Origin of the sequence: Pseudomonas fortuita, from assembly GCF_026898135.2 — a bacterium.
GTDB classification, from domain to species: Bacteria; Pseudomonadota; Gammaproteobacteria; order Pseudomonadales; family Pseudomonadaceae; genus Aquipseudomonas; species Aquipseudomonas fortuita.
This window is the reverse complement of record NZ_CP114035.2, coordinates 4,966,368-5,081,189: the sequence shown is the minus strand read 5'-3', so window position 1 is coordinate 5,081,189 and position 114,822 is coordinate 4,966,368. Positions and strand designations below refer to the sequence as shown.

At 62.5% G+C, this 114,822-nt stretch carries 96 protein-coding genes and 1 tRNA gene (2 of these 97 running past the window's edge); 38 read left to right on the top strand and 59 right to left on the bottom strand.

Features of this window, described 5'->3' with window-relative positions:
- Positions 1–16, top strand: the 3' end of a protein-coding gene (gene pcaC, locus OZ911_RS23260; RefSeq protein ID WP_016488879.1) for a 4-carboxymuconolactone decarboxylase. The gene continues 380 nt to the left of window position 1, outside the view; 16 of the gene's 396 nt are visible here — the last part of the coding sequence; its start codon lies off the left edge, out of view; its stop codon occupies positions 14–16.
- 131 nt (positions 17–147) lie between these two features.
- On the opposite strand, the gene OZ911_RS23255 is transcribed toward pcaC, so the two are convergent.
- From OZ911_RS23255 to ttgA, 6 genes are all read right to left on the bottom strand, one after another.
- Complete coding sequence (locus OZ911_RS23255; protein WP_016488878.1) at positions 148–654, bottom strand: Mpo1 family 2-hydroxy fatty acid dioxygenase; 507 nt, start codon at positions 652–654, stop codon at positions 148–150.
- Between the two features lie 176 nt (positions 655–830).
- Entirely contained in the window at positions 831–1,754 is a 924-nt protein-coding gene (locus tag OZ911_RS23250; RefSeq protein WP_070086943.1) for a LysR family transcriptional regulator, read from the bottom strand.
- A 202-nt stretch (positions 1,755–1,956) separates the two neighbouring features.
- On the bottom strand, positions 1,957–3,213 hold the full coding sequence (locus OZ911_RS23245; RefSeq protein ID WP_016488876.1) for an OprD family porin: 1,257 nt from the start codon (positions 3,211–3,213) through the stop codon (positions 1,957–1,959).
- Between the two features lie 283 nt (positions 3,214–3,496).
- Positions 3,497–4,951, bottom strand: coding sequence for an AdeC/AdeK/OprM family multidrug efflux complex outer membrane factor (locus OZ911_RS23240; RefSeq protein WP_023048881.1), 1,455 nt, complete (start codon positions 4,949–4,951; stop codon positions 3,497–3,499).
- Complete coding sequence (gene ttgB / locus OZ911_RS23235; RefSeq protein ID WP_016488874.1) at positions 4,948–8,100, bottom strand: multidrug efflux RND transporter permease subunit TtgB; 3,153 nt, start codon at positions 8,098–8,100, stop codon at positions 4,948–4,950. Before ttgB ends, OZ911_RS23240 begins: the two co-directional genes overlap by 4 nt.
- 3 nt (positions 8,101–8,103) lie before the next feature.
- Positions 8,104–9,258: a toluene efflux RND transporter periplasmic adaptor subunit TtgA gene (gene ttgA, locus OZ911_RS23230; RefSeq protein ID WP_016488873.1), complete on the bottom strand. Its 1,155-nt coding sequence runs from the start codon at positions 9,256–9,258 to the stop codon at positions 8,104–8,106.
- Positions 9,259–9,516: 258 nt separating this feature from the next.
- Between ttgA and ttgR the strand changes: the two genes are divergently transcribed.
- On the top strand, positions 9,517–10,149 hold the full coding sequence (gene ttgR / locus OZ911_RS23225) for an efflux transport transcriptional regulator TtgR (protein ID WP_016488872.1): 633 nt from the start codon (positions 9,517–9,519) through the stop codon (positions 10,147–10,149).
- Positions 10,150–10,226: 77 nt separating this feature from the next.
- Here the strand turns inward: ttgR and OZ911_RS23220 are convergent, their stop codons facing one another.
- The gene (locus tag OZ911_RS23220; protein ID WP_016488871.1) at positions 10,227–11,678 is read right to left on the bottom strand and encodes an MDR family MFS transporter; all 1,452 of its coding nucleotides are present in this window, start codon (positions 11,676–11,678) and stop codon (positions 10,227–10,229) included.
- A 361-nt stretch (positions 11,679–12,039) separates the two neighbouring features.
- Between OZ911_RS23220 and OZ911_RS23215 the strand changes: the two genes are divergently transcribed.
- Positions 12,040–12,909, top strand: coding sequence for an oxaloacetate decarboxylase (locus OZ911_RS23215; RefSeq protein ID WP_016488870.1), 870 nt, complete (start codon positions 12,040–12,042; stop codon positions 12,907–12,909).
- 252 nt (positions 12,910–13,161) lie between these two features.
- Here the strand turns inward: OZ911_RS23215 and OZ911_RS23210 are convergent, their stop codons facing one another.
- Complete coding sequence (locus OZ911_RS23210) at positions 13,162–14,067, bottom strand: LysR family transcriptional regulator (RefSeq protein ID WP_060517521.1); 906 nt, start codon at positions 14,065–14,067, stop codon at positions 13,162–13,164.
- 102 nt (positions 14,068–14,169) lie between these two features.
- Between OZ911_RS23210 and OZ911_RS23205 the strand changes: the two genes are divergently transcribed.
- Entirely contained in the window at positions 14,170–15,045 is an 876-nt protein-coding gene (locus OZ911_RS23205; protein WP_023048880.1) for an MBL fold metallo-hydrolase, read from the top strand.
- Positions 15,046–15,073: 28 nt separating this feature from the next.
- Entirely contained in the window at positions 15,074–15,688 is a 615-nt protein-coding gene (locus OZ911_RS23200) for an NAD(P)-dependent oxidoreductase (protein ID WP_023048879.1), read from the top strand.
- Between the two features lie 98 nt (positions 15,689–15,786).
- Here the strand turns inward: OZ911_RS23200 and OZ911_RS23195 are convergent, their stop codons facing one another.
- On the bottom strand, positions 15,787–16,662 hold the full coding sequence (locus tag OZ911_RS23195; RefSeq protein ID WP_023048878.1) for a LysR substrate-binding domain-containing protein: 876 nt from the start codon (positions 16,660–16,662) through the stop codon (positions 15,787–15,789).
- Between the two features lie 114 nt (positions 16,663–16,776).
- Between OZ911_RS23195 and OZ911_RS23190 the strand changes: the two genes are divergently transcribed.
- Positions 16,777–18,414: a 5-guanidino-2-oxopentanoate decarboxylase gene (locus tag OZ911_RS23190; protein ID WP_268968483.1), complete on the top strand. Its 1,638-nt coding sequence runs from the start codon at positions 16,777–16,779 to the stop codon at positions 18,412–18,414.
- 133 nt (positions 18,415–18,547) lie between these two features.
- Here the strand turns inward: OZ911_RS23190 and OZ911_RS23185 are convergent, their stop codons facing one another.
- Complete coding sequence (locus OZ911_RS23185) at positions 18,548–19,468, bottom strand: AraC family transcriptional regulator (RefSeq protein WP_016488864.1); 921 nt, start codon at positions 19,466–19,468, stop codon at positions 18,548–18,550.
- Positions 19,469–19,670: 202 nt separating this feature from the next.
- Here OZ911_RS23185 and OZ911_RS23180 point away from each other — a divergent pair, with 202 nt between their 5' ends.
- Positions 19,671–19,964 (top strand): putative quinol monooxygenase, encoded by a 294-nt coding sequence (locus OZ911_RS23180; protein WP_016488863.1) that lies wholly within the window; start codon positions 19,671–19,673, stop codon positions 19,962–19,964.
- 16 nt (positions 19,965–19,980) lie between these two features.
- Positions 19,981–20,247 carry a hypothetical protein gene (locus OZ911_RS23175; protein WP_016488862.1) on the top strand — a complete coding sequence of 89 codons (267 nt, stop codon included), beginning with the start codon at positions 19,981–19,983 and terminating at the stop codon, positions 20,245–20,247.
- Here OZ911_RS23175 and OZ911_RS23170 read toward each other — a convergent pair whose 3' ends face one another.
- Entirely contained in the window at positions 20,248–20,853 is a 606-nt protein-coding gene (locus tag OZ911_RS23170; protein ID WP_016488861.1) for a flavin reductase family protein, read from the bottom strand. It lies immediately after the preceding gene.
- Positions 20,854–20,971: 118 nt separating this feature from the next.
- A complete protein-coding gene (locus OZ911_RS23165; RefSeq protein ID WP_023047320.1) occupies positions 20,972–21,298 on the bottom strand; it encodes a hypothetical protein in 327 nt (108 codons plus the stop codon).
- 341 nt (positions 21,299–21,639) lie between these two features.
- Between OZ911_RS23165 and OZ911_RS23160 the strand changes: the two genes are divergently transcribed.
- On the top strand, positions 21,640–22,392 hold the full coding sequence (locus OZ911_RS23160) for a COG4705 family protein (protein ID WP_023047319.1): 753 nt from the start codon (positions 21,640–21,642) through the stop codon (positions 22,390–22,392).
- A gap of 162 nt (positions 22,393–22,554) precedes the next feature.
- Here the strand turns inward: OZ911_RS23160 and OZ911_RS23155 are convergent, their stop codons facing one another.
- The 4 genes from OZ911_RS23155 to bglX form a co-directional block, all read right to left on the bottom strand.
- Positions 22,555–23,874 carry an MFS transporter gene (locus OZ911_RS23155; protein ID WP_024717451.1) on the bottom strand — a complete coding sequence of 440 codons (1,320 nt, stop codon included), beginning with the start codon at positions 23,872–23,874 and terminating at the stop codon, positions 22,555–22,557.
- 230 nt (positions 23,875–24,104) lie between these two features.
- The gene (mifR, locus tag OZ911_RS23150) at positions 24,105–25,439 is read right to left on the bottom strand and encodes a two-component system response regulator MifR (RefSeq protein WP_023047318.1); all 1,335 of its coding nucleotides are present in this window, start codon (positions 25,437–25,439) and stop codon (positions 24,105–24,107) included.
- Complete coding sequence (gene mifS / locus OZ911_RS23145) at positions 25,433–27,190, bottom strand: two-component system sensor histidine kinase MifS (RefSeq protein ID WP_016488856.1); 1,758 nt, start codon at positions 27,188–27,190, stop codon at positions 25,433–25,435. The genes mifR and mifS overlap by 7 nt, the downstream gene beginning before the upstream one ends.
- A 147-nt stretch (positions 27,191–27,337) precedes the next feature.
- Positions 27,338–29,629: a beta-glucosidase BglX gene (gene bglX / locus OZ911_RS23140; protein ID WP_023047317.1), complete on the bottom strand. Its 2,292-nt coding sequence runs from the start codon at positions 29,627–29,629 to the stop codon at positions 27,338–27,340.
- A gap of 186 nt (positions 29,630–29,815) precedes the next feature.
- Here bglX and OZ911_RS23135 point away from each other — a divergent pair, with 186 nt between their 5' ends.
- From OZ911_RS23135 to OZ911_RS28905, 4 genes are all read left to right on the top strand, one after another.
- Positions 29,816–30,433 (top strand): TPM domain-containing protein, encoded by a 618-nt coding sequence (locus OZ911_RS23135; RefSeq protein WP_070087033.1) that lies wholly within the window; start codon positions 29,816–29,818, stop codon positions 30,431–30,433.
- Between the two features lie 142 nt (positions 30,434–30,575).
- On the top strand, positions 30,576–31,790 hold the full coding sequence (locus OZ911_RS23130) for a class I SAM-dependent methyltransferase (RefSeq protein WP_016488853.1): 1,215 nt from the start codon (positions 30,576–30,578) through the stop codon (positions 31,788–31,790).
- A gap of 189 nt (positions 31,791–31,979) precedes the next feature.
- Entirely contained in the window at positions 31,980–32,255 is a 276-nt protein-coding gene (locus OZ911_RS23125) for a hypothetical protein (RefSeq protein WP_083283771.1), read from the top strand.
- 301 nt (positions 32,256–32,556) lie between these two features.
- The gene (locus OZ911_RS28905; RefSeq protein ID WP_134792750.1) at positions 32,557–32,820 is read left to right on the top strand and encodes an SWIM zinc finger family protein; all 264 of its coding nucleotides are present in this window, start codon (positions 32,557–32,559) and stop codon (positions 32,818–32,820) included.
- Here OZ911_RS28905 and OZ911_RS23115 read toward each other — a convergent pair.
- From OZ911_RS23115 to OZ911_RS23085, 7 genes are all read right to left on the bottom strand, one after another.
- Entirely contained in the window at positions 32,788–33,798 is a 1,011-nt protein-coding gene (locus OZ911_RS23115; RefSeq protein WP_070087032.1) for a DUF4917 family protein, read from the bottom strand. The two genes, OZ911_RS28905 and OZ911_RS23115, sit on opposite strands and share 33 nt — an antisense overlap.
- 217 nt (positions 33,799–34,015) lie before the next feature.
- Positions 34,016–35,722, bottom strand: a complete 1,707-nt coding sequence (locus OZ911_RS23110; RefSeq protein WP_268968482.1) for a SulP family inorganic anion transporter — start codon at positions 35,720–35,722, stop codon at positions 34,016–34,018.
- Positions 35,723–35,932: 210 nt separating this feature from the next.
- A tRNA-Gly gene (locus tag OZ911_RS23105) sits at positions 35,933–36,006 on the bottom strand.
- 111 nt (positions 36,007–36,117) lie between these two features.
- Positions 36,118–37,005, bottom strand: a complete 888-nt coding sequence (locus tag OZ911_RS23100; RefSeq protein WP_016488849.1) for an alpha/beta fold hydrolase — start codon at positions 37,003–37,005, stop codon at positions 36,118–36,120.
- A 345-nt stretch (positions 37,006–37,350) separates the two neighbouring features.
- Positions 37,351–38,043 carry a pseudouridine synthase gene (locus tag OZ911_RS23095; protein ID WP_016488848.1) on the bottom strand — a complete coding sequence of 231 codons (693 nt, stop codon included), beginning with the start codon at positions 38,041–38,043 and terminating at the stop codon, positions 37,351–37,353.
- A 9-nt stretch (positions 38,044–38,052) separates the two neighbouring features.
- On the bottom strand, positions 38,053–38,265 hold the full coding sequence (locus OZ911_RS23090) for a cysteine-rich CWC family protein (RefSeq protein ID WP_083283714.1): 213 nt from the start codon (positions 38,263–38,265) through the stop codon (positions 38,053–38,055).
- On the bottom strand, positions 38,258–39,739 hold the full coding sequence (locus tag OZ911_RS23085) for a sensor domain-containing diguanylate cyclase (RefSeq protein ID WP_016488847.1): 1,482 nt from the start codon (positions 39,737–39,739) through the stop codon (positions 38,258–38,260). Before OZ911_RS23085 ends, OZ911_RS23090 begins: the two co-directional genes overlap by 8 nt.
- Positions 39,740–39,951: 212 nt before the next feature.
- Between OZ911_RS23085 and OZ911_RS23080 the strand changes: the two genes are divergently transcribed.
- Positions 39,952–40,401 (top strand): hypothetical protein, encoded by a 450-nt coding sequence (locus OZ911_RS23080; RefSeq protein ID WP_016488846.1) that lies wholly within the window; start codon positions 39,952–39,954, stop codon positions 40,399–40,401.
- Between the two features lie 30 nt (positions 40,402–40,431).
- Here the strand turns inward: OZ911_RS23080 and dspII are convergent, their stop codons facing one another.
- Positions 40,432–41,538: an enoyl-CoA hydratase/isomerase DspII gene (gene dspII, locus OZ911_RS23075; protein ID WP_070086522.1), complete on the bottom strand. Its 1,107-nt coding sequence runs from the start codon at positions 41,536–41,538 to the stop codon at positions 40,432–40,434.
- Positions 41,539–41,663: 125 nt separating this feature from the next.
- Here dspII and ung point away from each other — a divergent pair, with 125 nt between their 5' ends.
- Entirely contained in the window at positions 41,664–42,356 is a 693-nt protein-coding gene (gene ung, locus OZ911_RS23070; RefSeq protein ID WP_016488844.1) for a uracil-DNA glycosylase, read from the top strand.
- A gap of 25 nt (positions 42,357–42,381) precedes the next feature.
- On the opposite strand, the gene OZ911_RS23065 is transcribed toward ung, so the two are convergent.
- From OZ911_RS23065 to OZ911_RS23040, 6 genes are all read right to left on the bottom strand, one after another.
- Entirely contained in the window at positions 42,382–44,064 is a 1,683-nt protein-coding gene (locus OZ911_RS23065; RefSeq protein WP_023048307.1) for a bifunctional metallophosphatase/5'-nucleotidase, read from the bottom strand.
- 122 nt (positions 44,065–44,186) lie between these two features.
- Positions 44,187–45,212: an AbrB family protein gene (locus OZ911_RS23060; protein ID WP_023048306.1), complete on the bottom strand. Its 1,026-nt coding sequence runs from the start codon at positions 45,210–45,212 to the stop codon at positions 44,187–44,189.
- Positions 45,205–46,719: a tripartite tricarboxylate transporter permease gene (locus OZ911_RS23055; RefSeq protein ID WP_016488841.1), complete on the bottom strand. Its 1,515-nt coding sequence runs from the start codon at positions 46,717–46,719 to the stop codon at positions 45,205–45,207. The genes OZ911_RS23060 and OZ911_RS23055 overlap by 8 nt, the downstream gene beginning before the upstream one ends.
- 3 nt (positions 46,720–46,722) lie before the next feature.
- Positions 46,723–47,181 (bottom strand): tripartite tricarboxylate transporter TctB family protein, encoded by a 459-nt coding sequence (locus OZ911_RS23050; protein ID WP_016488840.1) that lies wholly within the window; start codon positions 47,179–47,181, stop codon positions 46,723–46,725.
- A 199-nt stretch (positions 47,182–47,380) separates the two neighbouring features.
- Complete coding sequence (locus tag OZ911_RS23045) at positions 47,381–48,361, bottom strand: Bug family tripartite tricarboxylate transporter substrate binding protein (protein ID WP_070086523.1); 981 nt, start codon at positions 48,359–48,361, stop codon at positions 47,381–47,383.
- Between the two features lie 46 nt (positions 48,362–48,407).
- Complete coding sequence (locus OZ911_RS23040; RefSeq protein WP_016488838.1) at positions 48,408–49,697, bottom strand: OprD family porin; 1,290 nt, start codon at positions 49,695–49,697, stop codon at positions 48,408–48,410.
- A 200-nt stretch (positions 49,698–49,897) separates the two neighbouring features.
- Here OZ911_RS23040 and tctD point away from each other — a divergent pair, with 200 nt between their 5' ends.
- Positions 49,898–50,569 carry a two-component system response regulator TctD gene (gene tctD, locus OZ911_RS23035; protein ID WP_016488837.1) on the top strand — a complete coding sequence of 224 codons (672 nt, stop codon included), beginning with the start codon at positions 49,898–49,900 and terminating at the stop codon, positions 50,567–50,569.
- Positions 50,562–51,941, top strand: coding sequence for a two-component system sensor histidine kinase TctE (tctE, locus tag OZ911_RS23030; RefSeq protein WP_070086524.1), 1,380 nt, complete (start codon positions 50,562–50,564; stop codon positions 51,939–51,941). The genes tctD and tctE overlap by 8 nt, the downstream gene beginning before the upstream one ends.
- Positions 51,942–52,067: 126 nt before the next feature.
- Here the strand turns inward: tctE and OZ911_RS23025 are convergent, their stop codons facing one another.
- Complete coding sequence (locus tag OZ911_RS23025) at positions 52,068–52,874, bottom strand: HDOD domain-containing protein (protein WP_016488835.1); 807 nt, start codon at positions 52,872–52,874, stop codon at positions 52,068–52,070.
- Positions 52,875–52,929: 55 nt separating this feature from the next.
- Positions 52,930–53,871, bottom strand: coding sequence for a CAF17-like 4Fe-4S cluster assembly/insertion protein YgfZ (gene ygfZ / locus OZ911_RS23020; protein ID WP_016488834.1), 942 nt, complete (start codon positions 53,869–53,871; stop codon positions 52,930–52,932).
- A 134-nt stretch (positions 53,872–54,005) separates the two neighbouring features.
- Here ygfZ and OZ911_RS23015 point away from each other — a divergent pair, with 134 nt between their 5' ends.
- Positions 54,006–54,260, top strand: coding sequence for an FAD assembly factor SdhE (locus OZ911_RS23015; RefSeq protein WP_016498168.1), 255 nt, complete (start codon positions 54,006–54,008; stop codon positions 54,258–54,260).
- The gene (locus OZ911_RS23010) at positions 54,244–54,708 is read left to right on the top strand and encodes a protein YgfX (protein ID WP_023047118.1); all 465 of its coding nucleotides are present in this window, start codon (positions 54,244–54,246) and stop codon (positions 54,706–54,708) included. The genes OZ911_RS23015 and OZ911_RS23010 overlap by 17 nt, the downstream gene beginning before the upstream one ends.
- Before the next feature lie 82 nt (positions 54,709–54,790).
- Here the strand turns inward: OZ911_RS23010 and nadB are convergent, their stop codons facing one another.
- Positions 54,791–56,395, bottom strand: coding sequence for an L-aspartate oxidase (gene nadB / locus OZ911_RS23005; RefSeq protein ID WP_023047119.1), 1,605 nt, complete (start codon positions 56,393–56,395; stop codon positions 54,791–54,793).
- A 445-nt stretch (positions 56,396–56,840) separates the two neighbouring features.
- Between nadB and rpoE the strand changes: the two genes are divergently transcribed.
- The 10 genes from rpoE to pdxJ all read left to right on the top strand — a co-directional run bounded on the left by rpoE (position 56,841) and on the right by pdxJ (position 66,852).
- Entirely contained in the window at positions 56,841–57,422 is a 582-nt protein-coding gene (rpoE, locus tag OZ911_RS23000) for an RNA polymerase sigma factor RpoE/AlgU (RefSeq protein ID WP_003252049.1), read from the top strand.
- Between the two features lie 31 nt (positions 57,423–57,453).
- Positions 57,454–58,050 (top strand): sigma-E factor negative regulatory protein, encoded by a 597-nt coding sequence (locus OZ911_RS22995; RefSeq protein ID WP_016488830.1) that lies wholly within the window; start codon positions 57,454–57,456, stop codon positions 58,048–58,050.
- Between the two features lie 8 nt (positions 58,051–58,058).
- On the top strand, positions 58,059–59,024 hold the full coding sequence (locus OZ911_RS22990; RefSeq protein ID WP_023047120.1) for a MucB/RseB family sigma factor regulatory protein: 966 nt from the start codon (positions 58,059–58,061) through the stop codon (positions 59,022–59,024).
- Positions 59,025–59,233: 209 nt separating this feature from the next.
- Entirely contained in the window at positions 59,234–60,640 is a 1,407-nt protein-coding gene (locus OZ911_RS22985) for a DegQ family serine endoprotease (protein WP_371262331.1), read from the top strand.
- 182 nt (positions 60,641–60,822) lie between these two features.
- Positions 60,823–62,622, top strand: a complete 1,800-nt coding sequence (lepA, locus tag OZ911_RS22980) for a translation elongation factor 4 (protein ID WP_024717450.1) — start codon at positions 60,823–60,825, stop codon at positions 62,620–62,622.
- Positions 62,623–62,627: 5 nt separating this feature from the next.
- Complete coding sequence (lepB, locus tag OZ911_RS22975; protein WP_016488826.1) at positions 62,628–63,482, top strand: signal peptidase I; 855 nt, start codon at positions 62,628–62,630, stop codon at positions 63,480–63,482.
- A 161-nt stretch (positions 63,483–63,643) separates the two neighbouring features.
- Positions 63,644–64,333 carry a ribonuclease III gene (rnc, locus tag OZ911_RS22970; RefSeq protein WP_016488825.1) on the top strand — a complete coding sequence of 230 codons (690 nt, stop codon included), beginning with the start codon at positions 63,644–63,646 and terminating at the stop codon, positions 64,331–64,333.
- Positions 64,326–65,228 (top strand): GTPase Era, encoded by a 903-nt coding sequence (gene era, locus OZ911_RS22965; protein WP_003252061.1) that lies wholly within the window; start codon positions 64,326–64,328, stop codon positions 65,226–65,228. Before rnc ends, era begins: the two co-directional genes overlap by 8 nt.
- A 156-nt stretch (positions 65,229–65,384) precedes the next feature.
- A complete protein-coding gene (gene recO, locus OZ911_RS22960; RefSeq protein WP_016488824.1) occupies positions 65,385–66,068 on the top strand; it encodes a DNA repair protein RecO in 684 nt (227 codons plus the stop codon).
- 61 nt (positions 66,069–66,129) lie between these two features.
- On the top strand, positions 66,130–66,852 hold the full coding sequence (gene pdxJ / locus OZ911_RS22955; protein WP_218115272.1) for a pyridoxine 5'-phosphate synthase: 723 nt from the start codon (positions 66,130–66,132) through the stop codon (positions 66,850–66,852).
- 66 nt (positions 66,853–66,918) lie between these two features.
- On the opposite strand, the gene OZ911_RS22950 is transcribed toward pdxJ, so the two are convergent.
- Both OZ911_RS22950 and OZ911_RS22945 read right to left on the bottom strand, forming a co-directional pair.
- Positions 66,919–68,301, bottom strand: coding sequence for a heavy metal sensor histidine kinase (locus OZ911_RS22950; protein WP_023047122.1), 1,383 nt, complete (start codon positions 68,299–68,301; stop codon positions 66,919–66,921).
- Entirely contained in the window at positions 68,298–68,972 is a 675-nt protein-coding gene (locus OZ911_RS22945) for a heavy metal response regulator transcription factor (RefSeq protein WP_016488821.1), read from the bottom strand. Before OZ911_RS22945 ends, OZ911_RS22950 begins: the two co-directional genes overlap by 4 nt.
- 258 nt (positions 68,973–69,230) lie before the next feature.
- On the opposite strand from OZ911_RS22945, the gene OZ911_RS22940 reads away from it, so the two are divergent.
- Positions 69,231–69,434 carry a hypothetical protein gene (locus OZ911_RS22940; RefSeq protein WP_016488820.1) on the top strand — a complete coding sequence of 68 codons (204 nt, stop codon included), beginning with the start codon at positions 69,231–69,233 and terminating at the stop codon, positions 69,432–69,434.
- 69 nt (positions 69,435–69,503) lie between these two features.
- Here the strand turns inward: OZ911_RS22940 and cmoB are convergent, their stop codons facing one another.
- Entirely contained in the window at positions 69,504–70,460 is a 957-nt protein-coding gene (gene cmoB, locus OZ911_RS22935) for a tRNA 5-methoxyuridine(34)/uridine 5-oxyacetic acid(34) synthase CmoB (RefSeq protein ID WP_023047123.1), read from the bottom strand.
- On the bottom strand, positions 70,457–71,200 hold the full coding sequence (gene cmoA, locus OZ911_RS22930; RefSeq protein ID WP_016488818.1) for a carboxy-S-adenosyl-L-methionine synthase CmoA: 744 nt from the start codon (positions 71,198–71,200) through the stop codon (positions 70,457–70,459). Before cmoA ends, cmoB begins: the two co-directional genes overlap by 4 nt.
- Positions 71,201–71,402: 202 nt before the next feature.
- Here cmoA and OZ911_RS22925 point away from each other — a divergent pair, with 202 nt between their 5' ends.
- Together OZ911_RS22925 and OZ911_RS22920 are read left to right on the top strand one after the other, a co-directional pair.
- Positions 71,403–72,593 (top strand): alpha-xenorhabdolysin family binary toxin subunit A, encoded by a 1,191-nt coding sequence (locus OZ911_RS22925; protein ID WP_024717449.1) that lies wholly within the window; start codon positions 71,403–71,405, stop codon positions 72,591–72,593.
- Between the two features lies 1 nt (position 72,594).
- Positions 72,595–73,530, top strand: coding sequence for an alpha-xenorhabdolysin family binary toxin subunit B (locus OZ911_RS22920; protein WP_016488816.1), 936 nt, complete (start codon positions 72,595–72,597; stop codon positions 73,528–73,530).
- A 6-nt stretch (positions 73,531–73,536) separates the two neighbouring features.
- Here OZ911_RS22920 and OZ911_RS22915 read toward each other — a convergent pair whose 3' ends face one another.
- From OZ911_RS22915 to OZ911_RS22895, 5 genes are all read right to left on the bottom strand, one after another.
- Positions 73,537–73,929 carry a protease inhibitor I42 family protein gene (locus OZ911_RS22915; protein ID WP_016488815.1) on the bottom strand — a complete coding sequence of 131 codons (393 nt, stop codon included), beginning with the start codon at positions 73,927–73,929 and terminating at the stop codon, positions 73,537–73,539.
- A gap of 107 nt (positions 73,930–74,036) precedes the next feature.
- Positions 74,037–76,454 (bottom strand): endopeptidase La, encoded by a 2,418-nt coding sequence (gene lon / locus OZ911_RS22910; RefSeq protein ID WP_016488814.1) that lies wholly within the window; start codon positions 76,452–76,454, stop codon positions 74,037–74,039.
- Positions 76,455–76,693: 239 nt separating this feature from the next.
- Positions 76,694–79,105, bottom strand: a complete 2,412-nt coding sequence (locus OZ911_RS22905; protein WP_023047124.1) for a glucose/quinate/shikimate family membrane-bound PQQ-dependent dehydrogenase — start codon at positions 79,103–79,105, stop codon at positions 76,694–76,696.
- A gap of 32 nt (positions 79,106–79,137) precedes the next feature.
- Positions 79,138–80,472 (bottom strand): carbohydrate porin, encoded by a 1,335-nt coding sequence (locus tag OZ911_RS22900; RefSeq protein ID WP_023047125.1) that lies wholly within the window; start codon positions 80,470–80,472, stop codon positions 79,138–79,140.
- A 219-nt stretch (positions 80,473–80,691) separates the two neighbouring features.
- Positions 80,692–82,740, bottom strand: coding sequence for a TonB-dependent receptor (locus tag OZ911_RS22895; protein ID WP_070086526.1), 2,049 nt, complete (start codon positions 82,738–82,740; stop codon positions 80,692–80,694).
- A gap of 163 nt (positions 82,741–82,903) precedes the next feature.
- Here OZ911_RS22895 and OZ911_RS22890 point away from each other — a divergent pair, with 163 nt between their 5' ends.
- Together OZ911_RS22890 and OZ911_RS22885 are read left to right on the top strand one after the other, a co-directional pair.
- The gene (locus OZ911_RS22890; protein WP_023047126.1) at positions 82,904–83,125 is read left to right on the top strand and encodes a VF530 family protein; all 222 of its coding nucleotides are present in this window, start codon (positions 82,904–82,906) and stop codon (positions 83,123–83,125) included.
- A gap of 1 nt (position 83,126) precedes the next feature.
- Positions 83,127–83,762: a Pr6Pr family membrane protein gene (locus OZ911_RS22885; RefSeq protein WP_016488809.1), complete on the top strand. Its 636-nt coding sequence runs from the start codon at positions 83,127–83,129 to the stop codon at positions 83,760–83,762.
- Positions 83,763–83,881: 119 nt separating this feature from the next.
- Here the strand turns inward: OZ911_RS22885 and OZ911_RS22880 are convergent, their stop codons facing one another.
- The 3 genes from OZ911_RS22880 to OZ911_RS22870 all read right to left on the bottom strand — a co-directional run bounded on the left by OZ911_RS22880 (position 83,882) and on the right by OZ911_RS22870 (position 88,420).
- Complete coding sequence (locus OZ911_RS22880) at positions 83,882–84,643, bottom strand: siderophore-interacting protein (RefSeq protein ID WP_016488808.1); 762 nt, start codon at positions 84,641–84,643, stop codon at positions 83,882–83,884.
- Positions 84,636–85,181, bottom strand: coding sequence for a PadR family transcriptional regulator (locus tag OZ911_RS22875; RefSeq protein ID WP_016488807.1), 546 nt, complete (start codon positions 85,179–85,181; stop codon positions 84,636–84,638). The genes OZ911_RS22880 and OZ911_RS22875 overlap by 8 nt, the downstream gene beginning before the upstream one ends.
- Positions 85,182–85,270: 89 nt before the next feature.
- Entirely contained in the window at positions 85,271–88,420 is a 3,150-nt protein-coding gene (locus OZ911_RS22870; RefSeq protein WP_023047127.1) for a transglycosylase domain-containing protein, read from the bottom strand.
- Between the two features lie 391 nt (positions 88,421–88,811).
- Here OZ911_RS22870 and OZ911_RS22865 point away from each other — a divergent pair, with 391 nt between their 5' ends.
- Positions 88,812–90,230, top strand: coding sequence for an amino acid permease (locus OZ911_RS22865; protein WP_023047128.1), 1,419 nt, complete (start codon positions 88,812–88,814; stop codon positions 90,228–90,230).
- A 124-nt stretch (positions 90,231–90,354) separates the two neighbouring features.
- Here OZ911_RS22865 and OZ911_RS22860 read toward each other — a convergent pair whose 3' ends face one another.
- Together OZ911_RS22860 and OZ911_RS22855 are read right to left on the bottom strand one after the other, a co-directional pair.
- Positions 90,355–91,974, bottom strand: coding sequence for an FMN-binding glutamate synthase family protein (locus OZ911_RS22860; protein WP_016488804.1), 1,620 nt, complete (start codon positions 91,972–91,974; stop codon positions 90,355–90,357).
- A gap of 244 nt (positions 91,975–92,218) precedes the next feature.
- Entirely contained in the window at positions 92,219–96,499 is a 4,281-nt protein-coding gene (locus OZ911_RS22855; RefSeq protein WP_070086883.1) for a DEAD/DEAH box helicase, read from the bottom strand.
- Between the two features lie 130 nt (positions 96,500–96,629).
- On the opposite strand from OZ911_RS22855, the gene OZ911_RS22850 reads away from it, so the two are divergent.
- Complete coding sequence (locus OZ911_RS22850) at positions 96,630–97,043, top strand: NUDIX hydrolase (protein WP_023047129.1); 414 nt, start codon at positions 96,630–96,632, stop codon at positions 97,041–97,043.
- Here OZ911_RS22850 and metR read toward each other — a convergent pair.
- Complete coding sequence (gene metR, locus OZ911_RS22845) at positions 97,027–97,944, bottom strand: transcriptional regulator MetR (RefSeq protein WP_016488801.1); 918 nt, start codon at positions 97,942–97,944, stop codon at positions 97,027–97,029. The genes OZ911_RS22850 and metR overlap by 17 nt on opposite strands.
- A gap of 196 nt (positions 97,945–98,140) precedes the next feature.
- Between metR and OZ911_RS22840 the strand changes: the two genes are divergently transcribed.
- The gene (locus tag OZ911_RS22840) at positions 98,141–99,136 is read left to right on the top strand and encodes an alpha/beta fold hydrolase (protein WP_016488800.1); all 996 of its coding nucleotides are present in this window, start codon (positions 98,141–98,143) and stop codon (positions 99,134–99,136) included.
- 29 nt (positions 99,137–99,165) lie between these two features.
- Here the strand turns inward: OZ911_RS22840 and OZ911_RS22835 are convergent, their stop codons facing one another.
- The 7 genes from OZ911_RS22835 to OZ911_RS22805 all read right to left on the bottom strand — a co-directional run bounded on the left by OZ911_RS22835 (position 99,166) and on the right by OZ911_RS22805 (position 106,035).
- On the bottom strand, positions 99,166–99,501 hold the full coding sequence (locus OZ911_RS22835) for a GlpM family protein (RefSeq protein ID WP_016488799.1): 336 nt from the start codon (positions 99,499–99,501) through the stop codon (positions 99,166–99,168).
- A gap of 25 nt (positions 99,502–99,526) precedes the next feature.
- Positions 99,527–100,804, bottom strand: a complete 1,278-nt coding sequence (aauR, locus tag OZ911_RS22830; RefSeq protein WP_231995345.1) for a two-component response regulator AauR — start codon at positions 100,802–100,804, stop codon at positions 99,527–99,529.
- Between the two features lie 47 nt (positions 100,805–100,851).
- Positions 100,852–102,756, bottom strand: coding sequence for a two-component sensor histidine kinase AauS (aauS, locus tag OZ911_RS22825; protein ID WP_016488797.1), 1,905 nt, complete (start codon positions 102,754–102,756; stop codon positions 100,852–100,854).
- Between the two features lie 69 nt (positions 102,757–102,825).
- Entirely contained in the window at positions 102,826–103,560 is a 735-nt protein-coding gene (locus OZ911_RS22820) for an amino acid ABC transporter ATP-binding protein (RefSeq protein WP_016488796.1), read from the bottom strand.
- Positions 103,557–104,228, bottom strand: a complete 672-nt coding sequence (locus tag OZ911_RS22815) for an amino acid ABC transporter permease (protein WP_016488795.1) — start codon at positions 104,226–104,228, stop codon at positions 103,557–103,559. The genes OZ911_RS22820 and OZ911_RS22815 overlap by 4 nt, the downstream gene beginning before the upstream one ends.
- Positions 104,229–104,975: an amino acid ABC transporter permease gene (locus tag OZ911_RS22810; protein WP_016488794.1), complete on the bottom strand. Its 747-nt coding sequence runs from the start codon at positions 104,973–104,975 to the stop codon at positions 104,229–104,231.
- Positions 104,976–105,117: 142 nt separating this feature from the next.
- Entirely contained in the window at positions 105,118–106,035 is a 918-nt protein-coding gene (locus OZ911_RS22805; protein WP_016488793.1) for a glutamate/aspartate ABC transporter substrate-binding protein, read from the bottom strand.
- Positions 106,036–106,375: 340 nt separating this feature from the next.
- Here OZ911_RS22805 and OZ911_RS22800 point away from each other — a divergent pair, with 340 nt between their 5' ends.
- Complete coding sequence (locus tag OZ911_RS22800; protein WP_070086454.1) at positions 106,376–110,503, top strand: NEL-type E3 ubiquitin ligase domain-containing protein; 4,128 nt, start codon at positions 106,376–106,378, stop codon at positions 110,501–110,503.
- Positions 110,504–110,540: 37 nt separating this feature from the next.
- On the opposite strand, the gene glpD is transcribed toward OZ911_RS22800, so the two are convergent.
- From glpD to OZ911_RS22780, 4 genes are all read right to left on the bottom strand, one after another.
- Entirely contained in the window at positions 110,541–112,070 is a 1,530-nt protein-coding gene (gene glpD, locus OZ911_RS22795) for a glycerol-3-phosphate dehydrogenase (RefSeq protein ID WP_016488791.1), read from the bottom strand.
- Between the two features lie 274 nt (positions 112,071–112,344).
- Positions 112,345–113,100, bottom strand: coding sequence for a DNA-binding transcriptional repressor GlpR (glpR, locus tag OZ911_RS22790; RefSeq protein ID WP_016488790.1), 756 nt, complete (start codon positions 113,098–113,100; stop codon positions 112,345–112,347).
- A gap of 101 nt (positions 113,101–113,201) precedes the next feature.
- Positions 113,202–114,701, bottom strand: coding sequence for a glycerol kinase GlpK (glpK, locus tag OZ911_RS22785; RefSeq protein ID WP_016488789.1), 1,500 nt, complete (start codon positions 114,699–114,701; stop codon positions 113,202–113,204).
- 51 nt (positions 114,702–114,752) lie between these two features.
- Positions 114,753–114,822, bottom strand: partial view of an MIP/aquaporin family protein gene (locus OZ911_RS22780; RefSeq protein WP_016488788.1) — the final stretch only. 782 nt of this gene lie beyond the right edge of the window; 70 of the gene's 852 nt are visible here — the last part of the coding sequence; the start codon falls outside the window, past its right edge; its stop codon occupies positions 114,753–114,755.

Below are 114,822 nucleotides of genomic sequence, written 5' to 3'. Positions count from 1 at the left end.
GTCTCGGCAGCAGTAATACCTGCGCTGGCCCTAACGCCGGCAAGCCAGCTCCCACAGGGATTGCATCAGGCCTGAGGGCAGTGCATTCCCCGTGGGAGCTGGCTTGCCGGCGATAGGGCCATCCAATGCTTACATAACCGTGTTCTTCTAACGCATGGCTACCGGGCCTGCGTTGTTTTCTACGGCCTGTTTCAGGTTCGGGCACAGGCCCAGCATGAACGCTGCTTCTGCCACCACGAACAGTGGCCCGATGATCAGGCCGCTGATATCGTCGACAAATGCAGGTTTGCGGCCTTCGTAGTAATGGCCGACGAACTGGATGATCCAACCCGCCACGAATGCCGCCAGGCCGGTGCTAAGCCACAGCGTAGTTGTCTGCACGGCCAGCACCTGGCCGACCCACAGGCACAGGCCCAGCAGCAACCCCATCACCAGGCCGAACCGCAGGTCCAGGCGCAGGTAGAACCACACCGAGGCCGCCGCTGCCAGCAGGGCAGGGGACAACCACATGCCAGCCACCTCCCCGCCAGGGCGTGACAGCAGGATGGTGACTGCCAGCACGATCAGCGGGATGCCGACGAAGTGGGTGGCAATGTTGCGTGGGTCGCGGTGGTAGCTGGCGTATTGGCTCAGGTGGTCGACGAGGGTTTTCATTGTTGTGCCTCCCTGGTGTGCCTGATCTAGGTGTATTGCCAGTGCCGGCCCTTTCGCGGGTGAACCCGCTCCCACAGGGATCCACGAAACCCTGTGGGAGCGGGTTCACCCGCGAAAGGGCCGGCCTTGGCAACCCATATAGCTCAGGATAGCCCGCAGCCACCACTATCATCAGCTCAGCGAATGGCAGCAGCCCGCACTGGCGTATCCAGCCCCACCAGTGTCTCGATCATCGCCCGCGCCGCCGGCGACAACCGGTAACCGCTACGGCTGACCACCCCGCAACGCACGCTCAGTACCTCCAGCGCCGGCGGCAGGTTGCGCCAGTGCAGGCGCACCAGGGTGCCAGCCGCAAGGTCATCGGCCACGGCCTCCTCGCTGGCCGTGCCGATAGCGTTGCTGGCCTGCACCACGCTGCGCAGTATGGCCAGGTGCTCGGTTTGCAGGTGCGGGATGAAATCGCTGCGCCCACTCAGGTTGGCCAGGCGCTTGCGCACGCCGGGGGCGAGCAGGGCGCTGGCCAGTGGATAGCTGAACAGGTCGTTGGTCGAGAGGCTGTCCTTGGCCAGTAATGGGTGCCCCGGGCGGCAGAAAAACAGGCCGGGGCGTGGCGACAGGGGCTCGGTATGGAAGTTGGGGTCGGCTTCGAACGGTCGGATATCGTCGACGAAAAACTCGATCTGTTCGCGGCGCAGGGCCTGGCCCAGGCGTTCGGCATTGTCCACCAGCAGCGAGTTGCGGATGCCGGGGTGGTGCTCGATGAAGTGGCGCAAGGCGTCGGGAACCAGGCGTACCGCCAGCGCCGGGCCACTGCCGAAATGCAGCTCGCCGGCGTCAAGCTTGGTCATTTGCAGCACTTCGTTACTCAGTTGTGCTGCGCCCTGCACCAGGCGGCGGGCGTGTTGCAGCACCACCAGGCCCTCGGGCGTTGGCAGCAGCGCCTTGCTGGCGCGGTCTACCAGCGGGCAGCCAAACGTGTGTTCCAGGCTCTGGATGGCGCGGCTGAAGGCGGGTTGAGTGATGCCCATGGCCTCGGCGGCACGGACGAAACTGCGGTATTCGGTAAGGGCAATGAAGTAGCGCAGCTGGCGGAGGTCCATGTCACGGCTCTGGGGCGGGGATCAGGGCCCTATTCAAGCTGTTACAGCTTATGTCGTCAAAGAAGGTTTATGGATTTGATTATTTCTTTTGGTTATTTCAAAGGGCCTTTGGCCTCTTCGCGGGCACGCCCGCTCCCACAGGAGCAGCACAGCGTCTGAAAGCTGTGCCGGTCCTGTGGGAGCGGGCGTGCCCGCGAAGCATTCAAAGGAGATTCAGCGGGTAACTCACAATCAGCCGGTTCTCATCAAAGGCGTTGGTGCTGAAGTCCCGGCGCATGGTGGAGTTGCGCCATTTCACCGACAGGTCCTTGAAGCTGCCTGACTGCACCACATAGGCCAGTTCGGTCTCGCGAGCCCATTCCTTGCCGTCATCCACGCTGCCCACGGTGACGTTTTCACCCTTGATATAGCGGTTCATCAGGGTCAGCCCAGGCACGCCAACGGTTGCGAAGTTGAAGTCATGGCGCAGCTGCCAGGAGCGCTCCTTGGCGTTGTCGAAGCTGGAGTTGTAGCTATCGTTGGCCAGGGTGCCGCCACTGGTACCGTTGACCCGCATCCAGGCATCGTCGCCGCTGACCTTCTGCAGGCCCACGTAGAAGGTGTGGCCCTGGTAGCGCGCCGAAAGCATGGCGGAGGCGGTGCGGTTGTCCAGCTTGCCGGCGCGCTCTGCGCCGTCTTCCTTGCCGATGAAGTAGCCCAGGTTGGCGCCCAGGGTCCAGTCGCCGAGCGGCTGGCTGTGGGTCAGATTGAGGTATTGCTGGTGGTAGATGTCTTTGAGCTGGGCATCCCACAGGCCGATCATGGTGCGCTTGTCGTTGAAGGTGTACTCGCCGCCGCCGAAGTTGAAACGATCGGAGGTGAACGCACCTTTGCCGTTCATCGACATGTCTTCCATGCTGGCGTCGTTGCGCGGGCTATTGCCGCGGAACTGGCCGGCGTACAGCGTCAGGCCGGCTATTTCCTTGGAGGTCAGCTGGCCACCGCGGAAGGTCTGCGGCAGCGAGCGGCCATCGTCCGAGCGCAGGATGGGTAACACCGGCATCCATTCACCGACTTTCAGCTCGGTTTCGGACAGCTTGGCTTTCAGTGCCACACCCAGGCGGCCAAAGTCATCGGCCGGGCGGCCGTCGTCATGCACGGGCAGCAGTTGAGTGTTGGTGGTGCCTTTGCCGCCGTCGAGCTTCACCGAGTACAGGCCCAGCACGTCCACCCCGAACCCGACGGTGCCTTGGGTGAAGCCGGAGCGGGCGTCGAGAATGAAGCTTTGCGTCCATTCTTCGGCCTTGCCCTGCGGGTGGGCCGGGTCGACGAAGTTGCGGTTGATGTAGAAGTTGCGCAGGTTGAGGGTGGCCTTGGCGTCCTCCATGAAACCACCTTCGTTGGCGGCGAACACGGGGAGGGCGCAGGACATGGCCAACAGGCCGGGCAGCAGCTGGCGTGCGGGTTGCAAAGTGCTCATCTGTCGTGGATCTCTTGTTTTTATGGGGCGAGCCGGTGCACTGCTGGATCGAGCCTGCAGGTGCGGGTCTTTTCTTGATGAACTTGGGCAACGTTGCGTGAGGGGATGTTGCGGGGTCTTGCGGGGGTGAGGCAATTCGCCACAAACGGAACGGGGCGATAATCGAACGGAATGTTCCAGTTGGTTAATTAATTTCCTGGTCCGAGCGCTTCGCGGCGGAACAGGCCGCGGATAACAAAAAAAGCCCACCGCGAAGGTGGGCTTGATTCAGCTAATGACGCAATCAGCCTTTCGGTGTTTCCACCGATGCCTGCTGGTTGGCCTGGCCGGTCTGCTCGTACCAGCCACCGCCGAGCGCCTTGTACAGGTTGACCTCGCTGGTCAGCTGCGACAGGCGGTCGGTAATCAGCGACTGCTGGGCGCTGAACAGGTTGCGCTGGGCGTCGAGGAAGGTCAGGTTACTGTCGATCCCGATGCGGTAGCGGCGTTCGGCCAGGCGGTAGTAGTCCTGGTTCGCCTGCACCAGGTCGCGCTGTGCCTGCAGCTGCTCTTCGAAGGTCTTGCGCGCGGCCAGGCCATCGGAGACTTCCTGGAAGGCGGTCTGGATGGTTTTTTCGTATTTGGCGACGTTGATGTCCTTCTGGATCTTCGAGTAATCCAGGCTGGCCTTCAGGCTGCCGGCGTTGAAGATCGGCAGATTGATCTGCGGGTGGAACAGCCAGGTGCCTTGGCCACCCGCGAACAGGTGCCCCATGTCGGGGCTCAGGCTGCCCGCGTTGGCGGTGAGGCTGATGCTGGGGAAGAACGCTGCACGGGCGGCACCAATGTTGGCATTGGCGGCCTTGAGCAGGTGCTCGGCTTCCTGGATGTCCGGGCGACGCTGGAGAATGTCTGACGGCAGGCCGGCCGGTACTTCGGCCAGCTGGTCGGCATTGAGCTCCAGGGGCTTGGCCAGGTCGGCAGGAATGCCGGTACCCAGCAGTACGGTCAGGCTGTTGACGTCCTGGGCGACCAGGCGCTGGTACTGCGAGTACTTGACCCGGGCGCCTTCCACGGCGGTGCGCGCCTGGCTGAGGTCGAGTGCCGAAGCCACGCCGACTTCATTGCTGCGGCGGGTGAGGTTGTAGCTTTCCTCGTAGGTCTTCAGCGTTTCTTCGGTCAGCTTGAACAGGGCCTGATCGGCCTGCCAGGTGTAGTAGGCGTTGGCCACGCTGGCTACGAGGGCGATTTGCGTGGAGCGACGCGCCTGCTCGCTGGACAGGTAGGTTTCCAGCGCCTGCTCGGTCAGGCTGCGCACACGGCCGAACAGGTCCAGCTCATAAGCGCTCACGCCCACCGTGGCCGAGTACTGGCTGGTGATGCCGGATTCGCCGGTTTGCGACATGTTTGCCGGGACCCGCTGGCGGCTGCCGCTACCAGTGGCCGAAACCGCGGGGAACAGGTCGGCACGCTGAATGCGGTACTGCGCACGATAGGCGTCGATATTCAGCGCCGCGACGCGCAGGTCGCGGTTGTTGACCAGCGAAGTCTGGATCAGCTGTTGCAGCGCCGGGTCGTGGAAGAACTGGCGCCAGCCCTGTTCGGCGGCAGCAACGTCCGCCGATTGCGTCGGCGAGTACGCAGGGCCTTGCGGCCACTGCGCTGCCACCGGCGCTTCCGGGGTCTGGTAGTCAGGGATCAGCGAGCAGCCGCCAAGGATGAAAGCGGTTACTGCCAGGGACAACAAAGACTTGGTCATTGCCCAGCCTCATAACGTGGAGTTTCAGGGGTGGCGTCTTTTTCCGGCTCTTTGCTGCCGAACAGCGACGACACTGCGACGAAGAACAGTGGTACCCAGAAGATAGCCAGCACGGTCGCACTGATCATGCCGCCGATCACGCCAGTACCAATGGCGTGCTGGCTGCCGGCGCCGGCGCCGCTGGCGATGGTCAACGGTACCACGCCGAGGATGAACGCCAGCGAGGTCATGATGATCGGGCGCAGACGCATGCGGCACGCCTCGATTGCTGCGTCATACAGGCTGCGGCCTTGCTCGTGCAGTTCCTTGGCGAACTCGACGATCAGAATGGCGTTTTTCGCCGCCAGACCGATGGTGGTCAACAGGCCAACCAGGAAGTACGTGTCGTTGGACAGCCCGCGCAGGCTGGTGGCGATCAGTGCACCGATGATACCCAGCGGTACGACCAGCACGACGGCAATCGGGATCGACCAGCTTTCATACAGTGCAGCCAGGCACAGGAACACGAACAGTACAGAGAGGGCGAACAGTGCCGGCATCTGCGAGCCGGAGAGTTTTTCCTCGTAAGACATGCCGGTCCAGGAGAAGCCGATACCGTCCGGCAACTCGCCCGCGATGCGTTCCACTTCGGCCATGGCATCACCGGTACTGTAGCCTGGGGCCGGAGCACCCAGGATTTCCATCGCCTCGACGCCGTTGTAACGGGACAGCTTGGGCGAACCGTATGTCCACTCGCCCTTGGCGAAGGAGGAGAACGGGACCATTTCGCCTGCACCGTTGCGCACGTACCACTTCTGCAGGTCTTCCGGGCTCATCCGCGCGTTTGGTTCGCCCTGGATGTACACCTTCTTGACCCGGCCACGGTCGATGAAGTCGTTGACGTAGCTGGCACCCAAGGCAATCGACAGGGTGTTGTTGATGTCGGCAATGGTCACGCCCAAGGCGCTTGCACGTTCGTCATCGATAGTCAGCTGGTACTGCGGCTCATCGTTCAGGCCGTTCGGGCGCACGGCGCTGAGGATCTTGCTTTGTGCGGCCTTTGCCAGGAACTGGTTGCGCGCTTCCATGAGTTTGGCATGGCCGACACCGCCGCGGTCCTGCAGGAACACGTCGAAGCCGGTAGCGTTACCCAGTTCGAGCACCGCAGGCGGCGCGAAGGCGAACACCATCGCGTCGCGGAAGGTGAAGAAATGCTGCTGGGCACGCTCGGCCAGGGCGAACACACTGTTCTCCTTGGAGCGTTCGCCCCACGGCTTGAGCATGATGAACGCCATGCCCGAGCTCTGGCCGCGGCCGGCGAAGTTGAAGCCGTTGACGGTGAACACCGATGCCACGGTGTCGGCCTCTTCCTTCAACAGGTACTCACGCATCTGGTCAACCACAACCTGCGTGCGTTCGGCACTGGAGCCGGCCGGTGTCTGAACCTGGGCAAACAGTACGCCCTGGTCCTCCTCGGGCAGGAACGCCGTTGGAATGCGCGTGAACAGCCAGATCATGCCGACCACGATCAGCGCGTAGCCGAGCAGGAACGGTATTTTGTTGCGCAGGATAGTGCCCACGCTGCGCTCGTAGCCGTTTACGCTGCGGTCGAAGTTGCGGTTGAACCAGCCAAAGAACCCGCCTTTGGCGGTGTGGTGCTCACCTTTCTTCAGCGGCTTGAGCATGGTGGCGCACAGTGCCGGGGTAAAGATAAGCGCTACCAGCACCGAGAGGCCCATGGCCGACACGATGGTGATGGAGAACTGCCGGTAGATCACGCCTGTGGAACCACCGAAGAACGCCATGGGCAGCAGTACCGCCGACAGTACCAGGGCGATACCCACCAGGGCGCCCTGGATCTGTTCCATCGAACGTTTGGTCGCCTCCTTGGGCGGTAACCCTTCTTCGGACATGACCCGTTCGACGTTCTCCACCACGACGATGGCGTCGTCCACCAGCAAGCCGATGGCCAGGACCATGGCGAACATGGTCAGGGTGTTGATGCTGAAGCCGGCGGCGGCAAGGATGCCGAACGTGCCCAACAACACCACCGGTACGGTCATGGTGGTGATGATGGTGGCGCGGAAGTTCTGCAGGAACAGGTACATTACCAGGAACACCAGGACCACGGCTTCGATCAAGGTGTGGATCACACCGCTGATGGATTCGGTGACCACCGGGGTGGTGTCATAAGGGAATACCGCTTTCACGCCAGGCGGGAAGAAAGGTTCCAGGCCTTTGATGGTTTCGCGCAGTGCCTTGGCGGTGTCCAGGGCGTTGGCGCCGGTTGCCAGTTTTACGGCCAGGCCGGAAGCCGGCTTGCCGTTGAACTGGGCGCTGACCGCGTAGTTTTCACCGCCCAGGCCCACTTGCGCGACGTCACCCAGCCGTACCTGGGAGCCGTCCTTGTTGACCTTGAGCAGGATCTTCTCGAACTGCTCGGCGGTCTGCAGGCGGGTCTTGCCGATGATGGTGGCGTTCAGCTGGGTACCAGGCAGGGCTGGCAGGCCACCGAGCTGGCCGGACGACACCTGCACGTTTTGCGCCGCCACGGCGGTCTTGACGTCGACCGGAGTGAGCTGGAACTTGTTCAGCTTGGCCGGATCGAGCCAGATACGCATGGCGTACTGCGCACCGAACACCTGGAAGTCACCCACACCCGCAGTACGCGAGATCGGGTCCTGCATGTTTGAGACGATGTAGTTGGCCAAGTCGTCCTTGGTCATGCTGCCGTCTTCGGACACCAGGCCGATCACCAGCAGGAAGTTTTTCACTGCCTTGGTGACACGGATACCTTGCTGTTGCACTTCCTGCGGCAGCAGTGGTGTGGCCAGGTTCAGCTTGTTCTGTACCTGGACCTGCGCGGTGTCAGGGTTGGTGCCTTGCTCGAAGGTAGCGGTAATGGTCATGCTGCCGTCGGAGTTGCTTTCCGACGATACATAACGCAGGTTGTCGATACCGTTGAGCTGCTGCTCGATCACCTGTACCACGGTGTCCTGCACGGTCTGCGCCGAGGCGCCCGGGTAGGTCACGGCGATGGCGATGGCCGGCGGCGCGATGCTGGGGTATTGGTTGATAGGCAGCTTCAGGATCGACAAGGCGCCGACCAGCATGATCACCAAGGCGATCACCCAGGCGAAGATCGGGCGATCGATAAAGAACTTCGACATGGTTTACTCCGCTTTGGCGTCTGCTTTCGCCGCGTTGGCCTGATCAGGGCTGCCCGGCTTCTTGACGTTGGTGGCTTCGCTGACCTTGACCTCGACGCCCGGGCGCACGTACTGCAACCCTTCGGTGATCAGGCGGTCGCCTGGGTTGAGGCCTTCCTCGATCAGCCAATCGCTGCCCAAGGTACGGCTGGCCTTGAGCTGGCGCAGTTCGACCTTGTTCTCCTGGTTGACCACCAGGGCGGTTGGCGAGCCTTTGAGGTCACGGGTCACGCCCTGTTGCGGTGCCAGAATGGCGTTGGCGTTAACCCCGGCGTTCAGCCGCGCATGCACGAACATGCCTGGGAGCAGGGTGTGATCGGGGTTCGGGAACAGGGCACGCAGGGTGACCGAGCCCGTGGTTTCGTCAACCGAAACTTCCGAGAACTCCAGGCGGCCTTCCTGCTTGAACAGGCTGCCGTCTTCGAGCACCAACTGCACCGAGGCTGCATTTTCGCCAGCCTTCTTCAGCTGGCCGCTCGCCAGGTCACGGCGCAACTTGAGCAGCTCGGCGGTGGACTGGGTGACGTCGACATAGATCGGATCGAGTTGCTGGATGGTCGCCATGGCGTTGGTCTGGCCATTGCTTACCAGGGCACCTTCGGTAAACGTAGAACGGCCGATACGGCCGCTGATCGGTGCCAGGACCTTGGTGTAGCGCAGGTCGATCTGTGCGCTCTTGAGCGAAGCCTCGGCCTGCAATCGTTTGGCATTGGCGTCGTCGTACTCCTGCTTGGAGACGGCCTGTTCGTCAATCAGCTGCTTGTAGCGCTCGGCCAGCGAGCGGGTAGCCTGCAGGTTGGCCTGAGCATTGCCCAGGTTGGCTTCGTACACGGCAGGGTCGATCTGGTACAGCTGCTGGCCTTCCTTGACATCGCTGCCTTCCTTGAACAGGCGCTTGAGGATGATGCCATTGACCTGTGGGCGCACTTCGGCGACGCGGTAGGCAGTGGTGCGCCCCGGCAATTCCGAGGTCAGGGTGAAGGCTTGCGGCTGGATGGTCACGACGCCGACCTGAGGAGCCTGCGCCGCGGGCGCTGCTTCTTCTTTCTTACAGCCACTGAGCAGGGTTGCCAGGGCGACGGCGGAAACCAGAGCGGTAACGGCTGGCTTGAATTGCATGAGGATCCTCGGGTCGCTGGAGCAGGGAGACGCTCAAGAGTAATGGAAGAGTTCTTGATCTGGAAAAATTGCTATCCGGTGGATAAATAGCTTGCTAAGGAATATACTTACATTCATGGTTGTTTGTAAATACCGCTGGGTTGTACTCAGGTACTGCCACAGCTCTTGATTAGCTTATCCGTGAGGCTCCCTGCAGAGGTGCCCCCGAAGCGTCCCCCGTACGCGCCGCGCGTTCGGGCCAGATGAGGTTGTACTGCCATGGTCCGTCGAACCAAAGAAGAAGCCCAGGAAACCCGCGCCCAGATCATTGAGGCGGCGGAAAAGGCCTTCTACAAGCGCGGGGTTGCGCGAACCACCCTGGCCGACATCGCCGAGCTGGCGGGAGTCACGCGCGGGGCGATCTACTGGCACTTCAACAACAAGGCGGAGCTGGTACAGGCGCTGCTCGACAGCTTGCACGAAACCCATGACCACTTGGCACGGGCGAGCGAAAGCGAGGACGAAGTCGACCCGCTCGGCTGCATGCGCAAGCTGCTGTTGCAAGTGTTCAACGAGCTGGTGCTCGATGCCCGAACCCGGCGTATCAATGAAATCCTGCATCACAAGTGCGAGTTCACCGATGACATGTGTGAAATTCGCCAGCAGCGCCAGGGGGCGGTGCTGGATTGCCACAAGGGCATTGCCCTGGCGTTGGCCAATGCCGTTCGCCGGGGCCAGTTGCCTGGCGAGCTGGATGTCGAGCGCGCGGCGGTGGCCATGTTTGCCTATGTCGATGGCCTGATCGGGCGCTGGCTGTTGCTGCCTGACAGTGTCGATCTGTTGGGTGATGTCGAAAAATGGGTCGACACCGGGCTGGATATGCTGCGCTTGAGCCCGGCTCTGCGCAAATGACACTTTGTTAAGGATTGTGAGGGATTGTTTCCCTTATGTATTAGCAGAGTATTAAGCGCAGGGTGCGGGAGCTGCCTCTAGCGTCCGCGCAGTTGCCGATCCGGCAGCGCCACTGCGGCAATCAGCCCGAGCAGTGCAACCAGCCCACTTCCCATCAGCAACTGCCGGAATGTTTCCGTCAACCGCGCCTGCGTGACCAGGTCCACCTCCCCTGCCTTCAGACTCCCAAGCAACGGGTTGCCCAGCATTTCGAACCCGCCCTGGTGCAGCAGTGCCAGCAGCAGACTGGACATGCAGGCAACGCCCATGGCCCCGCCCAGCGACCGGAACAGGTTGGTGGTGCTGGTGGCCACCCCAATGTCCTTGCTGTCCACAGCACTTTGCGTACCTACCAGCGATGTAGGGAACTGCAACCCGCAGGCAATGCCGGTCAGCAGCATGAACAATGCACTGAACCACCCAGACTGTGGCGGGGTCAGCGCCATGGCAAAAATGGCCACTGGCATCAGCAGGGCACCGGCCAGAATCTGCGGCTTGTAGCGCCCGGTGCGGCTGGTCATGCGCCCGCCGGTGAAGGCACCCAGGGGCAGCCCCATCGCCAGTGGCAGCAGGTGCAGGGCGGCGCTGTCGGCACCGGCGCCGGTGATGCCCTGATAGCGCAACGGCATCAGCATGGTCAGGGAAATGGACTGGAAACTGGCGAAAAAGATCACGCCCCAGCACCAAACCGCGACACGGTTGCCGAACAGGCCCAAGGGCAGCAGCGGCTCCGGGCAGCGGCGCTCATGAGCGATGAACAGCGCAAGGCCCAGCACGGCGCAGGCGAACAGGGCCAGTACGGCCGGGTCGGCCCAAGGGTGGCCCTGGCCGACCAAGGTGATGCCCAGTAACAGACTGCCCAGGCCGAGGATCAGCAGCACGGCGCCGAGGTAGTCAACCTGCGCCTCGCGGCGTTGCGCCGGCATGCCGCCCAGGGCCCGGTGGATCGCCCACAAGGCAACCAGCCCCAGCGGCAGGTTGATCCAGAATACCCAGCGCCATGACAGGTACTCGGTCAACCCTCCACCCAGCACTGGCCCGGCGACACTCGCCACTGCATACATGCTGCTGAAATAGCCCTGATAGCGGCCGCGTTCGCGGGGTGGCACAAAGTCGCCGATAATTGCCTGGCTGACCGAAACCATGCCACCCGCACCAATGCCCTGCAGTACCCGCGCCAGCACCAGCTGCTGCATGTCCTGGGCCAAGGCGCAGGCGATCGAGGCCAGGGTGAACAGACTGATGCCGGTCAGGATCATCCGCCGCCGCCCGTACAGGTCACCCAGCTTGCCGTAGATCGGCACGGCCACGGTCATCGCCACCATGTAGCCGGAAATGATCCACGCCAGCAGGCCGACATCGTTGAACTGGGCCGAGATCGCGGGCAGTGAGACGGCGACGATGGTCTGGTCCAGTGCGCCGAGGAAGATCGCCAGCATCAGGGCGGTGAGCACGTTGCGCAGGGTGGTGGGGGGCAGGGCGGCGGTCACGGGAATACCTTGATTGAGTGTGGCGGCCTCTTCGCGGGCAAGTCGGATTGTAACCTGAGTTAGGTAGCTTCCTATGTACTATCTGCATCCCCTATGCCGAATCGGCATTGGCGCATTCATTCAGTATGCATGGCTGCGTGATATCGTTGGTATGCCACAGGGGCTGAAAACCGGGGCTTGCACCAGCTTGGTGCAGCAATATGCCGCAGGTTTTTCAGGCCGCTGTCTCCCACACCTTTTATTCCTCTGCCTGCATGTCGAGCATGACCGCCCAGATGGCGACGGTTGGAACAGGTCAGGTAGACCCGATTACAGGGGTCGGTAGTTACCGTTCAAATTTCAACTTATTTGCGGAGTGATCATGCCCAAGGCTTCCCATCAAGATCTGCGTTTTGCCTTCCGCGAACTGCTCGCTTCAGGTTCCTGTTACCACACTGCATCGGTGTTCGACCCGATGTCGGCACGCATTGCCGCAGACCTGGGCTTCGAGGTCGGCATCCTGGGCGGTTCTGTCGCTTCATTGCAGGTACTGGCTGCGCCGGACTTCGCCCTGATCACCCTCAGTGAATTTGTCGAGCAGGCCACCCGAATTGGCCGGGTAGCGCAATTGCCCGTGCTGGCTGATGCCGACCACGGCTACGGCAACGCGCTGAACGTGATGCGCACGGTTATCGAACTGGAGCGCGCCGGCGTGGCTGGGCTGACCATCGAAGACACCCTGCTGCCCGCCCAATTCGGGCGCAAGTCCACCGACCTGATCCCGGTTGAGGAAGGCGTCGGCAAGATTCGTGCGGCCCTGGAGGCGCGTGTCGACTCGTCATTGTCGATCATTGCCCGTACCAATGCTGGCGTGCTCACCACCGAAGAAATCATCGTGCGCACCCAGAGCTACCAGAAGGCCGGTGCCGATGGTATCTGTATGGTAGGCGTGAAGGACTTCGAACACCTCGAGCAGATTGCCGAGCACCTGACAGTGCCGCTGATGCTGGTCACCTATGGCAACCCCAACCTGCATGACGATGAACGCCTGGCGAGCCTGGGCGTGCGTATCGCAGTCGATGGCCATGGCGCCTACTTTGCTGCGATCAAGGCCACTTACGATTGCTTGCGCTTGCAGCGTGGCCAGCAGAACAAGTCGCAGAACCTGAGCGCCACCGAACTCTCGCACACCTACACCCAGCCCGAGGATTACATCCGCTGGGCCAAGGAATACATGAGCGTCGAAGAGTGACCGGCAGGGCGCCGTCAACTCAGCGGATGGCGCTCAAGGTTGCAGTGTGAGGCACGCAATGTGCCTGCTCGCAGCTGGCTGCGGCGCTGGGCTGACTGCGTAGCAGCTCGGCGCGCCAGCACGCTGAACCATACAGCCCTGCGACCGCAGTCAGGGCCATGACAAGGGCGACTCTTCTGGATTTGATGCCCATGGTGCTCACCTCCTGTTACAGCAATAGGTGATACCTTCCAGCGTAGGCCAATTTCAGCGTTACAGATCCCGATCCCACTCCGGCTCGTCCTTGAACCGCTGCACCAGGAAATCCAACATGCTGCGCAAGGTCGCCGGCATGTGCTTGCGTGACGTGTACACCGCATTCAGGTTCAGTTCACGTGGCTGCGCTTCGGGCAGCAGGCGTACCAGTTCGCCCCTGCGCAGGGCGTCGGCGGCCTGGTAGGTTGGCAGCATGGCGATTCCTGCGCTGGCCAGGGCTGCCTTTTGCAATGTCATGGCTTCGTTGGCGCTGATGTTTCCCGCCACCGGTACGGCGACCTGCTGGCCGGCCACCTCGAAATGCCACAGGCTGTGGCCGAAATAGGCATGGGTCAGGCAGTTGTGCCGGCTCAGGTCCTCGACCCGTTGCGGTACGCCGTGCTCGCTCAGGTAGGCCGGGGCTGCGCACACCACCGAGCGGCACACGCTCAGGCGCCGGGCGATCAGGTTGGGGTCCAGCTCGTTGCTGGTGCGGATGGCCAGGTCGATGCGCTCATCCACCAGGTTGACGGTGCGATCGAGCATTTGCAGTTCCACCTTCACCCCAGGATAGCGCCGCACATAGGCCGCCACCGCGTCCACCAGCTGCGCCTGGCCGAAAGAGGTGCTGACGCTGATGCGCAGCGCGCCTTTCGGCGCGTCATCCGGCTGCTGCACCGCGGCCTGCAGGTCGCCGGCCAGTTCCAGCAGTTGCCGGCAGCGGGGCAGGGTTTCCTGGCCGGCCGCGGTGAGGCTGAGCTTGCGAGTGGTGCGCTGCATTAGCCTCGCGCCAACCCAGTCCTCCAGCTCTGCCAGGTAACGCGACACCACGGGCCGAGAAAGCTGCAGGTGGTCTGCCGCTGCCGACTGGCTGCCCAGGTCGACGACGGTAACGAAAACGCGCATGGCGTTGAGACGGTCCATGATTTGCCCGGTTTTAGAAACAAACTATGTTCAAGCATGGCATTTTTTGTCACAGATCGGGCAACTAAGCTGTTAGGCATTGTTCAACTGAAGGCCTTGCCTATGTCCCTGTTCACCCCCTTGCGAGGCCTGCTACTGGCCTGCGTGACCCTGGCCGGCCCTGCGCTGGCCGCCGAACCGCTGCAACTGGAGGTCTACAACCCCGGGCACGAGGCCATTTTTCCGGTCAGTTCGGTGATTGTCAGTGGCGAGCACGATGCCGTGCTGATCGACGCCCAGTTTGGCAAAGCCCAGGCTGAGCAACTGGTAAAGCGCCTGCAGGCTGGCGGCAAACACTTGACCACCATCTACATCAGCCACGGCGACCCGGACTATTACTTTGGCCTGGACACCCTGACCCAGGCCTTCCCCAACGCCAAGGTGCTGGCCTCTGCCGCCACGGTTGCACATATCCGCCAGACCAGGGATGCCAAGCTGGCGTACTGGGGGCCGCAGATGGGGGCAGACAAACCGCAGCGGCTGGTGCTGCCGCAAGTGCTCGAAGGGCAGCGCCTGACGCTGGAGGGGCAGGCCTTGGACGTGGTCGGCCTGGACGGCCCGCAACCAGACCGCAGTTTTGTGTGGATCCCGTCGATCAAGGCGGTGGTCGGTGGCGTGGTGGTGTCCGAAAACATTCATGTGTGGATGGCCGACACTCAATCGGCCAAGTCCCATGCCGATTGGCTTGGCACCTTGGCGCACGTCGAGGCGCTGGGGCCACGCACGGTCATCCCCGGGCATTACCTGGGAGACAGCAGCCGTTCACTGCAGGCCGTGCGCTTCACGGCAAACTACATTCGTGGGTTTGACGCTGAAACCGCCAAGGCGAAAGACGCCAATGCGTTGATCCAGGCCATGAAGCAGCGTTACCCGGGCCTGGCCGATGAAAGCTCGCTGGAACTCGGTGCCAAGGTCGCCAAGGGCGAGATGAAGTGGTAATTCCGTTCAATCAATGGAGAGTGTTCCCATGAGCAAGATCGCAATTATCGGTGCCACTGGCCGCGCTGGCAGCCAGTTGCTGGAGGAGGCCCTGCGCCGTGGCCACAGTGTGTTGGCCATCGCCCGCGACCCTTCGCGATTGCAGGGCCGTGAAGGGGTGACCGTCAAGGCGCTGGATGCCAAGGACAGTGCGGCCCTGCAAGCGGCGGTAACAGGCTTGGACGCCGTGTTGAGCGCGGCGCATTTCTCGACGATCGAGCCGCATGCCATCATCGAGCCGGTCAAGCGTGCCGGGGTCAAGCGCCTGTTGGTGGTGGGTGGCGCCGGCAGCTTGCTGCTGCCGTCGGGGCATCGGGTAATCGACAGCCCGGACTTCCCGGAGGCCTACAAGGCCGAGGCCACTGCCGGGGTGCGTTTTCTGGAAGCGTTGCAGCGCGACCCAGACCTGGACTGGACATTCCTCTCGCCGTCGGCGGAGTTTGTTGAAGGTGAGCGCAGCGGGCGCTACAAAGTGGGCAAGGATCATCTGCTGATCGGTGCGGATGGCAAAAGCTGGATCACCTTTGCCGACTATGCCATTGCCATGCTCGACGAGCTGGAAAAGCCGGCGCATTCGCGGCAGCGGTTTACAGTGGGCTACTGAGTCGCCTGCTTCGCGGGCATGCCCGCTCCCACAGCTACAGCACAGTTCCCAAGGCCCATGCTGTACCTGTGGGAGCGGGCGCGCCCGCGAAGAGGCACTTATTGGCTAGCCTGGCTCTCCAGCCAGTCCAGTAACTCCATCAACCCTGGCGGCAAGCTTCTGGCCTGGCTTACCAGGTAATACCCTTTCCCGGTCACTACCTTCAGCGCAAACGGCATGGACAGCCGCCCCCCGCGCAAGTCATCGCCAATCAGCGACCAGTCGCCGATGGCCACACCCGTCCCCTGCGAGGCCATGGCCATCGCCATGTCCAGTGTCTCGAAATGCTGCTTCGGCCCATGAGTGGCCAACGTCACCCCCGCTGCCTGCAGCCACAACTGCCAGTCATGTTCATCCCGCGACGGGTGGAGCAGCATGTGCCGCGCCAGGTCTTCCACCTGCTGCAACGGTATCGGCCCCTCACGCAACGAGGGGGCGCACACGGGCGTAAGTTGTTCATCGAACAGCTTGCGCACATGCAGCCCGTGGTTTGGCGCATCGCCATAAACCACTGCTGCATCGAAGCCCTCGCGACGAAAATCCACGCCATGCTGCACCGTGGTGGTCAGCTCCACCGGTACGTCCGGGCGCAGTGCCTGCCATTCCATCAGGCGCGGCAACAGCCAGCGCATCACGCAGGTTGGGGCCTTGAGCTGCAAGGTAGTGCTGCGTCCACCGACCTCACGCACGCCTTGCTCAATCAGCGCGAATACCTGCTGTACACGAGGCAGCCAGTCCTGGCCTTCGCGGGTCAGGCTCAGCCCGCGGGCCTGGCGCTGGAAAAGCGCATAACCCAGGTGCGCTTCGAGGGCAGCGATCTGCCGGCTGACGGCGCCTTGGGTGATGTGCAGCTGTTGCCCTGCACGGGTGAAGTTGCAGTGCTGGGCGGTGACCAGAAAGGTGTGCAGGGCGGGCAGGGGCGGGAAGCGTTTCATCGTGCTGAGCCATGATGACAGGACATGGCTAGTATGTGTTTTTTTGCATTGTGGCGGTAGCCGTGGCTTGGGTCCAATAAGGGCATAATCCAACAATATTCAGGGTGAAAACCGATGGCAACCTGCGGCGAAGTACTGGTCAATCTCCTTGAAGGCTATGGCGTCGACCATGTCTTCGGCATTCCCGGTGTACATACCGTGGAGCTCTATCGTGGTCTGGCAGGCTCGTCCATTCGCCACATCACCCCGCGCCACGAGCAGGGTGCCGGGTTCATGGCTGATGGCTATGCGCGCACCCGTGGCAAACCTGGGGTGTGCTTCATTATTACCGGCCCGGGCATGACCAACATCACCACTGCCATGGGCCAGGCGTATGCCGACTCGATCCCGATGCTGGTGATTTCCAGCGTGCAGTCCCGTGACCAGCTGGGCGGTGGCCGCGGCAAGCTGCACGAGCTGCCCAACCAGGCGGCACTGGTGTCGGGTGTGGCCGCGTTTTCTCACACCTTGATGACGGCTGCAGACCTGCCGCAGGTGCTGGCGCGGGCATTTGCCGTGTTCGAGAGCGCCCGGCCGCGCCCGGTGCATATCGAAATCCCGCTCGACGTGCTGGTCGAACCGGCCGACTTCCTGCTGCCGGGCCGCCCGGTGCGTGGCAGCCGGGCAGGGGCAGCGCCGCAGGCCGTGGCGCAGATGGCCGAGCGCCTGGCAGGTGCAAGGCGGCCCTTGATCCTGGCGGGCGGTGGTGCGTTGGCCGCGGAGGCTGCGCTGGCGCGTCTGGCCGAACACCTTCAGGCCCCGGTGGCGCTGACCATCAATGCCAAAGGTTTGTTGCCGGCCAGCCACCCGCTGCAGATTGGTTCGACCCAGTCGCTGCCGGCTACACGCGCGCTGGTGGCTGAGGCCGATGTGGTGCTGGCGATCGGCACCGAATTGGCCGAAACCGATTATGACGTGACCTTCAAGGGTGGTTTCGAGATCCCGGGCAGCCTGCTGCGCATCGACATCGACCCGGACCAGACCGTGCGCAATTACTTGCCCGAGCTTGCGCTGGTGGCCGATGCCGGACTGGCTGCTGATGCATTGCTCGGTGCCTTGCAGGCCCTGCCGCAACCCGTGCGTGAAAGCACTTGGGGTGTGGCTCGCGTAGCCTACCTGCGCCAGGCTCTGGCGGCAGGTTGGGACCAGCCAACCCTGAGCCAGACGCGCTTGCTGAGCGCGATTCTCGAACGACTGCCCAATGCCGTCCTGGTGGGCGATTCGACCCAGCCCGTGTACACCGGCAACCTGACCCTGGACATGGACCAGCCACGCCGTTGGTTCAATGCCTCCACCGGGTACGGCACCCTGGGTTACGCCCTGCCTGCGGCCATGGGCGCCTGGCTGGGGAGTGCGGAGCAAATCGGCCAGCGCGCGCCTGCGGTGTGCCTGATTGGTGACGGCGGTTTGCAGTTCACCCTGCCAGAACTGGCCAGCGCGGTGGAGGCGCAGGTGCCGTTGATCGTGCTGCTGTGGAATAACCAAGGGTACGAGGAGATCAAGAAGTACATGGTCAACCGGGCGATCGAGCCGGTCGGGGTCGATATCCATACCCCGGACTTCCTCGGCGTGGCGCGGGCGTTGGGGGCTGCGGCGGAGCATGTGACGGACGTGAAGCAGCTGCAAGCGGCGCTGGGGCAGGCGGTGGAGCGCACCGGGCCGACCTTGATTCAGGTTGACCAGAATCAGTGGCAGGAAACCGTGGCGGGTTGAAGTCAAGCTATTGCCTGTACTGGCCCTTTCGCGGGCTTGCCCGCTCCCACAGGTGCTGCACATACTCTGAAGTTGTGCTGTACCTGTGGGAGCGGGCAAGCCCGCGAAGAGGCCGGTACAGGAAAAACAGGACTCAGCCAGCAGTAGCCCGCAACCGCGCCACATCCCGAATCGGTGGTGCGCCGTACAGCCGGCTGTACTCACGGCTGAACTGCGACGGGCTTTCATACCCTACCCTATAGGCGGCCACCGCCGCCTCTAGCCCGTCGTTGAGCATCAACCGCCGCGCCTCCTGCAGGCGCAGCTGCTTCTGGTACTGCAACGGGCTCATCGACGTCACGGCCTTGAAGCGATGGTGCAAGGTCGAGGTACTGAGGTTGACCTCCCGCGCCAGATCCTCGATGCGCAGCGGCAACTGATAGTTGTTGTTCAGCCAGGTAATGGCCTGGCAAACCCGGTGAGTCTGGCTGTTGGCCAAGGCAATTTCATACAGCCGGGAACCCTGCGGCCCCCGCAGCAGGCGATAGAGAATCTCGCGGCGGAACAGCGGCGCGAGCATGGCGATGTCGCGCGGGGTGTCCAGCAGGCGCAGCAGCCGCAGCAAGGCGTCGAGCAATGCGGCATCGGTCCTTTCCACATACAGGCCACGGCCTGAGGGCCGGTTGGGTACCAGCATCGGCCCGCTTTCGGCGATCAGCTGGCTGATCTCGGCCGGGTCCAGGTCCATGCGCAGGCCAAGGCTTGGGTTCTCCGGGCTGGCGTCGAGCCTCACGCCACTCAGCGGCAAGGTCACCGAGACAACCATGTAATGCAGTGGGTCATAGGCGTATTGCTCGTCCCCGAGGAACAGGGTTTTGCTGCCTTGGGCAAGGATGCACAGTGCGGGTTGTGCCAAGGTCGGCACCGAGCGCACGTTCTCGGTGTAGCGCACCAGGTACAGGTCATCGATGGCGGATGCCGGGCCATGAGGGTCGCCGGCGTGGCGGCGGATCAGCTCGGCCAGTTCCAGGCGCTGCAGTTCCAGGGGCGGGTCGATGGACGTGGCGGTGGTCATGATGGCTTTCCTCTACTGACCGACGCAGCATAGGTTTGGGCAAAGACGGGCGCTAGTCGAAAGCTGCACGTCGATTGCCTGATCCTGCCGCGCTGCAGGATCAGGCAATCGGCGAGCAGTATTGGCCTAACGCGCCGCGCGGGTGAGCCCCTAACCTTGGCAACCTGGCTTTTCCGTCCGCCTGCTTCAAGGAGATTGTGCAATGACCCTAAAACAACCGGTCACCCATCTTGCTTTCATCCGTGCCAGCAGCGGGCGCTCGGCAGAGCTGGGCGCGCGCCTGCGCGACCTGCTCGAGCCCTCGCGGCGTGCGCCGGGTTGCCTGAGTTTCACGGTGCAGCGCTCCCAGGCCGATGCCGACCTGTGGTTGCTCAGTGGCAGCTGGCAGGATCAGCAGGCGATGAGTGGCTACTTTGCTTCGCCGACCCTGGACGTGTTTGGCGAGCTGGTGCAGGCGCAAGTGGTCAGCAGCCTGGACTTGCATACCTTCGATTGAGGGTGGATGAGGTAAAGTGACGCCCTTGTTCAACCAAGCGGATAGCAACATGGCACGTAGGGAATTCACTCATTTCGAAGCGGTATCGGCGATGGTGCCGGTGGAAGGTGGCGGCTACAGCGCCGCCATTGCGGTCAAGGCCTTGAGCATGGGCGGCGCGCCGCGCTTTCACAAGGTCCTCGACGGGCAGGTATTCAAAGGCGCCGTGGCTGCCGACGAAGCGGCCACGGCCGAGCTGCAACGCCTGCAAGGCGTCAGCGAAGAGGGCGAACTGATCTGGTGATCAGGCCGGCGGGCGGGCCATCTTGAACAGGTTGCCCAATTCGAAATAGTCCGCCGGGCCACCACCACGCAGAATCGGTTCGGCAGCAGCGGTATCGTAGATGCCGTTTTTCAGCAGGTGCTCGGCAATATGCACCGCCACCACTTCGCCAAGGATCAGCCAGCTGGGCACCAGCTCCTGGTCGGCCCGCTTGAGCTGGACGATCTGGCTGACCTTGCATTCGAACGCCACCGGGGTTTCGCCTACACGCGGCACGCTGACGATGCGCGAGGGCGTGGCGGTGAGGCCGCTCAATTCGAACTCGCTTACCTCGGCAGCAACCGGCGCGCAGCTCTGGTTCATCTGCTCGGCCAGGGGGCGGGTGGCCAGATTCCAGACGAATTCGCCGGTCTGCTCGATGTTGTTCAGGCTGTCTTTGCGCCCGACACTGCAGAAACCGATGATCGGCGGGATGTAGTTGAAGGCGTTGAAGAAGCTGTAGGGCGCCAGGTTCAGGCGGCCTTCGCGGTCGTGCGAGGAAATCCAGCCGATAGGGCGGGGGCCGACGATGGCGTTGAACGGGTCGTGGGGCAGGCCGTGGCCTTTGGCAGGTTCGTAGTAATACATCTGTGCTGGGCTTGTTGGCCCTACCTCCTGATGGACAAGGTGCCTAGTGTGCCAAGCCTGTGCTCGCCTGCAAATGATCAAGCCCGGCCAAAGCCGGGCTGGTTGCTCGCATCAGGTATCAGCTGATGCGGTGGGCGTTGGTGCGGTCAAAGCCGTCTTCGGCGAAGCGTTGGCCACCGGTGCGGTCAAAGCCGTCTTCGGCGAAGCGTTGGCCACCGGTGCGATCGAAGCCGTCTTCGGCGAAACGCTGGCCACCGGTGCGGTCGAAGCCGTCTTCGGCAAAGCGTTGGCCGCCAGTGCGGTCAAAGCCATCTTCAGCGTAGCTAGCGGACTGTGTTTGAGCCGCGGCAAAGGTGTGAGCGCTGGTACGGTCGAAGCCATCTTCGGCGAAGGCGCCAGCTGCGAAAACCGAAAGGGCCAGGGTGAGGATCAGTTTGTTTTTCATGGTCGGTGCTCCATCTGTGCGAGAGGTTGTTTGTTTCTATGGGTTTAATCCTACGCTGATTAATTTGATTAAAAAGCGCAAATAATAGCGTCTAAAAATCGAATATATCGATGTGTCAGGGCGCACTTCGCGTGAGTCAGGTAGCGGTGTCGTTCACTCGCCGTAAGCTCTCGCGTATCGTTTCATCAGCCCTTGCAGCTTGAGGGTCGGGAATTAATGGGGCGTTAAGAACGAAATGTCTTGTTTCAAAGTTCAATCAACGCTTTTTTCATACATCACCAACCGATTTTTCAGACGCTGCTCAGCACCATCGCCGCACCTCAAACTGGAGCGGCACAACAATGAACAAACTCCCGCAAATCACCTTGGCCTTCTGGGTCATGAAGATCTGCGCTACCACCCTTGGCGAAACCGCCGGCGACTTGCTGTCGATGACGCTGAACATCGGCTATGCACTCAGCTCGTTGATGCTGATCAGCGTGTTCCTGCTAACCTTGGTCGGCCAGCTCTACTCCCGCCGCTACCATCCGATGCTGTACTGGCTGGTGATCCTCTCCACCAGCACTGCTGGCACTACCATGTCCGATTTCATGGACCGCACCCTGGGTCTGGGTTATGCCACGGGTTCGGCCCTGCTCATCGGGATCCTGCTGCTGACCTTCCTGGTCTGGCGCCTGAGCGGCAACCCACTGGACGTCACCCGCATCAAGAATCGTTCGGGCGAGCTGTTCTACTGGGTAGCGATCCTGTTTTCCAACACGCTTGGCACTGCCCTTGGCGATTACCTGGCCGATGATTCGGGGCTTGGTTTTGCCGGCGGCGCGCTGCTGATCGGCAGTGCCATCGCATTGGTGGTAGTGGCCCGTTACTGGACGCGCATCCCCGGCGTGGTGTTGTTCTGGGTGGCGTTCGTGCTCACACGCCCATTCGGCGCCACCTTGGGCGACTTCCTCACCAAACCCCATGAAAAGGGCGGCCTGGACTTCGGCACAATCGGTTCGTCGGCCGTGCTGGGCGGGGTGCTGCTGGTGCTGGTGCTGATGGCCACCTGGTACCAGCGTCGGGAACCGCGCCAGGTGTTGGAGATGTCCTGAACAGGCTCTGAGGCACGAGTGCGCCGATTAACTGAGCTGTTCGGCTCACAGGATGAGCCGAATAGCATGTTTAATCGGCTCACAGCGAGATGAGTGTTGATCAAACAAATGAAAAGGGCGCACCTGGAACGGTGCGCCCTTTTCATTTCAGCAGCTTCACATTCACTCGGTAGTAATCCGCGAGTGTTGCTTGGTGTCCTTCATGGTCGCGTAAACCAGCAGCGAGCAGGCGATACAGGCGGTGACGTACCAGTAGAAGCCGCTTTCCATGCCAGCGCTCTTGAACCACAAGGCCACGTACTCGGCGGTGCCGCCGAAGATCGACACAGTCAGGGCGTACGGCAGGCCCACGCCCAGGGCGCGGATTTCCGTTGGGAACAGCTCTGCCTTGACCACGGCGTTGATCGAGGTGTAGCCGCTGACGATGATCAGTGCTGCCATGATCAGGAAGAACGCGCCCCACCAGGTCTGGATGGTGTGCAGGGTGCTGAGGATCGGCACGGTGAACAGGGTGCCTAGCACACCGAAGGCGATCAGGATCGGACGTCGGCCGATCTTGTCGGACAGGCCACCGATCACCGGCTGCAGGCACATGAACAGGAACAGTGTGGCGGCCGAGATGGTGGTCGAGTCGCTGATGCTCATGCCCACGGTGTTGACCAGGTACTTCTGCATGTAGGTGGTGTAGGTATAGAACGCCAGGGTGCCGCCCATGGTCAGGCCGACCACGGTCATCAGCTCCTTGGGGTGGCGCAGCAGGGTGCGCATCAGGCTTTCCTTGGCCTTTTCCTTTTTGGTGAACGAGGCGGTTTCTTCCATGCCGCGACGCAGGTACAGGGCAACCACTGCGCACAGCGCACCGATCACGAACGGCACGCGCCAGCCCCAGGCATACAGCTGCTCTGTGGTCAGAGTCTGTTGCAGGACAATCAGTACCGCCAGGGCGATGAGCTGGCCGGAGATCAGGGTCACGTACTGGAAACTGGAGAAGAAGCCACGGCGCTCCTTGCTGGCCATTTCGCTGAGGTAGGTGGCCGAGGTGCCGTACTCGCCACCCACCGACAAGCCTTGCAGCAGGCGTGCGATGACAAGCAGGATCGGTGCGGCGACGCCGATGGTTTCGTAGCCCGGGGTCAGGGCGATGACCAGCGAGCCGGCGCACATCAGCAGTACCGAGGCCATCAGCGCGGCCTTGCGGCCTTTGCGGTCGGCGTACAGGCCCATCAGCCAGCCACCGATTGGGCGCATGAGGAAGCCCACGGCGAAGATCGCGGCGGTGTTGAGCAATTGTGCGGTGGAGTCACCGGCCGGGAAAAAGGCCTTGGCGAAGTACAGCGAGAATGCGGCGTAGACGTACCAGTCGTACCATTCGACCATGTTGCCGATGGACCCGCTGAAAATCGACTTCAGGCGGCTGGCGGTGGTTTTTTCCGCGGCGGGCGCAGTGGCCGCCCCGGCGGGCAGGGAGGTGGCGTTATCCATCAGGGATACCTTCTCGTTGTTTTTGTGGAGCGCGCCGTGGCGCAGCTTGCCAGGGCAATTGCAGAAGGTGTGCCAAATGGGGGCGGGGTGATTCATTTGAGTGCAGGACCTTGTGGTACCTGGCCTGTAGGAGCGACCTTGCGTCGCGATGGGCTGCAAAGCAGCCCCAGGATCGCTCAGAGATAAGCGGATTTTTGCCTATCAACGATTGCAGGTAAGCGGAAATCCGCTCATTCGCGCCCGACAAAGTCCTCGCGCACCAGCCCATGCCGCTGCATTTTTTCGTTAAGCGTACGCCGGGGTAGCTGCAACGCCTCCATCACCGACTTGATCTCGCCCCCATGCAGTCGCAAGGCTGCGCGCAGGCATTGCGCCTCGAACGCTTCCATCTGCTCGCCCAGCGAAGGCCCGGCAGGTGTCACTTCAATGTTTGGCGAACCCAGCCCCAACGCATGCCGCTCCGCCGCGTTGGCCAGCTCACGCACGTTGCCTGGCCAGTCATGCGATAGCAGCTGCGCCAGCTGTGGACCCGTTAACGGCAAGGCATTACGACCAAGCTTTTCACCTGCGGCACGGGCAAAGTGCTCGAACAGCAGCGGAATGTCTTCGCGCCGCTCCCGCAGCGGCGCCAGGTGCAACTCGGCCACATTCAGGCGATAGGCAAGGTCTTCGCGAAAGCGCCCGGCGCGAGCTTCCTCGAGCAAATCTGGCTTGGTCGCGGCAATGACACGCAAGTCGACGCTGATGCTCTGGTTGGCACCCAGACGCTCCAGCTTCTGCTCCTGGATCACGCGCAACAGCTTGGCCTGTTGCGCCAGTGGCATGCTTTCGATTTCATCGAGAAACACCGTGCCCCCGTTGGCGTACTCCAGCTTGCCGATGCGCTTCCCCTGGGCGCCGGTGAAGGCGCCGCTCTCATGGCCGAACAGCTCGGCCTCGAACAGCGACTCGGGGATGGCCGCGCAGTTGAGTGCGACGAAGGGTTTGCTGGCGCGCGGCCCAAAATCGTGCAGGCAGCGGGCCACGCGCTCCTTGCCACTGCCGGTTTCGCCACGGATCAGCACATTGACCGGCAGGCTGGCCAGCTCCAGTACTTGTCGGCGCAGCTGTTGCAGGCCCTGTGACATGCCCAGCAGCGTGCCTTCCAGGCGGGACTTGAGGTCTGCCTGTTCGTGCAGCCGGCGGTTTTCCAGCACCAGCTGGCGCTTTTCCAGGGCCCGGCGCAGGCTGCCCAGCAGGTGCTGCGGGGTGAAGGGTTTTTCCAGGAAGTCGTAGGCGCCGCTGCGCATGGCCTCCACTGCCATCGGCACGTCGCCGTGGCCGGTCAGCAAGATGACAGGCAAGTCGGGGTCTTCCGCCTGCAGGCGTTCGAGCAACTGCAGGCCATCCATGCCCGGCATGCGCACATCGCTGATGATTACCCCGGGAAAGTGCTGCGGCAGGTGTGCCAGGCACTCTTCTGCGCGTGCGAACAGTTGCACGCCGAAGCCGGACAGGCTCAGCCATTGCTCGACCGCGGTGCGGATACTGGCTTCGTCATCGACGACGATCACTGAATTCAACATACAGGCTCCAGGTCACGGGGCAGGATAAGGCTCAGGCGTGCGCCACCGGGCAGGTTTTCGGCCTGCAACTGGCCACCGGCCTCGTGGACGATGCCGTAGGAAATGGCCAAGCCCAAGCCCAGTCCTTCGCCCACCGGTTTGGTGGTGAAGAACGGGTCGAAGACCTTGGCCAGGTCGGGCTGGGCAATGCCGCCCCCCGAGTCCAGCACACTCAGGCACCACCGCTCGCCCTCGGGCTCGATGCGCACCTCCAGGCGTTTGTAGCGCTTGTCGGCCATGGCGTCGAGGGCATTGCGCAACAGGTTGATCAGCACTTGCTCCAGGCGGATGGCATCGCCGCGTACCCAGGCCGGGCGCGCCAGGTACAGGGCAACCTCTACCTCCTCAGTGCGAATGCGGGTTTCCAGCAGATGCAGTGCCTGGTCGACAACGGTGGCCAGGTCGAGGCGCTCGCGCAGCCCGACCGGGCTGTTGCGGGCAAAGGTTTTCAGGTGGCTGGTGAGCGCGGCCATGCGCGTCAGCATTTGCTCCAGTGGCTCCAATGCCTGGCGCGCTTCGTCATGGCGGCCATGGTCGAGCAGAAGGCGAAGGGTTTCCAGTTGCATGCGCTGGGTGGTCAGTGGCTGATTGATTTCGTGGGCCATGGCGGCCGACATCTGCCCGAGCGCCGCCAGCTTGGCTGATTGCACCAGGCCTTCTTGAGCAGTGCGCAGTTCGCGGGTGCGCTCCTCGACCTGGCGCTTTAGTTCTTGCCGGCTGCGCTGGCGCAGACGGGCCAGGCGCAGGCGCTGGCTGACGAACAGGGCGGCGAACACCAGGCTCAGCCAGACGGCAGCGGCGCCGAGGGCGGCATTGCGGCCGTCGGCGGCGACCTGCGGTTTGCGCAGCAGGTGCAGGGTCCAGTTTTCGCTTTCCAGTGGCAGGCTTTCCCACAGGTACTCGGCGCTGCCCTCGGGGCCTTGCACGCGGCTGAGGGTACTGTTGGCGGCAAAGCGCGTCAGCACCTGATGCTGCAACGGCACCAGCGGTTGCTTGTCGTACTGGCGTGTTTCGGCCAGTTCGGCACGGTCGGCACCACTGAGCGGCTGCAGCTCGCGGTAACGCCAGCCGTCCTGGTTGGCAATGAAGGTGATGCCGCGGGCGTCGCTTACCAGCAGGATGTCGCTGCCCTGGCGCCACTCGCGTTCAAGTTCGGGGAACTCCAGCTTCACCACCATGGCGCCGAGGAAGCGGCCATGCTCGTCGTTCACCGCGCTGGCGAGGAAGTAGCCCGGCACGCCACTGGTCACGCCCACGGCGTAAAAGCGGCCACTGCCCTGGCTGCGGGTCTGCTTGAAGTAGGGCCTGAAGCCGTAGTTGGAACCGACGTAGCTGCTGGGCAGCCGCCAGTTGCTGGCGGCGATGGCCAGGCCGGTGCGGTCAAGCAGTTCGAGCGTGGAGGAATTTGCGGCGCCGTTGATGCGTTCGAGCTTGCGGTTCAGGGCGTTCTGCACCTGTTCGCTGACAGGGTCGCGCAGGGCGGCGATCAGTTCCGGGTCCAGCGCCAGCACGGCGGGCAGGGCGCGGTAGCGGTCTATCAGGGTGTGCAGGGTATTAGCGTACAGGCCCAACTGCTGGCTGGCACGCCGGGCGTCGTCTTCCATGGCCTGGCGCTTGGCCTGGTGCATGGCCCACCCGGCACTGAGGGCGGTGCCCAGCACGATCAACAGGGTGATCAGCCCCAGACGCAGGGCGCGAAAGGAAAAGGGCATCGGGGCGGATCCGGATGATGGTGATATCGGGGTTGGCCTCTTCGCGGGCTTGCCCGCTCCCACAGGTACTGCACAGGTCCATCGGGCTGTGAGTATCCTGCGGGAGCGGGCAAGCCCGCGAAAGGGCCGGTACAGGCGACCATTCAGTTACAGCAGTTCGAAGCTCTGCTGTTGCACCGCCTGGGAATCCAGCCCGACCTGGACATTGAACTCCCCTGGCTCGGCAACCCGCTGCAGCTGGCCATTGTAGAACTTCAGGTCTTCCTCACTGATGCGGAAGGTCAAGGTGCGTGACTCGCCCGGCTTGAGCATCAGCTTCTGGAAGTTCTTCAGTTCCTTTACCGGGCGGCTCATCGACGCCGACACATCTTGCAGGTACAACTGCACCACGGTCTCGCCGGCTACCTTGCCGGTGTTCGCCACCGTCACCTTGGCCTCCAGTGTGTCCCCGCGCTTCAGGTCCTTGTTCGAAAGCTTCAGGCCCGACAGCTCGAAGCTGCTGTAGCTCAGACCATAGCCGAACGGGTACAGCGGGCCGTTGGGCTCTTCAAAGTACTGCGAGGTGTAGTTGCCCGGTTTGCCAGGGGTGAAGGGCCGACCGATGCGGGTGTGGTTGTAGTACATCGGGATCTGCCCGACCGAGCGCGGGAAGGTGATGGCCAGCTTGCCGGACGGGTTGTAGTCACCGAACAGCACGTCGGCAATGGCATTACCGCCTTCAGTTCCGGCAAACCAGGTTTCGAGAATGGCGTCGGCCTGCTCTCGCTCCCAGCTGATCGACAGCGGCCTGCCGTTCATCAGCACCAGCACCAGCGGTTTGCCGGTGGCCTTGAGGGCTTTGATCAGCTCGCGCTGGCTGGCCGGAATTTCCAGGGTGGTACGGCTGGAAGACTCGTGGGACATACCGCGGGACTCGCCGACCACTGCCACCACCACATCGGATTGCCTGGCCGCCTTGACCGCTTCATCGATCAGCACCGCAGGCGGGCGCGGGTCGTCGACGATTTCCGGGGCGTCGAAGTTGAGGAAGTTCAGGTAATCGAGGATCGCCTTGTCGCCAGTGACGTTGGAGCCTTTGGCGAAGACCAGCTTGGCCTTGCCTTCCACGGCGCGGCGCAGGCCTTCGCGTACGGTCACCGAATGCACCGGTTTACCGTCGGCGGCCCAGCTGCCCATCATGTCGATCGGGGCATCGGCCAGCGGGCCGACCAGGGCGATGGTGCCGGCCTTTTTCAGCGGCAGGGTCTGGTTGCGGTTTTCCAGCAGCACCAGGCTGCGGCGTGCCACGTCGCGCGCAGCTTCGCGGTGCAGGCGGTCGTTGCCGTAATAGTCTTTCAGGTCGGTTTCGGCTTTGCCGATGCGCACGTAGGGGTCCTTGAAAAGGCCCATGTCGTACTTGGCACCGAGCACTTCGCGTACCGCCTGGTCCAGTTCGCGCTGGGTCACTTCGCCGGACTTCAGCAGGCCTGGCAGCTCTTCGCCGTACAGGGTGTCGTTCATGCTCATGTCAATGCCGGCCTTGATCGCCAGCTTGGCGGCTTCACGGCCGTCACGGGCGACGCCGTGGCGGATCAGCTCCTGGATGGCGCCGTGGTCGCTGATGGTCACGCCTTTGAAGCCCCACTCCTTGCGCAGCAGGTCATTCATCAACCAGGTGTTGGAGGTGGCCGGCACACCGTTGATCGAGTTCAGCGCCACCATCACCCCGCCAGCACCGGCGTCAAGTGCGGCGCGGTACGGCGGCAGGTAGTCGTTGTACATTTTCGGCAGGCTCATATCGACCGTGTTGTAGTCGCGCCCGCCTTCCACTGCACCATACAGGGCGAAGTGCTTGACGATGGCCATGATGCTGTCGGGGTTGGCCGGGCTGCTGCCCTGGAACGAGCGCACCATCACCTGGCCGATCTTCGAGGTCAGGTAGGTGTCCTCGCCGAAGCCTTCGCTGGTACGGCCCCAGCGCGGGTCACGGGCGATATCGACCATGGGGGCAAAGGTCATGTCCAGGGCGTCGGCCGAGGCTTCGATGGCGGCAGTGCGGCCGACCTTGGCGACGGCGTCCATGTCCCAGGTGGCGGCCATGCCCAGGCCGATCGGGAAAATGGTGCGTTCGCCGTGAATGGTGTCGTAGGCGAAGAACATCGGGATCTTCAGTCGGCTGCGCATGGCCGCGTCTTGCATGGGGCGGTTTTCGGGTGCGGTGCGCGAGTTGAAGGTACCGCCGATGCGGCCTGCTGCGATTTCCTCGCGGATCTTTTCGTGGGGCATTTCCGGGCCGATGCTGATCAGGCGCAGCTGGCCGATCTTCTCGGCTTCGGTCATCTGGCTGATCAGGTGCTCGATGAACGCCTGCTTGTCCTGCAGGGGCGGGGCGTAGGGGGCGGCAAGAGCCGCCTGACTGGCAAGGCCCATGGCCAGGCCCAGCAAAGACAGTTTCATCATCAATTCCGTTGTGGGGCCTCTGCCGTATCCAGGGTGATACGCGCGCGGCCGGAGTTTTCAGGCGGCTATTGTTGTACGATTTGCAGGCTTAGGTTCCAGCAGCGGATTATGCCTGAATATGTCCCCTGCGGATGAAGCCCCGAGTGCCGGGACAACAACTATAAGAACGCTCAAGAGACCGACGGCATGACCCCCTTCGACGAGTACCATCAACGGCAGATTGCCGAAGCCATTGCGCGTGCCGAACGGCGCACCGATGCCGAACTGGTGACGGTGCTGGCCCGCCGTGCCGACGATTACGCCTATTGGCCGTTGTTCTGGGCCGCCGTGCTGGCGCTGGCGGTACCGGGCCTGTTGCATTGGCTGCTGGGCTGGCCCGGCGTGCGTGGCTTGCTGGTGGCCAACGTGCTGCTGTTCGTCGGCTTGTGCCTGCTGCTACGCAACCCGCGCCTGGCCGGCTGGCTGATCCCCCGTGGCCTGCGTCGCTGGCATGCTTCTCGGCTGGCCCGCCAGCAGTTTCGCGAGCAGAACCTGCAGCGCACCGCAGGCGCCACGGGCGTGCTGATTTTCGTCAGCGAGGCGGAGCGGCATGTGGAGATCCTGGTCGATCGGGGTATCGAACACTGCCTGGATGCTGAAGCCCGCGCGGCCATGGGTGCCCGCCTTGCCGAACAGGTGCGCCAGGGCCAGACGTTGCAGGGCTTTGTCGAGTGCATCGAGGCGTGTGGCGAGCTGCTTGGCCAGCACGTGCCGGCAACCCATGCCCGTAACGAGTTGCCCAACCGGCTGGTGATTCTCGATTGATTCGGATCCGCCTGGCTTGACGCGTCCCTGTGGGAGCGGGTTCACCCGCAATGCTGCCTGGAGGCTACCGACGCATTCGCGGGTAAACCCGCTCCCACAGGGTGTAGAATGCGCTTCCCGCTATTCGAGGCACCGTTTCTCCATGTCCGCCAGTACTTCCGCCCACTCCGCGCCGGATGCGCGCGCTCAGTTTCTCGACCTGCTGAACGCCGCCCTGCACGGCGATACCTTGGTCAAACTGGTGCTGGCACGCCATGTCGGTGCCGACCAGACATTGCAACGGATCATCGCCAAGCCGCTGCAGGTCAAGGGCCAGCCGTGCCTTTCGCTGGTCTACCGCCACCAGACGCGTGACATCACCCGCAACCTGCCGCTGGACCAGGCCCAGGCGCTGGTCGCCGAGCTGCTGCCAGACAGCTTCCGCAACGCCCACCTGTTCGATGCTGACGGCGAAGTGCAGCTGACCTTCAGCAAGAAGGGCAAGCCGATGCTGCAGCGTCACGGCGCACAGGCACCGCGTGATGTCACTGCCAGCAGCGGCCATGACCGCGAGAAGAAGCGTTACCTGGCGTTGTCGCGCCCGTTTTTGCGTGACCTGGGCGTAACCGATGCACAAGGCGCGCTGATTCCGTCGATGTCGCGCAAATGGAAGCAGATCAACAAGTTCATCGAGGTCTTCGACCACGCCCTGGCCAGCGCTCCGGTGCCGGCCGGGCAGGCACTGCGGGTGGCCGACTTTGGCTCGGGCAAGGGTTACCTGACCTTCGCCATGCACGATTACCTGCGCAACAGCCTGGGCCGCGACGCACAGGTAACTGGCGTGGAACTGCGCCAGGACATGGTCGACCTGTGCAACAGCGCTGCCGCACGCCTCGACCACCCGGGCCTGGAGTTTCAGTGCGGTGATGTGCGCAGCGTGGTGCCTGAGGCCATCGAAGTGATGATCGCCCTGCATGCCTGTGACATCGCCACCGACTACGCCATCCATACCGGTATCCGCTGCAACGCCGCGATCATCATGTGCTCGCCGTGCTGCCACAAACAGATCCGCCCGCAACTGCATAGCCCGGGGTTGCTGCAACCCATGCTGCAGTACGGCCTGCACCTGGGCCAGCAGGCCGAAATGCTGACCGACAGCCTGCGCGCGCTGTACCTGGAAGCCTGCGGTTACGAGACCAAGGTGTTCGAATTTATCTCGCTGGAGCACACCAACAAGAACAAGATGATTCTTGCGGTGAAGCGGCCCAAGGCGGCAGATAACGGGGCGTTGCTGGAGAAGATTGGCCAGCTCAAGGCGTTCTATGGGGTGCAGGAGCATTGCCTGGAGACGTTACTGCGGGCGGATGGGTTGCTCTGACGGCTGCACGTCGGACCTGATTGAGGCGCACATTGGGTATGAATCTCCAATCGATGTAGGGAAATTCCTAATCGCACTTTGCGGCGATTTCTTTCATCAACCTTTCTGTAGTGTGGCGTGCACGCTTGTCGAGTGTTTTGGTTGTCAATTGACAACTCTCGAGTGGCGGGCTCACACTGGAGAAAGCTGATGGCGCGCCCCTGTCACGCCAAGAAAGAGGTCGAGCAGGCCTTGAGGCACGCAGAGTCAAAGGGATGGAAAATCGTAGTGGGCGGTGGGCACTGTTGGGGAAAGATGTATTGCCCCCTCAATGATGCCGATTGCCGGTGCGGGGAATACTGCATTGTCAGCGTATGGAGCACGCCGAAGAGTGCTGGCAATTTTGCGCGACAGCTAAAGCGTGTGGTCGACAACTGTTCGGGCAGCCGGAAGGCAGCTCATGCGCCGAATGCTTGGAAGGAGTAATCGCAATGGAGTACGAGTTCACCCTGAAGTATCAATTGGGCGAAAACGAAGATACCGATGTGCTATTGGAGCGTCTGGCTGAAGGCGGGTGTGATGATGCGTTGGTTGGCGTAGGTCAGCCGGGTCGGTTGGCACTGGCATTCATTCGCGAATCTTCCTCTGCCAAAGAGGCTATCGAGAGCGCGCTTGCTGACGTTGGCAAAATTGTTCCGCGGGCTCGCCTGATCGAAGCGACTCCCGATCTCGTGGGGCTTACCGATGTGGCTGAGATCATCGGCATGTCTCGGCAAAACATGCGGAAATTGATGGTGGCGCATTCGGTCAGCTTTCCTGCACCTGTTCACGATGGCAGTACTTCTCTCTGGCACCTTGCCGACATTTTGCTCTGGTTGCAGGAGCGAGGCAGCTACTCGATTGCTCAGGGCACCTTGGAGCTGGCTCGCATAGCGATGGCTGTCAATGTTTCCAGTTCATACAAGCGTGTTTTCGGCGAGTCTGGCTTGGCCCATTGAGCTTGTGCACCGAGCCCACCTCATCTTCGGTTAAGCGGCATCTCAGTAGCTAACGCCGCCAGCCCCAACGGATGCGTACTGGCATCAAAGAAATGCACCTGCGTCCCCGCCAGATTTCCGAATCGATCAATATAGTGTTGCTTCTGGTTGATCACTGAAGCCTCGCTCAATGGCCTTATGGCAATCGACAGATGCTGTGGCCGCGCCTGGCGGATGGCTTCGAGCAGGTGCTGGTCACTGCTGTCCAGATGCTGCCCGAACAGGCATAGCCCTTGGCTTTCCCGGGCCAACTGCCCAAGGCACCAGCTCAGGTAGTCCGAGTTGCGGATGGCGCGCAGTTTTTCGTCGCTGCGGTCTTCGTTGACGAACAGCGGCACCTCTCCGGGGATGTTCACCGCAAAGCCATCGAGCAGCTCGGCGTTGTCGGCGCTGCGTTGGCGTGTGGTGCCGTCAGGCAGCTTGAGCAAGTGCAGGCCGCCATGCAGGTGCAGCACCCGGGTGCCTTCGCTGCGGGTGCGGCGCACATCGAAAAAGCCTTGCTCGTCGAACAGGTTGGCGAAGCCATGCGGAGCGTGTTGTATGGCCCAGGGCAGCAGCAAGTCGTAGTTGCTGGTGTAGATACTGCGGTAGCCGCGCAGGGCCTGGTTGAGGGCTGCCAGGGTGGTGGCTGGCATCAGTGACCACGGCAGGTGCACCGTGCGCACGGCGTGGATCAACCCTTCCTTGATCGAGTAGTAGCGGTTCAGCGGCGCGGTGGAGTTGATGGCCAGCGCGGCGTTGGCGCGCACGGTGGTGTTGAGGGCGCTGAGCACGGGCTCGAACAGTTCTGTGCCCAAGGATTTGAACAGCGCCTGGTCGCTGACCGCCAGGCCTTTCTTGCGGCCGGCGCGTTGCGCTTCCTCGAACAGCGAGAAGTAGCCAAACGGCTTCCACACTGCGCGGCTGGCACCGTTGCCCAGCAGCAGGGCGTCGCAGGGGTGGCGGGCAGCGAGTTCTGGCCAGGGGGTGAGGGTGGCGTCAAGTGCGGGCATGCTGGGGTCCGTTGGGTGGAGCGGAGAACGGGGGCGACTTTAGCATGTCATGCACGGTGTGCGAGGGTTGGTGTCCACGCCAGGGTCTTGTGTTGGCTGCACTGGCCCTGTCGCCGGCAAGCCAGCGCCTACAGGTACGGCACAGCCCATGAGCCTTGCGTCGTACCTGTGGGAGCTGGCTTGCCGGCGATAGGGCCAGTGGTCATAAAACACCTCTTTAGTCGTGCTCGGCAGCCGGCACACTGCGGTTCCGGTTGCGCCACACCCGGTACGCGCGAATCCCGGCCCGTACCGATCCGAACAGCAGCTTGTCTTCCATTTCCCGCGCCATCCCCGAGCGCACCAGCATGCGCAGGAACGTACCCCGGGCGCGTGCGATGGCAAAGAAGATGCCTTGCGCGGCCAGGGTGTCGCGTACTTCACGCAGGGCAGCGATGCCGCTGACGTCGATGTTGGTGACTGCTTCGGCATCGAACAGCACGGCCTTGGGCTGGTCCTGGCTCTGTACCGCCTCGAGCAGGCGCATCTTGAAGTAGTCGGCGTTGAAGAACAGGATCGCGTCGTCGAAGCGGTACACCACCAGCCCTGGCACGGTGCGCGCGTCCTTGAATTTGCGGATGTCGACCTGGCCTTCGGTCCCAGGCAGCCAGCCCAGTACGGCATCGGTGGGCTGGTAGATGCTGTACAGCAGGCGCAGGATCGCCAGGGTGACGGCAAACACGATACCGGGCAGCACGCCCAGACCCAGTACGCCGACCGTGGTCAGCAGACACAGCCAGAACTCGAAGCGGCTAAGACGCCGGATGCTGCCCAGTGACTTGATGTCGATCAGCCCCCAACCGGCCATGAGCAGCACGGCGCCCAGTGCACCCTGCGGGATCCACGCCATGGGCGCGGTGAAGAACAGCAGGATCAGGGCGATCACCAATGCCGCGATGATGCCCACCAGCTGGCTTTTGCCACCGACCATGTCGTTGACTGCCGTACGCGAGTCGGCGCCGCTGATGGCAAAGCCCTGGGAGATGCCGGCCGCCAGGTTGCTGACGCCCAGGGCGACGAACTCGTGGTTGGCGTTGATCGCATAGCCATGCCGGGCGGCAAAGCTGCGCGCTGTCAGCATCGCGCTGCAGAAGCTGACGGTGGCAATACCCAGGGCGTCGCGCAACAGGCTTTTCATTTCCTCCAGGTTGCTGTGCGGCCAGGCCAGCTGCGGGATGCCGGCAGGTACCGGGCCCAGGACGGCAACGCCGAAGCGGTCAAGGCCGAACAGCCCGGCCAGCAGCATGAACAGCGCCACTACCGTGAGGGCTGCAGGCAGGCGCGGGTAGCGCCGCGGCAGCCAGATCAGCAAGCCCAGGGCGGACAGGCCGATGAGCAACGTGACCCAGTGAATTTCCCCCAGGCGCTGGAAGAAATTGATCAGGCTGAGGATGAAACCGTCGCCTTCGATCTTGAACCCTACCACTTTGGACAGCTGCCCCGCGATCAGGCTCAGGCCGATGCCGTTGAGGTAGCCGATCAGGATTGGCCGCGAGAAGAAGCTAGCGATGAAGCCGGCACGGGCAAGGCCGGCAGCAATCAGCATCACGCCGACCAGCACGGTGACGATTACCGACAGTTCAACGATGCGCTGCGGGTCGCCCATGGCCAGCGGAGCCACAGCACCGGCGATCATCGCGCAGGTGGCGGCATCGGGGCCGACCATTAGTTGCCGCGAGCTGCCGACCAGGGCATAGACCATCATGGGCAGAACGCAGGCATACAGGCCGTATTGTGGCGGCAGGCCGACGATTTGCGCATAGGCGATGGCGATGGGGATCTGGATCGCTGCGACCGAGAGCCCGGCCTGCAGGTCGGCATGCAGCCACTCGCGGCGGTAGTGCAGCAGGTTGGCAAGGCCCGGTAGCCAGCGGGAAAGAAACATGCGTCATCCTTTCGAAATGTTTCACGAATCCATTGAGCATATGCGCCACAAGCCGTTTCGCGTGCACGCGTATACATCCGCAGGGCATTGAAGCGGATCAGCAGGCAAATGGCCATGGGCCAGGTCAACGTGGGGGCAGAAACGAAAAAAGGAGCCAAGGCTCCTTTTGACTGCTATGACGTTGCTGGAACGTCATGCTGGAATGCAATGTGGAGCGGGTAGAGGGAATCGAACCCTCAACTAAAGCTTGGGAAGCTTTCGTTTTGCCACTAAACTATACCCGCGTCTGCGCAGCACTTTTTACCAGAACCCTCCAAGAATTAGAAGCCCAAGTTATAAAAAAAGCTTGTCGGCACCCCATGGCTTGCGGGATCAGCTACAGAGTGCCGAGGCGCTCAGATGGCCAACGCATGCTGCCCCTGCTGAACCTGCCGGTAGTGTTGACGAGGCTCACGCACAGTCGGCTTGAGGAAGCCCAGCAGGGCGCTACGGGTATTTTCGCAGGCGGTCTTGTTTTCCATGTCGAGGAAATGCCCCGCGTCGTGGATCACGCTGAACTGGCTTCTGCCCACATGCTTGCCGAACTGCCGGGCATCTTCGGCCGTGGTGTATTCGTCGCGGTCGCCGTTGACGAAAAGTACCGGGATGTCGATATTCCGCGCACCCTCCAGCGCTCGTCCCAGGTCGTGTTGCAGTACCTGGTTGATGTGAAAGTGCATCTGCGCGTACTCGTGGCTGTCCAGGCTGCTGACGTGCCGGTAGTTGAAGCGCTTGAACAGTGACGGCAAGTGCTTGCCGATGGTGTCGTTTACCAGGTTGCCGACCTGATACCGGTCGCAGGCGGCCAGGTACTGGCAGCCACGGTCCAGATAGTCGCGCATCGGCTCGTTGATCACCGGCGAGAACGAACTCACCACTGCCTTCTTCACGTTCCGCGGCTGGTGCGCCAGCGCCAGCAGCGTGCTTGCGCCACCCCACGAGAACGACATTACATGGTCTGCCTGAAAGTGCTCTATCAGCTCCAGGAGGATATGCGACTCGGTCTCCTTGCTGATCAGGCGCTCCTGACGGTTATGCGGCTTGGACTTGCCGGCATATGGCTGGTCGAACAGTACTACATTGAACTGCGGGTGCAGGTTACGTACCGTCTGGGCGAACGAGGCGGTGGTGGCCAGCGAGCCATTGATCAGGATGATCGTATTCTCGGCCGCATCCGCGCGATAGAACTCCGTGTAAACCCGATACTGACCTTGGATATCAAGTACAGCGATTTCTGGCCTCATGTCATCGACTCCTGGCGCAAAAAGGGTATTCGCGTCACCTAGGGTGCACGTTCTTTATGACAGGTAGGCATTTGCCTGAAGAGAAACCGGGGGGCCCTGTGTCGATCCTTGGCACGTGCGTCGACGGTATTGTTTTTGGCGGGCAATTTGCCGTGCCCCAAGGCATCAAGGCTTTGGGTAGCCGGCAAAAAGTGTCTTCGACTGCAAGCGTGACTTGGTAGTCACATGCAGACTGACGATTTGGATTCAAGCAGTGGGTCGCGGATCGCGCAAGTGCCGTTCGGGGGGAAATGTGACTTTTGTCGCTCAGTGGTCGTATGACGACCCTGCACTGTCTGTGCCGGCCTATACAGTGGCTATCTCTGCCGCCGTCAGCTCCCGGAAGTCCCCCGGCGCCAATCCCGGGTCCAGGCGGATCGCTCCCATGCTCTCCCGGTGCAACATCACCACCTTGTTGTCGAAGAACCCGAACATGCGTTTGACCTGGTGATAGCGCCCTTCGACGATCGCCAGCCGAGCCCGGCGCGGGCCGAGGATATCCAGCTGGGCGGGCTGGGTAGTCAGGTTCTCGAAGGCAAAGTAGAAGCCCTCACGGAACCTGGCCACATAGTGCTCGCCAATTTCGTTTTCGGTTTCCACCAGATAATGCTTTGGCAGCTTGGTGGCAGGCTGGGTCAGGCGCCGAGACCATTGGCCATCGTTGGTCAGGAGCATCAACCCGGTGGTGTTGAAATCCAGGCGCCCGGCAATGTGCAGGTCATCACGCAGTGCTGTGGGCAGCAGGTCGAGCACGGTGGGGTGTTGCGGGTCCTGGGTGGCGCTGACGCAACCCTGTGGCTTGTGCAGCATCAGGTAACGCGCGGGGCGGCCCGCCTGGAGCAATTGCTCGTCCAGCTCGACACGGTTGAATTCACGCACCTCGGTCAGCGGGTCGCTGACTACTCGGCCATCCAGGCGCACACGGCGTTGCGCCAGCATCAGGCGAACTTGCTGGCGGTTGTGGCAGGGGAGGTTGGCGAGGAAACGGTCGAGGCGCATTGGAGCAGGTCAGTGGGGACTAGTGGAGCGCAGTTGTGCCTCAACGGCGGCGCAGCGCGGGCACAGGCAGGCTTTGTCCCGCAACTCGGCGGGCAGGGCCTGCAGCACGGCCGGATCGATACTTACGCTATAGCACCAGCAAGCCTGGGTGGCCCGACGCGGGTCGGCCAGGCTGCATTGGTTCAGGGCTCCGCAAGCGGGGCAGTGTTGGCTGTCATTCATGGCGGGTTTCACTGCAGACGCGGTTGCGGCCGGCCTGCTTGGCACGATAAAGCGCACGATCGGCGCGGGTCAGCAGGGCGTGCAGGGTATCCCCTGGCTGCAGGCTGCTCAGGCCGATGCTGATAGTCAGGCGCAGCGGCTGTTCTTCGTAGCTGAAGGTCAACTGTTCGGCACGGCGGCGGATCTTTTCCGCCACCTCGATGGCCTGTCGGCCTTCGGCTTCACGCAGCAGCACGATGAATTCCTCACCGCCCCAGCGGCACAGTATATCTGACTGGCGCAGGCTGCCTTGCAGTACATTGGCGAATTGGCGCAGCACTTCGTCGCCTGCCAGGTGGCCATGGGTGTCGTTCAGCGCCTTGAAGTGGTCCAGGTCGATCAGCAATGCCACCAGCGGCCCACTGTCGCGCTGGGCTTCGTGCAGGGCTTGGGCGGCGAGCAGGTCGAAGCTGCGCCGGTTGGGCAGGCCGGTGAGGCTGTCGAGGGTAGCCAGGGCTTCGGTGCTGGCCTGGTGACGGCGGACCATGGCATGCACCAGCGCCAGGACCACCAGCGTAATCATCGCGCAGATGGCCAGGTTCAGGTACAGAGAGTGGCGGATGCGGTCGAGGGCGCCGGTTTCGCGCTTGTCCACCAACAGGTACCAGTCCAGTTCGGGCAGGTGGCGCACATTCAGGAAGTGGCTGTGGTTGTCGCTGTCGCGGTATTCGTGGCTGCCTTCACCGGGCACCAACTGCTCGGCCAGTACGTCGTTCAGTTCGGGGTTGTCGCTGAGCGGCTGGCCGACCCGCAGACCATGCGGGCCACCTTCCGAGCCGGTCATCAACACCCTGCCCTTGGCGTCGGTGAACACCACCGAACGCTGGTAGCGGCGTTGATACTGGTCGATCAGCTTGACTACCGACGATACGCTCAGCCCGACGCCGGCGGCACCGATGAAGCGGTGCTGGTAGTCGTGCACCTGGTAGTTGATGAAGACCGCCAGGCTGTCCTGGTTGGCCATGTCCAGATCGACGTTGATCTCATAGGGGGCTTTGAGGTCACGCAGGCGGAAATACCAGGCATCTCGCCAGGTGCCTGGTTCGACGTGCTTCAGCACGCCTTTGGCCTGGTAATAAGTGAGGGTGCGGTCAGACACGAAAAAGGATGTGGAAGTGTCCTGCTTGCCCATGACTTCGCCAAGGTAGCGCGTCATGCGCTCGGTATCCTGCTCGCCGGACAGCACCCAGTCGCGCAGGAAGGTGTCCTGGGCCATCATCGAGGCGATCAGCACCGGACGGATAAGGTCCTTCTGGATTTCCGAGTAGACCGTGTCGGAAGTCAGCGGCAGTTCGGTATTGATGATGCCGTCGCGAATGGCGCTGCGCGAGGCGAAGTAGCTGAGCAGTGAAGTGGCGAGGAAGCCGCAGGCCAGTAGCACCAGCAGGGTAAAGATCAGCGAGCGCTGCGAAAACAGAGCGGAACGTAACGGCATGATCTTCCCGTGATGTGTGCCAGGGCGCCCATTCTAGTGAGATGGCCGGCAAATGACTGCAAGTTTTTTGGGGTTATCGCACCTGTATCAAATTATTGCATAAACGGCACTGCACCTCGGCTTCGCGGTCTTATTCAGTGTCGATGAACGCGTTATGCATCGATGCTCGCCAGCGCCGCTGTTCGGGCACTCCAGCGGTCCAGGAGGCCGCCATGTACTCTCGAATCCTGTTGATCGCCCTCTTGGGGCTGATGACTTCTGCCTGCGCCCCGTACTACGAGAGCGGGGGCTATTATCGCTCGGATTACTACTCTACCGACCGCTACGTGTCGCCAGGGTACTACCGCTATGACCGTTACTACGTGGCGCCGCAACCGCGCTATTACTACCAGCCGGCACCGCGTTATTACTATCGGTCGGCGCCCGCGCCGCAATACCGGCCGTATCCGCAGCCGGGTGTGAACCAGTGGCACGGCAACCCGCGCTATGACTATGGCAACCGCAATCGGCAGGACTACAGGCAGGATCGGGACCGGCATGATTATCGTGATGGCAGCCAGCGCTACCAGCACGGCGACTGGCACTCCAATGGGCAGGGTAATGATGGCGGACGCCGGGATGGCCGACCTGGGCAAGGGCGAGGCGGAAACTGGCAGCGTTAGTTGAATGAACGCTGCCCCAGATCCTTGAAGTCAACTCAGATCCGCCAATGGATGCCGCCCCTCCCACGCCTTGGAAAAATGCGCCTCGACCACCGCCGCCGGTACCTGAGCCACATCCGGCCAGTGCCAGCGGGGGTGGTTGTCCTTGTCCAGCAAGCGGGCTCGCACGCCTTCGCTGAATTCCGGGTGGCGGCAGCAATTCAGGCTCATGCAGTATTCCATCTGGAACACTTGCGCCAAAGACAGGTGCTGCGCCCGGCGAATCTGTTCCCACACCAGGTGCGCGGTCAGCGGGCAGCCGTCGTGCAGCCGCTGGCCTGCTTCTGCAAGCAGTGGGTCGTCATGGTGCTTGAGCCCCTCCAACGCCCGCCAGGCCGCTGCAGCATCGGCCACATCCAGCAACGCATCGATCACCTGCCGCCGTGGCAGCCACTGGGCTTCGGGCAGCTCGGCGCAGGCGCGGTGCTGTTCGGCCTTGAGCAGGCTGTTCAATTGCAGGGCGGTCTGCTCCTGCCAGTTCAGTTGCAGCAGCTCTTCGATCAGTGCCTCTTGCTGGTGCTCCCCAAAAAAGCGGTCCGCCAGGCCCAGATCGAGGGCGTCGCGTGCATTGATCGGCGCTCCGGTCAGCCCCAGAAACAAGCCCAGCTTGCCCGGCAGCCGGGCGAGGAACCAACTGGCACCCACGTCGGGGTACAGGCCGATACTGATTTCCGGCATCGCCAACCGGCTACTGGGTGTGACAATGCGTACATTGGCGCCCTGCAGCAGCCCCATGCCGCCGCCCAGCACATGCCCATGGCCCCAGCACAGCAGCGGCTTGGGGTAGGTGTGCAGGGTGTAATCCAGGCGGTATTCGGCGGCGAAGAACGTGGCGGCCAAGGGCGGCACGCTGCCGGGGTGCTCACGGCAAGCCTGCACCAGTGCCCGCACATCGCCCCCGGAGCAGAATGCTTTGCTGCCGTTACCGCGCAGCAGCACGCAGACGACCCCAGGGTCGCGCGCCCAGTCATGCAGTTGTTCGCCCAGCACCTCGATCATGGGCAGGTTCAAGGCATTGAGCGCCTTGGGCGCATCCAGGGTTGCGATGCCGATGCGGGCGCCGTCGGCGCCGGTGAGTACCTCACAATGAATGGCCATGGACTACCTCGCTCAGTCATCGCACAAGTATGGCCTGCCTGCCCGAACATGCCGGTCGTCGGTCGGATCGTTTGACAAGCGGGATGGGCTTACCTAGTGTCGCGCCATTGTTTACGGATGCCCCCATGACTGACGACGATCGCATCAAACTCGAACCCAGCTGGAAAGCCGCACTGCGCGCTGAATTCGACCAGCCCTACATGCATCAACTGCGCGAGTTCCTGCGCAGCGAGCGGGCCGCCGGGAAGGAAATCTACCCGCCAGGGCCGCTGATCTTCAATGCGCTCAACTCGACACCGCTGGATCAGGTGAAGGTGGTCATACTCGGCCAGGACCCCTATCACGGGCCGGGCCAGGCGCACGGCCTGTGTTTCTCGGTGCAGCCGGGCGTGGCCACGCCGCCGTCGCTGGTCAATATCTACAAGGAATTGCAGCGCGACCTGAACATCCCGATCGCCAGCCACGGCTACCTGCAGAGCTGGGCCGAGCAGGGCGTCCTGCTGCTCAACACCACCATGACTGTGGAGCGTGCCAATGCCGCGTCGCATGCCAAGAAGGGTTGGGAGTTGTTTACCGATCGGGTGATCCAGGTGGTCAGCGAGCAGTGCCCGAACGTGGTGTTCCTGTTGTGGGGGGCGCATGCGCAAAGCAAGCAGAAGCTGATCGACGGGACCAAGCACCTGGTGCTGAAGTCGGTGCATCCGTCGCCGTTGTCCGCTTACCGCGGGTTTCTGGGGTGTGGGCATTTCAGCCGGGCCAACAGCTTCCTGGAGCAGCGGGGGCTTGTGCCCATTGACTGGGCACTGCCCCCGTTGTGAAAAACCCAGTGGGGTACGTGATTGCTCAGGGGGTCATGCTGATACGTGGCTCGCCGCTTTGGCCAATTGCAACACCCCGCGCATGGTTCTGGCGCACATACGCAACCAAGGCCTCCACGTCGGAGATGCCAGCGTCCTGACGTTGCCTTCCTTCCTTGAGCGTGGTCAAACCACCGCCACCATCGGCCAGGAACAGATTGCTGACCACCCGGTAATAGGTCGATGGTTCAACGCGTTTACCGTCGAGACGTACACTTTCCTCGACAACCCGGCTGCCAGCCGGCCGTGATCCATCCCATTCATAATGGAAACCTTTGGATACTTGCAGTGGATTGAAATTGCCCCTGTTCCATTGAAGGTTGAGCAGTTCAATGATCTGCTTGCCTGTCAGCTCCTGAACCACCAGTGGGTTATCGAACGGTTGTACGGCGAATAACTGTTCGTAGGTCAGGTCACTGTTGGCAGGCTGTATAAGATCACTTCGCAACCCACCCAGATTGAGGAAGGCAATCTGTGTCTGAAATGCCTGGGTCATGGCCAGTTGGGCATCCGTGACGAAGTTCCCCAAGGTGGTTTCACCGGCGGCATTTACTTTGCGGTTAAGCTCTGCTGTGGCGATGCGGCCTATGGGTTCGAGCAATTTTTCCCCGGAGCGGTGACGCACTTCTTCCAGCAAGCTGGTCAACTTGGCATTCGGCACGTAAGCCTGCGGATCTACCGGAAGATTGCGGGCGGTGATGGTTTTGACGTTATGGGTTCCTGGCGTTACCTCCAACTTCAACTGGGTCATGAAGTGGCCGTATTTGCCAGCCTGGGTAATGCTCAGGTCACCGACCTTGCATTGATAGCTGGCATGCGAATGGCCGCTGATCACGGCATCTACTGCGGGATCCAGCCGTTTCGCCACGTTTACGATTGCGCCATCCAGCTGGCTGCAATCCTGCTTGTCGAACGGCTCGGAGGTATGTCCCCCCTGGTGCATGACTGCAATGATTGCATTGACGCCTTTGGCTTTCAGCTCCGGAATCACTTCATTGATGGCGTGCGCTTCATCCGTGGCTTTGAGCCCTGTGAATGCTCTCGCCGAAACCACTTTTTCCATGTTCCGCGGCACTGCACCGACAAACGCTATCTTGACGCCTTTTACCTCCTGGATATGGTAGGCCGGCAGCAAGCGTTTGCCCGTCGTGGTATCGATCAGGTTGGAGGCTATGTAAGGGAAGCCACTTCCTGGAAAGGTGCCGCGGAACTTGCACGCCTTTTCCGGGCGCGTTGATTCGCATCCTCCGTGAATCTGGCGGAGGAACTCCGCCTTGCCGGCATCCAGTTCGTGGTTCCCGGATGAGCTGACAATCATGCCCATCGAGTTCAGGGCCTCAAGCACTGGCTCGTCAGCCCAGAGCGCTGAAGTTGCGGGGCTGCCCCCTATCAGGTCGCCCGCCCCAATGAACAGCAGTTCGGGGTCTTGCTTTCGCAGTTCATCGAGCATGGCGCCGAGTGTGGCAATGCCGCCATAAGTCAGGCGGGTAACGCCCTGCGCGCTGGGGTAGTCTTGAGGGTTGGGTTCCATGTAACCATGAAGATCATTGATGGCGACCACGTTGATCTGGACGGGTGCAGGTGACTCTGCGGCAAGACTGCCTCCACTGAAGGCAAGGCAAGCCCAGGCAATGGCCGAGCGACAGTTGCAAGAAAGACGGACCTTCATCATTACCTCTTGAGTGCCGGGAAGTGTGTGGGTTTGCCGCCGATGAGGGCAGCAAACCGACTCTATTCACCCAGGCACTGGGCAAGTGGTAACTATCTATTTTCAGGGGGCTTGCAGCGCGATTACCTGTTATCCCACAAGCGGAAAAGCGGTTCTGCGAGAAACAACACCAAGATCAACCGCATCACCTGCAGCGCCGTCACCAGCGGCACTGACAATTGCAACGTTTCGGCCGTGAGGCTCATTTCGGCGATACCTCCAGGCATCATGCCCAGGGTAAGCGAACGAAGGTCCAGCGCTGTCATCTCACTCAACACCCACGCGGCACTGCCGGCAATGGCCATGCACAGTGCCGTGGCCAGCAGCGTGCGGGCCAGAAACGACGGGGCCCGGCGGAAGAATGCGCGGTTGAAGTGACAGGCCAGGCCGCTGCCGATCAGCCACTGGCCGATCTGGCTGGCGCCATTGGGCAGGGCGATCTGCAGGTTACCGGCCAGGCTGACGGTGGCCGCCACCAGTAATGGCCCGAACAGCCAGGGGTTGGGTTGGCGCAACCGTTGCCAGAGGAATGCTACGGCGATGCCGAGCGGAGTGATCACCCCCAGCCAGCCCCAGCTGACGCTACCGGCGTGATTGAGCGGCACCCCGTCACCCAGCAGAAACTTGAACAGCGCGGGCACGCACAGCACCACCGCCAGTACCCGCAGGCTCTGCGCCGCCGCCACCTGGCTGAGCACTGCACCGTTACGGGCCCCCAGGTTGACCATCTCACCCGAGCCTCCAGGCATGCTGGCGAAGAATGCCGTGGCGCGGTCTTCACCGGTGCGCCGTAGCAGCCACACGCTGATTACGCTGGACAGGGTGGTGAACAGGGCGCCGAAGAGGATCAGCGCAAAATGGCTGCCCACCTGTTCGATCACCGCTGGCGTAAAGTGCAGGCCAATGCCGATGCCGATGATGCACTGCCCGCATTTGCGGCCGTTGGGAATCTCCGGCAGTTGCCAAGGTGTCAGGCAGCGCACCAGTATGATCGCCAGCAGCGAACCCACCATCCATGGCAAAGGCCAGCCGACCTTGCTGGCGAGGTAACCGCCAGCAAGGCCGACCAGCCCGGTTGCGACAAACAGCGGCAACGGTCGATCAGGCATCGGCCAGGGCCCGACGCTGCAGGCTGCGTTTGCGCCAGATGCGCAGCAGCGGCAGGGTAAGCATCAACACCACCAGCGCCCATACGCCCATGCTGATCGGGCTCGACCAGAGGATGCCCAGTTCACCGTTGGAGATCGACAGTGCGCGGCGCAGGTTCTGCTCCATCAGCCCGCCCAGGATGAAGCCGAGCAGGATCGGCGACAGCGGGAAGTCCAGCTTGCGCAGGATGTAACCCATGATGCCGATGCCGACCATCAGGAACAGGTCGAAGGTGGTGGCATGCACGGCGTATACGCCGATGGCCGTGATGATGGCGATCACCGGCACCAGCGCCCAGTTCGGCACGGCGAGGATACGGGTGAAGATGCGGATCATCGGAATGTTGAGGATCACCAGCATGATGTTGGCGATGAACAGCGAAGCGATCAGGCCCCAGACAATGTCCGGCTGCTGTTCGAACAGCATTGGGCCGGGGGTGATGTTGTACAGGGTCAGGGCGCCGATCATCACTGCGGTAGTGCCAGAGCCAGGTACCCCCAGGGTCAGCATCGGGACCAGCGCGCCACAGCAGGACGCGCCGATGGCGGTTTCCGGGGCTGCCAGGCCACGGGCATCGCCCTTGCCGAACTTGCCGCTTTCCCCAGCCAGGCGTTTCTCGGTCATGTAGGCCACGGCGCTCGCCAGCGTTGCACCGGCGCCAGGCAGAACGCCCATGATGAAACCGAGCAGGCCGCAGCGGATGTTGACCACAAATACCGAAGCCGCTTCCTTGAAGTTGAACAGCATGCGCCCGGTCGCTTTTACCGCCTGGTGACCATGGTGGGTCTTTTCCAGCAGCAACAGGATTTCACTGATGGAGAACAGGCCCAGCACCAGCACCACGAACTGGATACCGTCGGCCAGGTGCACGCTGTCACCGGTGAAGCGGTAAACGCCGCTGTTGGCATCGATGCCCACGGCCGACAGGAACAGGCCGATCAGGGCGGCAATGAAGGTTTTCAACGGTTTGTCACCCGCCATGCCGCCCAGGGCGACAATGGCGAACACCATCAGTACGAAGTATTCCGCCGGCCCGAAGGCGATGGCCCATTTCGCCAGCAGCGGGGCGAACAGCACCATGCCGCAGGTGGCGATGAAGGCGCCGATGAACGAGCTCCAGGCCGACAGCGACAGGGCAACGCCTGCCAGGCCTTGGCGAGCCATCGGGTAGCCGTCCAGGGTGGTCATCACGGTCGAGGCTTCGCCCGGGATGTTCAGCAGGATCGAGCTGATACGTCCGCCGTATTCGCAGCCCAGGTACACCGCGGCCAGCAGGATCAGCGCCGACTCTGGCGGCAGGCCCAGGGCGAAGGCGATGGGGATCAGCAGGGCCACGCCGTTGATCGGGCCCAGGCCCGGCAGCAGGCCGACCACAGTGCCGATCAGGGTGCCGGAGAGGGCGGTGACCAGGTTGTAAGGGGACAGGGCAACGCCGAAGCCCTGGCCCAGGTAGCTCAAGGTATCCATGTGTCAGTTCTCCAGTACGCTGAGCAGGCCAAGGGGCAGGGGCACGTCCATCACGCGGTCGAACAGCCAGTAGAGAAGCAGGCTCATGCCGGCTACCACGATGGCGCTCTGCAGCCAGCGGCCGCCATACAACCGGGCCATGGGCAGGCCGACCAGGATGGCGCTGAGGATGAAGCCCAGGGCTTCGAAGGTGGCCGCGAAGACGATCAGCAGGCCTACGCAGGCGGTGATCTTGGTCAGGGTTTCGCGGTCCAGTTCCGGTTCGTCGTCCTTGCGCACAATGGGCGTGGGGCGGAACACCAGGTACAAGAGGCCCAGGCTCATGAGGCCAAGCATCAGCAGTGGGTAGGCGCGCGGGCCTACCGGTTCATAGGAAAACGCCGCCTGGTAGGGCCAGGCCATCACGGCCAGGGCGGCGCACACCGCCAGCAGGGCCAGGGCGAAGATGCGTTGCAGGATCATTGGGGAATCCTCGTTGGGATTGCTCAAGTGAGATGCAAGTCCTGTAGGAGCGGCCTTGTGTCGCGATGGGCCGCACAGCGGCCCCTGGCACAGCCGATACGATGCTTCGGGCACATCGCATCGGCAGGTTTAGCGGCCGCTTCGCGCCCGATCGCGACACAAGGCCGCTCCCACAGGGGTGGTGGTGAATCCGACAGGCTTACTGGATCAGGCCAAATTCCCTGGCCAGTGCCTTGTAGTCGGCCACTTGCTTCTTCACGTAGCCGTCCAGCTCTTCGCCGGTCATGGCGAACGGGAACAGCTCGCGCTGGTCACGCAGCTTGGCGAAGTCTTCCGAAGCCAGCATCTTGTCGAACGAAGCCTTCCACCAGGCATAGTCCTCGTCGCTCACCTTTGGCCCAAGGTAGAAGCCGCGCACTACCGGCCAGACGATGTCGTAGCCTTGCTCCTTGGCGGTGGGGATGTCTTTCATCTCGGGCTCGTCCAGGCGGTTTTGCGAAAACACTGCAAGGATGCGCATGTTGCCGCTCTGAATGTGCGGCATGGAGTCGGAAATGTCGGTAGAGCCGACCTGGATGTGACCGCCCAGCAGCGCCGTGGCAATTTCGCCACCGCCTTCCAGGGCCACGTAGCGCAGGTCACGCGGGTTGATGCCGGCAGCCTTGGCGATCAAGGCAGTCTGCATCCAGTCCTGGCTGCCGACGGTGCCGCCAGAGCCGATCACCACCTTGCTCGGGTCTTTTTTCAATGCCGCGACCAGGTCGTCGAGGGTCTTGTAGGGCGAGTCGCTTTTCACGGCGATGGCGCCGTAGCTGGTGCCGACAGCCGCCAGCCACTTCACTGCGTTTTCGTCGAAGCGGCCGAACTTGCCTTGGGCCAGGTTCAGTAGTGAGCCGCTCGACCAGGCCACCAGGGTACCGGCATCGGCCGGGCGTTGGGCGACCACGGCGTTGTAGGCCACCGCGCCAACACCGCCGGGCATGTAGGTGACGCGCATGGGTTTGCTGAGGATCTTTTCCTGCACCAGGGCGCTTTGCACCAGCTTGCAGGTCAGGTCGAAGCCACCGCCCGGCGAGGCGGGGGCGATGCATTCAGGGCGTTTCGGTTCGGCGGCCAGAGCGTTGCCGGCCAACAGCAGGCAGCCGGTAGCGAGAACGAGGCGGCGCAGTGAAAAGGTCATCGTCTATCTCCGTGAGCGTTGTTGTTATTGGATTACCGCTATGGGGTTACCACAGCGCCACGCTGTAGCTGACCAACAGCCTCACTTCGTCCGCGTCGCGGGCGAAGTTGGAGCGGAAGGTGGCGTTGCGCAGGCGCACGGCGACGTTCTTCAACGGGCCGCTTTGTACCACGTACTTCAGTTCGGTGTTGCGTTCCCACTCTTTGCCTTCACCACCGGTCGCGCGGCTGACATTGTCACCGCTGATGTAGCGGGTCATGAAGGTCAGGCCGGGTACGCCGAGCGCGGCAAAGTTGTAGTCGTAACGCGCCTGCCAGGAACGCTCGTCGGCACCGGCGAAGTCGTTGATCTGGACGAAGTTGACCAGGTATGGGTCGGCGCCATCGACATACGGGAAGGCGCTGTCGCCCGACAGCTGCTGCCAGGCAGCGCTGACCTTGTGCCCGCCCAGGGCGTAGCTGAGCATGCCGTTGATGGTGGTGTTGTCGATGTTGCCGGCCTTGGCGGCGCCAGCATCGTCGCTCACCGCCAGGCGCAGGTCGGCACCGAAGGTGCCCGGGCCCCAGGGTTGGGTGGCGACCATGCCGATAAAGTGCTGGCGGTAGATATCGTCGAGCTGGGCGAAGTGGTAGCTGCCGGTGATGCGGTCGGTGAACTGGTAGTCCAGGCCGCCCAGGGTCAGGTTGTCGGCGCTGAAGGTGCCACCGAAGCGGCCATTCTTGTTGTTCAGCGCCAGGTCTTCCCAGTTGGTGTCGTTGCGGTCCTTGGCCTTGTCCAGGCGCCCGCCGGTGAAGGTCAGGCCCTTGATTTCCCTGGACGTGAGCAGGCCGCCTTCGAAGGTTTGCGGCAGGATGCGCCCGTCGTTGGGCTGCAGAGTCGGCAGTTCAGGGATCAGGGTGCCGATTTTCAGCTCGGTCTGGGAGAGCTTTACTTTGCCGGTCAGGCCCAGTTTGGAGTATTCGTCGGCGGCCTTGCCGTCATCGTGGGTCGGCAGCAGGCCGGTATCGGTGCGGTCGGGGCTGGAGTCGAGCTTGACGCCGAGCATGCCCAATGCGTCCAGGCCAAAGCCTACGGTGCCATCGGTATAGCCGGACTCAAAATTGAGGATGAAGCCCTGGGCCCACTCGTCGCGCTTGGATTGTTGCGCGCTGGTACCGTCGCGAAAGTCGCGGTTGAAGTACATGTTGCGGGTTTCGAAGGTGGCCGTGCTGTCTTCGAAGAAGGCGGCCTGGCTCATCGGGGCGACACCGGCAAGCGCGAGGGCGCTGGCGATGGCTGAGGGGCGTGCGGCAAAGGAACGGGTAGGCGTGAACGCCTGCGGCTGCGATGACAGCATCGTCGATGACTCCGTTTATTGTTCTTATTTGTTGCACCTTGCTGGTGCTTTTTTCGGCGCGAGGAGCGACCGTGGTGCGATGCTAGGCAACGAACCTTTCGCTAACCTTTCAGTGAGAAAGGTTTGTTACAAGGGGCTTCACAGGCCTGAGGACAGCGGTACACTCCGCGCCACCGCCCCACCCGAGCAGGGAGAAACCGATGCGTGTGCTGCTGGTCGAAGACCACCTGCAACTGGCCGAAAGCGTGGCCCAGGCCTTGAAAAGCCACGGCCTGACCGTGGATGTGCTGCATGACGGCGTGGCTGCCGACCTGGCTCTGGCCAGTGAGGAGTACGCCGTGGTTGTGCTGGATGTCGGCTTGCCGCGCATGGATGGCTTCGAGGTGCTGGCGCGCCTGCGTGGCCGTGGCAAGACCGTGCCGGTGCTGATGCTGACGGCACGCAGTGACGTCAAGGACCGGGTCCATGGCCTTAACCTGGGCGCCGACGACTACCTGGCCAAACCGTTCGAGTTGACCGAGCTGGAAGCACGGGTCAAGGCCCTGCTGCGCCGCAGTGTGCTCGGTGGCGAGCGTCAGCAACGCTGCGGGCCGCTGGTTTACGACCTGGATACCCGGCGCTTCACCCTCGGTGACGACAACCTGACCCTGACCTCGCGTGAGCAAAGCGTGCTGGAAGCGCTGATCGCCCGCCCGGGCCGGGTGATGAGCAAGGAGCAGTTGGCGGCGCAGGTGTTTGGCCTGGACGAAGAGGCCAGCCCCGACGCCATCGAGATCTACATCCACCGCTTGCGCAAGAAGCTCGACGGCCACCCGGTGGCCATCGTCACCTTCCGCGGCCTGGGCTACCTGCTAGAGCACCGCGATGCGTGACAACGGCAGCCTGCGCGGGCGCTTGCTGGGTAATCTGGCGCTGCTGCTGGTAGTGCTGATGCTGGCCAGCGGCCTGAGCGCTTACTGGAATGGCCGCGAGGCCGCCGACACTGCCTACGACCGCACCCTGCTGGCCTCGGCGCGGACCATCGCCGCCGGCCTGTCGCAGCGTGACGGTTCGCTGAGCGCGGATGTGCCCTACGTGGCGCTGGACACCTTCGCCTACGACAGTGCCGGGCGTATCTACTACCAGGTACTAGACATCAAGCAGCGGCTGATTTCCGGCTATGAGAACCTGCCGCCGCCGCCGCCAGGCACCCCACGCACCGATGACTACCCGGCCCTGGCACGGTTCTACAACGCCACCTACCTTGGCCAGGATGTACGGGTGGTCAGCCTGCTGAAGGCAGTGAGCGAGCCCAACATGAACGGCATGGCGGAGATCCGCGTAGCCGAAACCGAGGAAGCGCGGGTGCGCATGGCCCGTGGGCTGATGGCCGATACCCTGCTGCGTTTGGGCATGCTGGCGCTGGGCGCGCTGGTGATGGTGTGGTTTGCCGTGAGCGCGGCGTTGCGGCCGCTGGAGCGCCTGCGCACGGCGGTGGAGGAGCGCCAACCGGATGATTTGCGGGCCTTGCCGGTGGTGCAGGTGCAGCGCGAGCTGAGCCCGTTGGTGCGAGCCTTGAACCACTTTACCGAGCGCTTGCGCGGCCAGTTCGAGCGCCAGGCGCAGTTCATCGCCGACGCCGCCCATGAACTGCGTACGCCGCTGGCAGCTCTGAAGGCGCGGGTCGAGTTGGGGTTGCGCTCGTCCGAGCCGCAGGAGTGGCGGCAGACCTTGGAATCTGCCGCCCAGGGCACCGACAAGCTGACCCACCTCGCCAACCAGCTGTTGTCATTGGCGCGGGTCGAGAACGGTGCACGGGCAATTGCCGAAGGCGGTGCGCATCGCCTGGACCTGAGCCAACTGGCCCGTGAGCTGGGTATGGCCATGGCGCCCCTGGCGCACAAGCGCGGGGTGGCGCTGGCCCTGGAGGCCGAGGCCCCCGTATGGCTCAAGGGTGAACCGACGCTGCTCAACGAGCTGTTGAGCAACCTGGTGGACAATGCCCTGGCGCATACGCCGGCGGGGGGCAATGTGATTTTGCGGGTGGTGGCGCCAGCTGTGCTGGAGGTAGAGGATGATGGGCCAGGTATTCCCGAGGCTGAGCGCGAGCGGGTGTTCGAGCGGTTTTACCGGCGCAGTGCGCAGGGTAGCGGGCTTGGCCTGGCGATTGTCGGCGAGATCTGCCGGGCGCATCTGGCGCAGGTGAGCCTGCATGATGGCGAGAAGGGCGGGTTGCGGGTACGAGTGAGTTTCATCGCCGATTGATGTGTTGATTCCGCTGGCCCTATCGCCGGCAAGCCAGCTCCCACAGGACACCGCATGCCTTGAGGTCAAGGCAGTCGAAGTGGGAGCTGGCTTGCCGGCGATAGGGCCCGGGCAGGCTGACACAGCTCAGCGCAACATACTGCGCGCCTCAAGCAGTTCATCCACTTCCAGCTCGGTACCAAAAGGCAACCTCAGGTGGCGGTACGCGGGCAGTGCCGCCAACGGACGTTGACGACCACGCTGGCTGATACAGCGGGCGATCTGCACGATGTCGATGTAGTCGACCTTGTCGGTCTGCCGGTCCAGGTCCTGAACCTGGCTCGGCAAATTGATCAACTGCTCCGGAAACTCCCAGGCCTTGAGAATCTTGTCCCCCAGTACCGGCTGGATCTGCTCGATCACGTAATGCAGGCAAACCGGGTCGGACAACAGCTCGTTGTGCTCTTCGGCATAGATCAGCACTGGCAGCGCACCGATCTGGTTGACCAGCCCGCCCAAGGTGGCCTGTTCAGGCTTGAGCTGGGTATAGCGGCGACAAATTTCGTAGCTGATGCCTGCCACTTCCAGGCTGTTGGTCCAGATCTCGCGAAGCTTCTGTTCAACCGCCGGTGAGCGTGCATGGAAAATCTGCTCGATCACCAAACCAATGGCCAGGTTGCAGCTGTAGTTGATGCCCAGTCGCGTGATGGCGGTATGCAGGTCGGTCACCTCGACCGCCGCACGCAGCAGTGGGCTGTTGACTACCTTGATCAGGCGCGCTGAAAGGGCCGCATCCCGACCAATCACCTTGCTCAGGGCCGCTACGCTGATCTCGCTGTCTTCCGCTGCTTCGCGGATGCTCAAGGCAACCTCGGGCAGGGTTGGCAGGACCAGGTCATCCTTTTCGATGGCATCGAGCAACTGTGCTTGAACCATCTCGGCCAGCTTGTTCATTGACGTGTCTACCGCAGTGGTGGTGCGGCCCCGCCACGGGGGCGGGGCAGGCTGGTCAGCGCTGGATTTCCCGGTCGCGGTCCAGTTCGTAAGGCAGGGTCAGCACCTGCAGGCGTGGGCCTTCGAGGCTGCCCAGGTGCAGGTTGTCGTCTTCCACCGCGTCGGCGCTGAGCACCGCGAGCAGTTCGCAGCCAGCACCGTTGCCGGCGGCAATGACTACTTCACCGACCGCCGAGCCGTGGGTGGGCGAGAAGATCGCGGCACCCGGGGCCGGGATGGCCTGCTGGTCCAGTGCCAGTCGGTACTGGCGGCGCTTGAGCTTGCCCAGGTACTGCATGCGGGCGACGATTTCCTGACCGGTGTAGCAGCCTTTCTTGAAGCTGACGCCGTCGACGGCCTGCAGGTTGATCATCTGCGGGATGAACAGCTCACGGGTCGGTCCCATGACCTGGCCGATACCGGCACGAATCTGGCCTAGCAGCCATTCGTTGAGGCTGCCTTCAGGCAGGGCGCTGGCGAGGGCCTGGCGTACCGTGTCGGCATTGTCCGCCGGTACCCACAACTCCACACGTCCTGCGGACACGGCAATGGCGATCAGGCCTTCATGGCGCACGGTACTGCCGGCGTTTGCAGGCACGTCGAGCCCAAGCGCCTGTAGCGCAGCGTCACCGCCTTGCAGCCCGAAGCGTGCCCAGGCGGCGCTTTCGTCGGTCAGCGTGGCCTTGGAGAACACAGCGTACTTTTTCAGGTCGGCCAGTTGCGCCTCTAGCAGTTCGCTGGCCATGGCCAGCAGGTAACCGTTGCCTTCGGGCAAGATGCGAAAGCTCGACTGCATGCGCCCCTTGACCATGCAGCGGGCGCCGAGGCTGGAATGTTCCTGGCTGAGGTAGGTGATGTTGCAGGTCAGCTGGCCTTGCAGGAACTTGCCTGCATCGGAGCCGCGGACGGCGAGGATGCCCTCGTGGGACAGGGGGCAGAAGAAAGCGGAATCGGCCATGGGTCATCGCGGTGGCTTAAAGACTGGCGGCCATCATAGAACGCCGGTAACAAAATAGGTAGGTGACTAGACCAACGCCCGGTGTCGCCATGCTCGCCTGCCTGTATACTGGCGGGCCATTCGAGGAGGGCCCCATGGTCGAACAAACTGAACTCAACCGGCTTTTCTGGCATAGCCGCCGCGGCATGCTGGAACTGGACGTACTGCTGGTGCCTTTCACCCAGGAAGTCTACTCCACCCTCAACGAGACCGATCGCGAACTGTACGTGCGTCTGTTGAGCTGCGAGGACCAGGACATGTTCGGCTGGTTCATGGAGCGCACCGAGTCCGAAGACCCGGAGCTGCAACGCATGGTCCGCATCATCCTGGACCGTGTCCAGCCCAAGTGAGTGCTTCGAGTGCCGCTGGCAAGGCTCGCGCCTGCTGCTAGCGGCCTACCTGGGTTGCCAGGTGCTGGCGTGGCTTGCCGTGTGGGCGAGCCCGTTGCCTGATTGGCTTTCCTTTTCTGTTGTCGCCGCCTGTATCGCCCACGCTGGCTGGGCCATTCCCCGACGAATCCTGTTAACCCATGAGCATGCCGTTGTTGGGTTGCGCCGTGATGTGCGCGGCTGGCAGGTGTTCTGCCGTGCCCGTGGCTGGCAACCGGTGCGGTTGTGCCGGGACAGCGTGGCGTTGCCGCGGCTGGTGGTGTTGCGCTTTGAGCGGGCGGGGCGATGGATGGAGCAGAGCCAGTGCATACCGCAGGATGCGCTGGGGGTGGATGAGCATCGGCGCTTGCGGGTGCGGTTGAAGTTCAGCCGACGCAGGTGGGCTGAGGTGGGGGCTAGTCGGGGCTGACAGGTGTTCGCCGTAGCAGGTTCAGCGTGTGTGAGATCGAGCGCCGCGCGGGCGGCGCTCGATCTCACACACGCTGCACATTTCAGAGTGGGCTGAGGATGGTGTCCTTGGCCTCGTCCAGCATCCCCGGGTAATCCAGTGTGTAATGCAACCCACGGCTTTCCTTGCGCTGCATGGCTGACAGAATCATCAATTCGGCCACCTGCGCCAGGTTGCGCAGTTCGATCAGGTCGCGGCTGACCTTGTAGTTGCTGTAGAACTCGTCGATTTCGTCCAGCAGCAGGCGAATGCGGTGTTGGGCCCGCTGCAGGCGCTTGCTGGTGCGCACAATACCCACGTAGTCCCACATGAACCGCCGCAGCTCATCCCAGTTGTGCGCGATGATCACATCCTCGTCCGAGTCGGTGACCTGGCTGGCATCCCACCCTGGCAGGGCCTTGGGCATTGTCACGTGTTCAAGGTGCGCCTGGATGTCGGCAGCGGCGGCGCGGCCATAGACAAAGCATTCCAGCAGCGAGTTGCTGGCCATACGGTTGGCGCCGTGCAGGCCGGTGAAGCTGGTTTCGCCGATGGCGTACAACCCTGGCACGTCTGTGTGACCGCGGTCGTCGACCATCACCCCGCCGCAGGTGTAGTGCGCCGCCGGTACGACCGGGATCGGCTGGCGGGTGATATCGATGCCAAAGGCCAGGCAGCGTTCGTACACGGTGGGGAAGTGGCCCATGATGAAATCGGCCGGCTTGTGGGTAATGTCCAGGTACACGCAGTCCACGCCCAGGCGTTTCATCTCGTGGTCGATGGCGCGGGCCACGATGTCGCGCGGGGCAAGCTCTTCGCGCGGGTCGAAGCGTGGCATGAAGCGCTCGCCATTGGGCAGGCGCAGCAGCGCACCTTCACCGCGCAGGGCTTCGGTAATCAGGAAGCTTTTGGCCTGTGGGTGATACAGGCAGGTCGGATGAAACTGGTTGAATTCCAGGTTCGCCACCCGGCAGCCCGCACGCCAGGCCATGGCGATGCCATCACCACAGGCGCCATCGGGGTTGCTGGTGTACAGGTAGACCTTTGCTGCACCGCCGGTGGCCAGTACGGTGAAGCGCGCGCCGAAGGTGTCCACCTCACCGGTGTTGCGGTCGAGCACGTAGGCGCCCAGGCAGCGCTCGCCCGGCAGGCCCAGGCGACGTTCGGTGATCAGGTCGACCGCCACGCGCTGCTCCAGCAACTGGATGTTCGGGCGCCGGCGGGCCTGTTCCAGCAGCGTGGTGAAAATGGCTGCGCCAGTGGCGTCGGCGGCGTGGATGATACGCCGATGGCTATGGCCGCCCTCGCGGGTGAGGTGGAACTCGAAGCCTCCGTCGTCAACGCTGGAGTGCTCGTCGCGGGTAAAGGGCACACCTTGCTCGATCAGCCACTGGATCGCTTCGCGGCTGTGTTCGACGGTGAAACGCACCGCCTCTTCATGGCACAGACCGCCGCCGGCATTGAGGGTGTCCTCGACATGCGACTGCACGGTATCGGTGTTGTCCAGTACTGCCGCGACCCCGCCCTGGGCCCAGAAGGTCGAGCCGTTGGCCAGGTCGCCCTTGCTGAGGACGGCAACACGCAGGTGGCTGGGGAGGTTCAGTGCCAGGCTGAGACCGGCGGCACCGCTGCCGATCACCAGGACATCATGTTGGAATTGTTGGCTCATGTCGGGACACTAGTAATCTTTAGAGGGGGCGCGGCACAATAGTCACGCGCAGATGGCATTGTGAAACTATCGTTAAACTTGGCCAGGTTGCCTTTATAGCAGCCCGAGGTGGCCAATTTCCATGCCACTTGGCCACTTACCGAGGCGCGCGGCAACCTTTGTGGGAACTTTCCGACATGGCCGGAAATCCTATGAAGGTTGCCCGCACGTCACAATTTGTCGAGGCGACGTGGGGCGGCAAGGCCTGTTCGGGTTGTCCCTGCGTATTCGAAACCTGATTATCGACGTAGCCGGCCGTGCCCGCGCCGCGTCTTCCGTGCAAGCCGACCAAGGGCTGCAGGAAACTTGCTTGGAGGGGAGAACTTTTGCGAAAAGCCCGAGTCTATGGTTGCAAGCCTGATCGATGGCTGTTGCAACGCTCCTTCGAGTTCACTGAGGAGTGTTCATGCTAACCCAGGAAGAGGATCAGCAGCTTGTCGAGCGCGTTCAGCGTGGTGACAGGCGAGCTTTCGATCTGTTGGTGCTGAAGTATCAGCACAAGATTCTCGGGTTGATCGTGCGGTTCGTTCACGATACCCACGAGGCCCAGGATGTCGCACAGGAAGCCTTTATCAAGGCCTATCGTGCGCTTGGCAATTTCCGCGGTGACAGTGCGTTTTATACCTGGCTGTACCGCATCGCCATCAACACGGCGAAGAACTACCTGGTGTCCCGTGGAAGACGGCCACCAGACAGTGATGTGAGCTCTGAGGATGCGGAGTTTTACGACGGCGATCATGGCCTCAAGGATCTCGAGTCCCCAGAGCGCTCGTTGTTGCGGGATGAAATCGAAGGCACTGTCCATCGCACCATCCAGCAACTGCCCGAAGACCTGCGTACGGCATTGACCCTGCGCGAGTTTGACGGGCTGAGTTACGAAGACATTGCCAGTGTCATGCAATGTCCGGTGGGTACCGTGCGCTCTCGAATCTTCCGCGCTCGGGAGGCCATAGACAAAGCCCTGCAGCCGTTGTTGCAGGAAACCTGAGACAGCGGCGACAGCCAAGAGAGGAACCGCCATGAGTCGTGAAGCTTTGCAGGAATCGCTGTCCGCGGTAATGGATAACGAAGCGGACGAACTGGAACTGCGTCGGGTGCTGAGCGCCGTAGACGATGCTGAAACCCGTGCCACCTGGTCGCGTTACCAGGTAGCCCGTGCAGCCATGCACAAGGAGCTGCTGCTGCCCAACCTGGATATCGCCTCGGCGGTGTCTGCGGCGCTGGCTGACGAAGCCGTACCGGCCAAGGTCAACAAGGGGCCATGGCGCAGCGTCGCTCGTCTGGCGGTTGCCGCCTCGGTCACCGTTGCGGTGCTGGCAGGCGTGCGGATGTACAACCAGGATGAAATCACCGGCGCCGAGCTGGCTGCGCAGCAGCCTGCGCAACAAGGCCTGAGCATGCCACAAACTCAGGGCCCTGCTGTTTTGGCAGGCTATAGTGAAAGCAGTGAGCAACCGACCGGGCCGATGGCTAACGGCGTGCTGCAAAACCAGGCCGGCTGGGATCAGCGTCTGCCGGGCTATCTGCGCCAGCATGCACAGGAGTCCGCGCTCAAGGGTACTGAAACTGCCCTGCCGTATGCCCGTGCCGCCAGCATGGAAAACCCCGCTAAATAAGGAGGATCATGCGCGCGCTACCTCTTCTGTCGCTGCTGATTGGCAGCTGCATGACGGTGCCGGTATTGGCAGCCAACTCATCGCCCGAGGCGAACGAGTGGCTGAACAAGCTGGCACTGGCCGAGAAAAAGCAAAGTTACCAGGGCTCGTTCGTCTACGAACGCAACGGTAGCTTCTCTTCCCACGATATCTGGCACAGGGTCCAGGACGGCAAAGTCAGCGAGCGGTTGCTACAGCTTGATGGCGCCGCCCAGGAAATACTGCGCGTGGATGGCAAGGTGCAGTGTGTCAGTGGGGCCTTGGTCAGCGGAGTGACCGCCCCTACGGACACTGCGCAGCGTGTGCTTGATCCGCTGAAACTGATGGGCTGGTACGATTTGAGCGTTGCAGGCAAGTCACGGGTCGCCGGGCGCGATGCCGTGATCTTGACCCTCACTCCTCGCGACCAGCACCGCTATGCCTTCGAATTGCATCTGGACCGCGCCACAGGCCTGCCACTGCGTTCGTTGATGCTCAACGACAAAGGGCAGTTGCTGGAGCGCTTCCAGATGACGCGCCTCGATACCGACGAACCGCCTGTCGACGATGACCTGCGCCCCAGTGCTTCATGCAAGCCGGTGCAGCGTGTTGCCTCTGTCAGCAACGACAGCGTCGCTGGCTGGCGCTCGGACTGGCTCCCGCCAGGGTTCGAGCTTGTCAACAGCTCGGTACGGCGTGATCCCAAACATGACAGCACGGTCAGTAGCCTGATGTACGACGATGGGTTGGCGCGCTTCTCGGTGTTCCTTGAACCCGTGAAGGACGATACCGGGACCGATGTGCGTACCCAGCTTGGCCCGACCTCGGCGGTTTCGCGACGGCTTAACACCCCCAAAGGCAAGGTGATGGTCACCGTAGTTGGCGAAATTCCGCTGGGTACGGCAGAACGCGTCGCGTTGTCGATGCGGCCCCAGGATGCCCAGGCGCGCCAGTAATGGCGCGCTTTTGAGGGCCATGCCAAGGCGAACGGATATGCGCCTGAAATGAAATTAAAGCATTGTCATTTGCAATCTACTGGCAAATTTTCTATAGGTCAGGCTTCTAGGGGCCTGGCCTTTCCTGCATTGTGCAGGGGCCTTTCTAAACTACCGCTCGTTGTGACGGGAGCCGTATGTCTACACCACGCTTGAAATCCTACCTATCGATGTTCGCCGCTGTGCTCATGCTCGGCCAGGTGCTCACCGCCCAGGCCGAGGAAGCCTTGCCGGACTTCACCACGCTGGTCGAGCAGGCCTCGCCGGCCGTGGTCAACATCAGTACCAAGCAGAAGCTGCCAGATCGTCGTATCGCCGCGGGGCAGATGCCGGACCTGGAAGGCCTGCCGCCGATGTTCCGCGAGTTCTTTGAGCGCAACATGCCGCAGCAGCCGCGTTCGCCGCGTGGCGACCGCCAGCGCGAGGCGCAATCGCTGGGTTCGGGCTTCATCATTTCCAGCGATGGTTACGTGCTGACCAACAACCACGTGGTGGCCGACGCCGACGAAATCATCGTCCGCCTGTCGGACCGCAGCGAGCTGCAGGCCAAGCTGGTCGGCACCGACCCGCGCACCGACGTGGCCCTGCTGAAAGTCGAAGGCAAGAACCTGCCGATCGTGAAGCTGGGTGATTCCGAGAAGCTCAAGGTGGGCGAGTGGGTGCTGGCCATTGGTTCGCCGTTCGGCTTCGACCATTCGGTGACCAAAGGTATCGTCAGTGCCAAGGGCCGTACGCTGCCTAATGAGACCTACGTCCCGTTCATCCAGACCGACGTCGCCATCAACCCGGGTAACTCGGGCGGCCCGCTGTTCAACATGAAGGGCGAAGTGGTGGGTATCAACTCGCAGATCTTCACCCGTTCTGGCGGCTTCATGGGCCTGTCGTTCGCCATCCCGATCGATGTGGCGCTCGATGTGTCCAATCAGCTGAAGAAAGATGGCAAGGTCAGCCGCGGCTGGCTGGGTGTGGTGATTCAAGAGGTCAACAAGGACCTGGCTGAATCCTTCGGCCTGGATAAACCAGCGGGTGCGCTGGTGGCCCAAGTGCTGGAAAACGGCCCGGCAGCCAAAGGTGGCCTGCAGGTGGGTGACGTGATCCTGAGCATGAACGGTCAGCCGATCGTCATGTCGGCCGACTTGCCACACCTGGTCGGTAGCCTCAAGGACGGTGAAAAGGCCAAGCTGGAGATCATCCGCAACGGCAAGCGCCAGACCCTGGACGTCGGTGTGGGCGCCATGCCGGATGACGATGCCGACATCGGTACCGGTGCCGGCGCCGAAGGCAGCGCCGAGCGCAGCAGCAACCGTCTGGGCGTATCGGTGGCTGACCTGACCGCCGAGCAGAAAAAGTCCCTCGAACTCAAGGGCGGCGTGGTTATCAAGGAAGTGCAGGATGGCCCTGCAGCGATGATCGGCCTGCGCCCGGGTGACGTCATCAGCCACCTGAACAACCAGGCCATCGGTTCGGCCAAGGAATTCACCGAAATCGCCAAGGAACTGCCGAAGAACCGCTCGGTGTCCATGCGCGTGCTGCGTCAGGGGCGTGCCAGCTTCATCACCTTCAAGCTCGCTGAATAAGCGGATTTGCAGGCAGGAAAGGGCAGCTACGGCTGCCCTTTTTCATGAAAATTCACAATTGCAGACGCCAAAGCGCTGCACAGCCCGATAGAGGAATCTCCCATATCCCTGCTGCTTGAGGTACAATTCCCGGCTATTTTTCGGCGGGCGTCCCGGCTCGCAGCCTTTTCGAGTGTTGACCCGTGAGTGATTTGAGTCATATCCGCAATTTCTCCATCATCGCCCACATCGACCATGGCAAGTCGACGCTGGCCGACCGTTTCATCCAGATGTGCGGTGGCCTGTCGGCACGCGAAATGGAAGCCCAGGTGCTTGATTCCATGGACCTGGAGCGCGAACGCGGGATTACCATCAAAGCCCACAGCGTGACGCTTCACTACAAGGCGCAAGACGGCAAGACCTACCAGCTGAACTTCATCGACACCCCCGGCCACGTCGACTTCACCTACGAAGTCTCGCGCTCGCTGGCAGCCTGTGAAGGCGCACTGCTGGTGGTTGACGCCGGCCAGGGTGTTGAAGCCCAGTCCGTGGCCAACTGCTACACCGCCATCGAGCAGGGCCTGGAAGTCATGCCAGTGCTGAACAAGATGGACCTGCCCCAGGCCGACCCGGACCGCGTCAAGGACGAGATCGAGAAGATCATCGGCATCGACGCCACCGACGCCGTGGCTTGCAGCGCCAAGAGCGGCATGGGCGTGGACGAGGTTCTCGAGCGCCTGGTGCACACCATCCCCGCGCCCGAAGGCGAGATCGACGCACCTTTGCAGGCGTTGATCATCGACTCCTGGTTCGACAACTACCTGGGCGTGGTCTCGCTGGTGCGGGTGCGCCAGGGCCGCGTCAAGAAAGGCGACAAGATTTTGGTCAAGTCCACCGGCAAGGTGCACCTGGTCGACAGCGTGGGGGTGTTCACTCCAAAACACACCCAGACCGCTGATCTGAAAGCCGGCGAAGTAGGCTTCATCATCGCCAGCATCAAAGACATTCACGGTGCGCCGGTGGGTGACACCCTGACCTTGTCCTCGACCCCCGAGGTCGAAGTGCTGGCGGGCTTCAAGAAAATCCAGCCGCAGGTTTACGCCGGCCTGTTCCCGGTCAGCTCTGACGACTTCGAAGACTTCCGCGACGCATTGCAGAAGCTCACCCTCAACGACTCGTCGCTGCAGTACATGCCGGAAAGCTCCGACGCCCTGGGCTTCGGCTTCCGTTGCGGTTTCCTCGGCATGCTGCACATGGAGATCATCCAGGAGCGCCTTGAGCGCGAATACGACCTGGACCTGATCACCACAGCACCGAGCGTGATCTATGAGCTCGAGCTCAAGACCGGTGAAACCATCATCGTCGATAACCCGTCAAAGCTGCCGGACGTCTCGTCAGTGACCGACTTCCGCGAGCCGATCGTCACCGCGACCATTCTGGTGCCGCAGGAGCACCTGGGTAACGTCATCACCCTGTGCATCGAGAAGCGTGGCGTGCAGCGCGACATGCAGTTCCTCGGCAGCCAGGTGCAGGTGCGTTACGACATGCCGATGAACGAAGTGGTCCTGGACTTCTTCGACCGTCTCAAGTCCACCAGCCGCGGCTATGCTTCGCTGGATTATCATTTTGATCGCTACCAGTCGGCCAACCTGGTCAAACTGGACGTACTGATCAATGGCGACAAGGTCGATGCCCTGGCATTGATCGTGCACCGCGACAACGCGGCCTACAAAGGCCGTGCGTTGACCGAGAAGATGAAGGAACTGATCCCTCGGCAGATGTTCGATGTGGCGATCCAGGCAGCCATTGGCGGCCAGATCATCGCGCGGACAACCGTCAAGGCGCTCAGAAAGAACGTACTGGCCAAGTGCTACGGTGGTGACGTCAGCCGTAAGAAGAAACTGCTGGAGAAGCAGAAGGCCGGTAAGAAACGCATGAAACAGGTCGGCAACGTGGAAATTCCACAGGAAGCCTTCCTCGCCGTGCTCAGGTTGGATAGCTAGGTCCTATGTCGCTAAATTTCCCGCTGTTGCTAGTCATCGCCGTCTTCGTCTGCGGTCTGCTGGGCTTGATCGACCTGCTGTTCCTGGCCCCGCGCCGGCGTGCGGCAATCGCCAACTATCAGGGCAGCGTCAGCCAGCCCGAGATGGCCGTTGTCGAGCGCCTGAACAAGGAGCCGTTGCTGGTCGAGTACGGCAAATCGTTCTTTCCGGTGCTGTTCATCGTGCTGGTGCTGCGTTCATTCCTGGTCGAGCCGTTCCAGATTCCTTCGGGGTCGATGAAACCGACCCTGGAAGTGGGCGACTTCATCCTGGTGAACAAGTTCTCGTACGGTATTCGCCTGCCGGTGATCGACAAGAAGGTCATCGAGGTAGGTGACCCGCAACGCGGTGATGTAATGGTGTTCCGCTATCCGAGCGACCCGAACGTCAACTACATCAAGCGAGTGGTCGGCCTGCCGGGCGACCAGATCCGCTACACCAACGACAAGCGGTTGTTCGTCAACGGCCAGCCGATTGCCGAACAACTGGTGGGTACCGAACCGGGCACCTTGGGCAGCGCCGAGCTGTACAAGGAAAAACTCGGCGCGGCCGAACACCTGATCCGCAAGGAAATGAGCCGTTATCGCATGCCGCCGGACCAGCAGTGGACCGTGCCGGCAGGCCATTACTTCATGATGGGCGACAACCGCGACAACTCCAACGACAGCCGTTACTGGGATGACCCGAACATCCCCAAGGAACTGCACGGCATGGTTCCGGACCGGAACATCGTCGGCAAGGCCTTCGCGGTGTGGATGAGCTGGCCAGAGCCCAAGCTCAGCCACCTGCCCAACCTGTCGCGGGTCGGCCTGATCCATTGATACCCTTCGGCGCTGTCCAGCAGACAGCGCCGAATGCATTTCTGACATAGGCTGTGTTCTCAGGGATCGGGAGATTCGTCGCAAACGGCGGCGGGCCACAGCCAAACAGTCTTTCAGGATGTTGATTTGAACAACGCGTTGAACAACAAACGGGTGGTTGCATGAGTGCTTCCCTTGCCCATCTGGAGCGAAAGCTCGGTTATACCTTCAAGAATCAGGACCAGATGCTTCTGGCGCTGACCCATCGCAGCTATGCCGGGCGCAATAACGAGCGCCTGGAGTTTCTCGGTGACGCCATTCTCAACTTCGTCGCCGGCGAAGCGCTGTTCGAGCGCTTCCCTCAGGCACGCGAAGGCCAGCTGTCGCGGCTGCGCGCGCGCTTGGTCAAGGGCGAGACCCTGGCCCGCCTGGCCCGTGGTTTCGACCTGGGCGAATACCTGCGCCTGGGGTCGGGTGAGCTCAAGAGTGGCGGGTTCCGTCGCGAATCGATCCTGGCCGACGCCCTGGAGGCACTGATCGGTGCCATTTACCTGGACGCTGACATGGACACGGCCCGCGAACGTGTACTGGCCTGGCTGGCCGACGAGTTCGAAGGCCTGACCCTGGTCGACACCAACAAAGACCCGAAAACCCGGCTGCAAGAATTCCTGCAATCACGCAGCTGTGAGCTGCCGCGATACGAAGTCGTGGATATCCAGGGTGAACCGCACTGCCGTACCTTCTTCGTCGAATGCGAAGTCGTGCTGCTGAACAACAAGAGCCGTGGTCAGGGCGTTAGCCGGCGTATTGCCGAGCAAGTCGCTGCCGCGTCCGCACTGATCGCCCTGGGCGTGGAGAATGGCAATGACTGATAGCAACCCGACTCGCTGCGGCTACGTGGCCATTGTCGGCCGCCCCAACGTGGGCAAGTCGACCTTGCTCAACCACATCCTGGGGCAGAAGCTGGCGATCACTTCGCGCAAGCCGCAGACCACCCGCCACAACATGCTCGGTATCAAGACCGAAGGTGATGTGCAGGCGATCTACGTTGACACCCCCGGTATGCACAAGGCCAACGACAAAGCCTTGAACCGCTACATGAACCGCAACGCCTCGGCGGCCCTCAAGGACGTTGACGTGGTGATCTTCGTGGTCGACCGTACCAAGTGGACCGACGAAGACCAACTGGTGCTGGAGCGCGTGCAGTACGTGACCGGCCCGCTGATCATCGCAGTCAACAAGACTGACCGCATGGAAGAGAAGGCCGAGTTGATCCCGCACCTGCAGTGGCTGCAGGAGCAACTGCCAAACGCCGAAGTCATGCCGATTTCTGCGCAGCAGGGGCACAACCTCGAAGCGCTGGAAGCACAGATCGCCAAGCACCTGCCCGAGAACGATCACTTCTTCCCCGAAGACCAGATTACCGACCGTAGCAGCCGCTTCCTGGCCGCCGAACTGGTGCGCGAGAAGATCATGCGCCAGCTGGGTGCGGAGTTGCCGTACCAGATCACGGTGGAGATCGAGGAGTTCAAGCAGCAGGGCCATGTGCTGCACATTCACGCGTTGATTCTGGTTGAGCGCGACGGCCAGAAGAAAATCATCATTGGCGACAAGGGCGAGCGTATCAAGCGTATCGGTTCTGAGGCGCGCAAGGACATGGAAGTGCTGTTCGACTCCAAGGTCATGCTCAACCTGTGGGTCAAGGTGAAGGGCGGCTGGTCCGACGACGAGCGCGCCCTACGCTCGCTGGGCTACGGCGACCTCTAAGGCTCAAGGCGGCCCTTGTGGGAGCGGCCTTGCGTCGCGAAAGGGCTGCGAAGCAGCCCCAGCCATTTTGGCGGCAATGCTGAAATCCGGGGGGCCGCGTTGCGGCCCTTTCGCGACACAAGGCCGCTCCCACAATCACGGGCTGGGTGAACGCTAATGGAACAACCTGTCGGCCAGCCAGCCTACGTGCTGCACAGCCGTGCCTACAAGGAAACCAGCGCGCTGGTGGACTTGTTCACGCCGCAGGGCCGCGTGCGCGCCGTACTGCGGCGTGCGCGTGGCAAGGGCGGCAGCCTGGTGCGGCCATTCGTGCCACTTGAGGTGGAGCTGCGCGGGCGTGGCGAGCTGAAGAATGTGGGGCGGATGGACAGCGCCGGCATAGCGGCCTGGCTGCACGGGGATGCCCTGTTCAGCGGCTTGTACCTTAATGAGCTACTCATGCGCCTGCTGCCCGCCGAAGCGCCATTCCCGGCCCTGTTCGAGCACTACGCCCTGACCTTGCAGGCCTTGGCTGCCGGGCGCCCGCTGGAGCCGCTGCTGCGCTCGTTCGAATGGCGGCTGCTGGACGAACTGGGTTATGCGTTCTCCTTGAATCATGACGTCAACGATCAACCCATCGCGGCCGACGGGCTGTACCGCTTGCGTGTGGATGCCGGCCTGGAGCGGGTCGAATGGGTGCAACCCGGCCTGTTCCGCGGCATCGAGCTATTGGCCCTGGCCGACGCCGACTGGGACACCGCCGGCGCTTTGCTCGCGGCCAAGCGCCTGATGCGCCAGGCCCTGGCGGTTCATCTGGGCGCAAAACCGTTGGTCAGCCGGGAACTGTTTCGCAAGCGCTGATCACGACGTATGCTGTGGGGCTAAACCTTCAGGAGAGCCTTTCGTGACTCACAGCAACCGCATGCTTCTCGGCGTAAACATCGACCACGTGGCGACCCTGCGCCAGGCCCGGGGCACGCGTTACCCTGATCCGGTCAAGGCTGCCCTGGATGCCGAGGAAGCGGGCGCCGATGGCATCACCGTGCACCTGCGTGAAGACCGTCGGCATATCCAGGAGCGCGATGTGCTGCTGCTCAAGGATGTGCTGCAGACGCGCATGAACTTCGAAATGGGCGTCACCGAAGAAATGATGGCCTTTGCCGAAAAGATCCGCCCGGCGCACATCTGCCTGGTGCCTGAAACCCGTCAGGAACTGACCACCGAAGGTGGCCTGGACGTGGCGGGGCAGGAGGCACGGATCAAGGCGGCAGTGGAGCGTCTTGCCCGCACCGGTGCCGAAGTGTCGTTGTTCATCGATGCTGACGAGCGCCAGATCGAGGCCTCTCGCCGGGTGGGGGCGCCGGCCATCGAGCTGCATACTGGGCGTTATGCCGATGCCGAAACCCCCACCGAAGTGGCCGAGGAGCTCAAGCGTATCGTCGATGGCGTTGCGTTTGGCGTGGGGCAGGGGTTGATCGTCAATGCTGGCCACGGGCTGCATTACCACAACGTCGAGGCGGTGGCGGCGATCAAGGGCATCAATGAACTGAACATCGGCCATGCGCTGGTGGCGCATGCCTTGTTTGTAGGCTTCAAAGCCGCAGTGGCCGAGATGAAGGCACTGATCGTGGCGGCTTCGCGCTGAGAGTTTGGTTGCCTGTTCTGGCCCTTTCGCGGGTCTACCCGCGAAAAGGCCGGTACAGGCAATCGATTATTCGGCAGGAAACACCAGAGTGAAGCGGGTAGGCCCAAGGGGGCTGCTGTTCACTTCGACCCGCCCGCCATGCAGCTGCATGATCGACTTCACGATTGCCAACCCCAACCCGGTTCCGCCCTCCAGCCGCGAACGCCCCGGGCCCACCCGGTAAAACCGCTCGAACAAGCGCGACTGGTGTTCTGTAGCAATGCCAGGCCCCTGGTTCTCTACCGAAAGCCATACTTCGCTGCCTGAACGTTCAATCCGCAACTCGACTCGCTCACCCTCAGGGCTGTGCCGGATGGCATTGCTCAACAGGTTCGACAATGCCCGCTGAAACATCAGCCGGTCCCCCAGCGCCGTCCCCCAGCCCTGCACACGCAGCTCAACCGCTTTCACCTCGGCACTGAAGGCAAACAGCTCGACCACTCGCGCTGCCTCGTCAGCCAAGGCCAAGGGTTTCAATGCAATCTGCGTTTGCGGCTGGCTGACCTGGGCGAGAAACAGCATGTCATTGATGATGCGGTTGAGCCGGGTCAGCTCCTCGATACTGTCTTCCAGCACTTCCCGGTAGTTGGCGTTGTCCCGCTCACGGGCCAGGGTCACTTGCGCCTTGCCCATCAGGTTGCTCAACGGGGTACGCAACTCATGAGCCAGATCGTCGGAGAACTGCGACAACTGGCTCACGCCCTGATCGAGGCGGTCGAGCATCACGTTGATGCTACTGGCCAGTTGCGCCAGTTCTTGCGGCAGGCCGGTAGCCGGCAGGCGGTGTTGCAGGTCTTGGGCCGACACTTGCCCGGCAATACGCCGGAAGCGCCGCAGCGGTTTCAGGCCGCGCTGCATCAGCCACCAGGCACCCGCGCCGATCAACACCAGAAGCAGTGGCAAGGCGAGCAAGGTCGAGTGCAGGTAGGCTTGCAGCAGGGCGTTGTCGTCGGCGCGGTTCAGCGACATCATCACCTTCACCGGCGTGTTGTCGCGCAGGCGCATCTGCCGGGTCACGGTGAGGAACTGGTTGCCGCTGCTGTCGCGCCATGCGTGAAAGGCCAGGCGGGCATCGGTGCGCAACTCGCTCACCCGCGACTCCAGGGCCGGGCCCAGGCTGAGCAGGTGCGGGTGGCGGCCTTCCAGGGCCAGTACGCTGAGGCTGAGGTTGTCATGCCCCATGACCAGGTCGAGCAGTGGATGGGCGCGACTGCCCAGGTCCTCGCTGCGCAGATCGACGCGCAGGTTGTGCTCGACCTGCAGCATCTTGCGCGCCAGATCCTTGCGTGCGCGGCTGTCCAGTTCGTGATCCAGGGCGAACACGGCCAGGCAGGCCAGCAGCAGCACCAGCGCGGCGCCCATCAGTGTCACGCTCAGGCCCAGGCGCAACGACAGGCTCGCGTTTTTCAAACGCGGGCCTCAAGGACATAGCCTACGCCGCGCAGGGTATGGATAAGCTTGTTGTCGAACGGGTCGTCGATCTTCGCCCGCAGGCGGCGGATCGAAACCTCGACCACGTTGGTGTCGCAGTCGAAATTCATGTCCCATACCAAGGAGATGATCTGAGTGCGCGAAAGCACTTCGCCAGTCTGGCGCATCAGCAGGTGCAGCAGGGCGAACTCCTTGGCGGTCAGGTCGATGCGTTGCCCGGCGCGGTAGGCGCGGTGCCGGCCAGGGTCCAGTTCCAGGTCGGCGACGCGCAGGGTGCTGGGCTGCAGTTGCTGGTCGTTACGCCGCAGCAGGCTGCGGATGCGCGCCAGAAGTTCAGGGAATTCGAACGGCTTGAGCAGGTAGTCGTCAGCGCCCAGGTCCAGGCCTTTGACCCGGTCGGCCAGGCGACCGTGGGCGGTAAGCATCATGATGCGCGTGGCCGATTCGGCTCGCAGCCGCTGCAGCACGGTCCAGCCATCGATTTCAGGCAGGTTGACATCGAGGATGACCAGGTCATAGGGCTGTTGGCGGGCCAGGTGCAGGCCGTCGGTGCCGGTGTGGGCGCAGTCGACCACGTAGCCGTTTTCACGCAGGCCTTGTTGCAGGTAATCGGCGGTACGCAGCTCGTCCTCGATGATCAGTAGGCGCATGGGGTGCTCGGTGTGATGAAAGGGGGCAATTCTCGACCCTGTAGTGACATCAGGGTCAAGAACCAGGATGTTACGGCATGAGAAAAGGCCTGCGGTGCAGATAACGGATTTGTCATTCTGCTGTTATCTGGCTGTAGGCCAGGGCCCTGGTAGGCAACACAAGGCCAGATTGCAGGACTGTAATCCCCGCCTCACCTTGCTGTTAGCTGCCCCTCGCTAGGATGGCCGTGTCTGATCGGTTACCACGAGGCAAACACGATGAACCTGACCAAATACCTGCTGTTGGCCGCCCTTGCCCTGGGCAGTGCCAGTGTCTATGCCGAGGGCGGTGCGGAGCGCTCGAAGCAGTTCTGGCAAGCCTTCCGCGAAGACCAGCAGCGCTTGCACGGCGACAAACAACAGGCCGTCGCCGAACGCGAACGAAAGGCGCAAGAGAAGGCCCGCGAGGTGGCCAAGGATTGAGGTAACAACACCTGCGCCGCGACAGCTCCTCGCCGCAGGTGGATTCAGGCGCCCGACCGGGCGCCTTTTTTATTTGCGCGCCAGCAGGGTGGCGCGGCGGGGGGCAGGCAGGCCTTCGATGGTCTTGCTGTGGTCGTTCGGGTCGAGGAAGTCGCCCAGCGACTGGTAGCGCATCCACTCGGTGCTGCGCTGCTCCTCGACGCTGGTAACGCTCACATCGACGCAACGCACATCGCTGAAGCCGGCACGGCGCAACCAGCGCGCCAGGGCGGGTACCGACGGCAGATACCAGACGTTGCGCATCTGTGCATAGCGGTCCTCCGGTACCAGCACCTGGTTTTCGTCACCTTCGATTACCAATGTTTCCAAAACCAGCTCGCCTCCTTTGACCAGGCAGTCCTTGAGCGCCAGCAAGTGCTCGATGGGTGAGCGCCGGTGATAGAACACGCCCATGGAAAACACGGTATCGAAGCCTTCCAGGTTTGCAGGCAGTTCTTCAAGGGCGAAGGGCAGGTGCCAGGCTGGCAGCTCCGGCAGGTACTGCTGCACGGCCTGGAACTGGCAGAAGAACAACCAGTTGGGGTCGACACCAATTACCATGTCGGCGCCGGCACCGAGCATGCGCCACTGGTAATAGCCGTTGCCGCAGCCGACGTCGAGCACGCGTTTGCCCTTGAGGTCCAGGTGCGGGCTTACCCGCGACCATTTCCAGTCCGAATGCCATTCGGTGTCTACATGCACGCCAAACAGATCGAACGGCCCTTTTCGCCAGGGCGACAGGCCCATGAGTGCCTGGCGCATCTGCGCGCGGGTAGCGTCGTCGCAATCGCAGTCCAGGCGCAGCCCGTTGACCAGGTCGATTTCGCTGGGTTGCAGGGCAGGCAGGGCATCGAGCGCACCGCGCCAGCGGTCGAGGTCGCCGTGGCCTTTCTCCAGCTTGGCTTCCAGTTGTGCTTGCAGGCCTTGCGACCAGGAAGCCAGTGGCGTGCCCGCCAGGCGGCGGACGAGGGGGGACAGATCGATCATGGCAGGGCTATCAACGAGGCGAAGTTAAGGCATTGGAACCACGGCACCACTTTGGAGAAACCGGCGGCGCGCAGGCGCTCCTGGTGTGCTTGGAGCGTATCGGGGCGCATCACGTTTTCGATGGCGCTGCGCTTCTGGGCGATTTCCAGTTCGCTGTAACCGTTGGCGCGCTTGAAGTCCAGGTGCAGTTCATTGAGCAGGTCCTGCTCTTGCTCATCGGCGAAACGCAGCTTCTCCGAAAGGATCAGCGCACCCCCCGGCAGCAGCGCCTGGCGAATACGCCCGAGCAATTCCAGGCGTTGGTCGGGGGCGATGAATTGCAGGGTGAAGTTCATCGCCACTACCGAGGCAGGCTCGAAGGGCAGGGCAAGGATATCGGCTTCCAGCACTTGCACCGGCAATAGCTCCTGGAACATCGAGTCCTGAGCGGTGAGGTACTGGCGGCAGCGTTCGGCCATGGCGGCGGAATTGTCCACCGCGATCACCCGGCAGCCGTCGCTGCGAACATGGCGACGCAGCGACTGGGTGACGGCGCCCAGCGATGCGCCCAGGTCGTACAGAGCGGTGCCTGGCTGGGCGAAACGCGCAGCCAGTACGCCGAGGTTTTCGACGATGGTCGGGTAACCGGGCACCGAACGCTTGATCATGTCCGGGAACACGCGCACCACGTCTTCGTTGAAGACGAAATCGGGCACCTGCTCCAGGGGCTGCGAGAAAAGGCGGTCGGGTTGTTTGCTCACGGTGGGCTCGATACAGGGTGAAACGGGTGCGCATTTTATCCAATGGCCACGCATCTTGCCATGGCAATGCTTCAGGGTCGGAGCGTTCATGCCCGCAGCAGTGAACTTTCCCACAGCGTTAAGTTATCCGGGTGAATGTATTCAGGGGGGTTCGGGTGGACACTCCAACTGCCTTTACTTCATTGGTTTCATGGGTTGAGAAATGAATATAGCAACTGTGCAGGAAGAGCTACCCGTCGATGATCTGGACCTGGTTTCCAGAGTGAAAATATTGCCAGAACGCTATTTTTCATTCATTGAAAGCCGGCTCGATGGTGGTCAGCAAGTTGGTGGTTTGCTGACGGCAGATAATTTGAAATGCATTAAGCGGTACGTCAATACCGTTAACCATTTACCGCGGACGCAGGTGGAAATCGAGAGGGAGGTCGATTACGCTGCCCTCGGTATTAAAGCGTCGATGGTCAATGAGCTTTACGTGGCGCTGCACCGGCATGCCGCTGAATGGGACATACTGGAACGCAGTATAAAACAGCTGGGGCCTGAAATTGAGATGTTTGCCGAAAGCCTGGTGCAGCGTGGCAGTAGCCTTTTGGAAAACCTTGAAAGCAGCGACGTGTTCATGGCGATCAAGAAACGCAAGGCCGAGGAGGGCGACGATGTTTACACCTCGGCGCTCAGCGAACATGAACAAGCACAGATCGCCAGCGTGCTGACGCTCGGCATTTCCGAACTGGTGAAGGAAATTGAATGCACTCGCCGGCGTATCGTTGACGTCGACAGCCGTGCCAACTGGTTCAACAATGAAATCAAGCGTGAACTCAAGCCGCGTATGGGACGCTTGTTGAAGCACTTCGATGAGAAGGTTTCCCATGAGGAAATCCTGGAAAAACGCAAGCAACTCGATCAGTGGGACGAGCAGGTTGACCAGTTGAAGGCTGAGTACGATGCCCATGTTGGCTATGCATTCACCGGTATCTTGTTGGGGCCGATCGGTCTGGTGATAACCGGTGGCGTATTCGGAAACAAGGCAGAAGCTATCAGGGCTACAAAGAATGCGCTGATTGAAAGACGCGATGAGTTGGCCAATGCACTGGGCAAGCTGGCGCCGGCCTTGAAGGACTTCGAGCGTGTTTCGACGCTGGTCAGAGATTTGCAATTCAGGTGCAAGGATCTGTCGGCGGCGACCAAGCGGTTGGCCGATGTTTGGTTGTTCCTCGCTTCGTATGCCGACAACTCTGTCAATGAAGCCAAAGAACTGAGTACCGTCGTCCAGCTTGAATCCTTTGTTCTTGATTTTTCGGAGGTTATCAAACCGTGGACCAAAATAGGCAGTGTGTGCCATACGCTGTCAGAGCTGTTCAATGAACTGATTGACGAGTATGAGGAAGCCTGACATGGAAATTGCCAATACTCAAACCGTCACGCCAGATGTTGTAGAGATGCAAAATCTGCAGGATCAGATATTCCAGCTCATTGGAAGTTGGGAAATGAACGTGCTGCCTGCCGCACGCGAGCAACTGGATGAACTGTGTACACTGTTGCTGGCTGTCGAGCGCGCGTTCAAGGAGAGCTTGATAGGCGGTATCGTATTGCTGGAGGATCGGCGATTTATTCCGGGTGTGGACAGCGCCGCTTCGCAGCGCAGGCTCGCCAGTGTACTGGAGCGTTTGAATCAGCATCACGCGCACTTGGCCAGGAAAAACTTGCGGTTGGAGCTGTTTTCGCTATCGGCGCTTGTCGACGCCTTGCCAGAGTTGGCAGCGCGAACGGCCGGCCTTCAAGTACAGGCAGTCGCATTCGATGAACGATTGATGCAACTGCAACAGCAGCGTGCAGATATTGTCCAGGCTATCGAGCTGTTCGAGAAACCTTCGGTTGCAAGCGCACTGAAAGGCCTCATCCCGAGCGATGATGAAGTCGATCAGATAATGGGATTGATCACCGATCCGAAATTCGACGCCGGCCTGTTCAAGGCTGTGACGCAAAAGCTTGCACGGCATGCTGATGCGCTTGACGGGGCCAAGACATTCGTCGACCTGGGCAAAGCCCGTGGCCGGCTGGATAGCAAGATCGAGGCTGCAGTGGACGACCAGCGGCAGGTGCAGCGAACCCTGCAAGCGGCGCGGGAAGAACTGGAAGCGGTCACGGCGCTGTCGGGCTTGGTGCCGCTGAAGAACGGGTGGCTACATGAGCTTCGCAAGGTAGAGTCTGAGTGGCAGGCGCAGGCCGCCAGACTCAGCGCAACCATGGATCTGGAAGCTGCCACAGTCGCGCTGGACGGTTTGTGTGAGTACCTGAAGGTGGTGCAACTGCTGTATGACCGCAGTTGATTGCCCTCAGCGGACGACAATCTTGCAGTCGAAGGTTTGTACCGGGGCGACTTCTGCAGCCCATGGCTGTTGGTAGACCAGTAGCAACTGGGCATCTCCGGTGCTGGTAGCCTGGAAGCGCCAGGTGGAGACACCGGCGCTTCCGACCACGTCTTGATCATCGGGGGCGTTGTAGACCTCCGGGCCGAGGCTGCGCAGCACAGCTGATGCGGCATTCTTGACGAGCCAGCGATAGCCGGTGGATGGATTGCCGGGCAAGCTCAACGTCAGTGTCTGGCCTACCTGCAGTCGCGTTGGGCATTCACTTTCGGCATCCAGCTCGACAGGCTGTGTGGGGTATTGGGCACAGGCAGAAAGCAGGGTAAAGCTCAGGGGAACGAGCAGACGAGGGGCGGTCATGTTGGCTCCGTAGGCTGACGATGCCTGAGGATAACCGATGCTGGTGGGGTTTTGTGTGCCCGGTGCCGTCCTCTTCGCGGCTAAAGCCGCGAGGAGGACGGAACAGGTCAGAACAGGACTTTGGCCACGTCGGCAAAGCGCTTGGCGAAATGCACTGTCAGGCCTTCTCGCAGGTAGTCCGGCAGCTCCTCGAAGTCGCCGCGGTTAGGCTCGGGCAGGATCAGTTCGAAGATCTTCTGCCGCCGCGCCGCAATCACCTTTTCGCGTACCCCGCCAATCGGCAGCACCTGGCCGGTGAGGGTGAGCTCGCCCGTCATGGCTACGCCTTTTTTCGGTGCCTGGTCGCGGGCGAGGGACAACAGGGCACTTGCCATGGTGACGCCGGCACTCGGGCCGTCCTTGGGCGTGGCGCCTTCAGGAACGTGCAGGTGGATGAACGCTTCGTTGAAGAAGCCAGGATCGCCGCCAAACTGCTTGAGGTTGGAGCTGACGTAGCTGTAGGCAATTTCGGCCGATTCCTTCATCACGTCCCCCAGCTTGCCGGTCAGCTTGAAGCCGCGGTTGAGCGTGTGGATGCGGGTCGCCTCGATCGGCAGCGTGGCACCGCCCATGCTGGTCCAGGCCAGGCCGGTGATTACCCCTTTGCCAGCCAGTACCTGCTCACTGCGGAATACGGGAATGCCCAGTGCGGCCTCCAGGTCCTTGGTGCCGATCTTCAGCTTGGCTTCGGGGTCTTCCATCAGCTTGACCACCGCTTTGCGCACCAGTTTGCCCAGTTGCTTCTCCAGCTGGCGCACGCCGGCCTCGCGGGCATAGCCCTCGATGACCAGGCGCAGGGCGCTGTCGCTGATGCTCAGGCTGGTCTTGGAAACGCCAGCTTTTTGCAGTTGCTTGGGCCACAGGTGGCGCTTGGCGATGGCCAGTTTTTCCTCAGTGATGTAGCCGGACAGGCGGATCACTTCCATGCGGTCGAGCAACGGCCCGGGGATCGAGTCGAGGGTGTTGGCGGTGCACACGAACAGCACCTTGGACAGGTCCAGGCGCAGGTCGAGATAGTGGTCGAGGAAGTCGACGTTCTGCTCCGGATCGAGGGTTTCCAGCAATGCCGAAGCCGGGTCGCCCTGATAGCTTTGGCCCATCTTGTCGATCTCGTCGAGCATGATGACCGGGTTCATCACTTCGACCTCTTTCAGGGCCTGTACCAGCTTGCCGGGTTGTGCACCGATGTAAGTGCGGCGGTGGCCCTTGATTTCGGCCTCGTCGCGCATGCCGCCAACGCTGAAACGATAGAACGGCCGGCCAAGCGACTCTGCAATGGATTTGCCGATGCTGGTCTTGCCCACCCCGGGCGGGCCCACCAACAGCACGATGGAGCCGCTGATTTCGCCTTTCCAGGCGCCCACGGCGAGGAATTCGATGATGCGTTCCTTGATGTCGTCGAGGCCGGCATGGTGCTGATCAAGGACTTTGCGTGCATGCTTGAGGTCGAGCTTGTCTTTGCCGTACACGCCCCACGGCAGGGCGGTGGCCCATTCGAGGTAGTTGCGGGTGACGGCGTACTCGGGCGAACCGGTTTCGAGAATGGCCAGTTTGCCCATCTCTTCATCAAGGCGCTTGCGCGCCTGGGGCGGCAGGGTCTTGCCTTCCAGGCGCTGTTCGAACTGTTCCAGGTCGGCGCTGCGGTCGTCCTTGGTCAGCCCCAGCTCCTGCTGGATGACCTTGAGTTGCTCCTTGAGGAAAAACTCCCGCTGGTGTTCGCCGATCTGCCGGTTTACCTCGGCCGAGATCTCGTTCTGCAGGCGCGCGACTTCCACCTCTTTGCGCAGCATCGGCAGGACCTTTTCCATGCGCTTTAGCATGGGCACGCAGTCGAGTACTTCCTGCAACTGGTTGCCGGTGGCCGAGGTCAGCGCGGCGGCGAAGTCGGTGAGCGGTGACGGGTCGTTGGGGCTGAAGCGGTTGAGGTAGTTCTTCAGCTCTTCGCTGTACAGCGGGTTGAGCGGCAGCAGCTCCTTGATCGCGTTGATCAGGGCCATGCCGTAAGCCTTGACCTCGTCGGTCGGCTCGGCGGACTGGCGCGGGTATTCGACTTCGACCAGGTAGGGTGGGCGGTGATGCTTGAGCCAGTTGCGGATGCGTACCCGGGTCAGGCCCTGGGCGACGAACTGCAGTTTGCCGTTTTCACGGCTGGCATGGTGCACCTTGACCAGCGTGCCGTATTGCGGCAAGGCCGAGGTGTCGAAATGGCGATGGTCTTCCGGCGGGGTGTCCATGAAGAACAGCGCCAGGCAGTGGTCCGGTGACTTGGCCACCAGGTCGAGGGTTTCGGCCCAAGGTTCTTCATTGACGATGACCGGCAGTACCTGGGCCGGGAAGAACGGGCGGTTGTGGATCGGGATCACGTAGACTTTGTCCGGCAGTTGCTGGCCGGGCAGGGCGAGGGCGTGGCCGGGTTCGGCCGGGGAGGTGTGCTCGACTTCGCTGTGTTCGTCAGGGTGTTCCGGGAAATCCTGCTGGTCGCTCATGGGGCACCTGCGTGAATGGCTATGGTGCTTAGATGGGGCGCAGGGGAATCGGTTTCAATGGTAGACGAAGGGATCAGGGGAGGGTTTCATCTGTGATTGCCTGCACCGGCCTCATCGCCGGCAAGCCAGCTCCCACAGGTAACCCACCATTTTCAAGGTCGGTGGAATACCTGTGGAAGCTGGCTTGCCGGCGATGAGGCCGGTACAGGGAATGAGCCCTGCAAGCAGGGCTCGGTAACTTAGTCAGCCAATTTGTAAGCGATGATGTAATCGCCCATTTTGGTGCCCAGCGAGCCATGGCCGCCGGCGGTTACCAGCACATACTGCTTGCCATCCTTGCCGGTGTAGGTCATCGGCGTGGCCTGGCCACCCGCTGGCAGGCGGGCACTCCACAGTTCCTTGCCGTTGTTTACATCATAAGCGCGCAGGTATTGGTCCAGGGTGCCGCTGAGGAAGCCGACGCCACCGGCGGTGACGATCGAACCGCCCATGCTCGGCACGCCAACCGGCAGGCCGATCGGTACCGGGGTGCTGTCACGAGTGGTGCCGTTCTTGTGTTTCCACACCACCTTGTTGGTGAACAGGTCGATGGCGGCGACATAGCCCCAGGCCGGTGCCTGGCACGGTACGCCCAGCGGCGACATGAACGGGTGCATGGTGACCGCGTACGGCGCGCCGGTATTCGGCTGCACGCCGCTGGTCTCGCTTTCGCGCTTGCTGCCTTCGGCCACCTGCTCGCGCGGGACCATCTTCGACACGAAGGCCATGTAGTTGGGCGAGGTGAACAGCAGTTGGCGGACCGGGTCGACGGACACGCTGCCCCAGTTGAATACACCCACGTTGCCCGGGTAGATCAGCGAACCCTGCTCGGAAGGCGGGGTGTACTGGCCTTCGTAGCGCAGTTCGCGGAACTGGATGCGGCACAGCATCTGGTCGAATGGCGTAGCGCCCCACATGGCCTGTTCGGTCAGCTCAGGGCCCAGCAGGTTGAGGTCGGAGCGGGCCTGGGTCGGCGAGGTATGGTCGCCCTTCACTGCGCCTTGCGGGGTGGGGATTTCGCGAATCGGCACGATCGGCGTACCGTCGCGGCGGTCGAGCACGTACAGGCTGCCTTGCTTGGTCGGCACGATGATCGCGGGTTTCACCCCATCGTCAGTCTTCAGGTGGACCAAGGTCGGCTGGCTGCCCACGTCCATGTCCCACAAGTCGTGGTGGGTAAACTGGTAGTTCCAGCGGGCCTTGCCGGTGGCCAGGTCAAGGGCGACCACGCCGGCGCTGTACTTCTCGGCGCCCGGGGTGCGGTCGGCGCCCCACTGGTCCGGGGTCTGGTTGCCCAACGGCAGGTAGATCATGCCCAGGTCTTCGTCGACGCTGGCGATCGACCACATATTGGCCGAGTTGCGGCTGTACATCTTGCCGGCGGCCAACGGCTTGGTGTCATCCGGGTTGTTGCTGTCCCAGTTCCACACCAGGTGGCCGTCGTGCACGTCGTAGGCGCGGATCACGCCCGACGGCTCGTTGGTCGACTCGTTGTCGGTGACGTGGCCACCAATGATCACCAGGTCACGGGTGATAGCGGCAGGCGAGGTGGAGTAATAGCCGCCGGCGGTGAAGGGACCGATGCCGGTGGTGAGGTCGATCACGCCCTGGTTGGCGAAGCCTTCGCAGACTTTGCCGTTGTCGGCGTTGATGGCAATCAGGCGGGCATCTGCGGTAGGCAGGTACAGGCGGCGTGGGCAGGCCTGGGCTACGGCCTGGCCGGCGTCGGTAATTTTCGGCGCCGGGCTGCCGTCGCGGCTGACATAGCGGTTTTCGTCATAGTACGAAACGCCGCGGCAGGTCATGTGGGCAAAGCCTTTGAAGGTGCCGGTCGGGCTCTTGACCTGCGGGTCGTAACGCCAGATTTCCGCGCCGGTGTCCGGGTCCAGGGCCAGCAAGCGGCTGTGTGCGGTGCAGGCGTAGAGCATGCCGTTGACCTTCAGCGGGGTGTTCTGGTTGGTCAGCTCCACAGGGTCGTTGTCGGTCGGCAGGTCACCGGTGCGAATGCGCCAGGCTTCTTCCAGGCGGTAGGCATTCTGCGGGGTGATCTGGCGCAGCGGTGAATAACGGTCGCCATGCTCGGTGCGGCCGTAAGCCTGCCATTCGCCATCAGGCATGGATGGGGCGGCGCTGGCCATTTCGCTGCTTTCGCGGCCCAGTTCGCCGAACACTTCGCCGGGGTGGGTGAACTGGCTGCCCAGCGCACATGCGCCCGAAGCAACCACCGCAACGCCGAGCAGTGCAGTGTTGGCTTTGCTGGCCGGGCCGATCAACGGACGACGTGCCCACGGCAGCAGCAGCACCACGCCGATGGCAAACCAGATGGCCAGGCGTGGCACCAGTTGCCACCAGTCCAGGCCCACTTCAAGCAGCGCCCATACAGTGCTGCCCAGCAGCACCAGGCCGTACAGGCCCAAGGCAATGCGGCGTTGGGCCAGCAGCAGGATGCCCGAGAGGGCAAAGCCGATACCGGCAATCAGGTAGTACAGCGATCCGCCCAGCTGGCTTAGCTTGATACCACCGGCCAGCAGGGCCAGGCCCATCAGCAACAGCAGCGCGCCGATCAGGCGAGGGAGCCAGCGGCTTCCTTGGTTGGCACCTTCAGTGCTCATCTTAGGTTCTCCGTCAGGTCAAAAAAGGGTGGTTAGAAACTGCTCTGGATCTTCAGGCCACCGATCAGGGCGCCATCGACCTGCGACACCCCGCCCGGGTGGCGGATGTACTGCAGGTTGGGGCGTACGGTGAGCCAGTCGGCCAAGTGGATGCCGTAGTACAGCTCGGCGCTGTACTCGGTGTCCTGCACCGGCAGGAAACCTGGATTGTCATAGTCGTAGAGGCCTGCGGCCTGGTTGGCCAGGCGGGCGTTCTTGCGGTAGGCGGGGTTGACGTGCACGCGGGCCAGGGCGAAACCGATGTCGTCCTTGGCGCGGGCGTCGAAAGGCCCTTTGTATACCAGTCCTGCCTGCACATAGTTGTCGATGGCATTGGTCTTCTTGTCGTGCACCGTGGCGTTGGCGAACAGGCTCAGGCCTCGCGACTGGTCGGATGCCAGCGAGGTTACTTGCTGCTGGGCGCCGAGCCACATGCCGTGCTTGCTCGAACTGCTGCGGTAGGCGGCGCCGCTGAGGGCGGCCGGCTGGCCGTTGCTGTCCTTGAGAACATCCTGTGCCTTGGCATTACTGTAGTAGTAGCCAGCGCGATATTCCCCTTTCAAACCTTGGATACGTGGGGTCCATACCAGTTCGACTGGCATTACCGCGCCTTGGGTGCCGCTGCCGCTGAGCTTGAAGCCGTTGCCAGATTCGAGGTTGGAGGGGTTCTGCTCGAACACGCCCACCTGGGTGTAAAGCGTGTCGCTGAGGTTGTAACGCACGCGCAGGGCCCATTGGCTGACCGGCCAGTTGTACCAGATGCCACCCACCCAGTTGCCTACCTGCGAGCCGCAAAAGGCCAGGTTCTGGAAGTCGCAAGGGAAGCTGTTGAAATCTTCGCCTTCGCCGAAGCGACCGAATTTCACATCCAGCGCACCCTCGAAGTACTTCTGCTTGATCCACATCTGCGTCAGCCGCCAGGTTTCGCCACGGCCCCAGACTTCCTGGGCCGAGGTGAAGCCGCCGACGCGAGGATCGTTGATGCGGTCGTTGCTGATGTTGTCGCCGTGGCGCTCGGTAAGGGTCAGCTGGAACTCGGTGTCATGCCAGCCGAAAATCTTGTCCAGGTCCAGGTGGCTGCCAAAGGTGAACTGGTCGCTGTAGCGAGCGGTACGGTCGTGGTCGAAGCCACCGTGCAGGTTGCTGCCCATCTCGCCGGTGTAGCCGAGGGTGAAGTCGTAGCCTTTTTCCAGCAATTCGCTGCGAGTGCCGCCCCAGTCACCGAGCATCCATGGGGAGTCGCTGGCGAACATTTCGCTGGCGGCGGCGGGTGTCGCCAAGGCGCTGAGGGCAAGGCCGATGTAACAGGTTTTGGGCAGTTGGAGCATGAGATAGCGCTATCTTTTTGATTATTGAAAAAACGGCAAGCGCATCGAAGGGCGTGCCCTTCAATGGATATGGCGACAGGATGGTTTCAGTGAAGCGATTCAGCTTCAGGCGGGCAGGATATAGCGGAAGTTGTAAGAAAAAAAGACAAATTGTCGCAGGGGATTGTTGTCCAGCGGGTAACAATAGCCTGAAGAGGGGCGCAAAGCGCCCCCGCGATTTCAGAAGGTGGTACGCAACCCCACTTCGACACTACGCCCCGGCGCCGGCGCGATATCGCGCAGGATCGAGCTGGCATAACGCACGGTCTGGTCGGTCAGGTTTTCGCCGCGCACAAACGCCAACCACTGGCTCTGGCCAACTTCGAAGCGGTAGCCAATGCTTGCACCCAGTGTGGTGTAGCCATCGGTGCTGGTTTCGTTGGCCGGTTTGCGGTGCTGCGACGCGGCATGCTGGACATCGACCCGCGCCTGCCAGCAGTCCAGTTCCCACACCAGGCCGCTGTTCAGGCGCAGCGGGGCGATGCGTGGCAGCGGTTCGCCGCTGTCGAGGTTCTTGGCCCGGGTGTAGTCACCAGACAACTCCAGCGCGAAGCTGCCGTAACGGTTCTCGACCAGTTGCCAGCGGTCCTGGGCCTCGATGCCGTAAAAGCGCGCCCGCACGCCCTGGTACTGGTATTCCGGGAAACCGTGGTGGTCATAGTCGTGATCGTGGTCGTCCTCGCCATGGTCGTGATCATGCCCGCCCTCGCGCAGGTTGCCGGTGCCGATCAGCCCGATGTAGTTGCGAAAGTGGCTGTAGAACACCCCGACACTGCCTTTGTGGGTGCCATTGTCGAAGCGCAGCGCCAGGTCGGCAGAGATGGCCTTTTCCTTGTTCAGGCTGGCGTCGCCAACTTCAAAAGCGCCGGTGGCCACGTGCGCGCCATTGGCGTACAGCTCGTAGAACGTCGGGGCGCGCTCGGTGTAGCCGAGGTTGGCGGCCAGCGACCAGATCGGGTCGAGCTGGTACACCGCACCTGATGACAGGCTGAAGGCGTTGAAGCTGCTGGCACTGTCGGCATCGACGAAGTTTTCGTTGCCTTTGGCGTCAGGGTCTACCCGAGTGTGCTCCACGCGTGCGCCCAGGCTCAGGTTCAGCCGCTGTGTGGCCTGCCATTGCTCCAGCATGAACAGCGCGAGGCTGTTGGTATGGGTGTGTGGGACAAAAGCCTCTTCGCCCAGGGCGGAAAATTCGTTGCGGCTGACCTGAGCACCGATCACCCCCTCCACCGGCCCGAGCGGTTGGTGGCGGGCTTCGATACGGGCTTCGTAGCCCTTGTTCTTGAAGGTGGTGTGCACCTCGCCTTCTTCGATCTCGCTGTGTTCGTAGTCGGTATAGCCAGCATCGACCTTGACGGAGCTGAACGGGCCATCCAGGTCACGCAGTTCGGAGGCGAAGGCGTAGTGGTCCTGTTTCATGTCCAGGCGCACACCGGATTCGGCCACCGAGCCGTAATTGCTGTCGTAGCGGCTATAAGACAGGCCGGCGTAACCGTGATCCCAGTGATAGGCGCCACCGACGGCACCGCCATCTTGGCGGCCGTCGCTGTTTTCCAGGCGGTGTTTGCTGCCGGGCTCATCGGCGTCACGTACCTTGGCGCTGCGGGCGTAGCCGTGGATGCGCAGGTCGTTGAATTGGCGGCTGTTGGCATCGAGATGCAGGGCGAAGGCACCGTTGCCCGCCTCCAATTTGCCAGCGCTGCTGCGGGTGGTGTCGGCGCCACCGTAGCGCAGCTCGCCGGCACCGTGGATGCCTTCGATCGGTGCGTCCGGGATGCGGTTGTCGAAGGTATTGACCACGCCACCGATGGCGTTGCCGCCGTAGAGCAGGGCGGCCGGGCCACGGACGATCTCGACGCGCTCGACGGTAACCGGGTCCAGCGGCACGGCGTGGTCATAGGACAGCGATGAGGCATCCAGGGCGCCGACGCCATTGCGCAGGATGCGGATGCGGTCGCCGTCCAGGCCACGGATCACCGGGCGGCTGGCGCCAGGGCCGAACCAGGTAGAGGCGACCCCGGGCTGCTTGTTCAGGGTTTCACCGAGGCTGCCGTGCTGTTGTTGCAGCAGGTTGTCGCCTTCGAGCACGGTGCTGGGGGCGGCCAGCTGGAGGTTGCCCAGCGGATTGGCGGTAATTACCTGTGGTTCGAGTTCCACGGCCTGGCTGGGCGATGCAGCCAGCCAGAGCGCGACGGCAAGGGGGGAGAGACGAAGCGTTGGGTACAGCATGGCGATGGGGCGTTCCTTGGCAGATGCTTTTTAGTGTTACAACATAACATAACTATTTCAGCACAGAGGTTTTACGCCTGGCCAGCAGTTTTTCTGTCGACTTGACGGATCCCGTCCGCCACTACACTCGTGTAAGGTGCGCATCTTTCCAACGGAGCACAGCATGAGCACGGCCCAACACAACGCGCTGCACGGCAAGACCCTTGAACAGATCCTCACCGAGCTGGTGGCGCACTACCAATGGCAGGGCCTGGCCGAACGCATCGATGTGCGTTGCTTCAAGAGCAACCCCAGCATCAAGTCGAGCCTGTCCTTTTTGCGCAAGACACCGTGGGCGCGGGAAAAGGTCGAGCAGTTGTACGTGAAGCTGCAGCGCCAGGCCTGATATGCCGCGTCGCCCCTGGCTGACCAGCATCGCCGTGCTCGGCTGGTTCGGCCTGACCGTGCAGGTATACCTGGTGCTGCTGGCGCGCTGGCAGGAACAGGCCAGCCTGATTGGCGGCCTGATCAACGTGTTCGGCTATTTCACCGTGCTGACCAATACCTTGGTGGCGGCGGTGGTCAGTTATGCGGCGTTCGGTCGTGAAGGCCGAGTCAGGCGTTTTTTCCTGTCGCCGTCGGTGAGTACTGCGGTGGCTGCCAGCATCGTGCTGGTGGCGCTGGCCTACAGCCTGTTGCTGCGTCACTTGTGGCAACCGCAGGGCTGGCAATGGCTGGCGGACGAGTTGCTGCACGACGTGATGCCGGTGCTTTATGCCGTGTACTGGTGGTGGGAGGTGCCCAAGGGCAGCCTGAGGCTTTGGCACTTGGCGGTGTGGGCGATTTACCCGGCGGTGTACTTCGCCTACGCGCTGTGGCGGGGGAGCGAGATTGGCGTGTATGCCTACCCGTTCATCGATGTGGCGAGCCTGGGGTATGGGCAGGTGATGCTCAATGCCCTGGGGGTGCTGGCGGGGTTCTGGGGGATAGGGCTGGTGTTGCTGGGGCTGGATAAGTGGCGCGGGTCGAACAGATTCGCTTAGCGTGCACTGGCCCTATCGCCGGCAAGCCAGCTCCTACAGGTACCCCATAGCCTTCATGGGCTGTGCAATAACTGTGGGAGCCGGCTTGCCGGCGATAGGGCCAGTACAGGTAACCAAGATCACTCGTCGTCCGCAGTCCCGTCGGCACGCCAGTAGGCCGCTGCCTTCAGCGCATCCTCCGGCACCCCTTTTTCCAGCAATAGCGCCTTGGCCTGGCGGGTCAGGGCTTTTTCCAGCGCCACCCAGCCGTACAACCGACCTTGCGGCAAGGTCAGATTCTTCAACAGTTCCAGCAAATCTTCTTGCTGGCGACGCACCCAGATGACTTCGACTTGTGACTTGCTCGGCAGCGGCTGGCGCTCCTGCTCGTCTTCGATCTGGATCACCGCCAGCACCTGGCGGCCAGCCGGCAGTTCGTCCAACCGCCGACCAATCGCCGGAATGGCGGTTTCGTCACCGATCAGCAGGTAGCTGTCGAAAATATCCGGCACCACCATTGATGCTCGTGGCCCAGCGATGTCCAGGGTTTGCCCAGGCGCGGCCTGGGCGGCCCAGGTGGAGGCGGGGCCATCACCGTGCAGTACGAAGTCGATGTCCAGTTCATTGGCCACCAGGTCGATGCGCCGTGGCGTGTACTCGCGCATGGTCGGCCGTGCGCCACCGTCCCGGCCCATATTACGGGCCTCGATGGCCTGCTGTTGCTCCGGCGTTTCGGCGAACAGCAGCTTGATATGGTCATCACTGCCCACGCTGGTGAAACCCTGCAGTTCGGCACCGCCGAGGGTGATGCGGCGCATGCGTGGGGTCAGTTCGGTGACCCGCAGTACCTGCAAACGGCGTTGGCGGATCTGGTGGTTGACGCGGTGGATGGTGTCACTCATGGGAAGCCTCCCTGACAGGTTCGGCCGGCCCGGAGGCGATGGCCTTGGCGGTATGGTTGAGCAAGTCGCGGACCCGTTGGATCTCTTCCGGTGTCCAGCGGCCGCTGTGCATGTGCAGTGCGTGGCGCAGGTTGCCGACTGCTTCATGGATTTCTGGCGGGCGGTCGTGGCCGCGCAGGGCGCGTTTGCTGACCTCGATGCGCATGCGCACGCCGTCCAGGGCGACAGCCTGCTCGGCCAGGGCGCTGCGCCCGGCGTCGGTGATGGCATAGAGGCGTTTGCTGCCTTGCACCTGGCCACTGATCAACTCGGCCTCTTCAAGAAAATTCAGCGTGGGGTAGATCACCCCGGGGCTAGGGCTGTAGCTGCCGTCGAACAGGTTTTCGATCTGGCGGATAAGGTCGTAACCGTGGCCGGGCTGGTCTGCGAGCAGGTCCAGCATCAGCAGCTTGAGGTCACCGGGGGCGAAGACGCGTGGGCCGCGCTCGCCGCGGCCGGGGCGCCGCTCGAAGGGATCATGGGGGGTGTGTTCGCGCATGGGGACAGGGCTCCGTCGTTTTCGATATATCGTAAGATATTACTCAAGATATATCTAAAGACAAGCCTCTGGATGCTGATGATTATCATCTATTCATTCGATACGTTCCCTGCCGCAGTCGGTGTGTTCACGGCCACCTGCGGCGGTTTGCACTCATTCGGATTGCCCGGCTGCAGGTACGGCATGAGAATCGGGGCCATGCCTTTGAGAACCTGCACCGGCAGCGCCGAGGTGAATTTGAATGCCTCTGCCGAGCGCCCCGGCACGAAGGCGGTGAGGGTGCCGAAGTGGTTGTCGCCAAGGAAGAACACAAAGGTGGCTGTACGGTTCAGCGAGCGCGAGCCAATCAGCCTGCCACCGGCGCCGAAGCTTTCAATGCGGTTGTCACCGGTACCGGTCTTGCCCCCCATCACCAGTGGTGTACCGTCCTGCAGCTTGAAACTGCCGGAAATACGCCGCGCCGTGCCTGCATCCACCACCTGCGACATGGCGCCTTTCAGTGCGCGCGCCACTTCCACGGGCAGAATCCGCACGCCCCGGTCCGGGTCGGTGATCAACTTGGTCTCATAAGGTGTATTGGCTGCAAAGTGCAGGGTGTCGATGCGCAGGGTAGGCAGGCGTATGCCGTCGTTCTGGATGATGCCGACCAGTTCGGACAGGGCGGCAGGACGGTCGCCCGAACTGCCGATCGCGGTGGCCAGCGAGGGCACGAGGTGGTCGAATGGATAGCCAACGCGCTTCCAGCGCTGGTGGATGTCGAGGAAGGCTTCGATCTCCACCATGGTGCGGATGCGGCTATCGCGGGCCCCTTGGTAGCGGCTCTTGAACAGCCAGCTGTACACCTCTTGGCGCTCGAAACGGCTGGCGTTGACCATTTCGGTCAAGGTCGAGCTCGGGTTCTTCAGCAGGTAGCCGAGCAGCCAAAGGTCCAGCGGGTGGACCTTGGCAATGTAGCCTTGGTCGGGCAGGTCGTATTTACCGGGGCCATAGGCATCGTACATCTCTGACAGGCGGCCGTCGGTCAACTTGCCCAAGGCAGCCTTGTCGCCCTTGAGGTGGGCACGTACGAAGGCATTGAAGGTTTCCTGCCCTGCTTCAGGGAACAGGTAGCGGTGCACCGCTGCCAGCCGCTGTGGGGTCACGCGCATGCTGTCCAGGAAGGTGTCCAGGCGCTGCTGCGAGGTTTTGCGCTGGTATTTCTTCCAGAAGCGCATCAGGTAGTTGGTGCCTTCCTTGTCGGCGAAGCGGGCCAGGTATTCCTGGCGGCGAGGGTCGGCGTCGTCCTTGAGCAGCGGCACGCGGTTGTACGGCTGCTGGTAGGTCACGTAGCGCACCAGGTCGCGCATCAGGCGGATGAACGGCAGGTTGATCGATTCGCGTAGGGCATCCTTGAGTGTCGGGTTGCGGCTGTTGTCTTCCTTGCGGAAGTTGTTGAACACGTGCATGCCGCCGCCTGTGAAAAAGGCTTCACCGGTATTGGCGGAGTATTTGCGCTCCAGCGCGGCGTCGAGCATGGCGTCCAGGCTCTGGTTCTTGCTGTTCTGCGCCAGCCATTCCAGCGACCACTGGGTAATGCGGTCGAGTTCGGCGACTTCGACCTTCTTCAACTCGGCAGCGGGCTTGCCGGCGTACTTGTCGTGCAGTTCGGCGATGATCTCCAGGTATGTGGTCAGCACCCGCAACTTGGCGGTGGAGCCCAGCTCCAGCTTGCTGCCTTCGTTGATGTCGAAGGGCTGGTTGGTGCTGTCGGTCTGCACCCGTACACGCGAGCCGTCGGCCGTGCGCTCAAACAAAGTGAAGCTGTAGCTCACCTGGTCGGTGGTCTTGGTGGTGAGCAGGCGCTCGCCGATCAGCCCCATCTGCGCGGCAAACTCGGGGTCGGCAAGGTTTTTCAGGTACTGGCTGACCTGCAGTTGCAGGTCGGCCTGCAGGGTACTGGTGGCCGACACATCGAGGCGGTCGAGATCATACAGCGGGCGGTTGAGCATGGCTGCCAGCCGGTTACGCGCCAGGCTGATGCCCTTGTTGGTGACGATCGGCACGATGGTTGGCTGCGCTACCCAGTCGCGATAGACCGCTTTGCTGGCCAGTGCGGCTTCGGCCAGTGGCTGCTCTATCACATTGTTTGCGGCGAGCACGCGGATGTGCGAATCGGTGAGTTCGGCCAGCTCGACCCGGCCCTTGGACAGGTAGTGGGACGGGCGGCGCTGGGCAATCATCAGCGACAGCACCTGGCGCAGGGCAAGGCCGCGTGTGGCCATGCTTTCGGCGTCAGTGGCGGTGGAATTCAGCGCCAGGTTGACCTGGTCGAAGTCGGCGCCGTACCACACCCGCAAGCCTTCGGCCATGCCGTGTACTTCGCCGTGCCCGGGCACGGCCGACAGCGGCACACTGTTGAGGTAGTCGCGCACGATGCGCTGGCGTGCTTCGGTGGTATCCGGGCCGCCCCGGTAGGCGCGCACGCTGGCAGAAATCATCTGTCGGATTTTCTCGGCACCCGACACGGTCAGGCCGTCCGGTGAGTGGCGGTACTTTTCCAGTTGCGTGGCCAACGTGCTGCCGCCCGCAGACTGACCAGGCAAAGCCAGGTACTTGGCCACCTGGCTGTAGGCGGCTTTGGCAAAGCGTGGCCAGTCCACGGCGGGGTTGTTGCGCGGGTCCTGGGTATCGAGCAGGTCGCGGTTCTCGATGAACAACAGGCTGTTGACCATCACCGGCGGGATTGCGGCAAAGTTCGGGTACAGGTGCTGTGGATAGTTGTACTGGTACAGCGTGTCGCCGCGGCAATCAGTGATCGACAGGCCGGCCTGGATTTTCTCGATATAGGGCGCGAACAGCCCATGATCGACGTAGTTCATCAGCGCAGGGGAGAACCTCACCTGCTCAGTGATCAGGTAGTCGCGCTTGAGCAGGCGTGGCAGGAATTCGCCCAGGGCGCTGTAGCCCAGTCGTTTGTCGAACGGCCCTTCACCGGGGTAGATAATGGCGTCACTAGGGCCAGGCTCCAGCGAGTAGGTCAGCGTAGCGGCCAGTTTGCTGAACTCGCGCGATTGCAGTTCGGAGGTGCGGAATTCGTCATACGCAGCGAAGCCGATGGCTACCAGCGCCACCAGCAGGATGAGGATGATCAGCCGCCACCAAAGCCGACGCTGACGGGGGGGCTTCGGTTGGGGCGTCTCGGCCGGAGGTATCTCGGGTGCTTCCGTTCTGCTTGGTTCCGATTGCCACAGTGCGCCCATAGTCTTCAATCCGGCCAGGTGTTTTCGTCTTGCTTGTCTGAAGCTTAGACGTTGAGCGGGTGAGGTGAAAAATTTGTAGGAGGTGGAGAAAAGCGGGGTAGGGCTATGCGGCTTTGGTGTGGGTTTTTTGACCCCGAGATGTTGCTATGGTGCCGGGGCAGTTTTCCGGGCCGCTGCACGGGCGAGAAAACTTGCTGATTATTCCTGTATATACAGCGAAAAACCCTGCAACGGTCTTCCTATACTGCTCGGCCCCTTCGCCCTGCCGGGCGCTCTACCCCGGCAAACGGGCCGGCCCACGAAGCCAGCCTGGCAAGCAGACGCCACGCCTATCGGCCTGGCCGGTGCTGCACGAAGGTCAAATCCAATAACAAAATGAGGTTGTATTGCTATGCCAGTCGGCAACCACTCTGCCCATGGCCAGGCCAATGAAGGCGGCCCGCTCAAGCGTGAACTGGGCGAACGGCACATCCGCCTGATGGCGCTGGGCGCCTGTATCGGCGTCGGTCTTTTCCTCGGTTCGGCCAAAGCCATCGAAATGGCCGGCCCTGCCATCATGCTGTCCTACATCATCGGTGGCTTGGCCATCCTGGTGATCATGCGCGCCCTTGGCGAAATGGCCGTGCATAACCCGGTCGCCGGGTCGTTCAGCCGCTATGCCCAAGACTACCTCGGCCCGCTGGCGGGCTTCCTCACCGGGTGGAACTACTGGTTCCTCTGGTTGGTGACCTGTGTCGCCGAAATTACTGCAGTAGCCATCTACATGGGTATCTGGTTCCCCGACGTGCCCCGCTGGATCTGGGCCCTGGCAGCCTTGGGTAGCATGGGCGCCGTTAACCTGGTAGCGGTGAAGGCCTTTGGTGAATTCGAGTTCTGGTTCGCCCTGATCAAGATTGTCACCATCATCGCCATGGTCCTTGGCGGCATCGGTGTCATTGCCTTCGGCTTCGGCAATGACGGTGTGGCTGTAGGTGTCTCCAACCTGTGGAGCAACGGCGGCTTCATGCCGAATGGCGTGACCGGCGTGCTGATGTCGCTGCAGATGGTGATGTTCGCCTACCTGGGTGTGGAAATGATCGGTTTGACCGCCGGCGAAGCACGCAACCCGCAAAAGACCATCCCACAGGCCATTGGCTCGGTGTTCTGGCGCATCCTGCTGTTCTACGTCGGTGCGTTGTTCGTGATCCTGTCGATCTACCCGTGGAACGAAATTGGCAGCCAGGGTAGCCCGTTCGTCATGACCTTCGAGCGCCTCGGCATCAAGACCGCCGCCGGCATCATCAACTTCGTGGTCATCACCGCGGCGCTGTCGTCGTGCAACGGCGGGATTTTCAGCACCGGGCGCATGCTCTACAGCCTGGCACAAAACGGCCAGGCCCCTGCCGCCTTTGCCCGTACCTCGAAGAATGGCGTACCGCGCAATGCACTGCTGCTGTCGATCGGCGCGCTACTGCTGGGCGTGCTGGCCAACTACCTGGTGCCGGAAAAAGTGTTTGTCTGGGTAACGTCGATTGCCACCTTCGGTGCAATCTGGACCTGGGTGATGATCCTGCTGGCGCAGCTCAAGTTCCGTGCCGGTCTTTCCACTGCTGAGCGCAAGGCACTGAAGTACCGCATGTGGCTGTGGCCGCTGAGCTCCTACCTGGCGCTGGGTTTCCTGGTGCTGGTGGTTGGCTTGATGGCGTACTTCGAGGATACCCGTGTGGCCCTGTACATTGGCCCGGCGTTCCTGGTGCTGCTGACCGTGCTGTACTACGCGTTCCGTCTGGCGCCGAAAGACGTACAAGGTGTGGCCTGTACCGCTTCCTGATCTGAAACCTCTGGGGCCGCTTTGCGGCCCATCGCGGCGCAAGGCCGCTCCTACAGGAGATCGCGTATTTCTGCAGGAGCGGCCTTGTGTCGCGATCTGGCTGCGCAGCAGCCCCAGGGCTCTATCAGGCAGCCACTTCGCTGTGTGGCTCAAAGCTGTCGGCCCGGGCCAGTTGCCACATGCGTGAATAGAACTGCCCGTTCACCTCGCCGGTCAGCAACTCGCCCGGTTTCAAGAACACATGCATCTGCGAGAACAACTTGATCTCGGTGGCCGAGACGCGCCGCACCAGGTGCTTGGCTTCCAGCTGCGCCGGGTGGTCCAGGCCCGCCGCCGCGAGCATTTCGGCCAGGGCACGCAAGGTGTTGTGGTGGAAGTTCAGCACCCGTTGGGCCTTGTCCGGCACCACCAGAGCGCGCTGGCGCAGTGGGTCTTGCGTGGCCACGCCGGTGGGGCACTTGTTGGTGTGGCAGCTCTGCGACTGGATGCAGCCAATGGCGAACATGAAGCCACGCGCCGAGTTGGCCCAGTCAGCACCAATGGCCAGCACGCTGGCGATGTCGAAGGCGCTGACGATCTTGCCGCTGGCCCCGAGCTTGATCTTGTCACGCAGGTTCAGGCCAACCAGCGTGTTGTGCACGAACAGCAGGCCTTCGCGCAGCGGCACACCGATATGGTCGGTGAACTCTACCGGTGCGGCGCCGGTGCCGCCTTCCTTGCCATCGACGACGATGAAGTCGGGCAGGATGCCGGTTTCCAGCATGGCCTTGGCGATGCCCATGAACTCCCACGGGTGGCCCAGGCAGAATTTGAAGCCGACTGGTTTGCCGCCGGACAGCTCACGCAGCTGGGCAATGAACTGCATCATCTCGATCGGCGTGGAGAAAGCGCTGTGGCGCGACGGCGAGATGCAGTCTTCGCCCATCAGCACGCCTCGGGTCTCGGCAATCTCTTGGGTTACCTTGTGTTTGGGCAGGATGCCGCCGTGGCCGGGCTTGGCGCCCTGGCTCATCTTGATTTCGATCATGCGCACCTGCGGGCTGCGCGCCTGGGCGGCGAAGCGTTCGGGGTCGAAACGCCCGTCCGGCGTGCGGCAACCGAAGTAGCCGCTGCCCAGTTCCCAGACCAGGTCGCCGCCATGCTCGCGGTGATAAGGGCTGATACTGCCTTCGCCGGTGTCATGGTGGAAGTTGCCCAGCTTGGCGCCCTGGTTGAGGGCGCGGATGGCATTGGCGCTGAGCGAGCCGAAGCTCATGGCCGAAATGTTGAAGATCGAGGCCGAGTACGGCTGGCTGCACTGCGGCCCGCCGACGATGACGCGGAAGCTGCTTGGGTCGGCCAGCGGCGCCGGGCGCATGGAGTGGCCGATGAACTCGAAACCAGACTCGTATACGTCTATCAGGGTGCCGAACGGTTTGTCCGAGGCTTCGTTCTTGGCCCGGGCGTACACCAACGAGCGCTGAGCGCGGGAGAATGGCAGGGCGTCGCTGTCGGACTCCAGCAAGTACTGGCGGATTTCCGGGCGAATGGCCTCGACCAGATAGCGGATGTTGCCCAGGATCGGGTAGTTGCGGCGTACGGCATGGCGTTGCTGCAGCAGGTCGAACAAGCCGATCAGGCTGAGGATGCCCGTGGTCAGGGTGAACGGCCACAACCATTCGTGGTGGGTGAAGGGCAAGCTCGCCAGGGTGAACAGCACACAGGCTGCGAAGAAGGCATAGCGACTGAGGAGTGACAGGCTCATACAGGGTCCTTGCGATGGCGCGGTCAGGCTCAGGGCCTGGGGGCAAACCCCGACCATAGCCAAGTTGCAGGGCCCTGCAAATTAAAATCGGGGTAGCGAAAATCATTCTCGTCAAGTTATGTACTGGCTGTACCGGCCCTATCGCCGGCAAGCCAGCTCCTACAGGTCATCACCAGCTTCGAGCGAAGTGACATCTTTGTGGGAGCTGGCTTGCCGGCGATAGGGCCGGTACAGCCGCTAACGCTCAGTGCTTGTCACGCAGCAGTTTCTGCCGCCAGATTTCCTGCTCTTGTGCGGGCGCCTCGACCAGATACGAGTAACGCCCGGCCACCCGTACCGCCACCGGTACCCCGTCGCGATACAACAAGCGGTTACCACTCACCGCTGGCACTTTCGCCCCGGGCAGCAACGAGCCGGTCAGGTTCAGCGGGTCATTGCCACTCACTACCAGCAACGTCCCGTCCGGGTCGCGGCGGCGCACCTGCCGCAGCAACCCCACCGCCTCCGGCAAGGCGAACTGTTCACCCGCCAGCCCGGCAATGAAGCGCCCACCACGGATCTCGCCACGCGCCTCCAGCCGGTGATAGCAGCGCAGCAGTTCACGCCAGGGCGGCAGTACATCACTCTCGCGCTCCAGCAGCCGCCAGCAGATCACGCCATAGCGGCGCAGCAGGGTGCGGGCGATGTACTCCAGGCGCTGGTCTTGATCCGGTGGCGTAGCGCTGCGGCGCAGCAGTGCCCAGCGCCCGGCATGCGCCATGCTGCTGGAAAGCGGCGGGTGGCCACGGCGGCTGTTACGCGAGCTGCGCTTGGCTGCAGGGGTGATCAGGCTGCGTAAGCCGGTGAAACTGTCCGCACCGACCAGGCCCGAACCCACCAGCTCCTGCAGCGCAGTTTCCAGTTCGCTGGGCAGCAGACGTGCCTCATGCGCCAGTTCATCGAAGAACAGCGCCCCCTCGGTTTTAAGCGCTTCGTGCACACGTTGCGCACGCAGGCCAAGGGCATCCACCGTTGGGGCGGGCGCCAGGCTGCGCCATGTGTTCAGCTGGTCGCGCGGCAGCAGCACCAGTGGGGTACTTGATAGGGTGCTGCTCGCCAAAGTTGCCGCCAGCCGGCTCCAGGCAAACTGGCCGCTGCGGCAGGCATCGTCGAGCCAGTGGGGGCTGTAGTCCTTGATGCGCGAAGGCAGCAGTTCCGCCTCCCACGCCCCGGCGGCGCTGGGAAACCCCTGCAACTGGCCCAGCACTTCGGCCAGCGCCTGCGGACCACGCAAGCGCTCGTCAGGTGCCAAGTGCTGCCAGTCGAACAGAAAGCGCATGAAGTCCTGGAGGCTGACCGGTTCGATCTCCCGGCGCAGGCGTTTCACGGTGTAGCGATGAATGCGCGCCAGCAAATGGCGTTCGCACCACTGCAGGTCGGTTGCACCAGGGCTGAAATGCCCGCGCAGCACATAGCCTTCAGCTTCCAGGCGGGCCAGTGCCTGCTCGACGGCTGGCAACGGCTTGCCAAGCGGTGCGGCTATCTGTGGCGCGGTGCTGGGGCCATGGCCACTCAGACGGGCACGTAACAGTTCAGTCAGGGCAAGGTCCGGCTCGGGGGCCTGATCGAACCCAGGCAGCATCTGCAAGGCAGGTTCCAGCACAGCGTCCGGATACACGCTCTGCAGCAGGCCCAGTCGCTCACGCGCCAACCACAGCTTTTCGTCCGCCAGGCGCAAGGCCCGACCATTTTTGGCCAGTTGCCTGAGCAACAGGTCCCAGCTGGCATTGCCCTGCACTTCAGCTTGGCTGATGGCGCCCAGGCCCATCAGCGCTTCGTGCATTTCGTCTGCATTGCCTGGCTGTGGCCAGGCTTCTGCCGCGACGGCGGCGATGGCATCAGCGTCCAGCGCGCCCAGGTCGTCGCCACTGTGCACTTCGCTCCAGCGTCGGTTGAGTACTGCCTGGGTGCGCCGTTCTTCCAGCGGGGCATCGTCCAGAAAAGCGTACGGCCTGGCATTGAGAATGGCAGAGGCCAGTGGCGAAGGCGCGGGCAGGTCACGGCACAACAGACGTACCGCCCCGCTTTCCATGCGTCGCAACAGGGCCAGCCAACCTTCGCTGTCCATCGCCTCATGCAGGCAGTCGTCCAGGGTTTGTTCGACCAGCGGGTGGTCGGGTATCTGCCGCTCGCCGGCAATGTTTTCCAGGCAGGCGATCTGGTCTGGGAACACGGCGGCCACCAAGTCTTCGCTCTTCATGCGCTGGATCTGTGGCGCGACCTTGCGCCCGCCCACGAAGCGCGGGAGGGCCATTGCAACGCCGGCGTTCCAGCGCCAGCGTACGCCAAACAGCGGCGCATCCAGCACCGCCTGGACGAGGATCTGCTCGGCACTGCGGCTATTGAGGTAACGCCACACCTCGTCCAGCGCGAAACTGTGGCTGGTCGACAGCGACAGCACGATGGCATCTTCGCTGGCGGCAGCCTGCAGCTCGAAATTGAAGGTGCGGCAGAAGCGTTTGCGCAGGGCCAGGCCCCACGCGCGGTTGATGCGGCTGCCGTAGGGCGAATGGATGATCAGCTGGGTCCCGCCGGACTCATCGAAAAAGCGCTCCATCACCAGCGTGTCCTGCGAGGGCAGGGCGCCAAGCACCTCGCGGGTGCGGGCCAGGTAGTCGAGCAACTGGCTGGCGCTGTCTTCGTCCAGTTCGAAGGTAGCCTGCAACCATGCCAGTACCTCGACCATGTCGCCGTCAGCCTGGGCCAGTTGCTGGTCGACCCGTGCCTGCAGCCGCGCCACGGCGGCAGACAGCTCGTTGCTGCGCCCGGGCGCTTCACCCAGCCAGAACGGAATGGTCGGCGGCAGGCCATGGGCATCTTCCACCCGTACGCGGCCCGCCTCGACGCGCAGAATGCGATAGGAGGCGTTGCCCAGCTGGAAGATATCGCCGGCAATGCTCTCCACGGCAAAGTCTTCATTGACGCTGCCAATGTTCAGCGCCTGTGGTTCCAGCAGTACGGTGTAGTCGGCGTTGTCAGGGATGGTGCCGCCGCTGGTCAACGCCGTCAGTTGGCTGCCGCGACGGCCGCGCAAGGTGCCGCTGACCGCATCGCGGTGCAAATAGGCGCTGCGGATACCCTGGCGGCCGTTGTAGCCCTCGGCGAGCATGCTGAGCAGCGCCTGGTAGTGGCGCTGGTCGAGCTCGGTGTAGGGCGTGGCCTGGCGCAAGCAGTCGAACAGGGCTTGTTCGTGCCAGTCCTGGTTACTGGCTTCGGCCACGATCTGCTGGGCCAGCACGTCCAGCGGTGCCCGGGGTATGTGCAGCTCGTCCAGTTCGCCTTGGCGCACGCAGTCCAGCAGGGCCACGCATTCGATCAGGTCATCGCGTGAGGTGGCGAACAGGCGCCCCTTGGGCACGCCGTCCACCTGGTGGCCGGCGCGGCCAACCCGTTGCAGGAAGGCGGCAATCGAACCTGGCGAGGCGATCTGGCACACCAGGTCGATATCGCCGATATCAATGCCCAGCTCCAGCGAAGCGGTGGCGACCAGCACCTGCAAATGGCCGCGCTTGAGCCGCTGCTCTGCACCCAGGCGCAGCTCCTTGGACAGGCTGCCATGGTGCGCGGCGACCGCCTCCTTGCCCAGCCGGTCGCTGAGGTGACGGGTGATGCGCTCGGCAAGGCGCCGGGTGTTGACGAATACGAGCGTGGTGCGGTGTTCGCGGGCGAGGGTGGCCAAGCGGTCGTAGACCAGGCCCCAGACATCGTTGGCCATTACCGCGCCAAGTGGCACCGGCGGCACTTCGATGGCCAGATCGCGTTCGCGCGCATGGCCTACATCGACGATGGCGCAGGGGCGCCCGCTACCGACCAGAAACTGTGCCACCCGCTCGACCGGGCGTTGCGTGGCGGACAGGCCGATACGCCGCAGTGGCCGTTTGCACAAGGCTTGCAGGCGTTCGAGGGTAAGCGCCAGGTGGGCGCCACGCTTGTTGCCGGCCAATGCGTGAATTTCGTCGACGATTACCGTGTGCACGTTGGCCAGGCCTTCACGGCCCGAAGCCGAGCCCATCAACACGTACAGCGATTCGGGGGTTGTCACCAGAATGTGCGGGGCCAGCTTGCGCATGGCAGCACGTTCCTTTTGTGGCGTGTCGCCCGTGCGCACGGCTGTGGTGATGTGTGGGGCGTTCAGGCCCTGGTCTGTGAGGGCCAGGCTGATGCCTTCGAGCGGGGCCTGGAGGTTCAGGCGAATATCATTCGACAGGGCCTTCAGCGGTGAAACGTAGATCACCTGGGTTTGCGCGGGCAGCTCACCTTGGTGCTCCAGGCCTTCACGGAACAGCTCGTCGAGCACCGCCAGGAAAGCACTGAGGGTTTTGCCCGAACCGGTCGGCGCGGCCAGTAACATCGACTGGCCCGCATGGATCAGCGGCCAGGCCTGTGCCTGGGCTTCAGTGACCGTGGCGAAATGGCGACGGAACCAGGTGCGCACGGCAGGGTGGAACAGCGCGAGCACCGGGTGGTGTTTGGCGGGCAGGTTCATGTGTTGGTTATGGAGTGTATGCGGCGGGTTGGCAAGGGGCCGTTCGTCGCGGATGCTATGTTGCCTGCGCTGGCCCTATCGCCGGCAAGCGCAGGCGATACCTTCTTTGATTTCTTGAGTGAGCTGATCCATGCCGAACATAATCCGCATCGCCGCCGCCCTGCTGATCGACCCTCAGGGCCGAACCCTGCTGGTGCGCAAGCGCGGCACCGGGGCTTTCATGCAGCCAGGCGGCAAGATCGATGCCGGTGAAACGCCGGTGCAGGCACTGGTGCGCGAGTTGAACGAGGAGCTGGGCTTGCACATCGACCCGGCCCAGGCCGTGCACCTGGGCCAGTTCAGTGCCCCAGCCGCCAACGAGCCTGGCTTCGAAGTGCAGGCCGAGTTGTTTCGTGTCGACAGCGCCGCAGCCGTGGTCCCGGCTGCGGAGATCGAAGAGGTTGTCTGGCTGGCCGCTGACCAGGCGCCCGTCATGCCACTGGCGCCGCTGACCCGCGACCTGATCCTGCCGCTGTACCGCCAGGCGCTCAACGCACCGCGCTGACCCCATCGAGGGTGGCGAACGAGGTGTCTTTGGCGGTCAGCAAAAAGTCGCGCATGTAAGGCGCATCGAGCATGTCGGTGCGCACGGCCGCATAAAGGGTGGCGAACAGGCCTTTCTCACCCAGGCGTTTGCCCTTCACATAGCCGCGCGAGCTGTACTCGTGCAGTGCCCAGTGCGGCATGCCGCATACCCCGCGGCCGCTGGCTACCAGCTGCATCATCATTACCGTCAGCTCCGAGGTGCGTACGGCGGCCGGCTCGATGTCGGCCGGCTCCAGGAAGCGGGTGAAGATGTCCAGGCGGTCGCGCTCCACCGGGTAGGTGATCAGCGTCTGGTCGAGCAGATCTTGCGGCACCATGTAAGGCTTGCTGGCCAGCGGGTGCTGGTTGGCCACCGCCAGCATTGCCTCATAGGTGAACAGTGGCACATACGTGATGCCTGCCAGGTCCACCGGGTCGGAGGTCACCACCAGGTCCAGGTCGCCGCGGGCCAGGGCCGGCAATGGGGCGAAGGCAAAGCCGGAGGCCAGGTCCAGCTCCACCTCCGGCCAGGCGTCGCGGAACTGGTCGATGGTTGGCATCAGCCACTGGAAGCAGCTATGGCATTCGATGGCCATGTGCAGGCGCCCGGCAGTGCCGCCGGCCAGGCGCGCGATGTCGCGCTCGGCGCCGCGCAGCAGCGGCAGGGTGGCATCGGCCAGTTGCAGCAGGCGAAGCCCGGCACTGGTGAAGCGGATCGGCTTGGTCTTGCGCACGAACAGGGGCAGGCCCAGGCGTTCTTCCAGTTCCTTGAACTGGTGCGATAGCGCCGACTGGGTCAGGTGCAGGCGCTCGGCGGCCTCCACCAGGCTGTCGGCTTCGCGCAGGGCATGAAGGGTTTTCAGGTGGCGGATCTCCAGCACTGCTGACTCCGGGGTTGAAATTTAAAGAAACAGGGGGTGAGTTGAGTTTCCCTCATGTTGGCGCGGCTGTCGACTGGGCATTTGGATGCACCGCCTGGCGGGAGTCATGAAACTGTCACCGAACTGTGGCAGCGCGATCGAACAGAATTCATCAGACTCGCGCTCTACTGGGGATCTGCATTCTGGTGTTTCTTTCATGCGGGCTTTTTGGCTTTTTCTTTTCTTCATGTTCAGCGTACCGGCGAGTTTCGCCGAACAGCATTGTGACGCCCATGTGCCGGTGCAGCGTGCCGAGCTGGGCGCCGTCAGCCTGGTGTACCAGAGCGTCGGGGCGCAGCGTGACCCGGCCTTGCTGCTGGTGATGGGCCTGGGCGGGCAGCTGATTCATTGGCCGGACGATGTGGTCGAGGCCCTGTGCCGCCAAGGCTTTCGGGTGATCCGCTATGACAACCGCGATGTCGGCCTGTCACGCTGGAACCAGGTGCCACCGTCGGCCAACCTGACGGTCGAGCTGTTGCGCTACAAGCTGGGCCTGCCGGTGGCGGCGCCCTATACGCTGACGGATATGGCCGATGACGGCTTGCGCCTGATGGACGCATTGGGTGTACGCCAGTTTCATGTCTTGGGCGTGAGCATGGGCGGCATGATCGCCCAGCATCTGGCAGCCATGGCCCCCGAGCGCGTGCGCAGCCTGACATTGGTCATGTCCAGTTCAGGGGCAGCGGGGCTGCCTGCGCCGGCCCCGGCGCTGGTGCAACTGCTGGCCCGGCGTAGCGCGCCGAACCGCGAAGTGGCCATCGAGCAGCAGGCCGACCTGCTGGCGGCTTTAGGCAGCCCCGAGGTGCGGGACGACCGCGCGGTATTGCTGCGCCAGGCGGCGGTCGCCTATGACCGGGCGTTCAACCCGGACGGGGCCAAGCGCCAGATCATGGCGATACTGGCTGAGCCCAGCCGCGTCGAGCTTTTGAACCAGCTTCGTGTGCCGACGCTGGTGGTGCATGGCACGGCCGACCCGTTGTTGCCGGTGATGCACGGCGTGCACCTGGCGGCGCATATCCAGGGCAGCCAGTTGCGCCTGATACCTGGGTTGGCGCACCGCTTTCAGGAGCCGTTCAAGGCGCCGCTGCTGGGGGCGGTATTGCCTTATTTGCAGGCGCACAGGCAAGAGGTCACGCACATCGCCGGGCTCTGACTCCGCGAAGCAGCCAGCGCGCATTTTGATCAGTGCATCCGCACCCACAAGGTCACCAGCACGGTCGCGGCCATCAGCCACGCTACCGTGGCCAGGGCCATCGACGTCTCCAGGCGCAGGCGGTCGACCAGCACATACAGGGTTGCCAGGTACACGAAATAGGGAATGATCGACCACATGCCGAACAGGATGGTGGCCTTCAAGTCGGCAATGCTGCGCCCCTTGCCAACGATGTAGTGGGCAATCAGGGCAAAGGTGGGAAACAGCGGCACCAGCCCTGCGATGTAGTAGTTGCGCGTTTTCGACAGCACCGCCAGCAGCAGCACCACGCCAGCACCGAGCGCAGCTTTGAATACCAGGTCCACGTTTTCTTTCCAGTTTGGGTTGAGGTCAGCCGAGGCCGTACTTTTTCACTTTGTCGAACAGCGTGGTCTTGGCCATGCCCAGCTCCTGGCTGGCCTGGCTCAGGTTGCCGCCCGTGCGTTGCAATGCATCGCTGAGCAGGTTGCGCTCGAACGCTTCCACTGCCTCGGCAAAGCCCAGGCCCTGGCTGGCACCGCCGCTGGGGCCCTTTTTGAACGCCGGCAGGCCCAGGGCATAGCGTTCGGCCACGTTGCGCAACTCGCGCACGTTGCCCGGCCAGTCGTGGGCCATCAGGCGTGACAGGATCTGGCTGTCCAGCATCGGTGCTTCACGGTCGAAGCGCAGGGCTGACTGCTGGAGGAAGTGTTCGAACAACTGCGTGATGTCTTCACGGCGCTCGCGCAGGGGAGGCAGCTCCAGGGTTACCACGTTCAGCCGGTAGTACAGGTCGCTGCGGAACTGGCCGCTCTGGCCCATGCTATCGAGGTCGGCCTTGGTCGCTGCAATCACCCGGCAGTCCACCGGGATGCTCTGGTTCGAGCCCAGCCGCTCCAGCGTGCGTTCCTGCAGTACGCGCAGCAGCTTGATCTGCAGGTTGATCGGCATGCTTTCCACTTCATCGAGGAACAGCGTGCCTCCGTTGGCGTGTTCGATCTTGCCGATACGGCGTTTGCCGGCGCCAGTGAAGGCGTTGGCCTCGTGGCCGAAAATCTCGCTCTCGAACAGGTTTTCCGGCAGGCCGCCACAGTTCAGCGCTACAAAGGGCTGGCCCTGGCGCCGGCTGAAATCGTGCAGGCAGCGGGCGACCAGCTCCTTGCCGGTTCCGGTCTCGCCTTCGATCAGCACGTTGGCCGAGGTATCGGCGACGTTGGCGATCAGTTCGCGCAAGTGTTCCATGGCCGGCGAACGACCAATGATGCGCCCCTCCAGGCTGCTCTGCTCGGCCAGTTGACGGCGCAGGGCCACCACCTCGCGTGACAGCCCGCGATGTTCGAGGGCGCGGCGCACCACGTCGACCAGGCGTTCGGGGGAGAACGGTTTTTCCATGAAGTCGTAGGCGCCATTGCGCATGGCGCCGACCGCCATGTCGATGTCACCGTGACCGGTAATCAACACCACCGGCAGGCTGCGGTCGCGGGCCTTCAGGCGGTTGAGCAGTTCCAGGCCATCGATGCCCGGCAGGCGGATATCGCTGACGACGATGCCGGCGAAATCGTCGCCGATGCGTTCCAGCGCTTGCTCGGCGCTGCCCACGCCCTCGCAGGCGATGTCCTCCAGGGCCAGTGCCTGCTGGCAGCCGAGCAGCACATGCGGGTCGTCTTCAACGATCAGGACGGTAAGTGGCGCTTGGTTCATGGTTGCTCTGCCGGTTCGCTAGGAGGGGTGACCAGGGGCAGGGCCAGGACGAAGGCCGTGCCGCCAGTGGCGGGGTGCTCGACATTGAGGCTGCCCTTGGCGGCGGCGGCAAGGCTCGCCGACAGGGTCAGACCCAGGCCCAGGCCATGTTCGCCCGGTTTGGTGGTGAAGAAAGGTTCGAACAGGTGCTTGCGCGCCTCAGCGTCGATGCCGTGGCCATTGTCGCGCACCTGCAAGCGGTACTTGTCACCCTGCAGCTCGCCTTCCAGCCACAGCTCGGGCAACGGTTGTGCGGCCATGGCATCGAGGGCGTTGCCGATCAGGTTGACCAGAATCTGCTCCAGGCGGGTCTGGTCGATGGCCAGTTGCTGGTCCTCGAACTGGTGATGCAACTGCAAATGGCAGGCGCTGATGCGGTTGGCCAACACCTGCAAGGTGGCCTCTACCGCCTTGGCCAGTGAGGCCTGGCCGCTGTCGTCACTGCGCCGGGCGAACGAGCGCAGGCTGGCGGTGATGCGCCCCATGCGGTCGATCAGGTCGTTCATGGTACGCAGGTTGGTACTGGCCGTTTCCAGCGCCCCGCGTTCGAGGAAGCGCACGGTGTTGCCAGACAACGTGCGCAGCGCGGCCAGCGGCTGGTTCAGTTCATGGGCAATGCTGGTGGACATCTGCCCGATGGCGGCCAGCTTGCCAGCCTGCACCAGCTCATCCTGGGCGTGGCGCAGGGTCTGCTCGGCATGCCTGCGCTCGCGAATCTGGCCTTTCAGGCGTTCGTTGCTGGCGCGCAGGTCTGCCGTGCGTTCGGCAATGCGTCGCTCCAGCTGGTTGTTGGCTGCCTCAAGTGCTTCGCGGGCCGCCAGGCGGGTGGCAATGACCTTGCGCCGCTCGTTCCAGGCGATGCCGAGTATGGCCAGCAAGGCAAAGGCTACGCCCACCAGGACGCCCTGCACCATGGATTCGCGGCGCAGGTCCTGCAGCGGGGTCAGCAGGGTGAAGTGCCAGGGTGTATCGGCCAGGCGCCGGGTCTGGGCCAGGTAGGCGACTTCGTGCTGCTTGCCGTGCGCGGTTTCACTGTTGGCCGGAAAGGTCAGCTTTTCCACGCCATCGGCCAGGGTTTCCCGGGCCAGTGGCTGCAGTTCGTTGAGCGGCCACCAGTAGTATTGCAGGCTGCGCGCCAGGCGCTCCTTGATTTGCGGGGTCAGCGGGCGCACCGACTTCAGGCGTCGGGCCGGGTCACTGGAGAGGATGATGATGCCGTTCTCGTCGCTGACGAATGCCTCCAGGCGGGCACGCTGCCAGCGCTCCTCGAGCGTATCCAGACGCACCTTGATCACCGCCACGCCAATGATCTTGCCGTGTTCTTCAAGCCCATGGGCCAGGTAATAGCCGGCTTCGCCCGTGGTACTGCCGATGCCGTAGAAACGCCCGGGTTCGCCGCGCACAGCCGTCTGAAAGTAGGCGCGGAACGACAGGTCTTCACCGAGAAACGAGTCGGCGTCGCGCCAGTTGCTGGTGGCCTGTACCCGGCCATTGGTGTCGAGGACGAAGATGGCGCGGCTGCGGCTGCGCCGATTTAGCCCCTCAAGGTATTCATTGACCGTTTGGCGCGAGCCGCCGTCCGGCTCGGTGAGCAGGTGTGAAACGCTGTCTTCCAGCTCGAGCAGGCTGGGCAGGTAGGTATATTTGCTGATTTCGCTTTCGACCGTACGCGCGTGCAGCTCCAGCTGGCGCTCGCCGTTTTCGCTGAGGGTGCGGATGCCGTTGCTCTCGCTGATCAGGTAGCCAGCCATTCCCAGGCCGACCATCAGCAGAATGATCAGTGGCGGTAACAGCAATTGTCGGATCAGGCGGGAATTCACGGCAGGCTTGGCAGGGAGCAGTAGCGAGGGGTCGCATTTCATCACAGTGGCCTTGTCACGACCAGCATCCGCTGCCCGGTGGGTCCCGTGGCAGCGGATGCAGTGGCCGGATTAGTGCTGCAGGATCTTGCTGAGGAAGTGCTGGGTGCGCTGGTCGCGGGCACTCTGATCGCCGAAGAACTCTTCCTTGGTGCAGTCTTCGATGATGCTGCCCTTGTCCATGAAGATGACCCGGTTGGCGACCTTGCGGGCAAAGCCCATCTCGTGGGTCACGCACATCATGGTCATGCCTTCGTGGGCCAGTTGCACCATCACGTCCAGCACCTCGCTGACCATTTCCGGGTCCAGTGCCGAGGTGGGTTCGTCGAACAGCATGACGACCGGGTCCATTGCCAAGGCGCGGGCGATGGCCACGCGTTGCTGCTGCCCGCCGGAGAGTTGGCCGGGGTGCTTCTTGGCGTGGGCGCTGAGCCCTACACGGTCGAGCAGGGCCAGGCCCTTTTGGGTGGCTTCTGCCTCGCTGCGGCCCAGCACCTTGCGCTGCGCAATGGTCAGGTTCTCGGTGATGGTCAGGTGCGGGAACAGTTCGAAGTGCTGGAACACCATGCCCACCCGCGAACGCAGCTTCGGCAGGTTGGTCTTCGGGTCGGAGATCGACGTGCCGTCGACCACGATGTCGCCCTTCTGGAACGGCTCCAGCGCGTTGACGCACTTGATCAGGGTGGACTTGCCCGAGCCCGACGGGCCGCAGACTACCACCACCTCACCTTTCTTGACCTCGGTGCTGCAATCGGTCAGTACCTGGAAGTCGCCGTACCACTTGTTGACGTTCTTGATGGAAATCATACGGTGATCCTTTTTTGCAGGCGCTTGACCAGCCACGAAGCGGAGAAGCTGATGATGAAGTAGACGACGCCGGCGAAGATCAGGAACTCATGGGAGCGCCCGATGATATCGCCGTTGGAACGTGCCGAGTTGAGGAAGTCCACCAGGCCCACGGTGTATACCAGCGAGGTGTCCTGGAAGAGGATGATGCTCTGTTGCAGCAGCAACGGGGTCATCTTGCGGAAGGCCTGGGGCAGGATGATCAGGCGCATGGTCTGCGCGTAGTTCATGCCCAGCGCTTGCGCGGCGCCCATCTGGCCTTTGGAAATCGACTGCACGCCGGCACGCACGATCTCGCAGAAGTACGCCGCCTCGAACATCATGAAGGCTACCACGCAAGAGGTGAACGCACCCACTGGCGTGTCTTCGCCGGTAATCCACCGCAGCACGAACGGCACCGCCAGGTAGAACCAGGTGATCACCAGCAGCAGCGGGATCGAGCGGAAGTAGTTGACGTAGGCACCTGCCACACGTGACAGCAGCTTGCTCGACGACAGGCGCATCAGCGCCAGGATGGTGCCCAGTGCGATACCGCCGACAACGCCCATGACCATCAGCTGCAGGGTCATGACCATACCTTCCCAGAGGGCTGGCAGGGCCGGGATGATTTCGCTGAAATCCATGTCCATTTACTTGCCTCCCACGGAAATCAGGCCAGGCACGGCGACTTTCTTCTCGACCATGCGCATCAGCAGCATCAGGCCCATGTTCAGGGTGAAGTAGATCAGCGTGGCCAGGGTGAACGCCTCGAACAGGTTGGCGGAGAACTCGGCGGTCTGCTTGGTTTGCGCCAGCAGTTCCATCAGGCCGATCAGCGATGCCACCGAGGAGTTCTTGAAGACGTTGAGGAACTCGGAGGTGAGCGGCGGAATGATGATCCGGTAAGCCTGCGGCAGCAGCACATTGTTGTAGATCTGCGGGAGGCTGAAGCCCATGGCGCGTGCGGCGGCTTCCTGGCCTTTGGGCAGCGCCTGGATACCGGTACGTACCTGTTCACAGACGCGGGCGGCGGTGAACAGGCCCAGGCAGACGACCACGCTGATCAGCGCCGAGGTAGTCGGGTTGAGGTCCTGCTTGAACCATTCCTGCAAGCCTTCCGGCAGCAGGTCCGGCACCAGGAAGTACCAGATGAACAGCTGCACCAGCAGTGGCACGTTGCGGAACAGTTCCACATAGGCGGTAGCGATGCCCGATACCAGACGGTTCGGCACGGTACGCATGACACCGAGGAGTGACCCCAGCAGCAGCGCAATGATCCAGGCGGTGATGGCGATGGCGATGGTCCAGCCCAGGCCGGTGATGTACCAGTCCAGATAGGTTTCGCTGCCCACGCCGGTGGACTTGAAGAACACGCCCCAGTCCCAGTTGTAATTCATCGGGATTTCCCCTCAGACGGTTGTTTCACGGGCACCTTCGAGCATCCGGGGGCGCTTGGCGCCCTCGGATGAAAGGTTAGACACTAATGAGTGGCCTGCAGAATTGATTCGTGCTGTTGAGCACCAGGCCACTATCTGAGGATCAGGACTTCTTCTCGTCCGCAGCCTTGTCGGTCGGCTCGGCGATCAGCTTTTTCAGCTCGTCGCTCATCGGGAACTGCAGGTTCAGGCCTTTAGGCGGGATCGGCTGATTGAACCACTTGTCGTAGCTCTTGTTGACTTCGCCCGATTTGAAGTAGCCCACGATGGCGTCGTCGACCGCTTTCTTGAACGCCTCATCTTCCTTGCGCACCATGCAGCCGTAAATTTCGTACGACTGCGGGGTACCGGTGATGACCCAGTCGGATGGCTTGCGTGCCTTGGCCATTTCACCGGCCAGCAGCGCATCGTCCATCATGAAGGCCACGGCGCGGCCGCTTTCGAGCATGTTGAAGGCTTCACCGTGGTCCTTGGCGGAAATCACGTTCATCTTCATTTGCTTGTCGGCGTTCATCGCCTTGAGGATGCGCTCGGAGGTGGTACCGGCGGTGGTCACCACGTTCTTGCCGGCCAGGTCCGGGAAGTCTTTGTATGCAGGTTGACCGTCCTTGACCTTGGTCAACAGGCGGGTACCGACTTCGAAGATGCCGACCGAGAAGCCGACTTGTTGCTGGCGCTCGACGTTGTTGGTGGTGGAGCCGCACTCAAGGTCGACGGTGCCGTTCTGCACCAGCGGGATGCGGGTCTGGGAGGTGACCAGGTTGTAACGGACCTTGATGTCCGTACCCAGTTGCTTCTTCAGGGCGTCGACGACAGCCAGCTGGATGTCATGCGAGTAGCCCACGGGCTCGGGTTTGCCGGCCAGGTAGGAAAACGGGATGGAGGAGTCGCGGTGGCCCAGGGTGATGGTGCCCGATTCCTTGATCTTCTTCAGGGTGCCAGTCAGTTCTTCGGCCATGGCCGGCGAAGCGATCACAGCGGCCGCGATGGCGGCGCCCAGCAATTGACGAACGATACGCATCAAATTTTCCTCGACGTGTTTGTTTTTTTTATGGAGCCGTTGGCGGACTCTTTCGTTCAACGAATACAGCAAGAAGCGAGTGCATTCGGCTACCAAGTGTAGAGCATGAGTCGTGCCAAGCCCTGCCAATGATCATAACCCCGCGCAAAGCCTGGGCATGAACCCTGTATGAAGGTTTTTGAGCATTCTTCTGTTGTCGGATTACCGAACGAGTGGCGGTATCGCGTTCGGCTATCCGAACGAATGCCGGCGCTCTGACCGCGGTGCGCCAGCATTAAGTAACACCCGCCACTTAAGGCGAGCTGTTGAGCTTGCAGCTTCATCTTGTGGAGCTCCTGCCGTGTCCGTGATCCCGATACCTTCTGATTCCGTCGACGCCTTCATTGCCCGCCAGATGGCGGATTGGTTGAAAACGGCCGATGCCGACCTTCTGTTGACCTTGCACCGGGCGCTGCGCACTCAGCAGGCAGCAGCCGAACGTGTAAAGGAAACGCTGGCCAGCATACCCAGCCTGGAGGCCTTTGCCACACAGGTGCTCGAGCCGGCATTGCGCGCCGAGGGGCTGGCCGACGTCGATGTGCGCAGCATGCGGGTGTACATCGAGGATGATGTGCCGATGCCCAGCGCTGCGCCACGCCTGCATACGCCTTGGCGCACGCTCTACAGCGTGCAACCTTTACTCACGGCCGCGCTGCACAACTTCCACGAAGCCGATACCGTGCCGTCATTCATGCGGCGTGCCCACCTGCAGGACGCGCAGGGGAGCAAGCTGGCGCTGACCTATGAGGCGTTTGCCCGCTGCTGCCGGAAACTCGATATCGGTGGGCAGTACCAGCAAAAGTTGCGCGCCCAGCTGTTCCCGAAAAGCCGGCCGCCAGCGCCTGAAAACCTGGCCCGGGAAGCGGTGCAGCGCATGCTTGAAGAGAGCTTGCGGGCGAAGATGGATGTTGCGGTGCGCATGGCCCGCATCAAGTCCGAGCTGGACGAGGTCGACTACCTGCGCTTGTTGCCTGTGTTCGCCGCCAAACCTGTCGTGCCTGCGGTCACTGGCGTTGTCACACCGCGTCAGTTGTACCTGCTGGGCAAGCGTATCCATGGGGTGGTCACGCTGGAGTTGCGCGAACACGCTGACGGGCCGCTGGAAGGCATCGTCAGCTGGATCCCCCTGGACCCGCAGCGAGCGGTGGCCAAGCACGCTTCCTGGGAGGCTTTTTACCTGTGGCTGGCCAAGCGCATGCGCGCGCCCCACTACCGCTGGTTTTTCAGTCGCTTCATCAGCGAACGGGACAGGCCGACCTTCACGGCAACCCTTGAGCGCTTGATCGCGGCGAGCAGTGCGCAGGCACCCGCGGTTCTGGATGGACGGCATTTCGCCATCGAGACACCGCTTTTTGCCTACCTGCGTGGCTTGCAGGTAGACAAGATGCTCGATGATGCAAGAATCCTGGCGGTGCCGACCGCTGACGAGGCCGCTATCGAGCGCCATGAGCGGCTGGAGGTCCTCAAGAGTGCAGGGCTCGATACACTGAATCTGGCGGCACTGTTCATTCCGGTACTGGGCGAGGTGATGTTCGCCGTGGCAGCGGTGGATGTGGTCAGCGAGGTGTACAAAGGCTATGAGGACTGGCGCCTCGGCGACCGTCAGGGGGCGCTCGATCACCTCATGGGCGTGGCGCAGAACCTGGCGGCCGGCGCCGTGGTGGGCGCTGTGCATGTGGGCGTAAGCCGTGTGCTCGAACGTGTGCCCTTTGTCGATGCGTTGAGGCCCCTACACGAGGGCGAGGGCCGGGCCAGGCTGGCGCACTGGCCGCCTTCTGCTCATTATCTGGAGGGTGGTGGTGCGCTGATGCGCAGGTTTGACGGCGCCCTGGCGCAAATCCCTGACCAACAGGCTGAAACGCTCCTGCGTATCACCGGCCTGGATCACGAGCAGTTGCGCCATTTGCACCTGCAAGGTGAGCCCGGCCCTGCGCGCCTGCGCGATGCCCATGAACGCTACGAGCTCCATGCGTCTGAGCCTCATCTGCAGGGGCGCGCATTCGAACGAGAGCTGGCCGCCGGGCAAGATAAGGCATCGGTTGCGGGGGCTTCGCTGATCAAGGTCTTCCCCGGCTTGTCGGTGCGTGGCGTCGAAGAGATCCTTGCCTTGGCCAGTGGGGCACAGATCAAGGCCTTGCTGGACAGTGGCCGGGTGCCGCTGGTCTTGGCCGAGCGTGCCCGCTGGTTCTTGCGCGAGAGCCGGGTGGACCGTGCGTTGATGGGATTCGAGCACGAAGGAGCGGTAAATGCCGATACCCAGCGTGTGATACTGGGATGGATTGCTCATCGGGCCCCTTGGCCGGCTTCGATGCGTATCGAGTTGCGCCTGGGTGAGGCGGGGGGGCGTCTGGTAACCGCCAGCGGGGACGTCAACGCAACTGATATCAGAACCATCATCCACACCGAACAGGGTTATCAATTGGCCGATGCCCACGCCCCGGTACTGGGCCAGGGCCTTCTGCCATGCCTGATCCACACGCTGGACGCGGGGCAGCAGGCCATGCTTGGCGCAAGCCAGCTCACGGCGCATGAACTCGGCGACCGGATTGCGCGTCTGGCCAGTGCGGATCGGGAAAGAACGGCGAAGTTGATGGGGCTGACGCCTATTGCAGAACGCTATCGTCCGCCGCTGCGAATCGACAGCCGCGTCGGTTATGCACTCAGTGGAGGGGGCGAAAGCAGCCGGCGGGCAATCCGTAGCGGCATCCATGACATTTTCCCGACCTTGACTGACGCACAGCTGGACGCTTATCTGCGCAATCTTGCGGACCGCGGGGTGGGCCTGTGGGACCACCTCAGCCAGCTTCAGCGGCAGCTGCACAGTTTGCGCGAGGCGCTGGACACCTGGCAACGCCAGCGCGTGAGCTTCATGGACGGCCTGCGCAGGCAACGTGTGGCCAACCAGATACGGCGGACCTGGCGGCGCAAGACCGCTGGCCTCGCCGGTGACGATTTTTCACTGCATATCGACGGCGAAGAAGTGGGCAGCCTGCCGAGCTTGCCGGCGGACATCGACTTTGGCCATGTTCGGCGCCTGACGTTGCGCAATATGGCCCTTGAGCAGATCGAAGAGGATTTTCTGCGCAGGTTCACTCACCTTCGCGAACTCGACTTGCGCAACAACCAGTTGACCCGTTTGCCGGTTGGCCTGGAGCAGTTTACCGGCCTGCGCAGCCTGCATCTGGCGGGTAACCAGATCATCGTCGATACCCCAGGCAGCCAAAGGCTGGCCAGCCTCACGTCACTCCAGGTGCTCGACCTGAACTACAACCCGTTGGGTCAGGTGCCTGACCTTTCAAGCTTGCGCCACTTGCGTGAGGTATCGCTGCGCGCAACCGGGCTGCAAACCTTGCCCGATGAAGCTGCGATGCCGTGGCGTGGCCTGGTGGACATGCGGGAAAACCAGATCCGCCAGGTCACCGGGCATCTGCGCACACTGGGCGCCCGTCTGCAACGCCTGTCGTTGCATGACAACCCTCTGGACGAAGCGAGCGAGGCGTCGATTGCCAGTAGCCTCAGCGATTCGCCGGTCAACCGCAGCAGCTCCTATCATCATGCCGTTGCCGATGTCGGCACGTTTGAGGAATGGCTGGGAAGTGCAAGCGAGGCGGTACGCACCCGGCGCATGCAGATCTGGACCCAGCTGGCCGAGGAGCCGCAGTCGGCAGACCTGTTTCGTTTTCTGGCAGATTTCGCCGGCTCTGACGACTTCATCGAACACCCGCGCTATTACCGAGCAAGGGTATGGCGGATTCTGGAGCTGTGTACCGACAACACCGACGTACGCGAAGCCGTGTTCTGGCAGACCCAAGGGCGCCGGACCTGTGAGGACCGGCTGCTGCTGATTCTCAGTCAGCTGGAAGTCAGGGCCCACATTGCCCTGAGTTCGCCCGGTAACGGTTCTGCCATCCAGGCCGAACAGGCATTGCTGCCCCTGGGGCGTTCCCTGTATCGCCTGGATCAGGTGGACAGCATCGCCGCCCGGCATATTCAGGAGCTGCGCCGTGACCCTTACGCTGCCGTGGATGATATCGAGGTTTACCTCGCCTACCGCGTCAACCTGGCTGAGCGGCTTGGGCTGCCAGCGCAACCTGGGCACATGAATTACCCCGAACACAGCCGTGTGACGGCAACCCAGGTACGGCGTGCGGGCGCTGAAGTGCTGGCGGGAGAGAACATCGAGGTGCTCAGCCGCGCACTGGCGGAGCGCGATTTCTGGCAAGAGCATGTGCGTACCCGTTACCTGGAGCGCTTCGAAGCGCTGGCTGCTCCCTTTCATGAACAGTTGGAGCAGGCCGAGCGCGAGGTCGCAGAAGCGGGCGAGCAGCGCTATCTGGAGCGCGCCGCTGCGTTGATGGAGTCGCTCAATGCCCAAGAGCGCGAACTGTACCTGGAATTGGCCCGTGAGGCGTACCAGCGGGAAGCCTAAGGGGAGGGGGCGACCGGCTGGCGGTCGCCCGGGCGGTTCAGGCGGCGTTGCTGCGGGCGTCGCCTTGAGCCAGGTAATCGGCCAGTGCCCGCTGCTCGCTGGGGCTGGTGAACAGGCCAAGTTTGCTGCGCCGCCACAGGATGTCCTGGGCGGTGACGGCCCACTCGGTCGCACGCAGGTAGTCGACTTCGCGGGTGAACAAGCCACCCCCCATGGCCTGGCCCAGGTCTTCCGGGCCCTGTGCGCCGTCCAGCAGTTGCCAGGTGCGGCTGCCATAGGTCACCGCCCAGCGTTTGGCGATGTCCACTGCCAGCCATTGATGCCGTGCCAGCAGCGCTTCGACCAATGCCTGGGGCGTGCTCATGTCTTCACCGCCGGGCAATGGTGCGTCGGCAGTCCAGCTTTTGCCCATCTGGCTGAAGAACGGCTTGAGTTCGCTCATGGCCGACTCCGCCAGCTTGCGATAGGTGGTCAGCTTGCCGCCAAACACCGACAGCAATGGCGCCTCGCCAGACGCTGCGCTAAGCGCGAGGGTGTAGTCACGTGTGACGGCAGACGGGTTGTCGGATTCATCGTTGCACAGCGGGCGCACGCCGGAGTAGGTGTGCAGGATATCACCGTGGCTGAGTTGATGATTGAAGTGCGCGTTGACCACTTTCAACAGGTAGTCGGTTTCCTGTTCGGTGATCGCCACCTTGGCAGGGTCGCCGCTGTACTCGCGGTCAGTGGTGCCTATCAGGGTGAACCGGTCCAGGTAAGGGATACAGAAGACAATGCGCTGGTCTTCGTTCTGCAGGATGAAGGCATGTTCCCCTTCGTACAGGCGCGGCACGATGATGTGGCTGCCCTGAATCAGGCGGATGCCGTACGGCGCATCGAGCTTGAGGTCGTCCTTGATGAAACTGGCGACCCATGGGCCGGCGGCGTTGACCAGGGCGCGAGCACGAATGCTCTGCAGGGTGCCATCGGCATGCTGCAATTCGACCTGCCATACGCCGTCTACGCGCTCTGCGCGCAGGCAGCGGGTGCGGGTATGGATGTGCGCGCCATGCTCACGGGCGGCCATGGCATTGAGCACCACCAGCCGCGCGTCGTCCACTGCACAGTCGGCGTATTCGAAGCCGCGGGTGATCGCCGGCTTGAGCGGGTAACCCGGGCCAAAGCGCAGGCTGCGCGAGGCCCCCAGGCGCTTGCGTTTGCCCAGGTGGTCATACAGGAACAGGCCGGCGCGAATCATCCAGGCCGGGCGCAGGTGTGGGCGATGTGGCAGAACGAAACGCATCGGTTTGACGATGTGCGGTGCCTTGGCCAGCAGCACTTCGCGTTCAGCCAAGGCTTCGCGCACAAGGCGGAACTCGTAGTGCTCCAAGTAGCGCAAGCCACCGTGAATCAGCTTGCTGCTGGCCGACGAGGTGTGCTGCGCCAGATCGTCCTTTTCGCAAAGGAACACCTTCAAGCCGCGCCCGGCGGCGTCGGCAGCGATGCCCACGCCATTGATGCCACCGCCGATCACGGCGAGGTCATAGCAGTCAGCGAGTGGTGGCTGGGACGAAACGGGCTGGGACACGGGCAAGGCCTCCTGAGGCTGTTCACATCGAATATGAACATTGATGTTCGTTTCCGAAAATACTAGCGCAACAGAAAGCCCGTCGCCAGTCAGTCTTTATAGAAAAAACTGATTGGATGACAATAAAGTGAACATTTTCGAAAATTTCGGCTGTATGGTTTGAGGTTGGCGGGTGCATGCCGGAATAGTTGTGGCGCCTGTGAGATCGAGCGCCGCCCGCGCGGCGCACGATCTCACAGGCACCAAAACTGTTGCGACAAGCACCCGTCAGCCCTCAAACCACCTCGAGGCGGATCTTGTACTGGTTCAGCAACTGAGTGAGGGTAGGGGTAGGCGCCTGGTCAGTCACCAGGCAGTCGACCAAGCTGATCGAGCCCAGACGCACCATGGCGTTGCGTCCGAATTTGCTGGAGTCCGCGGCAAGGATCACTTGCCGGGCATTGGCGATGATCGCCTGGGATACCCGCACTTCCTGGTAGTCGAAGTCGAGCAGGCTGCCGTCCTCGTCGATGCCGCTGATACCCACCAGGGCGAAATCCACCTTGAACTGGTTGATGAAGTCGACACTGGCCTGGCCGACCACACCGCCGTCGCGGCGCACCGTGCCACCCGCCACCAGCACTTCGAAATCGTCTTTGGCAGCCAGGATCGCCGCCACGTGCAAGTTGTTGGTGATGACCTTCAGGTGATTGTGGTTGAGCAGTGCGCGGGCGATGGATTCGGTGGTGGTGCCGATGTTGATGAACACCGAGGCATGGTCAGGAATCTGCCGGGCCACGGCGTCGGCGATACGCTGCTTTTCGTCGCGCATCTGGTCGGCACGCATGGCGTAGGCCGTGTTCTCGATACTGGAGTCATACGCCGCGCCACCGTGGTAACGGCGAAGCAGGTTGAGTTCGGCAAGCTGGTTGATATCACGACGGATGGTCTGGGGTGTCACGACGAACAGCTGCGCCATTTCTTCGATACTGACGTAACCGCGCTCGCGCACCAGTTCGAGGATTTGTTGTTGGCGGGGTGGCAGATTCATGGGCGGTCCTTTGGGGCAGCCGGACAAATTCTGCAATGATGCCGTAGGAAGGGGATGACGGCCAGTAGACGATGGGGGCCGCATGGCGGCCCCCATGTGCTTTACGCCTCGTGATCTTCCCAGTCACGGGTGCGTTCGACGGCCTTCTTCCAGCCGGCGTACAGCTTCTCTTTCTGCGTTTCATCCAGCTGCGGGCTGAACTCGCGCTCGATGATCGCCTTGTCGCGCAGTTCGTCCAGGCCGCTCCAGAAGCCGCAGGCCAGGCCGGCCAGGTAGGCAGCGCCCAAGGCCGTGGTTTCGCGCATTTGCGGGCGTTCTACGCACGTTCCGAGAATATCGGCCTGGAACTGCATGAGGAAGTTGTTGGCCACCGCGCCACCGTCCACACGCAGCTCGGACAGGCGCTGGCCGCAGTCCTGTTGCATGGCATCGAGCACATCGCGGGTCTGGTAGGCGATCGACTCCAGTGCAGCGCGGATGATGTGGTCCACCTTCACGCCGCGGGTCAGGCCGAACAGCGCACCACGGGCATAGGGGTCCCAGTACGGTGCACCCAGGCCAGTGAAGGCCGGCACCAGGTAGACGCCGTTGCTGTCCTTGACCTTGCTGGCGAAGTACTCGGTGTCCAGGGCGTCGTTGACGATCTTCAGCTCATCACGCAGCCACTGCACGGTGGAACCACCGTTGAACACCGCGCCTTCCAGCGCATAGGCCACCTCGCCGCGCGGGCCGCAGGCGATGGTGGTGAGCAGGCCGTGGGACGATTTGACCGCCTGTTCGCCGGTGTTCATCAGCAGGAAGCAGCCGGTGCCGTAGGTGTTCTTGGCCTGGCCCGGCTCCACGCACATCTGGCCGAACAGTGCCGACTGCTGGTCACCCGCAATGCCGGCAATGGCAATCCCGCTTTTGGTATGGCCATACACTTCGGAAGAAGAACGAACCTCGGGCAGCATCTGCCGCGGGATGCCGAGGATTTCCAGCAGCTTGTCGTCCCACTGCAGGCTATGGATGTTGAACATCAAGGTGCGCGAGGCATTGGTGTAGTCGGTGACGTGCACCTTGCCGCCCGAGAACTTCCAGATAAGCCAGGTATCGATGGTGCCGAACAACAGTTCGCCACGCTCGGCGCGTTCGCGGGCGCCCTCGACATTGTCGAGGATCCACTTCAGCTTGGTGCCGGAGAAGTATGGGTCGGTGACCAGGCCGGTGGTTTCGCGAATGTAGTCTTCATGGCCGTCGCGCTTGAGCTGGGCGCAGATCTCGGTGCTGCGGCGGCACTGCCAGACGATGGCGTTGTAAACCGGGCGGCCGGTTTCCTTGTCCCATACCACGGTGGTTTCGCGTTGGTTGGTGATGCCGATTGCGGCGACCTGGGCATGACTGATGCCTGCCTGTGCCAAGGCCTCGACCATGGTCGCGCTCTGCGTGGCGAAGATTTCCATCGGGTCGTGCTCGACCCAGCCCGCCTGCGGATAGTGCTGGGCGAACTCGCGCTGGGAGGTGCCCACCACATTGGCGTCGCGGTCGAAAATGATGGCACGCGAACTGGTGGTGCCCTGGTCCAGGGCGATGATGTAGTTCTTGTCCTGGGTGTCTGTCATGGTCGTAGGCCTTGCAAGAATAGGAGGTCAGGGCTGTGCGTGTTGCCGGCATCAATTGGCTTGAGTATCGCCCTGGCGATTGTCATTTGTCTCAGGGTTCGCGGCAGGTGCCATTGGCAAG

Excerpts from the sequence above, each read along its gene's own strand:
- OZ911_RS23255 (WP_016488878.1), bottom strand. The coding sequence starts at position 654 with ATGAAAACCCTCGTCGACCACCTGAGCCAATACGCCAGCTACCACCGC.
- OZ911_RS23250 (WP_070086943.1), bottom strand. The coding sequence starts at position 1,754 with ATGGACCTCCGCCAGCTGCGCTACTTCATTGCCCTTACCGAATACCGC.
- OZ911_RS23245 (WP_016488876.1), bottom strand. The coding sequence starts at position 3,213 with ATGAGCACTTTGCAACCCGCACGCCAGCTGCTGCCCGGCCTGTTGGCC.
- OZ911_RS23240 (WP_023048881.1), bottom strand. The coding sequence starts at position 4,951 with ATGACCAAGTCTTTGTTGTCCCTGGCAGTAACCGCTTTCATCCTTGGC.
- ttgB (WP_016488874.1), bottom strand. The coding sequence starts at position 8,100 with ATGTCGAAGTTCTTTATCGATCGCCCGATCTTCGCCTGGGTGATCGCC.
- ttgA (WP_016488873.1), bottom strand. The coding sequence starts at position 9,258 with ATGCAATTCAAGCCAGCCGTTACCGCTCTGGTTTCCGCCGTCGCCCTG.
- ttgR (WP_016488872.1), top strand. The coding sequence starts at position 9,517 with ATGGTCCGTCGAACCAAAGAAGAAGCCCAGGAAACCCGCGCCCAGATC.
- OZ911_RS23215 (WP_016488870.1), top strand. The coding sequence starts at position 12,040 with ATGCCCAAGGCTTCCCATCAAGATCTGCGTTTTGCCTTCCGCGAACTG.
- OZ911_RS23210 (WP_060517521.1), bottom strand. The coding sequence starts at position 14,067 with ATGGACCGTCTCAACGCCATGCGCGTTTTCGTTACCGTCGTCGACCTG.
- OZ911_RS23205 (WP_023048880.1), top strand. The coding sequence starts at position 14,170 with ATGTCCCTGTTCACCCCCTTGCGAGGCCTGCTACTGGCCTGCGTGACC.
- OZ911_RS23200 (WP_023048879.1), top strand. The coding sequence starts at position 15,074 with ATGAGCAAGATCGCAATTATCGGTGCCACTGGCCGCGCTGGCAGCCAG.
- OZ911_RS23195 (WP_023048878.1), bottom strand. The coding sequence starts at position 16,662 with ATGAAACGCTTCCCGCCCCTGCCCGCCCTGCACACCTTTCTGGTCACC.
- OZ911_RS23190 (WP_268968483.1), top strand. The coding sequence starts at position 16,777 with ATGGCAACCTGCGGCGAAGTACTGGTCAATCTCCTTGAAGGCTATGGC.
- OZ911_RS23185 (WP_016488864.1), bottom strand. The coding sequence starts at position 19,468 with ATGACCACCGCCACGTCCATCGACCCGCCCCTGGAACTGCAGCGCCTG.
- OZ911_RS23180 (WP_016488863.1), top strand. The coding sequence starts at position 19,671 with ATGACCCTAAAACAACCGGTCACCCATCTTGCTTTCATCCGTGCCAGC.
- OZ911_RS23170 (WP_016488861.1), bottom strand. The coding sequence starts at position 20,853 with ATGTATTACTACGAACCTGCCAAAGGCCACGGCCTGCCCCACGACCCG.
- OZ911_RS23165 (WP_023047320.1), bottom strand. The coding sequence starts at position 21,298 with ATGAAAAACAAACTGATCCTCACCCTGGCCCTTTCGGTTTTCGCAGCT.
- OZ911_RS23160 (WP_023047319.1), top strand. The coding sequence starts at position 21,640 with ATGAACAAACTCCCGCAAATCACCTTGGCCTTCTGGGTCATGAAGATC.
- OZ911_RS23155 (WP_024717451.1), bottom strand. The coding sequence starts at position 23,874 with ATGGATAACGCCACCTCCCTGCCCGCCGGGGCGGCCACTGCGCCCGCC.
- mifR (WP_023047318.1), bottom strand. The coding sequence starts at position 25,439 with ATGTTGAATTCAGTGATCGTCGTCGATGACGAAGCCAGTATCCGCACC.
- mifS (WP_016488856.1), bottom strand. The coding sequence starts at position 27,190 with ATGCCCTTTTCCTTTCGCGCCCTGCGTCTGGGGCTGATCACCCTGTTG.
- bglX (WP_023047317.1), bottom strand. The coding sequence starts at position 29,629 with ATGATGAAACTGTCTTTGCTGGGCCTGGCCATGGGCCTTGCCAGTCAG.
- OZ911_RS23135 (WP_070087033.1), top strand. The coding sequence starts at position 29,816 with ATGACCCCCTTCGACGAGTACCATCAACGGCAGATTGCCGAAGCCATT.
- OZ911_RS23130 (WP_016488853.1), top strand. The coding sequence starts at position 30,576 with ATGTCCGCCAGTACTTCCGCCCACTCCGCGCCGGATGCGCGCGCTCAG.
- OZ911_RS23125 (WP_083283771.1), top strand. The coding sequence starts at position 31,980 with ATGGCGCGCCCCTGTCACGCCAAGAAAGAGGTCGAGCAGGCCTTGAGG.
- OZ911_RS23115 (WP_070087032.1), bottom strand. The coding sequence starts at position 33,798 with ATGCCCGCACTTGACGCCACCCTCACCCCCTGGCCAGAACTCGCTGCC.
- OZ911_RS23110 (WP_268968482.1), bottom strand. The coding sequence starts at position 35,722 with ATGTTTCTTTCCCGCTGGCTACCGGGCCTTGCCAACCTGCTGCACTAC.
- OZ911_RS23100 (WP_016488849.1), bottom strand. The coding sequence starts at position 37,005 with ATGAGGCCAGAAATCGCTGTACTTGATATCCAAGGTCAGTATCGGGTT.
- OZ911_RS23095 (WP_016488848.1), bottom strand. The coding sequence starts at position 38,043 with ATGCGCCTCGACCGTTTCCTCGCCAACCTCCCCTGCCACAACCGCCAG.
- OZ911_RS23090 (WP_083283714.1), bottom strand. The coding sequence starts at position 38,265 with ATGAATGACAGCCAACACTGCCCCGCTTGCGGAGCCCTGAACCAATGC.
- OZ911_RS23085 (WP_016488847.1), bottom strand. The coding sequence starts at position 39,739 with ATGCCGTTACGTTCCGCTCTGTTTTCGCAGCGCTCGCTGATCTTTACC.
- OZ911_RS23080 (WP_016488846.1), top strand. The coding sequence starts at position 39,952 with ATGTACTCTCGAATCCTGTTGATCGCCCTCTTGGGGCTGATGACTTCT.
- dspII (WP_070086522.1), bottom strand. The coding sequence starts at position 41,538 with ATGGCCATTCATTGTGAGGTACTCACCGGCGCCGACGGCGCCCGCATC.
- ung (WP_016488844.1), top strand. The coding sequence starts at position 41,664 with ATGACTGACGACGATCGCATCAAACTCGAACCCAGCTGGAAAGCCGCA.
- OZ911_RS23065 (WP_023048307.1), bottom strand. The coding sequence starts at position 44,064 with ATGAAGGTCCGTCTTTCTTGCAACTGTCGCTCGGCCATTGCCTGGGCT.
- OZ911_RS23060 (WP_023048306.1), bottom strand. The coding sequence starts at position 45,212 with ATGCCTGATCGACCGTTGCCGCTGTTTGTCGCAACCGGGCTGGTCGGC.
- OZ911_RS23055 (WP_016488841.1), bottom strand. The coding sequence starts at position 46,719 with ATGGATACCTTGAGCTACCTGGGCCAGGGCTTCGGCGTTGCCCTGTCC.
- OZ911_RS23050 (WP_016488840.1), bottom strand. The coding sequence starts at position 47,181 with ATGATCCTGCAACGCATCTTCGCCCTGGCCCTGCTGGCGGTGTGCGCC.
- OZ911_RS23045 (WP_070086523.1), bottom strand. The coding sequence starts at position 48,361 with ATGACCTTTTCACTGCGCCGCCTCGTTCTCGCTACCGGCTGCCTGCTG.
- OZ911_RS23040 (WP_016488838.1), bottom strand. The coding sequence starts at position 49,697 with ATGCTGTCATCGCAGCCGCAGGCGTTCACGCCTACCCGTTCCTTTGCC.
- tctD (WP_016488837.1), top strand. The coding sequence starts at position 49,898 with ATGCGTGTGCTGCTGGTCGAAGACCACCTGCAACTGGCCGAAAGCGTG.
- tctE (WP_070086524.1), top strand. The coding sequence starts at position 50,562 with ATGCGTGACAACGGCAGCCTGCGCGGGCGCTTGCTGGGTAATCTGGCG.
- OZ911_RS23025 (WP_016488835.1), bottom strand. The coding sequence starts at position 52,874 with ATGAACAAGCTGGCCGAGATGGTTCAAGCACAGTTGCTCGATGCCATC.
- ygfZ (WP_016488834.1), bottom strand. The coding sequence starts at position 53,871 with ATGGCCGATTCCGCTTTCTTCTGCCCCCTGTCCCACGAGGGCATCCTC.
- OZ911_RS23015 (WP_016498168.1), top strand. The coding sequence starts at position 54,006 with ATGGTCGAACAAACTGAACTCAACCGGCTTTTCTGGCATAGCCGCCGC.
- nadB (WP_023047119.1), bottom strand. The coding sequence starts at position 56,395 with ATGAGCCAACAATTCCAACATGATGTCCTGGTGATCGGCAGCGGTGCC.
- rpoE (WP_003252049.1), top strand. The coding sequence starts at position 56,841 with ATGCTAACCCAGGAAGAGGATCAGCAGCTTGTCGAGCGCGTTCAGCGT.
- OZ911_RS22995 (WP_016488830.1), top strand. The coding sequence starts at position 57,454 with ATGAGTCGTGAAGCTTTGCAGGAATCGCTGTCCGCGGTAATGGATAAC.
- OZ911_RS22990 (WP_023047120.1), top strand. The coding sequence starts at position 58,059 with ATGCGCGCGCTACCTCTTCTGTCGCTGCTGATTGGCAGCTGCATGACG.
- OZ911_RS22985 (WP_371262331.1), top strand. The coding sequence starts at position 59,234 with ATGTTCGCCGCTGTGCTCATGCTCGGCCAGGTGCTCACCGCCCAGGCC.
- lepB (WP_016488826.1), top strand. The coding sequence starts at position 62,628 with ATGTCGCTAAATTTCCCGCTGTTGCTAGTCATCGCCGTCTTCGTCTGC.
- rnc (WP_016488825.1), top strand. The coding sequence starts at position 63,644 with ATGAGTGCTTCCCTTGCCCATCTGGAGCGAAAGCTCGGTTATACCTTC.
- era (WP_003252061.1), top strand. The coding sequence starts at position 64,326 with ATGACTGATAGCAACCCGACTCGCTGCGGCTACGTGGCCATTGTCGGC.
- recO (WP_016488824.1), top strand. The coding sequence starts at position 65,385 with ATGGAACAACCTGTCGGCCAGCCAGCCTACGTGCTGCACAGCCGTGCC.
- pdxJ (WP_218115272.1), top strand. The coding sequence starts at position 66,130 with ATGCTTCTCGGCGTAAACATCGACCACGTGGCGACCCTGCGCCAGGCC.
- OZ911_RS22945 (WP_016488821.1), bottom strand. The coding sequence starts at position 68,972 with ATGCGCCTACTGATCATCGAGGACGAGCTGCGTACCGCCGATTACCTG.
- OZ911_RS22940 (WP_016488820.1), top strand. The coding sequence starts at position 69,231 with ATGAACCTGACCAAATACCTGCTGTTGGCCGCCCTTGCCCTGGGCAGT.
- cmoB (WP_023047123.1), bottom strand. The coding sequence starts at position 70,460 with ATGATCGATCTGTCCCCCCTCGTCCGCCGCCTGGCGGGCACGCCACTG.
- OZ911_RS22925 (WP_024717449.1), top strand. The coding sequence starts at position 71,403 with ATGAATATAGCAACTGTGCAGGAAGAGCTACCCGTCGATGATCTGGAC.
- OZ911_RS22920 (WP_016488816.1), top strand. The coding sequence starts at position 72,595 with ATGGAAATTGCCAATACTCAAACCGTCACGCCAGATGTTGTAGAGATG.
- OZ911_RS22915 (WP_016488815.1), bottom strand. The coding sequence starts at position 73,929 with ATGACCGCCCCTCGTCTGCTCGTTCCCCTGAGCTTTACCCTGCTTTCT.
- lon (WP_016488814.1), bottom strand. The coding sequence starts at position 76,454 with ATGAGCGACCAGCAGGATTTCCCGGAACACCCTGACGAACACAGCGAA.
- OZ911_RS22905 (WP_023047124.1), bottom strand. The coding sequence starts at position 79,105 with ATGAGCACTGAAGGTGCCAACCAAGGAAGCCGCTGGCTCCCTCGCCTG.
- OZ911_RS22900 (WP_023047125.1), bottom strand. The coding sequence starts at position 80,472 with ATGCTCCAACTGCCCAAAACCTGTTACATCGGCCTTGCCCTCAGCGCC.
- OZ911_RS22895 (WP_070086526.1), bottom strand. The coding sequence starts at position 82,740 with ATGCTGTACCCAACGCTTCGTCTCTCCCCCCTTGCCGTCGCGCTCTGG.
- OZ911_RS22890 (WP_023047126.1), top strand. The coding sequence starts at position 82,904 with ATGAGCACGGCCCAACACAACGCGCTGCACGGCAAGACCCTTGAACAG.
- OZ911_RS22885 (WP_016488809.1), top strand. The coding sequence starts at position 83,127 with ATGCCGCGTCGCCCCTGGCTGACCAGCATCGCCGTGCTCGGCTGGTTC.
- OZ911_RS22880 (WP_016488808.1), bottom strand. The coding sequence starts at position 84,643 with ATGAGTGACACCATCCACCGCGTCAACCACCAGATCCGCCAACGCCGT.
- OZ911_RS22875 (WP_016488807.1), bottom strand. The coding sequence starts at position 85,181 with ATGCGCGAACACACCCCCCATGATCCCTTCGAGCGGCGCCCCGGCCGC.
- OZ911_RS22870 (WP_023047127.1), bottom strand. The coding sequence starts at position 88,420 with ATGGGCGCACTGTGGCAATCGGAACCAAGCAGAACGGAAGCACCCGAG.
- OZ911_RS22865 (WP_023047128.1), top strand. The coding sequence starts at position 88,812 with ATGCCAGTCGGCAACCACTCTGCCCATGGCCAGGCCAATGAAGGCGGC.
- OZ911_RS22860 (WP_016488804.1), bottom strand. The coding sequence starts at position 91,974 with ATGAGCCTGTCACTCCTCAGTCGCTATGCCTTCTTCGCAGCCTGTGTG.
- OZ911_RS22855 (WP_070086883.1), bottom strand. The coding sequence starts at position 96,499 with ATGAACCTGCCCGCCAAACACCACCCGGTGCTCGCGCTGTTCCACCCT.
- OZ911_RS22850 (WP_023047129.1), top strand. The coding sequence starts at position 96,630 with ATGCCGAACATAATCCGCATCGCCGCCGCCCTGCTGATCGACCCTCAG.
- OZ911_RS22840 (WP_016488800.1), top strand. The coding sequence starts at position 98,141 with ATGCGGGCTTTTTGGCTTTTTCTTTTCTTCATGTTCAGCGTACCGGCG.
- aauS (WP_016488797.1), bottom strand. The coding sequence starts at position 102,756 with ATGAAATGCGACCCCTCGCTACTGCTCCCTGCCAAGCCTGCCGTGAAT.
- OZ911_RS22820 (WP_016488796.1), bottom strand. The coding sequence starts at position 103,560 with ATGATTTCCATCAAGAACGTCAACAAGTGGTACGGCGACTTCCAGGTA.
- OZ911_RS22815 (WP_016488795.1), bottom strand. The coding sequence starts at position 104,228 with ATGGACATGGATTTCAGCGAAATCATCCCGGCCCTGCCAGCCCTCTGG.
- OZ911_RS22810 (WP_016488794.1), bottom strand. The coding sequence starts at position 104,975 with ATGAATTACAACTGGGACTGGGGCGTGTTCTTCAAGTCCACCGGCGTG.
- OZ911_RS22805 (WP_016488793.1), bottom strand. The coding sequence starts at position 106,035 with ATGCGTATCGTTCGTCAATTGCTGGGCGCCGCCATCGCGGCCGCTGTG.
- glpR (WP_016488790.1), bottom strand. The coding sequence starts at position 113,100 with ATGAATCTGCCACCCCGCCAACAACAAATCCTCGAACTGGTGCGCGAG.
- glpK (WP_016488789.1), bottom strand. The coding sequence starts at position 114,701 with ATGACAGACACCCAGGACAAGAACTACATCATCGCCCTGGACCAGGGC.